The sequence below is a fragment of the Flavobacterium sp. MEB061 genome, from assembly GCF_000834715.1.
Classification (GTDB): Bacteria; Bacteroidota; Bacteroidia; order Flavobacteriales; family Flavobacteriaceae; genus Flavobacterium; species Flavobacterium pectinovorum.
The window spans coordinates 1-115,343 of the sequence record NZ_JXQR01000051.1; the positions used below are offsets into that span (position 1 = coordinate 1).

Genomic DNA, 115,343 nt, shown 5'->3' on the forward strand with positions numbered 1-115,343 from the left:
GATTTATAAAAAATGCAGGATTATTAAGAGTTGGCGATGCTATTAAAGATGCTTACGATGGTAAAAACGGTTATAAATATCTGGTTGACAACAAAGACAATCTGCGCTATGGAAAACATACGCTGCATCTTTTAAACGATGGTGGTTTTCTACAGTCAATTTTGCTTTATGCTACCATTTTTGATCAAAAACCAATAATTCCAAAAAAACTTCTGTTAATTACAGGAACAGGATATTTTGATTCAATGAGAAAACAAGAAGTTACTAAGGCAATTAGCAATCCCGAAGCCTTAAAAGAAATAGCCTTCAATAATCGTTAATTGCAATTTTTATTTAATTTTCAATATAAAAAAGTTTTAAGGCTTGCTAGAAGTTATTTTTTTTGCGCTTCTATATCTATATTTTTAAATCACCAACAACACCCTGTAATCTATTTACTACAAATACATTCTTCAGAATAAAAAATAACCTAACTTATTAATTTCAAACCTCTTAGGGGATAATTAAATCTAAAAATCGACGGAAATTTGCATCATAATAATACCACTAAAATTAATTATCATGAAAACAGAAAATATCGAAGGATTATCACTTTTTGAAATAAATATGTTACTTCAACAAGGCGGAAGATTTGTAATGTTTCCAAACTTGATGACCAAAACTAAAAGTTCTACAATCTATTTTGTTCGTCCGGAAGAAAAAGTACTCAAGTACAGTTTAAGACATTTCCTGAAAAATTTAAAAAACGCCTGGCGTACGTTGCCCTTAAGACCCTTTTATGTTTCCAAATCTTTATTTTATTTAGCAATTGGCGGTAGAGTTTATACTCACAACATTTTAGCCGATTTAAAACAAATAAATCCTGTTTATAACCCTAATTTATATTGCTTACAATACGTATAAATTTTAATTTTAATTTTAATTCAATATAACACAAAATCCTACTGGTAAATCCCATTGCTTTAATTAGTAATGGGATTTTTCTTTTTGTAAAATAATGAGGAGGAAAATGATCCGTTAAATCTAATAAATTTCCATACATTTATTTTTTATTACCAAGTAAAAAAAATTAAAGATTCTATGGAAGATTCAAACAGTGAACATATTAAAAAAGACTGGTTTACCCGAAACTGGAAATGGTTTGTACCAACAGGATGTTTAAGTGTTTTAGTGCTTTTTGGCTTGTTTATAGCAGGGATTTTCTTTGGAGTAACCTCCATAATGAAGGATTCCGACGCTTACAAAGGTGCAATGACAGAAGCACAAAATAATAAATTAGTGATTGAAAAATTAGGGAATAAAATTGAATCAGACGGAATGGTTTCGGGCAGTATTAATGTAAACAATAATACCGGAAACTGTGACATACAAATTCCCATAAAAGGATCTAAAGGAACAGGAACTTTATTTGTAGTTGCCACTAAAAGAGGAAAATGGAAATACGAGGAATTGTCTGTTTATATTGAAAAAACCGAAGAAGAGATAGATTTATTACAGAAATAAAATCATTTATATAACACTTAAATTATTTACGCTTGAGATTATTTTTCCTTTTCAATTTATTTCTTTTTCAAAGCACTTTATCGTTCGCCCAGTCTGATGCTAAATATCATGGTTTTACAGATCGAATTTCGCAATTCTCAAAACCAAACAAAGTTTTATATAACCATATTGATGCACAAGGAAATGGTTCTATCGAATACACAAATGCAAAAAAACAGATACTCCGCTTTCGTGTACTTAATCACAAACTTCAAGTATTACATGGCGGAATTGCTTATCAATTGTTTATTTATGAAAATAACTATTTACAAAAAATGGCGACTTTTGATAACAATGGAAAACTAGCCGGCGAAAGAGAATCTCAAAATGAAGCCATAGTTCAGTTTATTGTAGAGAAAAAAGAAGAATATCTCAGAAAAAAGAAAGTGTTAGACGATGCCGAGGGAAATATTGATATGAAAGATGATAGCAATGAACAAATAATCAGAATAAAATTATTCGATTCTAATAATCGCCCGATAATAGATTTGCATTCTAAATATATTTCGAGCAAAGAATATTATAATTATTGCCATAGAATGTATTGGCCTTAGTAAAGGTTCTGAGAAAACTAAGGAACTAAGGTTCTAAGATGCTAAGATAATGCGTAGAATTTATCATTTAAACAACCTGAATAGTAAAAACTCAGAACCTTAGTATATCAGAATCTTAGAACCTTAAAAAAAACAAACAAAATCTTTCTGCTCCCGAAATAAAATTGTGGCTTTGTTTTTGAATAAGTAGTATTTTTGAAACTTAAAATAACCCCCATCTAATGAAAAAGATTTTATTATTGACTATTGTTACATTTTCTCTTGCTTCTTGTGCGCAAGTACAACAGACCTTAAACCAATTACCACAATTGGCATCACAATTACCTAGCGGAAGTGTTGATATTGCTTCTGGATTAAAAGAAGCTTTAAATAAAGGAATTACTCAACAAGTAAGTAAATTAACCGCAGTTGATGGTTTTTATAAAAACGAAGCTGTAAAAATTTTAATGCCCGCCGAATTACAAAAAGTAGATGCAACTTTACGTAAAGTTGGTCTTAGTTCATTGGCAGATGAAGGTGTTAAAATGCTAAATCGTGCAGCCGAAGATGCTGTGAAAGAAGCAACACCAATATTTGTATCAGCTGTAAAAAATATGTCTTTTACAGATGCTAAAAATATTTTACTTGGAAATGACAGTGCTGCAACAACTTATTTGCAAGGAAGTACAACAACAGCTTTATACGGAAAATTTAATCCGGTAATTAAAAGTTCTTTTGAAAAAGTGGGTGCCGATGTAGTCTGGACAAAAATCATCAATAAGTACAACACAATTCCGTTGGTGAAAAAAGTAAATCCTGATTTAACAGATTATACAACAACTCAGGCTTTGTCCGGTGTTTTTAAAATGATTGCTGTTGAAGAAAAAGATATCCGTAACAACATTAGTGCAAGAACAACGCCTTTATTGAAAAGCGTGTTTGCTATGCAGGACGGAAAATAATTTTTTATGTTTAACTGTTTAATCGTTTTATTGTTTAATCGAAACTATCGATAAGACATTCAAACGATTAAACAAATAAACGATTAACCGATTAACCAACCAAAAAACAATGCAAAAAATTACCATTCTGATTCATTGCAAAGACCAAAAAGGTATTATTGCCGCAGTGACTACTTTTATTGCAAAAGTAGAAGGAAATATTACCTACATTGACCAGCATGTTGATGTAGAACAAAATGTATTTTTTATGCGATTAGAGTGTGAATTGACAAATCACCACATTACTATTGAAGGCTTAAAAGAAGATTTTAATCAAACTATTGCAACAGATTTTAACATGTCATGGGATTTGTACAATCAGGAACAAAAACCAAAAATGGCTTTGTTTGTTTCTAAGTATGATCATTGTCTTTTTGATATTTTAGGCCGTTACAGCGCAGGAGAATTAAATGTCGAAATTCCGTTAATTATAAGTAATCATAATGATTTACGATCGATAGCAGAGCGTTTTGATATTCCGTTTCATTGTGTTCCTTTTACAAAAGATAATAAAGAAGAAGGCGAAGCCAAACAAATAGAACTGCTGAAAAGATATCAGATTAATTTTATTGTACTGGCGCGTTATATGCAAATTATAACGCCAAATCTGATCGCACTTTACGAGAATAAAATTATTAATATCCATCATTCGTTTTTACCTGCATTTCCAGGAGCAAAACCTTATCATTCCGCTTTTAAGCGTGGTGTAAAAATTATTGGTGCAACAAGTCATTATGTTACGGCAGAATTAGACGAAGGCCCAATTATTGAGCAGGATATTGCGAGGGTTTCTCACATACATTCTGTTGATGATTTTATCATGAAAGGGCGTGATTTGGAGCGTATTGTTTTGGCAAGAGCCATAAAACTGCATGCAGAACGTAAAACAATGGTTTATAGTAATAAGACTGTTGTTTTTTCTTAGGAACTAAGGTTCTGAGATACTAAGTTTTTTTTACCGCAAAGAGCGCAAAGATTTACGCTAAGTTCGCAAAGCTTTCACATAATGCAAAATAGCAAACCCGACAGTTTTTAAAAAACTGTCGGGTTTTATTATGTCAAAAAGTTCCCAAAGTAAAGCCTTTGAACCTTTGTCACTCTGTCCCTTTGAACCTAAACTCAGAGCCTTAGAATCTTAGCATCTTAGAACCTTCCTCTACACTCTTGGATCTGCAAAACTATGTACTTGTTCCATTGTTAATCCTAAAGCATTTGCCACACCTTCTCCATAAGCCGGATCCGCTTTATAACAATTTCTGATATGACGAATCTGAATAAATAATTGTGCTCCTCCTACTTGCGCTGCAGTATTTTTAAATAACAATTGTTTTTTCTCCTCTGTCAGTAAACGGAATAATAAGCCTGGCTGAGTAAAATAATCTGCATCATCTTCTCTAAAATTATGTGCATAGGCATCACCGTGGAGTGCTAATGGCGGCTCTTTAAATTCTGGCTGTTCCTGCCATTCGCCAAAACTGTTTGGTTCATAATGCTTACGGCTTCCAAAATTACCATCTACGCGCATGGCTCCGTCTCTGTGAAAACTATTATAAGGGCATCTGGAAGAGTTTACCGGAATTTGATAATTATTTACACCCAAACGATAACGATGGGCATCTCCGTATGAAAACAAACGTGCCTGAAGCATTTTATCCGGAGAAAAACTTATTCCCGGAACAATGTGAGCGGGATTAAAAGCGGCTTGTTCTACTTCTGCAAAATAATTTTCAGGATTTTTATTAAGTTCGAATTCTCCAACCGGAATAAGCGGAAAATCTCCTTTTAACCAAACTTTTGTCAAATCAAAAGGATGAAAACGATAAGTAGCAGCTTGTTCTTCGCTCATTATTTGAACAAACATTTTCCATTTTGGAAAATTTCCTTCTTCAATAGCATCGTATAAATCTCTTTGGTGACTTTCTCTGTCACCGCCTACTAACAAAGCAGCTTCTTCATCAGATAAATTTTCAATTCCTTGTTGCGACACAAAATGGAATTTTACGTAATGTCTTTCATTTTGAGCATTTAAAAAACTAAATGTATGACTTCCAAATCCGTGCATTTCACGATACGATCTCGGGATTCCTCTGTCGCTCATTACAATTGTAATCTGATGCAGCGCTTCGGGCAATAATGTCCAAAAATCCCAATTGTTGTCAGCACTTCTTAAGTTGGTTCTTGGATCACGTTTTACGGCATGATTTAAGTCTGGAAATTTCATCGGATCACGAAAAAAGAAAACTGGAGTATTATTTCCTACCAAATCCCAATTTCCTTCATTTGTATAAAATTTCATTGCAAAACCGCGAATATCCCTTTCAGCATCAGCAGCACCTCTTTCTCCTGCAACAGTTGAAAACCGAACAAACATATCTGTTTTTTTTCCAATTTCCGAAAATATGTCGGCTCTGTTATATTTTGTAATGTCGTGAGTTACAGTAAAAGTTCCGTAAGCACCTGAACCTTTTGCATGCATTCTGCGTTCCGGAATTACTTCACGATCAAAATGCGCCATTTTTTCTAAAAACCAAAAATCTTGTAATAAAACAGGTCCGCGAGGACCAGCTGTCTGAATGTTTTGATTGTCCGGAACAGGGGTTCCTGTTGCAGTTGTTAATTTTTTGTTTGTTTCCATGTTGCTGACATTTAATATTTTACCAAATATACAAACTAATCTTACGAAAAATATAAGTAAAAATTGATTGTCGCTATATTTTAATAACCAAAAATTATTTATAGCTACAGAATCCTCAAAACAGAGATCTTAAAAAATCTTAACTTATGTCCAACAAAGTAATAACAAAACCTTAACAGCAGAACATTCATATATGTCTGATCTTTGTAATGTAATAAACTGGTTATTTATTATTTTGGTTTTGGTTAGTTAAATGATGCCGGCGTCTTCGAGATGCCGGCATTCTTTATTTATATAAGTTTTGTTTTTTAGTTTCAGGTTTCAAGTTACCATGCTTTGAACATAAATTTTACCAGAGAGATCCACAAAGGTTTTTTTTAGCCACGAATTTATATTGTAAATTGTTCAATTATACTTTGAACGTAATTTTTACCGCAAAGCACACAAAGATCTTTCGCAAAGGTTTACTTAATATTATAATAAGTAGGCAAAGTTCTCAAAGCTAAATCAACACAAAGCTTTGTGAACTTTGGCTTTTTATAAAATAAATAAAGAACTTTGCGAACCTCTGTGAAAAAAACTTTGTGGATCTCTGTGGTAAAACTAAGCTCAAAATAATAAACTAAAAACTCTTTCCTCATTTTGGATACAACTACAAGGGATTTGGCTACTTTACAACTTTATAGTTGATGGATCTTTGTGTTATTAAATTAAAACACAAAAATCAAACAAGTTATGAGCACAATACAAAAATTTAAATTAGGAAATCAGGGGCTTGTTGTTCCTAATATTGGTTTGGGATGTATGGGAATGACCCAAATTGCAGGAATGGATATTTATGGCAAAGCCGATGAAAAAGAAGCTATTGCAACAATTCACAGATCACTTGAGTTAGGTGGAAATTTTCTGGACACAGCCGATTTATATGGTCCGTTATTGAATGAAAGATTAGTAGCAAAAGCTATAAAAGGCAATCGTGATGCTTATGTTATTGCTACAAAATTTGGCTATGAAATTGATGATAACGAACAACTTACCTGGCAGTTTAACGGCAAGAAAGAATATGTAAAAAAAGCGGTAGAACGTTCTCTAAAAAACCTGGGAACGGATTATATTGATTTGTATTATTTACACAGACTTGACCCAAATACCCCAATTGAAGAAACTGTGCAGGCAATGGCTGATTTGGTAAAAGAAGGAAAAGTGGGCTATATAGGATTATCTGAAGTTTCATCTGAAACGATACGCAAAGCACACAAAATTCATCCTTTGACTGCAGTACAAACAGAATACTCTTTATTTGAAAGAAGTGCTGAAGAAGCTGGTATTCTGGATACGTTAAACGAGTTAGAAATTGGTTTTGTTGCCTATTCACCACTAGGAAGAGGTTTTATTTCAGGAGATATAAAAAGTCCGGATGATTTTGATGATACTGATTTCAGAAAAGTAATTCCGCGTTTTCAGGGAGAACAATTTTATAAAAACATAGAATTGGTAAATGAAATTCAGAAAATGGCAAACGAAAAACAAATCACCGCTTCTCAATTGGCACTTTCATGGATTGCATCAAAAAATATTTTAGCCATTCCGGGAACGAAAAGAGTAAAATATGTTGAGCAAAATATCGCTGCTGCGCAAATGGTTCTTTCTGGAGATGAAATGAATCGATTAGAATCGATTATTCCGCTTGGTACACAAACCGGTGCCAGATATGATGCTGCTAATATGGCCGGAATTGATCAATAATTTGCTTAAATAAATCACTCAGGAAAAGTTATCTTTACGGTAGCTTTTCCTCTTTTATATTGTTTTAATATATTGTTTTAAATATTTCGCTATGAAAAAAGAAGTTCATATTCCTTATACAATTCAATCCATCTCAGAATTACATTCTTTACTCAAAATTCCAAAACCGGAACATCCTTTAGTGAGTTTTGTCGATTTAAGTAAAATAACCTGCCATTTTGATGACAATCTAAAAAGTGTTGTTTATTCTTTTTATACCGTTTGCATCAAAAAAGGTTTTACTGGAAAAATGAAATACGGACAAAATACTTATGACTTTGATGAAGGTGTAATGACTTTTATGTCACCGGGACAAGTAATTTCTACAGAAGTTAGCGTTGATACTGTAGTTTATGGCGCAATGCTGGTGATTCATCCTGATTTTATTCAAAACTATGCTTTGGCCAAAAACATAAAAGATTACGGTTATTTTTCATATGCCGTTAGCGAAGCTTTACATCTTTCTGACAAAGAACAAATTATGATTACCGGAATCATGAAAAACATCGAACAGGAATATTGTTCTTCTATCGATGCTTTTAGTCAGGATGTAATGGTTTCACATATCGAATTGCTGCTTAATTATTGTAACCGTTTTTATAACAGACAATTCATTACCCGAAAAAGTGTCAATAACACTCTTTTAAGCAAATTAGAAACCTTGTTATCTGATTATTTTGAAGGTGATAAAGTTCAGAAATTCGGATTGCCCACCGTTGCTTATCTTTCAGATGAGCTAAATGTTTCTCCAAATTATTTAAGTGATATGCTGCGTTCGTTAACGGGACAAAGTACACAGCATCATATTCACAATAAAATTATCGAAAAGGCAAAAGAATTACTAACAACAACTTCGTTAAGTGTGAGCGAAACAGCTTTTCAATTGGGTTTTGAATATCCGCAATCATTTAATAAATTATTTAAAAGCAAAACAAACGTATCGCCGTTGGAATTCAGAAGTTCGTTTAATTAAAATGGCTTTGTTTAAGGTTTTAAATTTCAGGTGACTTTTGAGCTTAATTTTCTACCACAGAGATTCACAAAGGTTACGCAAAGTTTCACAAAGGAAAAACAATTTACTTTGTGAAGCTCTGTGAAAAAACTTTGTGAAGCTCTGTGGTAAAATCTACATCCAACAAACCTGAAATTAATTCTTCAATCTCTCGTGAAGTAATTTAAAATACGGAAATGCTTTTAACAATCGGCTGCCATGCCAGGAGAACATTTCACCATCAACGAAAATAGTTTTTGCGTGATGCGTAAAACGTCCTATTTCAAAAGCATCTTCTTCTTTAAAAGGGTAAGGCTCTGAGGAAAGAAAAACCAAATCAGGATCGCCTTCCAATCTCATTTTTTTGAGTTCTATTTCAGGATAACGACCTTTGTCTTCGTATATATTCTGAAAATGATTCAGTTTTAATAATTCATTGATGTAGGTATCATTTCCGGCAACCATATAAGGATCTTTCCAAATAAAATAAGCGGCTTTTTGCACCGGAATATCCTGAATGTATTTTTTGAAATAGCTTAAAGCGAAAGCTAGTTTATCGTTCCACTTTTTCGCTTCGGTTCTGCAATTAAAAAGCTGCCCGAAGTCTGAAATCATCTGAAAATTATCTTCTACAGAAATAATATTCGTCACCCAAACCGGACAAATTGCACTTAATTGTTCGACAATTTCAAGCGTGTTTTCTTCTTTATTACAGATGATAATATCGGGCTGCAATAGTTTTATTTTTTCGAAATGAATCTTTTTGGTTCCTCCAACAACTTTTTTGGTTGATTTAAAATGATAGGGATGTACGCAAAACTTAGTTATTCCGATGATTTTTTCTTCTAAACCTAAATCAAACAACAACTCGGTTTGAGATGGCACTAACGAAATGATTCGTTTTGGCGTTTTCTCAAAAGAATGTAATGTGCCTAGTTGATCTTTGAGTTGTTTCATGTTAAATTATCATTTATTTACATTATAAAGATCCACAACGGTTATTGTTATCAATGAAATAAATAAAATTAAATAGCCTGCATTTAATATTAATCCAATAATTTTTTTAATCGAATTTTTGTCTTTTAATCCAATAACAGCATGATAAATACTAAAATTTATTAAAATCAAAATTACAAGAGATGTAGAAGTATAAAATACAGAAAAATCATACCTAATAAACGCCTGCAAAATATGCATCAGAATCATTATTATAAAAAGAGCTAAAATTGTTAAAGAATATTTGAAACTTTTCTCAGAATTCATGTTCAAGTTATATTATTTTATTAGAAAATATTCAAAGTAAAACCTGAAACTTTAAACCTGAAACTTGGAATTAATTATCTCTTCCATTTCTTTTTGAACTGAAAGCGCTTCTTCCCTTGCCTTTTCAGCAAAGTCTGTTCCTTTTGAAGCGTAGATAATTGCTCTTGCTGAATTGACTAATAAACCAACTTTATCATTCATTCCGTATTTGCAAACTTCAGATAAACTTCCGCCCTGCGCGCCGATTCCCGGAACTAATAAAAAGTTATCCGGAACAATTTTCCTTATATCGGCAAAATATTCGGCTTTTGTAGCGCCTACAACGTACATTAAGTTCTGACTGTTTTTCCAAGTTTTAGAGGTTTCTAAAACCTGTTTATATAATTCTTTTCCGTTTACATTTAAAGTCTGAAAATCAAAAGCGCCTTCGTTTGATGTTAAGGCCAACATTATAGTATGTTTGTTTTCGAATGCCAGAAAAGGTTCAACTGAATCTTTTCCCATATAGGGCGCAACGGTTACACTATCAAAATTTAAATCTTCAAAAAAAGCTTTTGCATACATACTTGAAGTGTTTCCGATATCACCTCGTTTTGCATCGGCAATGGTGAAGATTTCCGGAAAATTCTCGTTGATGTAATTGATTGTTTTTTGTAATGAAATCCATCCTTTTATTCCATAGGCTTCAAAAAAAGCTGTATTTGGTTTGTATCCCACCGCTAAATCGTGTGTAGCATCAATTATTGCTTTATTAAATTCGAAAATAGGATCTTCGGTTTCTAATAAATGAGGTGGAATTTTGGTTAAATCAGGATCTAATCCAACGCATAAAAATGATTTTTTTTGAAGAATTTGTTCGTGTAGTTGTTGTGTTGTCATTCTTGTTTTTTTAGTTCTTCTAATTTCAAAGAAATGGCTCTTTTTAGAAAGTATGCAAAAATAAAAAAAGCCACTCAATTAAGAATGGCTTTTTGGTATTATATTCAGTTTGGTTTACAAATTACCTAAGTAAACAATTTCTGTTCTTCTGTTTTCTGCTCTTCCAGAAGCTGTTTTGTTTGATTTAACCGGTTTTGTAGATCCAAATCCCTGAGAAGTTAGATTTGCAGGGTTAACCCCTTTTTCTATTAAAAGATCCATTACTGCTTTTGCTCTGGCTTCAGATAATTTTTGGTTTGCTTTTGCATTTCCAACATTATCTGTATGACCGTTAATGGCAAATTTAGCATTTGGATAATTTTTCAATATTTCTTTTATAGCGTCTAATCTTCCTGAAGTTACACCTTTTTTAGCGTCATTTAAAGTTGCTTTTCCAGTTACGAAGAAGATAGATTTTGCTTCTACTTTTAATTGCTCTAATGTTGCTTTTGTTACTTTAGGACAACCTTTGTTTTCTGCAGGACCTGCAATTAAAGGACAATCATCTTCTTTGTCAGAAACGCCGTCTTTATCAGCGTCAAGATCCGGACAGCCTTTATTTTCAACTAAACCTGCAACATCCGGACAAGCATCGTCTTTATCTAAAACGCTGTCTCCATCTGTATCCGGCCAAGGACATCCTTTGTTTTCTACCGGACCGGCAACTGCTGGGCAAGCATCAACATTGTCTAATAAAGTATCTCCATCTGTATCTTTCCAAGGACAACCTTTGTTTTCTTTTGGACCTGCAACAGCTGCACAAGCATCGTCTTTATCAAAAACACCATCTGCATCAGTATCTGGCCATGGGCAGCCATTATTTTCTGCAGGACCTGCTACTTTTCTACAAGAATCTTCCTTGTCAATCACACCATCTTCATCAGTGTCTTTAAATTTCTTTTCGTAAACCGGAATTTTCAATCCAAGGTAAAAATCAGCTGCTTTAGATTCTTTCGAAACTAAATTACTAAGAATCGATCCCGAACCTACGAAGAAAGTTCCAACACGTAATCCTGAACCAACTTGTGTTCCGCTGTATTCCATCCAGGTAACTGGTAAATAAAAACTAAACCATCTGCTTTCGTAACGAGGTGATAAACTCACTCTGTTTGCAATACCATTTCCGTTTAGTTTACCTGAAGATACCATATTAATATCTCCGTTAAGATTCAGGTAAAACTTATTGTGAATATTCCAGTCAACATCGGGATGAAGCGCTGTTGGTAAATTTGTTTTTAATCCTTTTGAAGTTGAAACTTTTGTATAATGTTCATTCAAAAAGTCGTAAAAATCATCTGCATTATCAATCATTTCCTGAGTGATAGATCCATTTACGTTGTAAGTATCCTGTTTTGCATCTTTGTAATTGATAGATCCAATATCTGTTACAGACAATCCAAAACGTACTTTGTATTTATTTAAATCCCTGAAATTATTATCAGCAGGTTTTGCTTTACTTAGATCATATTTATCATAATCCGGTCTCCATTCGTACACAAGTCCGAAATCAAAACCAAAACCTCTTGAATTAGCATCAAACTCATAATCCTTGTTGGTTTCCCAATCCTGGCTTGTACCAATAGTAAGCTGCCCTTGAGAATATAAGGTTCCTTTCTCAGGATTAGTGGTGTTTTCAACATAGGAAAGATTGATATTATTTCCCTGAATATATCCGTTTGTTCCACCCTGAAGGTATTTTGCCGTAATACCTCCTTTTAAAAAGTGCTGGTCTTTTTGATATAAAACTGCTGCGTATGAAATACCCAATTCTCCCCATGAATTGGAAGATCCATTGGCATTTCCGGCATTAAAATTAAAATTACTTGCTTTATCCAGACCTTCTTTAACCTGATCTACAAGGTTTCCGTTAATGTTTCTCAAATTACTTACAGATCTGGCTCTTGTAAAAACCGCAATAGTATGTTTTGGCGCAATGTTAAACATGAACGATGGTCCCATAATATCAAAATTAATCACCGCATTGTTTGCATTTGATGGTGATACTTTAGACTGAGTGTCAAAATCATATCCGTCTTTATAAACATCAGAAAGTTTAACTCCGTATAAATCATTTTGCACAGACCCGCTTATAGAAAACAAGTTAATATCTGTTTTAAAACGAGAATCGGCTATAGAAGCCGGATTGAAAAGAACGCTTTGAACTCCGGCGTAGTTGTCCTGAAAATACCCTATGTAGGATTGGGCATTAACGGTTAAAGTGCATGTAAAAAGAAATAAAATAAGTAGTGTTTTTTTCATTTAGAATTTGGTTTAAAATTTAGTTGGCGGCAAAACTACAATAATAGATTTGTTATTATGTTATGCTAACATTGAATTCATGTAACATCTTTAATAAATTATGTAAATAAAAAACTTAGTGTGTTTTTTAATTTTGGCATAAACCTAAAATAAAAGGATTATGAGCCCAAATATTGGAATTACGCCAAAAAGTTTAAAGAAAAGCACAAGTATATTAGCCACGATTTTATCTAACGAAATGACCTTATATGTAAAAACCAGAAAGTTTCACTGGAATATTTCAGGAAACAGTTTTATGGAATTGCATAAATTATTTGAGGATCAATACCGCGTTTTAGAAAACAACATTGATGAGGTTGCTGAACGCATTAGTCAACTTGGAGAAAAAACTATTGGAACAATGAAGGAATTTATTGAAAACTCTACCTTAAAAGAATCTCCAAAAGAATACGCTTCGCAAAAAAACATGCTGGAAGAACTTTTAGAAAACCACGAACAATTAGTTACAGAATTTAGAGACTATATTCCGGTTTTTGAGAATGACAATAATGATATAGGATCTGCTGATTTTATTACAGGTTTATTACAACAACACGAAAAAATGGCCTGGATTTTACGTCGTTATCAGGTTTAAAGCTTAAAAATGTGAATTATGCAACAATCCCAAAAATGGATATAACACATCGTTATGGATTAATTTGCAACTTTACAATACTATAAATTACTAAATAAAACTATCATGAATACGACAGAGATAAAAGGAAACTGGAATGAGTTAAAAGGGAAATTAAAACAAAAATACGCTGATCTGACAGATGATGATTTGATGTATGCTGAAGGTAAAGAAGACGAAATGTACGGAAAACTTCAGCAAAAATTAGGTAAAACTAAAGAAGAATTTCATCAAATGTTATCGGATTTGTAATCCTTTTTGACCCAATCAAGATACCGTCTAATTTTTTAAACTTAGACGGTATTTTTTTGATTAGCTCAGTGAACGAATTGACAAATAAATTTCACTTAAATCTGTAATCTCAGCAAAAAGTCCAAAAAATTTAACTATCTTTAACCCTATTTCGATCCTATGAAACTATTTATAAAGTTTGACATCAACACAATTTGTTCTCTATTTTTAAAGCAAAAATTAGAAGAACAAAACATGAATTTTACCACATTAGGTTTTGGCGAAATTGAACTAGATGAAAATCTGAGTGTTGAAGCGCTGGAAACTTTAAAAAATGATTTAAGCCCATTTGGTTTTGAAGTTGTTGAAAACCAAAAAAGCGTTTTAGTTCAAAAAATTAAAGACGCTATTATTGAGCTTGTTTACATGGATGACAATAATAATTTTAAAAGTTCTGTATTTTTGGCAGAGAAATTAAATCATAGTTACGGTTATTTATCTAATGTATTTTCGGAAGTAACTTATTCTTCTATCGAAAATTTTATTATTTTGCAAAAGATAGAAAGAGCCAAACAATTGATGCTAGTCAATGAAATGAGTTTAACCGAAATTGCTTTTTTACTAAATTATTCGAGTGTTGCTCATTTAAGTACCCAGTTTAAAAACACAACAGGAATAACTCCTTCGGCTTTTCAGAGAATTATTAAAAAAAGAAGAGAGAATTTAAAATAAAATACACAACCAATAAACCCACTAATTCGATGCAAAAAAACGCATTACACATTTTACTCGCTGATGACGATGAAGACGACCGCCTTTTCTTTAAAGATGCCTTTGAAGAAGTAAGAGTGCAAACCAAAGTAACCTTTGTTCATGATGGTCTTCAATTAATGGAACATTTAATGCAACCGGATGTAAAATTGCCTGATATTTTATTTCTGGATTTGAACATGCCTAAAAAAACAGGAAAAGAATGTTTGATTGAAATTAAAAAAACCGAACATCTTAAAAATATAATTATTGCCATTTATTCTACCTCATCATCTGAAGAGGACATAGAAGACACTTTTATTGAGGGAGCTAATATTTATATTAAAAAGCCAAGTGATTTTAACACTTTAAAGAAAATTATTAATGAAGTCGTGACGTTAAATTGGCACTATCACACGTCTGGTTTAAATCGTGATAATTTCCTGTTGCGCCTAAAATAATAATGCTTAATGAAATGGATACCCAAGTTTAATTCTTCAAACTCATTGAGAGTTATTTTTGTAATCGCAGTTTTCATTCTGTTATTTCTTTCCTCAATTGCTTACAAACACAACCAGGATTTAAACGAATCCAGTAAACTTGTAATGCATACTTATGAAATAAACATTCAATTAGAGCGGTTAATGTCGGCGATAAAGGATGCCGAAACGGGACAGCGTGGCTATATAATAACACGTAACGGCCGTTTTTTAACTCCTTATATTTATTCTCGCGACAAGGTAAACACTTCATTTATTACATTAAAAAAACTTACAGCCGATAATCCGAAGCAGCAAAAAAACCTTCAGAAATTATTCGGGCTCATTACACAGCGTTTTACCTCATTCGAAAACTGTTTTAAATACAGCAATCCTCAAACATATGATAAAAGAAAACTCGACAATCATATGTTTGGCGGACGAATTTTAATGGATAACATTCGTTTTCAGGTTGATGAAATGAATGATATCGAAAAAAGATACCAGCAAAAAAGATTAAAAATATACGATCAGGAAATTTCTTTAAGTCCTGTTTTCTCTATTTCACTATTTTTAACCGCATTAATCTTTATTATTCTTTCTTATAGACAAATCAGCAAAGACATTAAACGATTAAAAATATTCAACAAAAAACTTTTGATTTCTTCCCGATTAATGGCCGAGTCTGAGGTTATTGGTAAATTCAGCACCTGGCAATGGGATCTTGATCTTAATAAAATCGATTATTCAGAAAATCAATATCGTTTATTAGGTTTTAAACCAAATGCTTTTGTTCCTGAAAAAGATACTTTTTTAAATTTTGTACACCCGGATGATAAAGAGGCTGTGGCAAAATCTATGGAAGGAATTGTCAATAATAAACAATTACCTTTTATTTACTATAAGATTACGCTTCCAAATAATGAAATAAGATATTTTAAATCGACAGGAAAATTATTGACTGATCAGCAAGGCAGCCAGATTTTACTCGGAATCAATTTTGATATTACTGATGAGCATTTATTAAACATAGAACTTCAGGAACGTAATAGAGAACTGGAAAAAAGCAATCAGGAACTTGCGTCTTTTAATCATGTTGCAAGTCATGATTTACAGGAACCTCTTCGAAAAATTCAAACCTTTATTTCAAGGGTTTCTGATGCAGACAAAGCTGTTTTATCTGATAGTGCAAAAGATTACATTAGCAAGATTGAAGTTTCAGCAAAAAGAATGCGCGTTTTAATAGACGATTTACTTTTGTTCTCGAGAACGAATACTACTAAAAAGGAATTTATAAAATCGAATTTGAACGAATTACTCGAAAATGCCAAATCTGAATTAACAGAAATCATTGACGAGAAAAAAGCAACCATTACAGTTTCAAAATTACCGAAGCTTGATGTTATTCCGTATCAAATCGAACAGCTTTTTATCAACCTGATTGGAAATTCCTTAAAATACAGTAAGCCTGATATTCGACCGGAAATTGATATTGTGACCGAAAAAGTTTCATCAAAAGATTATCCTGATTTATTAGAACCAAATAGTAAGAAATTCTATAAGATAACTTTTTCAGATAATGGAATGGGATTTGATTCTCAGTTTAAAGAAACCATCTTTATTTTATTTCAGCGTTTGCATTCTAAAACAGATTATCCGGGAACAGGAATTGGTTTAGCAATTTGTAAAAAAATTGTCGAGAACCATAAAGGTTATATTACTGCAGACAGTACCTTAGGAAAAGGCTCTGTATTTACTGTGTTTCTACCAGAATAAAACTTCTAAAAAACTACATAAAAAACGTTATATAAATCCATTATGGGAATTATATAACGTTTCTTTTTTATGCTGTAAAGCAAAACGCTTCATTCGTTAGCATCTTTGTAATGTAATACTTTAACAAGTAATTAATGAAAGCAATGCCCATATTGAGAGCAACATTTTTAAAAATATTCTTTTTAATAATTATCCTTTGCAACACGTCTTGCAATAAAAATAATCTAATAGAAAGTAACTTTAAAAACGAAGCTTTTAATACAAATGACAGAGAGCAAATGGAAGCTTATTTTTTTATTGCGACGGCAAATTTAAGTAAAGCTATTATTTCTAAAAGTCAGATTGCAGAACAAAAAACTTCAAAAAGTGTTATAAAGCAATTAAGCAGGAAAATTGAAAATCACCAAAATAATTTGTTAAGGGATATAGCAAAAATAGCCAATAAAAGGCTGGTGATTGTTACCGAAATAAACAACTCCAGTAAACTGGAATTATATAAGTTAACTGATACAAATGCTGCCAGCTTTGATAGAGTTTATCTGGATTCATTGTTAGAATCATTAAACGAACAAATTGAAGCATTAGAATCAGTTTCTAAAGAAACAAATGACGAAGTGATTTTGAAATTAGTATTGCATTATTTGCCAGAAATGTATCAGCTTTTGAGAGAAACTGAACAAATTAAACAACAAATTAATTAAATGCCTTTAGAGCAATCATTAACCTAAATTAATCACAATTATGAAAATGCAATCAAATTTATTATGCGCCTTAGTCCTATTTATGACCGCTTCTTTTGGAGTACTACACGCTCAGGACGAAAATGTTACAACCGAGTTTGGTATAAAAGGAGGTTTTAATATGTCTAATTTTTTATCAGACGATGATGAAGCAACTGACGAAAATATTCTGTATGGTTTTAATGCCGGTGTTTATGCCACATTACCAATATCTGATTTTGTAGCTATTCAGCCAGAGGTTTTATTTACCACAAGAGGTTCTAAGTTAGAATATAACAGTGATCTTGCAAGTGGGGACGCAAAATTTAAATTAAACTATATCGAAGTTCCTTTATTAGTTAGAGTTAATATCACTAAAAACTTTAACCTTCAGGCTGGTGGATATGCATCTTATTTAGTAAGTTCTAAACTTACCGGAGACGGATCTGCTGAATTTGACGAAGATATTGACACAGATGACTTAAACAAATTCGATGCTGGTATCGTAGCAGGTGTTGGAGTTGACTTTAGCCCAATAAGTATTGGTGTTCGTTACAACTATGGTTTAACAACTATTGGTAAAGAAAGAACTGTTGCAGGACAAACTTATACATTCCCGGATGCAAAAAACAGTAATTTATCTGTTTACTTATCATACAAATTAAATTAAAAAACAAATCAATTAATTATTAACCATAAATAATAAGACCATGTCAAATTTATTATATACAATCGCAGTGATTCTGGTTATTCTTTGGGCCCTTGGGTTCTTTGTTTACAGCGCCGGAAGTATTATTCACATTTTATTAGTAATTGCCATTATTGCAATTCTTTTCAGACTTATTAAAGGTCGAGAAATTTAAAAAACACAAACAATTAATTAAATATACATTAATCCATTAAATCAAATATTATGAAAACTAGTAGCACAATTTTAGGAATTTTAGGAGCCGCAGCGGCGGGAGCATTTTTAGGAGTTTTATTTGCACCGGATAAAGGTTCAGAAACAAGAAAAAAAATAAAAGATAAATCAAAAGATTACGGAGATAACCTGAAAGGTAAATTTGACGGAATTGTAAGCACTATTACTTCAAACGGTAAAGATATTATCGAAGAAGGAAAAGCAAAATTCAATTCTGTAAAAGAAGACTTCAACACTGTTAAAGATGAAGCTAAAGCTGTGAAAACGAACTATTAAAAAAGTGAATTTTTTAAATCATAAAATACCTTTATCATGGAAACAAATGCAACAACAAGAGACGACGAAAACATTTTTGAAAAAGCTGAAAATTATACCAGAACAAGTATTGAATTAGTCAAACTTAAAACGGTATCTGCATCAGCAGATGTTCTTTCAACATTAACATCTAAAATTGCCGTTGGTGCTGTTGTTGCATTTTTTACCTTGTTTCTTAATATCGGGTTAAGTTTATGGATTGGAAAACAGCTTGGAGAATATTCTTATGGCTTTTTTATATTGGCGTTATTTTACCTGATTGTTGCCATTGTGTTAAACACATTTCAACATTCGCTAATAAAAACACCGATTGGAAATATGATTATTTCCAGCATTTTAAAAGAAACTAAAACTGATTCGAACGAAAGTGACAAAGCTTTAAATTAACTGTTATGGGAACCATTAAAGAAAACATTTTTACTGTTGACAGATTAGAACAAATGATTCTTGAAACAAAGGCGCAACAAAAACAGGACTGGATCGCTATTAAAGATGAAGTTGCAGAAATTAAGCACAATCTGAAACCGCTAAATCTGATTAGAAATACGGTTGAAGAAATCAATGAAGCAGTTGGCGTTAAAAGCCATTTGGCACAATCGGCAATCAGTATCGGAATTGGTTATCTCGCAAAGAGATTAGTAGTAGGAAAATCCGATTCGGCGTTTAAAAGCATTTTCGGATCAGTAATACAATTGATTATAACCAATTTAGTTTCAAAACCTCATGAATCTGAATCTTCACATGAAGATAAAGATCCATCACAATACGAACCATCACAAGAGTAATTGTACAACCTTAAATTATGTATCATGGAAAAGTTAAATGAAATAATTATCAAAAATGGTGTTTACATGTACTCTAACCTATATAAATGTTTTGAATTTACGAGAGTATTTTTAGGTATCTAACTTGATTATACGTTTTTATAAATAACAACGGTTAGTCAGTTAATATCCTTCACTATATATCTTAAAAGGTTCAAAGATGCAAAGGCTCAGAGGTACAAAGATGCCAAAGATGCTGAGTTATCAATATTTTGACCTTTATAAAAAAAAGCAAAGTAGACTAAATGTTTACTTTGCTTTTTGTTTTCGTATTTATCATATGATTTTATTCTTCAACATATTCACGAACTATAACACTTAATGTCTCTCCGTTGAATACCTCAGTCTTTTTAATAAGCAATCCATCTTCGGAATATTCGAAATAAGTATCACCGTAATCAATAGATTGGCCTTCTTTTGTAGTTATTACACTTTGAGTAAAATTTAAATATATAAAAGGTTCTAAAATTTGATCTTGTGAAATTAAAAATGGTTTACGGTCACTTTCATAAGTAGATACCTCAACATCACGATATGACCCTGACGGATTTGTATAAACTGTCGTCATTTTATTTTTTTCAAAAGTATAACTTATTATACTAGAAAGAGCACCGCTAATGTTCCAATAATTAGTCGTAATAACCCTTCCTTGTTTATCATATTCATAGCTATTAATATTAATCGCCTTTCCATCTACTATAGTATTCTTTTTTGTAATTAAATTGTTTTCATATTCAAAACTATTATTACCAACGATAGTACCATCCTTCCTTGAAATTCTACCAACTAGCTTGCCTCCATCATAGGTATAATCTGTAATAGATACCAATGGTTGTAAATTTTCATCAAAGGAATTACGAACAGACTGTATCAAAAGAGTATCTGAATACGTATAATTTATAGTGTAATTATTCTCTGGTGCGTATTGTGCCGTCTTTGTTACTTTCGAAACCAGTTTCGCAATATTCTTCTTAGCAGAATCTGTTAAATCAAATTTATAAAAACCACCTGTAAAAGTAATCACAACATTTGCCGGAGTTGAAGCCGTTTTTTCTGTAATGGTGCAAGTAAATGTAGTCTCGTTAATTTTAAAATTATAAATTACAGAAACTCCTGTATTATTTGTAATTGCTGTTACCTTATATTCAACAGTTTTATTATCGAAGATATTTGAAAATGAAATGGTTTGTGTTCTTGGATAAAAAATAACCGAAACAGGCTTAATCATTTCAGTATTTGGGCTTGTTTCTGCAGAACGTGATGTAGCCGAAGTTAAATTTTTAGTTAGTTTTTGCCCGTAGAAAGCTTTGTATTTTGTCTGAGTTGGTTTAACATCAGCATAAACCACTTCAGGAGAATTCTCTTCTTGTGCGTCGTCACTTGAACAAGATGTCAAACCTAAAATTAATACCAATACTAACATCCACTTTTTAAATTCCATAAATATCTCTTTAATTCAACCCGTTTATCATGTTAGGTCGTAGCATGTTTTAACGCAAAAGCGATAAATTTTCTCATAAAAAGGCCGAAAGTACATTATTTATTTCAAACAATTTCAAAATATTTTTAACAAAAATTAACATTTTACAAATAATTGATTTCAAGGGAAATTATAGAAATAAAAAAGCCGAACTACAAAGTAATTCGGCTTTAGATATAATCTAAAATCTGAAGTCTAAAATCTAAAATTAAAACACTTCCGACGCTTCTTTTAATTTCTCCATATTGTTTACCAACTGTAATTCGGCAACAATTTTTTGGATATCACCGTTCATGATGTTTCCTAAATCGTATAAAGTTAAACCAACTCTGTGATCAGTTACACGACCCTGAGCGTAGTTGTAGGTACGAATCTTAGCCGAACGGTCACCAGAACTTACCTGAGATGTACGCTTTGTAGCATCTTCGGCCTCTTTCTTAGCCAATTCCTGTTCGTATAAACGAGAACGTAAAACGTTCAACGCTTTATCTTTGTTTTTATGCTGTGATTTCTGATCCTGACATTGCGCCACCAATCCGGTTGGAATGTGCGTTAAACGTACCGCAGATTTCGTTGTATTAACCGATTGTCCTCCAGGTCCAGATGAACAGAAGAAATCAACACGAACATCGTTCATATCAATTTGTACATCAAATTCTTCCGCTTCCGGTAAAACCATAACTGTTGCTGCAGATGTATGCACACGACCTTGCGTTTCTGTTTGAGGAACACGCTGAACACGGTGAACACCGGCTTCAAATTTTAAAGTTCCATAAACGTCTTCACCCGAAACCTCAAAAATTACCTCTTTGAAACCTCCTGAAGTTCCTTCGTTCATATCTACAACCGAAGTTCTCCAGCCTTGATTTTCACAATATTTAGTATACATTCTGAATAAATCTCCGGCAAAAATACTCGCTTCATCCCCACCCGTTCCGGCACGAATCTCGACCATTACGTTTTTAGCATCTTCAGGATCTTTAGGGATCAACATAAATTTGATTTCTTCCTCAAGTTCCGGCAATCTTTCTTTTGCTTCGTCCAATTGCATTTTGGCCATTTCAACCATATCTGCATCACTTCCATCAGCAATAATTTCGTTTGCCTCATCTATATTAGCCATCAAAAGCACATATTCATCACGCTTTTCAGCCAATGCTTTCAGGTTTTTGTACTCTTGATTCAATTGCACATAACGTTTCTGATCAGAAATAACATCCGGCTGGATAATCAAATCTGAAATCTCGTCAAAACGCTGTTTTACTATTTGAAGTCTATCTAACATTTTCTAATTCCTTTTAATTGGAGTGCAAATTTACGAAATTTTTGTTGAAAATTCTATTATTGATTTTTTGAGTTTTTTGAATGGGCTGTTAAATCTTTTCAATCAGAAATCAGGTATTTTTACGTGGTGATAGATTAAAATTTAGTGCGATGTTTGTTTGCCCAAAAGGATGCAACTTCATATAAGAACTATGAATATAATCCATAGCGATCTAATTTCAAATCTGAATTTTCAAGGTTAATTATCACAACAAAATATGTACTTTTATAAAAAAATATCATCTTATGAAATTAAGAATTCAAAACTTTAGAAGTCTGAAAGACACTGGAGACATTGAAATTAAACCAATTACTATTCTGATTGGAAAAAACAGTTCAGGAAAAAGCTCTTTCTTAAGAACATTTCCAATGCTTAAACAAAGTACACAAGAGAAAACAATATCCCCTATACTTCTATATGGAAATTATATTGACTTTGGCTCGTACAATGATATTAAACCTCATTTCTCTAAAGATAAAGATAAGTTTTATGAGTTAGGTTTTACTATTAACACCCTTTCTTTACGTAATTTAAGACAACAATATAGGTATTCAAGATTTAAAATAAACGAACCAGAAAAAGAATTTGACTTTAGATACAGTTTAAGATTTAATGAAAACAAAAAGCAACTTATACAAATTGTAAATATTAAATTTGAAGTTTTAGAAAACAAAATAAACATAATATTAGATCAAGAAAATAAAAAAATAATTGAAATAAATCTTAATGACAAGAAAATACTGGGATTAGAAGATAATTTGCTATTTTTTGATGAAGGAGAATTTAACGTCGAAATTTATAAAGAGATAAAGAATTCTGATAAAAAGAATTTTGAACAATTACATCATTCGTTAAGATTAGAACTTGTCAAAATCATATCAAAATATGTTCATGGAGGTACTGAAAACGAAGCGAAAACTGATATTATTGAAAAAATTGGGTTTTCGGATGACAACGAAATAATGCTGAAGCAAATTAAGTCAATCTCGAGCCCTTCTTCTTGGAAAAAAAGAACAAAAAGCTGGACTGCTGAATCTTCGGAATTCATAGAACTTAAAAACTATCTTTTTTTACATGATTTTTTTACTTTTTATTCCAATATTACAAATACATATCTTAAAAGTTTGTTTCTGAATATTAACTACATAGCTCCTCTTAGAGCTACAGCAGAACGGTACTATAGAATTCAACAATTAGCAGTTGATGAGGTAGATCAAAATGGTAAAAACCTACCAGTGTTTTTAGGTAGTTTAAGTGATTCTCAATTATTAAATTTTCAAGCATGGACATATGAAAATTTTGGATTTAAAACTAAAATTTCTAAAATTGAAGGACATTATTCGATCAAAATTGAACATGAGGATAAATATGAAATTAATCTATCTGATATGGGATTCGGATATTCACAGATTCTTCCAATCCTAACTCAAATATGGCATTCCTCAACAAAAAAAAGAACTGCGAGAAATAACTTTCTATATAGTAATGATATAGAAAAAATAATAGTAATTGAACAACCTGAGCTACATTTACACCCAGATTTTCAGGCAAAATTTGCTGATGCTATTTCTAAAATTATTACATCATCAAAAAAAAACAATATCTCTCTAAAACTTATTATAGAGACCCATAGTGATGTTATTATTAATAGATTTGGAGATAATATTTTAAATAATGGAATTTCAAATGAAGACATTAATATTGTCATTTTTGACAAAAAGAATGAGATAAGTCCAACAGAAATAAAAAATTCATATTTCGACAGTGAAGGGAATCTAAAAAAGTGGCCATTAGGTTTTTTTCAACCTTCATTAATTTAACATTATATGATTTTATTTATTGATGATTCTTTGGTTGATTCTATCGCAACAGAATTAAATTTTAATATTTTTTTTCAAAAACTAATGGTATCATATACTGAGGGAAAACATATTATTATAATTTCCCCACTAAATGTAAAAAAAATTTTAACTACAAAAGTTTTAGATTCGTATTCAGAAATTGTTTTGAATCACTATTCCTCTCATAACAAAGCTTCATTAGAAGTATTAGATTTATTTGATAAAATAATAAGAATAATTCCTAATTCTGAGAAAGAAACAATCTACTCAGATATGCGTAGCAAAAAGCAGTTTAACAATATCAATATTGACAGATTTATAGACACTGCCAATTTTCAAAAAACGATTTTACTCGGGGAAAATGGGAATGATATCCAAGTTTACGCAATGATGGCTGAATATCATAAAAAAGTTACCCGTAAAGATAGTTTTGTTCTAAGTTATAAGTCTCAAACAGGGGGAGGAAGTACAACCGTAAATGAATATAAAACAATCTTTTCTACGGGTGAGGAGTTTTGCTTATGTCTTTTAGATAGCGACAAAAGAACCCCTACTAAAGCAATTGGCGATACAGCTAAAAATGTGGAAAAACATCATCTTTTGAATTTTAATTCAAACTTCAAATGTAATTATCATGTAGTTGATGTTCTTGAAATTGAAAATTTATTACCGAGAGTCTTTTATCTAGAGAATTACGAAAAAAAAGACATCAACAAGAAAGGTATATTAAATAGAATCGAATCATTTGAAAAGATTGATAGCAGTTCCTATTTCCATATTGACTTCAAAAAAGGCTTAAAAAAAATGGAGGACTACAATGATGATAGCTTCAAAAAGTATTGGAGTAATTTATCATTAGGATTACAACCTATAACTGTAGATTTTGGAGATGGCGACTATGGATACTTCAAAGGATATGGTGACAAAATAGTTGTTGACTTTCTCTCTTTTGAAAAGACAGAAGTTTTTAAATTCGTTGATGAAGATAATATTTCAAAAAAATGGTCTGAAATTGGAAAAAAATTAAGCTCATACATATATGGAACACCTAAAGTAAGAGTGATTTAATAAATAAAAGGAGAAAAAACCGCTGGAGCGGATATACCCCCGGCTCTCATAAGTCTTCCCTTCATCGCGATCGCTGTGCGAAGTCTCCTGACTTCGTACCCGTTCCAATAAGCAACAATGTAGATTAAATGTATTATACATAAGAATTGCGCAGAAAGAAAGCTATAGAAATATTCATTACCACAATCGCTGTGCGAAGTCTCCCGACTTCGCACCCGTTCCAATAAGTAACAAGATCATCAAATATTTATTTGTAAGAAAAATAATTATATTTGAAGGAAAAATTATGCAGAAAGGAAATAAGCCCCTCTTTCCGAGGTGTTCTTTTTTAAACGCCCAATCATAAGTGAAACCCAATTTTTAATTAAAACTATTTTTATGAACAAAAACGAAGTACTTGAAAAAATTAGATTAAGAGAAGAAGAAAAAAAGAATTTTTTTATTGAATTTGTACAAGCTGAAAAATTTAACGAAGAAATAGATAAAGTTGGAAATTTTTCAAAAAATATGCCTATATATTATAGACAAGTTTCTGAAAATAAATTTTTGGTTTTTAATATTCCATTTTATGGTAAAGTAAAAAATGCTTCATTTTATACAGATTTTTGGGAAATAACTGCTTTGTCTGAAAAGGAATTTTTAAATCATAAACTTTTAAATGAAAATCTTAAAAATGTATTATTAGGTTTTGATTTGAGAGAAGATATTGAATTATATAAAAGTCAAGAAGAAGAAACTATATTAGAATAAAAATCGATGGTTGGTATTCCCCCCGCTTGCGCGAGCGTCCCGCTCGTGAACGCAATCAAAATCAATTTCAAATAATCTTATTATCTAAAGCAAAAGAAAGCGCTTCGGTGAAATTTTTAACTTCAAAAGTTTCAAAAATTTTTCTTCTGTAATATTTTATCGTATCCGGAGAAACAAACATTTTTTCGGCAATCTGATTTATGGTTAAACCCTGAGCATATAACCGAAGTATTTCCAATTCTTTGTCTTTTAATTTTAATTTGTTTTTTGCAATCCAGACTTTATCCGATAAATCAAATTTCCACAAAGTATCTGAACCCTGCTTGTTTATAATAATGTTTCCGGCTATTTTATTGTGTGAAATAGAAACCAGACACAACGATTTCCAAACTGCTCCTTGCTGATTAAGAAAAAGAGGCGTCAGTTTATGATTAATAAGAATGGGTTTGTCATGTTTCCCTTTTAAATGAAAATCATAAGATATGCTGTATAATTTTCGTTCGTCATTGTTAGGTAGTTTATCATAAAAATCAAATCCGGCATTATTGATGGTATTTAATAACTCCAGATCTTCTTTTGGAACATTATTAAAATAGAATTCATATCCCATTTCAAGCACTTCTTCTGCCGAAAAGCCACATAAAAACAAAGGATTATTGGACACATATTCAAACTTCATTTTTTCATAATCAATTACATAAATACTTTGATACGTTATTTTTGCAAAAGATTTTATCACTTCCAGATAATTACCAAACTGAAATCTGTCTGCCTCCGATGTAGCTTCTATCTTGTTGCGGCTGAGTAAAGATCTTTTTTCATTTTCCATCTTATAAAAATACTAAAAACTACACAAAAGTGTAAAATGAATTTAAAATCTATTACTTTTTTTTGTACTGAATTTTAACTTTTTTTATTATGAGGAATAAATCAGTATCAGATTCTAGTTTAAAAGAGCTAATTAAGAATAAAAAAGCGTTAAAAATAATTAGTATCGGATTAGGCATTTTATGGATTCTTATTCTGACCTGGATCGTTAGTATACCAAAATACAAGTTAATTTTTACGTTGTTGATTCTTGCCATTACAACAATAATCCCTATTTTAATTTTTATGAGTCATATAGATTCCGAAATTAAAAAACGTAATTCGCAGAACAGTTAATTAATCCACTGCTCTCCAAAGTCTTCACATTATCGCGCCCAATCACACGTATCAAACTTGCAAATGCAGTTTATGCAAATCATCCAAAACTTCCATCTCATCTTCTGGTAAAAGTTGTAACGCAATTTCAAGCAAAGTCATTACATTATTATCCGCTTCATTAAATGAAAAACAGGCCTGACTTCGGGCATCATCATTAAGCAAAATAAGACTTGCTTTTAAAAGACTTGAAACCATTAAATTTAATTCGTTATAACCAGATACTTTTAGGTTTACGCTAAACGAATTATTACTATTATTTTCTGGTTTTAGCTTTTTGAATTTATTTAATCTTTTCATTGATTCTAGAAATTCCGTGACTTGTTTTTTATGTTCTGTTTCCATATTTAGTTGGATTTGTTTTCTAATTAAAAAACAAAAATACAAAACAATCGGTTATTTATAACCGATTGTTTACAATAATATAAAAACAATCTATTACTTGTAATTTCATCTTCATGAATAAGACAAGAAAAAGTGAAATTCCAGAAGTTGTAATGCAATTAGGAATCAAGATAAAAGAGACAATTGAAGCAAATCAACTCAAACAAAGAGAGGTTGCTCATGATGCAGGATTGGATGTAGAAAATTTACGAAAATACATTAAAGGTACTCAGGAAATGAAAATAAGTACTTTGTTCAAAATAGCTAAATCTTTAAAAATAAATCCAGGCGATTTAATTAAAGATCTATAAAATAAACTAAGTATGAATAAAATTTTCTTACTTCTAATGTTTTGGATTACCTCTGCCTCTATCGGGCAGAATAAAGTAGAAGAAGTACTTGTTGATCCTAATGGAAAAGTAATCTCTAAAACCAAATTAAAAAAGTCTATAACCAGATCTCCTGAAAAAACTATTGAAATATTTTATAAAAATCAAAATAATATTAAGATCATTGATCCTTTAATCAGTTTTAGATTCTATCAAAAAACGCCTTACTATAAGTTAAAAGAAATATTAGCAGAAAAAGATAAAACCTGTGGCAAGTTTATTAAAAATACTTTAATTAAAACCAAAACATCAGAAGATAAAAATTCAATTGCCTACTTGTACAATGTTACTTATCAAAATTTAAAAACTATTGAAGAAATTATTCTTATAAGAGAATCGATAAATGATGATTTTCAGGTTTATGTTTATAATATCAAAAAAGCTGTAAATTAAACGCAAATCTTCTAAATGTTAGCTTCTTAAAACACAAGAAATGACTAAACAAATATTATTTTTAATCGTCATTATGATTGGAGCTTTTTATGCCAGAAAACATGGAAAAAAAGCAAAAAGCGACATTGAAAATTACAATCGAAAGAAAAATAATGAAAGAATAGAGACAAAACTTGATTATTTGAACATACATATTTTTTACAATCTTAAAAATAGAAATGATGGTTTTGATGCTAAATCAATTTACTATTTTTCTCAATCTGACTTTGAAATTATTATTAATAGAATTGAAAAACTTGGTTTCGGAATTTTAGGAATTGAACCTTGGCTGAATGGCGAATTTTATAACATTAAAGTTGTCGAAGATTACGGAGGGGTTTCTACTGATTCAAAATGGTACAGAAAAGCATTTGAAGAGTTCAAAAAAGAAAACAAAAATCTTTTATATGCAGCAAGTTATGATATTCAAATATAAAATGAAGATTATTTTAGAAAGAAATTTAGATTTTAAGCAGTTTCAAAATTTAACCATTTTAACTTTTATTACAGGAATGATCTTTCTTGGAATGATCAATTCGGTAGATTTTAAATCTTATTATAAGATTAAAATAATTTTATTCTTTTTGAATCTTATATTCATAACCATTTTATTTACTAAAAAAGGTTTATTAATTAAAAATCAAAAACTTTATAAGTCCATTTTTTTATTTGGGTTTGGGTTAAAAAAGACCATCATTGAAACATCCGATTTTCAGCAGCTTTTTATAATACAAGGAAAGCTTTCAACTAATTATGCCTATTCATATAACATTAAACAATTTCATAATTGGGAACCCGATTTAAATCATTCAGTGGCTAGTTTTACTTTATTAATGATTGACGAAAATAATAGTAATAAAAAAAAGATTTTGACCTTAACTAAACCTGATAAGGTAAAGCTTGCAATTGATTTTATCACTAAAAACACAAACCTCATTATTTAAAAAAAGGATAAAGTCTGCTTTTGAAAGTCTCGTACCTAAAACTCGTGATTATTTAATTTACGAAACAAATTTTATCCGTTACTTTCTTAAATCAAGCAACAGCAGCACATTCAATCCCTTTTTCTTCGGCAATCTGCATATCAGTTATTTTTTGGGCAACAGTTCCTTTTTCAAATAAACGGATGAATTTAAAAACGGCACTAACAAAATATCCGGGGTTCGAAACTAATCTGGCAATTTCTGTTATTCTTTGATCTCTTAGCTGTAAGCAGGCTTCTCTTTCGTCTTCTGGAATCGCCACAAATTCATTGGCAAATTTCCAGGCACCGTTTCTGGCGGTTTCCATACTAAAATCTATAAAGAAATTGTCTATTTTACCTGTAAATTTAAGTATCCAGGTGAGCGTTGGCCAAATTTTGATTAAGCATTTTTCTACACCTCCAACCAAATTACTCAAAATGGCGTTTATTTGGTCAAAATCATGTTTTAAGTCCTCAATATCTTCTACTGTACTTACCTGAGCCGACGCTATTCCTAAATCGAGATTCACATGTGCATTAATTCCGAGTAGTAAATGCTGAAGCACTATTGGCCAAAAATCTTCTGCCTGCTCAAAGGCAAATCCCCAACATTCTGATGGTTTTTCTTTGGCTATATATTGGTAATACGCTTTCAAATACCGATTGGCAAAAATGACATCCAGTTTTTCCATTCGCTCCCCATTTTGAAAAGAACCGTTCAGAATCCCTTCTTTTACCTGTACCGTAACTTCCCGATATAGCATGGTAAACAAACCTATAGCGCTTTGGTCTAATTTTGCTTTCTCTATTATTTCATCCAATAACTGAATTACTTCGTCTATAGTAGTGGCTTGTTTCATACTCATTTATAATTAGTTAGGATTAAATTAAGAAGAACGAATATAATTATTTTAATTTTCTAAAACGCACTTTTTGAAGCAATTATCTTGTTATTTTCCTATTTTATTTATTTCTGAATTGGCGCATTTTTTTTGTGTTGTTAAAAACTATAAATTTGGTAAAAGCCTTCTGATTTATTTAAATCCGTAATTGCTGTGTGAAGATATTTTCAAATATAAAGTTACAATATAATGGATAACTACCTAATAAACCTGATCGACAGAATGTTGGATACAAGCGACCAAAATAAGGAAGCTGGTTATGATAGTTCCAAAACAATTTCCTGGAAAGCTTTAAGAGAAGCCGAAAATGTTGAAAACACAGCATACATTCCGCAACTAATTACCTTTATTGACAATGAAAAAGACAAAAAGAAACGAGACAGGTCTTATTTTCTTCTTGGTCATATTGCAAAGAATACAAGTGATTTAAAAGCACTAGATTACTTAATTTACCGCATTCAAAAGGAAACAGACAAATATATAATTGCATCTCTGCTTGACAGAATTGCAGCTATTAAAAAACCAATGGGAACGGATTTGCAACCATTAATTCAGGCAACAAAAAGTGACAAATGGTTAATTCGGCATAGTGCCATACGATCCTTAAAAAACGCATTGGATAGCGCCGCAGAAACAGCATTAATTGAAATTCTTAATGATTCTGATGATCCATACGACTTAGTTTATACAAATGCTACGATTAATGCAATAGGCACACCAAGAGCTATACCTTTTTTAGAAAAACATTTAAAAAGCAGGAAAAGAGATGTAAAGGATTCTGCAAAATACGCCATTGAGGAAATAAAAAAGAGATACGAATGATCGTATTTTCATGATTGTTACTAATTTTATAGTAAAAGAAAAAAATATGGAAACAAGATTTGAAGCCGGAATCAATATCGCCATTAAAATTCCGAAGCAAAAATATAACGAAACTGTAGCTTTCTACCGTGACATTTTAAAACTGGAAGTAAAAGAAGTGCCAATAGATAATCCAACAGTTTCAAAAACACATTCGGTTCAATTTGGGAACAATGTAATTTGGCTGGATTGTGTAGACAATTATACACATTCTGAAACGTGGCTGCAGTTGACAGTTCCCGATGTCGAGGAAGCAACAACTTATTTAAAACAAAATGGCGTCGACACCTGCGACGAAATAGAAGAAATTCCTAAAAACATGCATTGGATTATGGATCCCGCCGGTACAGTTTTTAACTTACAGAAAAAGGGTGAGTAAGACAAGTTGTAATTTTGACTCAAATGGTGATTTTTACGGATTTATTATTAAAAGAAAATTAAATGAAAACACTAATTAAAAATACTGTTGTAGAAAATAAACAAACTAAAGTAAATAGTACGGTAAAAGTTGATCCGAAATTAGATGAAATAAAAAATATAAAACTTACATCTAATAAGCTTGAAGAAATCAATAAACACGAATTCAAATTGAATTTTAAATAATTGTTACAAGAATTTTCTTTTCCTGTAACGGTTTTTCTTATCAATCCTTTCCTACTAATGCAAAGACACAGTCTATAAAACTTAAAAAAACTTAGCGTCCTAGCGCCTTCGTGGCAAATCCCTCTTAATATGAATAACTTCTACTACAAAGCCTTAGAACCAGACCAATCTCTCACTGACTTTGTAGAAAATATTGGAATGTTCCACAACCAATCAGACAAAGACATGGAAGTGGTTTTAATGCCAGATGGAAGAATTGATTTATTTTTTATGAAAACGGAATCAGAGCCATTTCAGGTTGCGCTTATTGGTTTGGAAAATGTACCTGAGCAACAAGTTATTCAGGCCAATACATTGGCGTATAAAATTAGTTTTAAACCCTTGGGTGTCGAATATCTTTTACAAACTTCGATTGCCGATATTTTAAATAACGCCAAACTTTTACCTCAAAACTTTTGGGAAGTGAACGACGATGATTTGAAAAATTTTGATGCCTTTCATAAAAAAATAACAGAAAAAATCAACGAAATTTTGCCCGACAAAATCGACGAAAGAAAACGTAAACTTTTCAAACTGGTTTACGAATCAAACGGTGAAATTAAAGTTCAGGAACTCTCCGAAAAAATATCCTGGAGCAGCCGCGAAATCAATCGGTATTTCAACAAACAATTTGGACTTTCTTTAAACGCATTTTGTAAAATTTTACGTTTTAAAGCTTCATTGGAACATATTGCAAAAGGCAGACTTTTTCCGGAATTAAACTTCACAGATCAAAACCATTTCATCAAAGAAATCAAGAAATTCTCCGGCGTAGTTCCCAGCGAATTACTAAAAAATACGAATGACCGATTTATACTATTATCCGTCCTGAAAGCGCAATAATTTTGTCCCGACATAAGGCTGAAAAGCCAAATCGGAATAAAATAATTTAAACTTCTAAGGAATGTTACTAGAAAATAAACAAGTTGCCATCATTGGCGGCGGTCCGGGCGGACTTACTTTAGCCAGACTTTTACAATTGCAAAATGTAAATGTAAAAGTGTACGAAAGAGATTTAAACAAAAATGCACGCGTTCAGGGTTCGCCTCTCGATTTGCACGACGGATCTGGTTTGGCAGCCATTCACAAAGCGGATTTGTTTGCGGAATTCAAAAGCAATTTTCTTCCGGGTGCCGATAAAACCTTAATCTTAAACGAAAAAGCTGAAGTATTTTACAGCGATCACGAAATCAATGTTCATGAAGATTTTGACAACGAATATTTTCGCCCTGAAATCGATCGCGGTGCATTACGCAAAATATTGTTAGAATCTTTGCAACTGGAAACAGTGGTTTGGAACAGCCATTTTGTTTCTATGGAAGCACAAAACGAAGGCTGGTTATTGCATTTCAAAGATGGAAATTCGGTTTACGCAGATATTGTCATTGCTTCTGATGGCGCCAATTCAAAAATCAGACCTTATATTACTGATATTAAAGCTTTTTATACCGGTATTTTAATGCTTGAAGGCAACATTTATGAATCGGCAAAAAATGCACCCAATATCGCTTCGCTAATCGATGGCGGAAAAATAATGGCTTTTGGAGACACACAAAATATTTTACTCGGACAAAAAGGCGGCGGTGATCTTGGTTTTTACGCCAGTTTTAAAGCCGATGAAAACTGGACTAAAACAAACGGTTTGGATTATGCTAATAAAACACAAATGCTGGAATGGTTTAAAACCGAATATCCGGAATGGAGCAGTATTTGGTATGAATTATTCGAAAATGTTTCAGTACCATTTATTCCACGTCCGATTTATTGTATACCTCTTGATCAAACCTGGGAAGCACTGCCTAATTTAACCATGATTGGCGATGCCGCGCACGTAATGCCTCCGTTTGCCGGAGAAGGCGCAAATATGGCGATGCTTGATGCTTTGGAATTAAGTGAATGCCTTACATCTGATAAATATAAAACCGTTCAGGAGGCTATTTCTAATTATGAAATCATCATGCGAAAAAGAGCTTCAGAAGCCGCGCAGGAATCTATTGAAAATGGAGAAAAAATGCACTCGAAAGAAGCATTGAAAACGATGTTGGAGTTTTTTAGTCACTAAGATTCTGAGGTTCTAAGATGCTAAGTTTTTGTTTCACGCAGATTACAAAGATCTAAGCAGATTTTTTTAATTAAAATAATTTGTAAAAATCTGCTTAGATCTGCATAAATCTTTTTAGATCTGCGTGAAATAATTTGCAGCAAAAACTTTGCGCCTTCACGACTTTGCGAGATTAAAAGAAAGCAAGCTTAAAAAAACTTCGTGTCCTTGCGCCTTAGCGGCAAAACCACAAAAAATTTCAATACCAATTTCTAAATCCTTAATTTCGCCTTTAAATCAAAAGTAGAAATGAAGGTCTGTATTGCCGAGAAACCAAGTGTAGCACGTGAAATAGCATCCGTTTTGGGTGCCAATAACAAGCATGACGGATATTACGAAGGCAACGGTTACGCTGTAACCTATACTTTTGGGCATTTATGTACTTTAAAAGAACCTAACGATTATAAACCGCATTGGAAAAGCTGGGATTTGAATAACCTGCCCATGCTTCCTGATAAATTTGAAACCAAAGTGGTTGAAAATTCAGGAATTCAAAAGCAGTTTAAAATTGTAAAAAGTTTATTCGACAAAGCAGATGTCGTTATAAACTGCGGGGATGCCGGACAGGAAGGAGAACTGATTCAGCGTTGGGTAATGAATGAAGCCAATTATAAAGGTGAAGTGCAGCGTTTGTGGATTTCCTCTTTAACAACCGAAGCCATAAAAGAAGGTTTTGAGAATTTAAAACCGTCTGCTAATTACGATAATTTATTCTATGCCGGGTTTTCGAGAGCCATTGGCGACTGGTTATTGGGTATGAATGCTACGCGTTTGTATACCGTAAAACATGGCGGTTACAAACAGGTTTTATCTATTGGCCGCGTGCAAACGCCAACATTGGCAATGGTTGTAGACCGTTTTAAAGAAATCGAAAATTTTAAACCTCAACCCTATTGGGAATTACAGACTTTATATAGAGAAACACTTTTTAGCTATGAAGAAGGCCGTTTTCTAAATAAAGAAGATGGTGAAATTCTGGCCAATAAAGTTAAAGAAAGTGAGTTCGAAATTGTTTCGGTCGAAAAAAAGAATGGAAACGAATTCGCTCCAAAACTCTTTGATTTAACAGGTTTACAGGTATATTGCAATACAAAATTTGGTTTTTCGGCAGATGAAACGCTTAAAATTGCGCAAAGTTTATACGAACAAAAAGTAGTAACATATCCCAGAGTTGATACTACATTTTTACCAAACGATATTTATCCAAAAGTACCGGGAATTCTGCAAAAACTGACTAATTATAGTGCATTAACGCAGCCGCTTTTAGGAAAAAAGATAAAAAAATCTCCAAAGGTTTTCAACGATAAAAAAGTTACAGATCACCACGCGATTATTCCAACCGGAATCGAAATAAATTTGCCATACAATCAGCAACAGGTTTATGATATTATTGTAAAACGTTTTATTGCTGTTTTTTACGATGATTGTTTGGTTGCCAACACGACAGTTGTTGGAAAAGCTGCCGATGTAATGTTTAAAACCACGGGGAAAGAAATCTTAAAAAAGGGTTTTCGCATCGTTTTTGAAGACCCGAATGCAAAAGAAAAAGAAGCAGATATTTTACCCAGTTTTGTTGTGGGAGAAAAAGGTCCGCATGAACCTTCGTTTTTAGAAAAGGAAACCAAACCGCCTAATCAGTTTACAGAAGCAACTTTATTACGTGCGATGGAAACCGCCGGTAAACAAGTCGATGATGAAGATTTGCGTGAATTGATGAAAGAAAACGGAATTGGTCGTCCTTCAACTCGTGCGAATATTATTGAAACGCTTTTTAAACGTCAATATATTGTTCGAAATAAAAAACAGGTTTTACCAACGCCAACTGGAATTCAGCTTATCGAGACGATTCAGAATGAATTAATCAAATCGGCAGAGTTGACTGGTTCCTGGGAAAAGCAATTGAAAGATATTGAAAAAGGAACTTTTACCGCCGGAGCTTTTATCAAAAACATGAAACGCATGGTCGAAGCTTTGGTTACTGAGGTTCGAAGTGAAACCCGACACGCCAATATTTCGCATGCCGGAAATATTCAGAAAGAAGCTGTAAAAGTCGAAAAAAAGAAAGCCGATGGTATTTTGGCGGAAGCCTGTCCTAAATGCAAAAAAGGAAATCTGATTAAAGGAAAATCGGCTTACGGATGCAGTGAATATAAATCAGGCTGTGATTTTTTATTGCCTTATGTTTTTGCAGATAAAAAAATAACGGAAAGTCAATATTTACGATTGCTCGAAAAAGGCTCAACTGTAAACATAAAAGGTTTTAAAACCCAAGATGGTACCGTAGAAGGTTTGATTCGTTTTGAAGAAAATTACAAACTTAAATTAGAGCCTAAAAAAACAGCATCAAAAGCGAAAGCAAAAGTAAACTCAAATACAGCATCTGATTCATTAACGTGTCCAAAATGCAAAAAAGGAACGATTATGAAAGGCAAAACTGCTTACGGATGTGGCGATTATAAATTAGGCTGTGATTTTAAAGTGACTTTTGATCTAGTCAGAGAAAAATTAAAAGATCAAAAGCCTAGTAAAGAATTAGTTTATGCGATTTTACAGGAAGGTTTTTAATTTTTTACCACAGATTAAAGATTTATTTCACGCAGATTTAGGCAGATTAATTTTGATTTAAATTTATATGAATCTGCGAACAACTGCTTAAATCTTTTTAAATCTGCGTGAAATAAAATCATTTTAATCGTTTATCCCGATAGCTATCGGGAGTGGCAAATTTTTCACATTTTGCATTAAATATTCTCAATAATTAATTCGTGAAAATTTGCGAAATTCGTGGCTAACTTTTTAATAACTTAGCTTTTCTATTTAACATCAAAAACCAAAAATATGTTTCAAAAAATAACCGTTTTAATGCTTTTGTTAGCAATTGTTTCGTGCCAAAAAAAGGAAACTATCGAAAAAGATAAAATTAAAATTGCCGACTGGCTTCTCGGAACCTGGGAAAATAAATCTCCGGACGGCGTTCTTACCGAAAGCTGGCAAAAAGTAAACGACAGTACTTTTACCGCAACATCTTATTTCATAAAAACAGACGACACGCTGCATTCTGAAAAAATAACTTTGGCACAAAAGGGCGAAATGTTACTGTACAGCGCAACTGTAAACGGACAAAACGACGACAAAGCGATCGATTTTGGTTCTACTTCAGAAACAGAAAAGAAATTGGTTTTCGAAAATCCATCGCACGATTATCCTCAAAAGATTACTTACACAAAAGGCGCTAATAATACTTTAACGGCTGAAATTACTGGAAACTTACGTGGAAAGAAAACTACGGAAAGGTTTATTATGACTAAGAAATAATAATCTTCCTAACTCGGTTTTTTATTTTAAACTGGACTAAAGTCCAGCTCTACAATATTTATCGAACCGATGGTTCTTTCTTGATCATCTTAACTTCCTATAGAATTTAGTATATAAAGAACCATCGGTTCGATTTATTTTGTAAGGCTGGACTTTAGTCCAGTTTAAAAAACGAAAAAAATTTCCGTCTTGGCATCTTTGCCAGAAAATAAAAAACTTATAATCTTCGAGCCTTCGTGGTAAAAAACTCAGAACCTTAGCATCTTAGCAACTCAAAAAAAAAACCTACTCCTTCTCCCCGATTTTATTCACCATAAAAATCATCAATATTCCTAAAAGTGCCATTATCAAAAAGGCAAATTTCATACTTAGATATTCAGATATAAAACCTACCATTGGCGGAACAAGTAAAAATCCAAGATAACCAATAGTCGATATAGAAGTTAGAGCTGAACCACTACTTAATTTTGAGGATCTTCCGGCAATACTAAATACTAACGGAACCACGCAGGAAACCCCAAATCCGATTAAAACATAACCAAAAATGGTTGGATATACATATGGCAGAATAAAACAAATACCAAATCCTAAGGTGATCAATATACCGCTGTAAAGAAGAATTTGTTTAGTCCCAAATTTCATAACTCCGTAATCTCCAAATATACGTCCTAAAGTTACGGCTGTTGCAAAAAACACAAATGCAGCACTCGTTAATTTTGGCGAAGCATGCAATATATTTTCAAAATAAATACCGCTCCAGTCGTACATCGTATTCTCGCAAGCCATAGAAACAAAACAAATCAGGGCAAACTTGACCAGATTTTTTTCCGGCAGCGAAAAGAATTTCTTTTTAACGGGAACAGGCTCATTATGAATACTTAGTGGGTAAAAACAAGCTGTAAGTCCCATCATAAAAATACTTACTCCTAATAAGTGATAGGAAGGCGCAATATGCTGTGTAACCATTATATAACCTAAACCAGCACCCGAAAAAACGGCTATACTCCAAACGGCATGAAAACGGGTTATAATCGATTTTGGATATAATTTCTGAACCTCAAGAGATTGAGCATTAATAGATAAATTAAAAATATTACGAGAAGCTCCAAAGATCAAAAGTATCATAACCAATTGCCATACAAAAGCGGCCAAACCCGGTAAAGACAAAGCAATATTAAACATAATTGCTCCCAACAACATGATATAACGGCTACTGTATTTGTTTAATAACATTCCTGTAAAAGGCATGGTAAGCATTAAACCTATGGGAAATGCAAATAAAACAGCTCCAAATTCTGCTTCAGACAGATTCAATTGTGCTTGTATGTGCGGAATTCGCGATACCCATGAAGAATATCCAAAACCGGAAACGAAAAAAAATACAGTATTGGCTATTCTAAATCCTTTTGGTGAATTCTGGATTCTTTTAAAAAAAGGGAGAATCATTATTTGTGAAATTTATTTGGCTGCAAATTTAGGCCTTTTAAACCAAATTCTATTCTTTTAATTTTTTTCTTACGAATACAAAAATGGCAATACAAATTACAAATAAATGATTATCAGAAATATATAACATAATCATTAAAATAATAACAAAATTGACATTATCTATTTGAAATAATATTTGTTAAAGAAACAATAATATTTACATTTACACTGTTTTTATTCATTCTAAATAAAAACATTCCTAACCAAATTTATAATTATAATGAAATATCTTAATTTGAAAACGTCTTGTTTTCTATCTGCAATCTGCTTGCTATTTTCAATTAGTACAGCACTGGCCCAACAAACTAACGGAAAAGTAAAAGGAACAATCACAACTTCAGAAGGAGATCCTGCCGCTGGAGTTAACGTTGTTCTTAAAAATTCAAAATACGGTACCGTTACCAATGATGATGGTACTTTTGAATTAAACAGAGTAAAACCAAATACGTATTCTCTGCAAATCTCCTTAACTGGTTACGAAACAACAGAACAAGAAGTTGTTGTAGCCGAAAGTGAAACTGCAAATGTCAGTTTACAACTAAAGGTTTCTAATAAAGAATTACAAGAAGTGGTAATTAACAGCAAAAAAAGCATCTTATCTAAAAAAACAGATTACGTTGCGAGAATGCCGTTAAAAAATCTCGAGAATCCGCAGGTTTATAGTGTAATTCATAAAGAACTTTTATTAGAGCAGGTGGCTGTAAATATTGAAACTGCGATACGAAACTCGCCTGGTGCTATACCTGTTACTTTTCCTTCTGGCGGAATTGGTATTACATTTAGAGGTTTTACAACGGGAGTGAATGCCAGAAATGGTATGGAAACAGCATCTGGGCGTTCTTCTATAGATCTTTCAAACGTAGAAAGAATAGAAATCATGAAAGGACCATCAGGAACTTTATTTGGATCTTCGGTATCTTCTTTTGGTGGTGTTGTCAATCTGGTTACTAAAAAACCATTTGAAACTGCAGCAAACGAAGTTTCATATACCACCGGAAGTTTTAATACAAACAGACTTACTGCAGATATCAATACCCCGCTTAACAAGGATAAAACAGTTTTGTTCCGAATTAATATGGCAGTTAACAGAGAAAAAAGCTTTTTAGATTATGGTTTTAATAATACGCTGGCCATTTCTCCAAGCTTAACTTACAAGGCTTCTGATAAACTTACTTTTAATATTGATGCTGAGTTATTTAATGTCAATAATACCAGACGTACTTATAATACTTATACTGCTGCCTCGGGAATAACAAATCCTACTGAATTGAAAATCGATTATAAAAAATCGATGTTTCATGATGATAATGATGCTAAAACTTCTGCTACTAAAATTTTTGCGCAGGCAGAATATGAGATTTCTGAAAACTGGAAATCTACAACTGTATTTTCTTTTGTAGACGAAAATGTAGAACGCAGTTACCAGAGTTATGCAGTTTGGAGCTCTCCTACTCAGGTCGCTAGAAGAGTTGGTTTATGGGGGCCTGTTTTTAATACTTATACTAATATTCAGGAAAATATTAACGGACAATTTGCTACCGGAAGTATCAAACATAAACTTTTGGTTGGTGGTAATTACAGATTGTACAGTTCTAATTTTTCTGGCGGTACTACTTTTACCCTTGATAATATTGATGTAACGACAAACTTTGCTCCTATCAGAAGAAAAGCTGTTGATGCCGGTTTAGTATTAACTACGATTCCGGTTGCAGATCAGGAAACAATTAGTTTCTATGCTTGTGATGTTGTTAATTTTACAGATAAATTATCGGCTATGCTAAGTTTACGTTTAGATAATTTTAACCGTGAAAAAGTAGGTACTACAGAAGGTTATCATCAAACGGCATTATCTCCAAAATTAGGTTTGGTGTATGAAATCATTAAAGATCAGGTTTCAGTATTTGGTAACTACATGAATGGTTTTCAAAATTCCGCTCCGGTTACACAGCCTGATTTAACGCAGTTAGTTTTAGATCCAATTTATGCAGTACAATATGAAGGTGGTATTAAAGCAGAAGCTTTTAATAAAAAACTGAGTGCTACGGCAAGTTATTACAATATAAAAATTGATAACGCTACAAGAACAGATGCTGCCGGAGTTACTTATCAGGATGGTGTACAGGAAAGCAAAGGAGTTGATTTAGAATTAATCGCCAATCCGTTTTCTGGTTTAAACATTGTAGCGGGATATGCTTATAACGAAAATAAAATCCTAAAAGCATCTGATGCAAGTATTGAAGGAAACATCGCTGCGGGAGCACCAAAAAATGTTGTCAACTTTTGGACTACTTATACTTTACAAAATACACTAAAAGGTCTTGGTGCCGGTTTTGGAGCCAATTATGTAGATAAAAGTTATTTTGCAACAGATAATAATTTTTACATGCCATCTTACACAACTTACAATGCTACTGTTTTTTACGATCAGTCTTCATGGAGAGTTGGTGTTAAATTTAATAACATGAGTAATAAAAAATACTGGGATTTTTACGGAAATTCTCAGGCGCCAAGTAATTTATTAGTGAACTTAACTATTAAGTTTTAAAGATTACTCTGTTATCAAACAAACACCTCTTTCTTAGGAACAGAGGTGTTTGTATTTTTAAATAAATCATTTACTTAAAAAACTATTTAATGTCTTCTTTTAAAAAAATCATTCTTAAAATTCATCTTTGGCTGGGTATGGGATCTGGTTTAATTATTTTTATTTTGGGAATTACGGGCTGTATTTATGTCTTTGATGAGGAATTAAGACCTGTCGTCTATCACAGCCGATATTATGCGGACGAGACAAAAAATGAGAAGAAAAACGTAAGCGAACTTATAAAAATTGTACAGGATTCTATTGGGAAAGATAAACCCATTAATGCTATTCGAATCAGAAATGAAAAAGATGCTACAGTAACGTTTTTTACCAGTAAAGAGAAAGAAAACGAAAATGCCATTTGGTATTGGGATAATCAGGAATACAATTATGCTATTTATGTAAATCCCTTTACAGGAAAAATTCAAAAGATAGAAAATACCACAACAGAGTTTTTTAACGTGATTGTATTTCTGCACTGGAGCCTTTTGCTCACCAATAAAATTGGTCAGCCCATTGTGGGAATTGCGGTTATTATTTTCATAATTTCACTTATAACTGGACTTATTCTTTGGTGGCCAAAAAACAAAAGCGCTGCCAAACAACGATTTTGGTTTCGATGGAAAAACACCACGCAATGGAAACGAAAAAACTATGATTTGCACAATATTCTCGGATATTATGTACTACTTTTTGCTCTCGTTATTGCTTTTACAGGATTGGTCTGGTCTTTTAAATGGTTTGACAATAGCGTAAAATGGATTGCCAACGGAGGTCAGACTATTGAGAAAAAGAAAGAAAATCTCACCTCTGATCTTTCCCAAAAAAATGATGAAAATCTAATTGATAAAATTTCAAATTCAGTAGAATATTCGTATCCCAAAGTAGAAACGTATATGATTTCAATTCCCGAAGATTCATTACAAACACAATTTGTATATATCGAAAATGGCGGAAACTTTGACAGAATCAATTTGCAATTTGATCAGTATACAGGAAAATTATTAAATACAAAAACCTACGCTGACAAAAACAACGGAGAAAAAATTCGTTCCCTCAATTATGCCATTCATTCTGGTGGAATATTAGGTTTACCCGGAAAAATACTCGCTTTTTTTGCCAGTTTAATTTGTGCAAGTCTTCCTGTTACCGGTTTTTATATTTGGTGGGGAAGAAATAATAAAAAGAAAAAAGCCGTTTTAGCCAAATAACTAGAAATTTTAACGGTTCATTTTTAATGTTTTATTTTTAATTGTTCTAAATAAGAGTTAAGTTTGTGAAAAATATCATACTTAACAAAATTTAAATCTTGATCTTATGAAATCAAATACTTTAAAAAAAATCACCTTTTTTCTTTTTATGTTAGTTGCAAGTCCGCAATTGTTTGCTCACGCACTTTGGATAGAAACTAAAGCAACCGGAACAAAAGGAAAAGCACAAGAAATCTCTGTTTACTTTGGAGAATTTTCAGATAATGATATTACAAAAGCTGATAAATGGTTTTCAGATTTAAAAGATTTTACATTAGTAGTGATTAGCCCTTCTAAAAAAAAAACAAAACTTACTGCAACCGCTTTAGAAAATAAATATCAGGCTTTCTTTACGCCAGATGAAGAGGGTGTTTACACGATTGCAATGCATCATAAAGTAAAAGATGTTTACGGAACTATGGTTTTAGATTACAATTCAAGCGCGACTGTAACTGTTGGAAATGCTGCAAAAGGAAACGAAGCCACAGTAAATACAAACGTTATTAGTGTATTTGCAAAAGATGTAGTGGCTGCAAAACAAAAAACGAAAATAAACATAAACGCTTTATACGAAGGTAAGGAAGCAAAAGAGCAAAAAATAAAAGTAATTGCTCCAAATGGCTGGGAAAAAGAATTATGGAGCAATGATAAAGGAGAAATCTCTTTTACTCCAATCTGGCCAGGAAATTACATGGTAGAATTTGCTTATACTGAAAAATCAGCCGGAGAACACAATGGCAAAAAATACGATGAAATCTGGAAAATGGCTACTTATTTAATTTCAGTTAAATAATTTTCAAAATCTTTTTTAGATTTTAATCTTCGATCAAACCTTGCTCTTTTTGGCAAGGTTTTTTTTTGTTTTTAGGCATATAATGCGATATAAAATAAAAATAGCAAAAGCAAAATCTTAAGCTAATCTTAAGACAATATTAATAAAACTTTAATCAAGATAATTACCTCATAATTTTTTGTTAAGGTCATCAGATCTCTATATTTGCATTCGTAATTTTTATTGAATCTAAATAAATACCATGAAACATAATTTAATACTATTCTTAGCCTTGATAAGTTTTGCTGCTTCTTATAGCCAAGATTACACAAGTATAGATAATAGTACAGCAAACGATACTGTAAAAAACAAAAAAGGAGAAACTCTTAATGAAGTTTTAATCACAGCCAATAAACCTAAAAAACCAATTTCGGCAGCACGTTCGGGAATTAAAGTAATGGACTTGCCACAAAGTGTTCAGGTTGTTGGCAGCGAAGTAATCGAACAACAACAAGCAATTAGATTAAGTGAAGTAGTAAAAAACCTTAATGGTGTTTATGTAGGATCTGCTCGTGGTGGCGCACAGGAATCATTCTTTTCAAGAGGATATGATATGAGTGCCAATAATATGTTTAAAAATGGTTTTCGATATAATGCCGGTTCTATACCTGAAGTTTCTTCTTTAGAAAAAGTTGAATTTTTAAAAGGAGGTTCAGCTTTATTGTATGGAAATGTTGCTCCTGGCGGAATTATGAATTTAGTTACCAAAACACCAAAATTTACAAGCGGTGGAGAAGTTTCTATGCAAATGGGAAGTTACTCTTATTATAAGCCATCTATTGACTTTTACGGACCTTTAAATAAATCTATTGCCTACAGATTTACAGGGTCGTATGAAAACTCAGAAAGCTTTAGAGATTATGTAAAAAACGAACGTATTTATATCAATCCTTCGTTTTTATTTCATGTCTCAGATAAAACACAAATCACATTACAAGGAGATTATTTAAGTGCTGACTGGACTCCGGATTTTGGAACCGGAATCTACGGAAAAACAATTTTAGACTTGCCTCGTAACGAGTTCTTCGGAGCACTTTGGTCTACTGCAAATACTAAATCTTCCAGCGCTTCTTTATTATTTAACCATGATTTTAATAAAAACTGGAAATTAAATTTTAATTCTTCTTACCAATCTTACCGCAGAACTCAAACATCTACAGCACAGTTAAGTACAATCGATGCTAATGGAAATTGGAAACGTGGTTTAACAAAAGCTGACGCAGCCGAACAAATTTTTGGCGACCAGTTAAGTTTACAGGGAACTTTCAATACAGGAAGTGTAAAACACCAAATTTTCACTGGTGCTGACTACGAAAACTCTTTAGCTCCAAGTTATACTTTTGGATTCTATGCTCCTGGAAAACCTGCAGACCTTTTAACAACAGAAGCTACCGCTATAAACTTATATACTTACGATTATAGCACACAAAATACTGTTATTCCTTATCCAGCAAGAACTACTCAATTAACAAGTACAGAAACGCAACGTTTTGGAGCATATTTTCAAGATTTAGTTTCGATAAATCAATACATAAAAGTTCTGGCGGGATTACGTTGGTCATGGCAGCAAAGCGAAGCTACCACTACAAAAGAAGTGATAGAGAAAAAGAATAATGTAAACGTCATTACAACTGCTTACGAAGATGCACTACCAGTAATTGGTACTAAATCTATTAGCAAAGCTTTTTCACCTAAGGCTGGATTGGTAGTTCAGCCAACTAAAGATTTGTCTTTATTTGCAAGTTACTCCAACTCTTTTACCCCAAATACAGGAACAACCGTAGATTCACAACCATTAGACCCATCTATTATAGATCAGTATGAAGTTGGTGTAAAAAAAGATTTCTTCAAAGGTCTTTTGACTACAAACGTAACATTATATCAAATTACCAATAACAATTTAGCGCAAACAGCTCAATATTTATCAGACGGTGTTACACAAAACGTTAATACTAATCTAAAAGAATTAGTTGGAGCTACAAAAGGAAAAGGAGTAGAAATAGATATTACTGCGACACCTTTAGAAGGTTTGAACATTATGGCTGGTTATAGTTTTAATGAAACCAAAGTATCTAAATCATCTGGCACAAGCGGAAGTCTTGTTGTTGGAGATGTTTTAGCAAGAACTCCAAAAAACACTGCCAATTTGAGCTTTTTCTACAAATTGCCAAGCGGTTTATTAAAAGGAGTGACTTTTGGAGCTATTGGAAACTATGTTGGAGATCGTACAGGAGGATGGAATGATGATTATTTATGGACAGAAAACACGCCTGCAACCAATCCAAAAACATATACTGTAACGATTAGAGATCGTGATATTCCCTTGGAAGGATACGTTACTATAGATGCTTCTCTTGGATATGAATGGAAAAAATTCTCAATCTTATGCCGATTATCAAACATTACAAATGAATTGAATTATACAGTTCACGAAAATTATAGTGTAAACCCAATCGCGCCTCGTCAGGTAATGACTAGTTTACGTTATAAATTCTAAAATTTTGAATTAGATTTTCTCCATTCAGGGTTTTCTGATTACTAGAAATTAGAATGTTCTTTTGGAAATTTTAAACCTCATCTTGCAAAAGTTGAGGTTTTTTATTTTGTTAAAAATGTGTCTCATTTTATAATTACTTTTGTTTGTATAAATCACTACAAATTTAAACCCCAAATATGTCAGATTCCAAAAAGAACCAATTAAAGAAAAGTTTAGGATTAAGTTTTAATATTGCCGTATTAATTGGAGGAACAATTGGAGTTGGAATTTTAAGAACACCGGGCACAATTGCAGGAATGCTTGACAATTACTGGCTTATTATTGCTTCATGGCTTATTGGCGGAATTTATGTTTTAATTGGTGCCAATTCTTATGCAGAACTGGCTACAATGCTACCAAAAGCCGGAGGATCTTACAATTACATCAAAAGAGCTTTTGGCAATTATGCCGGTTTTCTTTCAGGTTGGTTTGATTATATTACCAATGCCATTCCGCCTGCTTTTTATTGTATCGTAATTAGTGAATATCTTATAATTCTGTTTCCGGGTCTGGCTAATTTTTCGACCGAAATTGCCATTTCACTATTAATTGCCTTTGTTTTATTGCATTTAAGCGGAGTAAAAAACGGAAGTGTTATTCAGCAAATAACCAGTTTTTTAAAAGTGATTTGTTTTGTGGCTTTAGTTGTGGCTTGTTTTATGTATTCAGGTGTAAAATTAGATCCAATTCCGAAAAATAATACTGTCTTTCAAATTGGGTTATTATTTGGATTTTTTAAGTCTCTTCAACTGATCATCGGAACTTATAATGGCTGGAACGCTGTTTGTTTTTTTGCAGAAGAAAATGAAAATCCGGGCAAAAATATCCCGAAATCTTTATATAGCGGTGTATTGCTTGTTATAGCTATTTATGTTCTGATAAACATTGCTTTTTTCTATATTTTGCCCATTGAAACTGTAGCAAAATCTAATTTGGCTGCTGCCGATGTCGCCAATATTATTTTTGGAAAAAACGGTGCAATTATCGTTACCGTAATTTCTATTTTTTCTTTGATTAGTATTCTGAATGCCTTTATGATGATCCCTCCAAGAATTTTATACGGATTAAGCCGCGATGGTTTTTTTATCGAAAAAGGTACAACAGTCAACAAAGGCGGAACTCCTATTGTTGCGCTTTTGGTTTCGTCACTTTTCAGTTTGTTTTTAATTTGTATTGGTTCATTTGAAGTCCTGTTTTCTTTTGCTGCCTTCACCTCTATTATTGTTTGGGGATTGGCTTATTTTTCTTTGATTAAACTAAGAAAGTCCGAACCGGATTTACCAAGACCTTATCGCTCCTTTTGGCATCCATGGAGTACGATAATTGCTATTATAGCTTCTTTTGCATTATTGATTGGTTTTATTTTTAGTGATCCTAAAAGCTTTGTGATTATTGTGGGAATTACAGCCGTTTCTTACCCTTTATTTTTGGTTTTAAATCGAAAGAAAAACACATAATACTATTCTGAATCTTTAAAATAAAGTTAGAACCGTTTCTTAATTGAGACGGTTTTTTTTTGCTCTTTTTTGAAGCCTCATTTACTTTTTCTACATAAAAGGGAAAAGTTCAGCTATCTATAAAAGGATCTCACGCCTTTATTTATTCTTCTTAAGCAGGATTTTGGGGAATTATTTTTAAAAAATATCAACAACTTAAAAATCAGGTATTTATACGCTATTTCACTTCGTTTACTTTAACGAGATTTGTTATTGTTGAAGTAAATTCATACAAAACTATATTAGTTTGTAAATAAAATTATAGAAACAATATTTTAAAAGTTTTTCTTACTAACCATTTAATCCTCAGAATTATGAAAATGAAAACCACTTTGTTTTACGTATTCTGTCAAATCACAAATGACAGAAGTCCTCCCTTTTTTTTCCAAAGAACAAATCATGAAAAAATTTATCCTTAAAAATCAAAAAATCATATGAAAAATTTATACCAAATTATTCTCTTCCTGATTTGCGGAATCATGTATTCCCAAACGCAAAATGATATTGAAAAGATTAAGTCTGAAACAAATGTCGCAGAACTCGAAGCTTTAAGTATAAAATACAAAGCGGAGGCAGATAGAAATAAGGAAAGAGCAATAAGTCTTGCCCGAACTAATGGCTGGAGCCTGACCATTATTAATAAAGACGGGACGCAAAGTGAGTTGATGGACGTTACTCCGGACGGAAAGTCGCCAATTTACTTTACTCCTGAAAATGCCGACGCAGCAAAATCAACCCGAACAAATTATTTAAATTCCGGTGGTGGTTTGGGTCTTACACTCAACGGACAAACCATGACAGCCTATGTTTGGGATGGTGGCGCTACACTACCTACTCATAACGAATTTGGCGGAAGGGTTTCTATTTTAGATGGTGCCACCGTTATTAATCCGGCAAACAACAATAGTCAGCATGCCAATCACGTTACAGGTACTATCGTTGCTGCAGGTGTGGTAGCGCAGGCAAAAGGAATGGCTTATCAGGCAAATGCCAGAACCAACGATTGGAATAGTGATTTGTCTGAAGCCACAGCAGCAGCTGGTTCAAGCGGAATGTTATTATCCAATCATTCTTATGGATGGGCAACAAGAAGTTCTCCGGGAGGGCCTATTTTAATTGCTCCATGGCAATTTGGTGCTTACCAAACCATTGCAAGAGATTGGGATAACGTAATGTTTAATGCGCCGTACTACTTAATGGTAAAAGCTGCGGGAAATGATGGTAATGACAACACTGCAAATCCAAGCCCTATAGGAGGTGCAAGCTATGATAAGCTGACTGGATTTGCTACCTGCAAAAACAATCTTGTAATTGCAAATGCTAATGATGCTGTAATAAGCAGTACTGGAGCATTATCAAGTGTTACTATTAATGCCTCCAGCAGTCAGGGTCCTACAGACGATTTAAGAATCAAGCCGGATCTTACCGGAAACGGGACTTTGCTGTATTCGACCGCTACGCTTACATCTGTAATAACACCACTAACAAATAGCAGTTACGGAAACGCAACCGGAACTTCGATGGCGTCTCCCAACGTTACCGGAACATTGCTTTTGCTGCAACAACATTACAAAAACAAAACCGGCGGGTTTATGCGTGCTGCAACCTTAAAAGGATTGGCATTACATACCGCAGACGATGCCGGTCCGGTTGGTCCTGATGCTATTTTTGGATGGGGATTACTAAATGCAAAATTTGCAGCCGAAACTATTACAAAAAAAGGAACGAATGCTATTATCGACGAAAACACATTAAATAACGGAGCAAATTATAGTTTTACGGTAACATCTGATGGTGTAAATCCTTTGATTGCTTCAATTTCATGGACAGATCCCGCAGGTGCAGCTTATTTTGGAAGCACACCAAATATTGGTACTGCCAAATTGGTAAACGATCTCGATATTCGCGTAACCAATACAGCGGGAACTACTTTTCCTTACAAATTGTTAACAGCCACCACAAACACATTGGGTGATAATACCAGGGATCCGTTTGAGAGAATCAAGATCATTGGGGCTGCTGGCAACTACACGATAAGTATTTCTCATAAAGGAACTTTGGTAAACAGCCTTCAAAAATATTCTGTTATTGTTACCGGAATAGTGCCTCCGCTGGCTGATCTTTATATAAAAGACAGACCATTTGATACTGGTGTACAACCCAATCCGGATTCAGGACCTATGTGGATAAGCGATGATATTTGGGTAAGACAAAATATTGATGCAGGACTTGTACATCAAAATCCTGAATATAAAACAAGTTCACCAAATGCCGTATACATTAGAGTTTATAACAGAGGAACCGCTACAAGTTCTGCTTCAAAAGTAAAACTATATTTTGCCAAGGCATCTACAGGACTAACATGGCCTACTAACTTTATTAATTTTAGTGTACTTGGCGTATTACATGGCGATCTAATTGGCGAAGTTAATATTCCGGCCATAACTGCAGGCAGCAGTGCAATTGTTATGATTCCGTGGTATCCGCCAAACCCAGGTGATTTTTCATTTGACCAGCATCATTTTTGTTTAGCAGCCAGAATTGAATCTTTTGGTGATCCAATGTTTAATGAAGTTAATGGCAGTATTGCTCCAAATGCTAAAAACAACAATAATATTGCCTGGAAAAACCTGAGTGTTTACAATTTAAATACTACTGATGTTGTAGCGCCAACAGCCGTTTTTATTAGGGGAATAAAATCTAAATCTGTAAATATTAGATTTCTGGATAAAGGATTTAATGAAAACCTTAAAAACAATTTCTTCGAATTAGGCGGAACTATAGAAGCTACTCTTGATGCACGTTTATTTGAAAGAGCAGAATCTAATGGAAGCCTGAGAAGTGTGAAAATTATCGATAAAAATAAAATTCTGATCACTTCGGCAGAAGCGGCAATTACTAATTTACCTATCGATAATGGAGAAACTTTTGGGATAACATTTGATTTTAGGGTAGCAAGAGACTTTCCTGCCGAGGAACAAATTACTTTAGATGTCATTCAGGAAGATGCCTTAAAAGGTGAATTAGAAGGCGGTGAACGTTTTGCTCTTGTAAAAGCTGACAAACCTAACACTAAAACTGATGAAATCGTACTTAAAGAAGCAGAAGATTCCAGAGTATTTACGATTTATCCTAATCCAACAAACGGCATTTTTAAAATTAGCATCAACAATGCCGAACAGGGAACTTTAAAAATATCAAGCCTTTATAATGGTGTTGTTTTTGAAGAAAAAACCAATAAAGAAACAGAATTTAATGTGAATATCGCAAAACAAACTCCTGGAATCTATATAGTTCAGTTTATTTCTGATAAAGGAATTGTAACTACCAGAAAGATCATTAAAAACTAATTTCTGAGATTTAAATTATTTTAAAAAAAATCCCAATACTAAATTTAGTATTGGGATTTTATATTTAAAAGAAAATCTGATTCTTATTTCAATCCAGCAATACTCTGCTCGATTGTAGCAATCTTAGCCAAAGCATCAGCTTCTTTTTGTTTTTCGTTTGCTAAAACTTTTTCAGGTGCTCCGGCAACAAATTTTTCGTTAGACAATTTTGCCTGAACCGATTTTAAGAAACCTTGCGTGTAAACTAATTCCGCAGATAATTTTGCAATTTCAGCTTCAACATCAATATTTCCTCCTGAAATCGGAATGAAATATTCATTTGATTTTACACGGAAAGATAATGCTCCGTCTACTTTAGCAGAAACATATTCGAAAGCAGAAATATTTCCTAATTTCGTTACGATTGAATCAAAATAAGTCGAAATGTTTTCGCTGTTGATTGCTTTCAATTCGATAGCATCTTTAAACGGAATATTTTTATCTTTTCTGATCGTTCTGATTCCAGAAATTACTTCAATTGTATTATCAAAATCAGCAATTAAATTCGTATTAAATGGTTTTAATTCTGGCCAGGTCGAAACGATTAAAGCTTCTTCCGGAGTTCTGTCAGCAATTAAATGCCAAATTTCCTCAGTTAAGAAAGGCATAAATGGGTGAAGCAATTTCAGGTTACTTTCTAACATTTCGATTGCTTTATCAAACGTTGCTTTATCGATTGGCTGTTGGTACGCCGGTTTGATCATCTCTAAAAACCAAGAACAGAAATCATCCCAAACCAATTTATAAATAGCCATTAATGAATCTGAAATTCTGTATTTTTCGAAATTATCTTCAATATCAACTAATGTTTGCTGCAATTTAGCCTCAAACCATTCAATTGCTACTTTTGATGATTCCGGCTGCGAAATAGTTTCTGAAACTTCCCACCCTTTAATCAATTTAAATGCATTCCAAATCTTATTCGAAAATGCTTTTCCCTGATTACATAATTCTTCATCAAACATAATATCGTTTCCTGCAGAAGCGCTTAAAAGCAATCCTACACGAACTCCATCAGCTCCGAATTTATCGATCAAATCTAAAGGATCAGGAGAATTTCCTAATGATTTAGACATTTTACGACGTTGTTTATCACGAACTAAACCAGTTAAATATACGTTTGTAAACGGTTTTTCACCTGCATATTCGTAACCTGCAATAATCATTCTCGCAACCCAGAAAAACAAAATATCCGGACCTGTAACCAAGTCATTTGTTGGATAATAATATTTATAATCTGCACTTTCCGGATCCATTATTCCACCAAAAACTGACATCGGCCACAACCATGACGAAAACCACGTATCTAACGCATCAACATCCTGTGTTAAATTATTAATTGTTAATTGTTGATTGTTAGTTTTTTCCTGTGTTAATTTTAACGCATCTTCGATGTTTTCTGCAACTACGAAATCTTCTTTTCCGTCTCCGTAATAATAAGCCGGGATTTGTTGTCCCCACCATAATTGACGTGAGATATTCCAATCACGAATATTGTTTAACCAATGCGCATAAGTGTTTTCGAAACGTTTTGGATGTAATTTAATTTCTCCCGTTTCTAAAACTGATTTAATTGCCGGTTTTACTAAATCTTCCATTTTTAAAAACCATTGGTCTGATAATCTTGGTTCGATTACCGCTTTGGTTCTTTCAGATGTTCCTACTTTATTCAAATGGATTTCGGTTTTTGCCAAAGCTCCAATTTCTTCTAACTCTTTTGCAATTTCGGTACGAACCACAAAACGATCTTTCCCCTGATAATGTAATCCGAAACTATTTAGCGTAGCATCTTCATTAAAAATATCAACGATTTCAAGATTGTGTTTTTCTCCTAATGCTTTATCGTTTACATCATGCGCCGGAGTTACTTTTAAACATCCGGTTCCGAATTCTACATCAACATATTCATCTTCGATAATCGGAATTACTCGACCACAAATAGGAACGATGGCGCTTTTACCTTTTAAATGTGTAAAACGCTCATCATTTGGGTTGATACAAATAGCAGTATCTCCAAAGATAGTCTCAGGACGTGTTGTGGCAATGGTTAAAAATTCCTCAGTTCCCTCAATTTTATAGTTTAGGAAAAATAATTTTCCTTGTTGTTCTTCATAAATAACTTCTTCGTCAGACAGCGTTGTTTTTGCTTCCGGATCCCAGTTTACCATTCGGTATCCTCTGTAAATTAATCCTTTGTTGTATAAATCTACAAATGATTTAATTACAGATGCAGACATATCTGGGTCCATCGTAAATTTGGTTCTTTCCCAGTCGCATGATGCTCCCAGTTTTTTAAGCTGATCCAGGATAACGCCACCGTATTTATCTGTCCATTCCCAGGCGTGCGCCAAAAATTCTTCACGGGTTAAATCATTTTTATTGATTCCTTCCGCTTTTAATTTTGCAACAACTTTTGCTTCAGTCGCAATCGATGCGTGATCCGTTCCCGGAACCCAACAGGCGTTGAAACCTTTAAGACGCGCTCTACGAATTAAAACATCCTGAATTGTATTATTCAACATATGTCCCATGTGCAAGACTCCTGTCACGTTTGGTGGCGGAATTACAATTGTATAAGGTGTTCTATGATCTGGCTCCGAATGAAAATAATTATTTTTCATCCAGTAATCATACCATTTATTCTCGATCGTTTTAGCGTCAAATTGTGCTGGAATACTCATTTATAGATTGTTTAATCGTGGATATGTTTAATCGTTAATTTGTTACTTCGTTTAATCGTCTAAGCTTAATCAATGAAACGATTAAACAGTTAAACAAATTAACAATAAAAAAAATTGGTTCAATTTTTGTAATTATAACTGACAGCAAAAGTAAATAATTAAGTACACTATAAAAAGCGAAATAATAATTTGTGTATTAATTAAAACAAAGTATATTTACTTACAACTTAAAAACAATTTCAAAATGAAAAATGTTGCCACTTTTATTGTAATAGTATTATTTAGTGCAATAGGTTATTCGCAGAACGGTCCAAAAATTGAATTTTCGGCACCGGACAATACAGTTGATTATGGGAAAATATCAAAAAGTGATAATGGAGTTCGCTCTTTTGAATTTACAAACACCGGAGACGCCCCATTATTAATTACATCTGCAGAATCAACAGTAAGCACGATCGTCGTTACAAAACCTGCTGCTGCAATTATGCCGGGTAAAAAAGGAAAAATCGATGTGAAATATAATATGGCTGCAGGTCCTATTCGTAAAACAATTACTGTAGAAACCAACGCTGTAAATTATCCTGATGGTAGAGTTGCCCTAAAAATTAAAGGGGAAGTTTTATAAAAAATTACATTCTAAAAATAGTAAAGCCGCTTCAAATGAAGCGGCTTTTTTATGTCTTTTCATAAATGACAAATACATTACACATTTTTATTCTTTTATATTTCCAACCATAGCCCGCGGTTTCAACCGTGGGACACAATACAAGGCGAAACAATATACGCCCAATGGTTAAAACCATTGGCTATATTTACAATAATTACGTTGCTTTTATGAGTAAATCTTTGTCAAAGTTCAAACTTTGACAAAGATAATTACGCGTAATAAATCCGACAGGTTTTTAAAACCTGTCGGGTTTACTATGACGTTTTATTTGTCAGTGCATTCAACACTTTCAAATTTATATTTTACACGTTCAAAATCAATAGGTTTGTCTTTTACTAAGTACGTTACCCCCATTGTTGTCTGCATTGTACCATTTCCTAAAATCAACTGTTTATCACGTTTTAAAAGTGCCATTGGATTTTTAAAAATTCTGTCTTTGCTTGCCAGCTCTTTAAATGTATAGTCTACAAATAATGTATCACCATGAAATTCTCCAGCAACTTCACCCGTTCTTACTGTTGAAGGCGCCACTTTCATTACCATATCTCCGGTTAATTTTCCGTTTTTTAAGGTATTCAATTTTAAATCTATTGTATCTTTTTCGTATATGGCCTTATAGCATTCACTGCTTACAATCTTTTCTCCCTCAGCTTTAACAGCTTCGATTTCTTTTTGTTTTTCTTCTTTTTTACAGCTTTGAAATCCGACTAAGGTCAGAAGCAAAAATGGTATGACTAGTTTTTTCATAATTATATTAAATTCAATAGTTATTATACGTCGATGAATTTACAAATTTTTAATTACAAATTCACTTCTTCTGTTCAATTCATGATCTTCTTCTGAACAGGCATCATCGGTTTTACATTTTATAATCGGTACAGATTCCCCATAACCTTTTGCAGTAACTCTCTTTGAATCTATTCCGGATTGAATGATGAATTCCCTTGTTGAATTGGCTCTTTTTTGCGACAAATCTTCATTAAATTTTGCATTTCCACGCGAGTCTGTATGTGATCCAATTTCGATTACCATTCCGGGATATTTGTTCATTAAAAACACAACCCTGCTCAAAACCACTTTTGATTCTTTACGGATATACCACATATTGTAATCAAAATAAATTGGATCTGTTTTGATGATCAATCTGTTTTTATCATCTTTTATGACATCTTTTTCCTGTTCTAAAATCTGTTTTACTTTTTCATTCTTTTTAACTTCAGCTGCGACAATTGCTGCTTCTTTGGCTTTTTTCTCTTTTTCTTTTAATTGAACAGCCACCAAAGCCTCTTTTTTCTTATTCTCTTCTTCTATAATAATTTCCTGTTTTCTTTTCTTTTCGGCATTTTCTTTTTCTTCCAGTTTAATTGCATCTAAAGATTTTAACGCCAAAGATGCATCGTTTGTTTTATTTCTGGTTTTGTCCAAAGATAAAGTTACGGACTCATTTGTGTATTTTTCCTTGAAAGCCGAGACCTTATAACCAGCTTCGCATGCAACTGTAAAACTAAATTTTCCATCTGCAGAAGTTGTAATCGTATTCAGGGTTTTATTTTCTGAATCCTGCAAAATTACTGTTGCGTTTTCAAGCACCAGTTTTGTATCAATATCTGTAATTGTTCCTGCGATAAATTGCTTACAATCTTCGACAATTAGATCTTTGATTTCCTTAAATTGATAAATATCGTCGCTTCCTTTTCCTCCTTCTCTGTTTGATGCAAAATATCCTTCTTTGGTATTTGAATTGATATTAAAGGAGAAATCATCTAAATTTGAATTTAATGGTAAACCGATATTGGTTGGTTTTGAATATTCATTTCCTGTAATATCAGAAACAAAAACATCCAGCGATCCATATCCTAAATGTCCATCTGAAGAAAAATAAAGTTTATTATCATCAGAGGCAAACGGAAATTGTTCTCTTTTATCTGTATTGATAATTGGTCCAAGATTTTTTGGCGTATCAAAAGCTCCTTTATTAATGTTTACCGAATAAATATCAAATGAACCTAAACTTCCGGGCATGTCAGAGGCAAAGTACAATACTTTTTCATCGGCACTCAAAGCCGGATGTTCTACAGAATAATTCGGACTATTGAATGGAAGTGAAACAATATTTTTCCATTTTCCTTCAACCAATTCGGCTTTGAAAATTTGAAGATTTGAAATTTTCTGATCGTTCTTTTTCTTGCTTCCGTTTTTAGAATTATTTCGGGTAAAATAAATGGTTTTTCCATCTTTTGTAAAAATAGCGTTGGCTTCGTGTACGCCTGTTTTTAATTCGTCGGCAAAATATGTCACAATTGTTTCTGCAGAATTACTATTTTCAACCGGAACCTTTACCAGATTCAAATAAGTTTCATTGTCCCATTTGTATTTTTTGTCGAACAATCCGGGTTTTAATTTCACGCCTGCAAAAACCAGATTGTCTTTGTATTTAACAGCTCCAAATTCGGAATTCGGTGTATTTATTGCGAGATTTTTGATGTCAAATCTGTTCCCAATTGCTGATACATTTTCAAGTTCTTTTAATTCTTTCTGAAAATAAACAGAATCCTGGCTATTGGCTGATTTCGCATAATATTCTTTTAAAACAACATTTGCGTCGGCATAACTATTACTTGCTTTTAAGGTTTGAGCATATCTAAAATAATATTGTCTGTCTAAATCTTTGTTATAATTAGTGACCAAAAGCCTGTAATAACGCTGTGCTTTGATTAAGTCATTTGTATAATAATAAGAATCGGCCAGATTTTTAATTACTTCCTGCGAAGGTTTGGTTTCTGCCAGTTTTTGATATAAAATAATGGCTTCGCTGTAATAGGTTTTATCAAAAAACCGTTTAGCTCTGATCAATTCCTGATCTTGCGCATTTACAAACTGTATTGAAAATACGAATATAATAACGAGTAGTTTTTTCATATTTTTCATTTTAAAAGAATCTAGGTGATTTATCAAATCCTTTTCCTAATAAATCCAGATCAAAAAGCAGCATAATTTCGTGTGTTCCTGAATTAAACTGTCCTAAATTTGAAAGTGTATAATCGTATGCATAACCAACTCTAAGAGACGGCGTAACATTAATATTTACTAAGCCGCTTATAGCATCATCGATTCTATACGCAGCACCAAATTCAAATTTATTATTATACAAAACATTGGCCGTAATATCTATAGAAAGTGGCGCGCCAGTAACATATTTGGTCATGAAGGCGGGTTTTAACTTCACCTTTTCATTGATTTGGAAAACATATCCGGCGGTTAAAAAGGTATGAATATCTTCTGATCCGAAGGCGTTTATTCCTGATTTTTCTTCGATATGTTTCGTATTTAATAAGTTTGGCGCTGATAATCCGACATAAAAATTGTTTCTGAAAAAGTAAGCTCCTACTCCAATATTGGGTTTGGTTACGTTTACATTTTCGGCGAAAGCCAAATCTGTTGAGGTATCGCCACTTTGCAAAACAAAACCATTAAAATTGGTCTGAATAGACGAAAATCCTGCTTTTAAACCTAATGAAAGTCTGTTTTGTCCTCCCAAATTAAGTACATAGGCAAAATCAGCGTAGACGTTATTTTCTTTTTTTGCCCCGTCGCCAATATCATCAGATATTAATGACAAACCTACTTCGACTTTATCATTTATGGCTGTGTGACCAAAAAAGGTAAACGTTTTAGGAGCACCAACTGCGCCAACCCATTGTGTTCTGTACAATCCGCCCAGATTAATCATTGCCGGCATTCCTGTTGCATATGCCGGATTTACAACACTCATATTGTACATATAATGTGTGTATTCCGGATCCTGCTGTGCGGATATTGATGTTATATAAAAGAAAAAACTTATAAAAATTATTATGTTTTTCATTGAATGTATTATTAAAAAGTAAAAAGGAATTATCTGTTTAAGTAAAGACGGCCTTGTTTAGGAGGTCGATTGTCTTTATTAAAATTCAGAATATAAAAATAGACTCCGTTTGGCGCCATTCCGCTGCCAATTCCTTCTCTTTCATAATTTAAACCATCCCATCCCGGTTTATTTTTATGCCCTTTATACATTCCGTTTCCGTATCTGTTAAAAATTTCAATTGTATAATCTGGATATAAAAATTCAATATTCGGAATGACGTAAGTGTCGTTTACACCATCTCCGTTTGGAGAAAATCCGTCAGGAATAAAAAAGTCATTCGGCACATCATCGCAATCTGTTAATGTAACCGTTACTTCGAGATAATCATAAGAAAAACAATCACTTGTGCCCGAAAAATCAAAACCATAATATCTTCCCTGTTCTGTTAAAGCAGTTGTTGACGGCAATAAATTTCCGTTGTTTGGCGCATCGTACCAAACTATTGTTGCAGGAACATTGGTGTTGTTAGATAAATCTGCAACGGTTGGGGTATTTAATCCGCAAAAATTCTGTCCGTCTGTATTTAAGACCGGAGCGGGTGTATCATTTATGGTAACTGTTATCATAGTAGGCTCTGATGTACAATTGGATGTTGTTACTTTTACCCAGTAATTGCCTGACTGTAAAACATAAGTATCTGCAAATGGTGTTGCAGATGTCGCTGAATCATACCATTTATACTGCGCACCATTGGGCTGTAAATTAGCAATTGTCGCACCATCAACTTTACAAAATTCCTGATTAATAGCAGTTGGCGCCACAGGAATTGGGTTTATAGTAAACGGATCGGCAACTCCGCTTACATTAACTCCACATGTTGTAGCGTTATTTATTAAATTTGTAACTGTTGCAGTTGTGGTTCCTGTATTTAAAAGTAATGTGGAAGGAATTATAAAAGAAGCATTTCCGCCTGTTGGATTTAACACAATAGTCTGTACTGCTGATGGATTACTTCCGGAAAGCGTATAGGATAATGTTACGTCTGTTAAATTTCCTAATCCTGAAACTGAAGCCGAAACCGCATCTCCAAAACAAACATTAGCAATTTGTATTTTCAAATTGGCACTATTCGGTAACGGATTTATAACAATATTTCCCTTTAAATTTGCTGTATTTGTACAGAGTGATATTACATGGGTTATATTGGTAATTGTTATTACACCATTTCCGCTTCGTGAATTTAATATATCCGGAATTGTAAAACTTGCCACGCCACCTGTAAACGTAACACGTACTGTCTGGAAATTGGCTGTATTGGCTCCTGAAATATTATAACGAAGGTCATAAATACCGTCAATAATTTTTACTGCATTTGATATTACTGCCACAGCATCAGCATTCTGACACGTTTTTATTGGATCAATTTTTGCTCCCGTCAGATCAGGGATTGGGTAAATGTGAAGTACATCTGATAAATTATTACTAACATTGGTACAGGCTCTTTCGCTATTCTGGGCATATACATCAAGTATTGTTACTGTAAAATCTCCAACCTGTTTAAAATAATCTGATTTTATTGGAAAAAGAAGAACTCCGTTGGTAAAATTTGCTGTAACCGTTTCTATACCAGCATTTGGTCCTGAAACACTAAATCTCACGTCATAAGTTCCATTTGGAATCGCAGCCGGACCTTTTGTAAGTCTGGCAGCATACGTTGTCGTTGGAATTTCTGTTTCGCATATATCAGGGCTAACAACAAGCGTTGCACCAGTAAGATCCAGTTTTCTTTCGATTTTAATTGTTATTTGCTGATTATCAGCATTACAAACTGCTTCCGGGGATGGAACGCTGTAATTAAAATTATAGGTGCCTGCCCCAAATCGGTTGTAAATTTTTTCAAGGTCTATAATATGATCTCCGGCAAAAGTTAATTCTCCGGTTGGTCGAGGTCCCATATCGGTCCAGATACCATTGGGATCTGCATTTGTAAGCATATTATACAAGTCATAATTGGTATAATTAGTTATCGCATCGCTACAAATCAATAAAGGAGGTTTCGCATCTCCGGCTTCTGGTGCTCTTACAACTTTTACAAATACGGTTGCCTGAGGTGGAGCCACGCAGGTTCCCTCAGTATCCATCCTGTAAGTAAAAGAGTAAAGTCCGCTTAACTCCTTAACATTAACAGATTCCTCAATATCCTTATTAGTCCTGTTATCATGCCATTTTCCATTAAGCAACGGACTGAGAAATCTACCATCAAAAGCCTGAAAAAGATTATAAGTACCTAATGCAGAACAAATTATTGTTTGAGAAGGTTTTCCCGTATAACCGCCAATTGTAACATAAACGGTTGATGAATTATCTGTACAGCCTGCAATGCCATCTACTGTATAGGTATAACTAAATACACCACTATAGGAAATAGCATGTACATTTAAGAATCCAGTTGCAGGATCCAATCCTCCCATATCATAATCATCAGACCATGTACCACCCGGAGTCGCCGATGGTCCTAACAAAGAATATAAATTAACAGATGCGTTTGCAGCACTATCATAATCACAAATTGTCAATGTTGCATCATTTCCCGCACATTGAGCGTAAGTGGTTGTTGATAGTAATGATAAAAAAACAAAAAACAAGACAACTTGTAAGAAATTAGCGTATTTTTTGACCATAAATTATATTTTTGATAAACATAATAAAAATATTACGCCAATTTATCAAAAAACTTAATTTTCTTATTAATTTCGTCAAAAAATAAGAGCAAGGTCAAAAAAAATCTCGTTAACTTCTCTTTTAATACGAATATTATAATTCGTCTTCCAGCCTGAATCGAAATTTTAAAATCAAACTATTTCTCTCTATTTCCATATTAATCCAGGCATCCTCTTCAGACTTTAAAAGATTATTTATTTGTTGAAGAGAATATTTATAAGGTAATATTTTATTGATACTTACTATTATATCTCCCTTTTGAAGTCCACATTTATCAGCCGCAGAATTTTTACGAATATTTATGATTTCATACACTGGCTTCAAAAGAAATTTATATCTGAAATTATCATTATTTTTTTCTCTATCCTCCAACTCACTTACTGATGATGCAACTTGTACTGTTTGTAAATGAACTGTTTCCTGAACCCATTGTAAACCATTATGCTGAATCGTAATTCCGCTTTTATTATAGGTAAAGGGTTCATAAAATTTGGTGTTTTTTTTAAGATATAATTTTCGGTCTGCATAATCTAAAACCAAAGTAAATCGTTTTAAAATTTCACCGCCAACAGAACCAATACGATCCGGCACCATTTTTACATTTCGAATAGAAGTCGAATCCGGAAAAGAAACAATTGGGTTTTTAAATTCGAAATCGGCAATAGAAAATTTTTCCAATTTTGCCCGATGTCCTTCAATATCACCACTAAAACCTTTTCCTAAAAAATCAGGAAAATTCTTTTGTGGCAATTTTATTTTATTGTTTTCAAAAATCCAGAATGCATCACTATTTCCTATATCAATAAGCAATTTAGCGGGTATTTCTTCACCGTTTGAAACTGCTGTTGTATAAATATAAGGTTTCGATCTTTCAATCGTAATAGGAACTGCTTTAAATTTTTTATCTAATTTTTGCCTTGTTTCATCGTTATTTAAATGAACGATAACCTTCTTTTTTTGATAATTAATTTCGACTAAATTATTTTTAAAAAATTTATGTCCGATAATTCCGTTTACCGGAATACCGATGTGAGAAGACAAGTTAAAACTCTGATCTAAAATAATATAAACCAAATGATTGCTGGATTTTATACCATGAGTTTCCAGAATATTGTTTGTTGATTTTAATCCTTCGATTTCTTCTTCACTTCCTAAACCTCTCAGCTTTATTTTTTCTATATTATTAAAACTTACTTCCTGCATTTCTTCCATACTAAACAAAATGGTTTCTTCGACTCCTGAATCGAGTAAAAAATTCAATTCAACGCCGTTTACTTTTATCGGAATAAAAACAAGATTATTAATCAATTTAAAAGGAATAATAACCTTTTTACGATTGTTTTCAATTAAAAAATCACTTTGTGCTTTTAACGATAAAACTGACAAAAGCCCAAAAAACAACACAATATATTTTTTCATTGATAATATTTTATTATAAAATTAGTAAATATATTGATTATTGTTACATTTTTACAAGAGCCGTTAATGTTTACGTTAAATTCGAAAAAAAAATGCAAATTTGCACTTCAATAATTAAACACATGCCAACAATTTCAAACAAAGGCAGAAACATGCCCGAATCACCGATACGTAAACTTGCTCCTTATGCAGATATTGCAAAACAAAAAGGACATAAAGTGTATCATTTAAACATTGGTCAACCGGATATCAAGACACCCGAAGTGGCCATCGAGGCGGTAAAAAATATTGATTTAACTCTTATAGAATACAGTCCGTCTGCCGGATATGAAAGTTATAGAAAAAAATTAGCTAAATTTTACCAACGTCAAAATGTAAATGTTAACCCAGAAGACATCATTGTAACAACTGGTGGTTCTGAAGCTTTACTTTTTGCACTGGCCACAATTACAGATCCAGGAGATGAAATCATCATTCCGGAACCGTTTTACGCTAATTATCATGCATTTGCATCATCAACCAGCGCAACAGTAGTGCCTGTAATTTCGACAATCGAAACTGGATTTGCTTTGCCAAGTATTGAAGATGTCGAAAAACTAATTACTTCTAAAACAAAAGCTATTTTAATTTGTAATCCGGGAAATCCAACCGGATATTTATATTCTGAAACTGAAATTAAGCAATTAGCGAGTTTAATTAAAAAACACGATTTGTATTTAATTGCAGATGAGGTTTATCGTGAGTTTTTGTACGATGGCGATGATGAGCATTTTTCTGTAATGAATTTAGAAGATGTAGACCAAAACGTTATTATGGTCGATTCAGTTTCAAAACGTTACAGTATGTGTGGCGCGAGAATTGGCTGTTTGGTTACTAAAAACAAAATGGTTCTTGCAACTGTAATGAAATTTGCCCAGGCACGTTTAAGCCCGCCAACTATTGAGCAAATTGCTTGTGAAGCCGCTATAGATACACCTCAAAGTTATTTTGACGAAGTTATTGCAGAATACAAAAGCCGTCGTGATACTTTGATTACCGAATTAAATAAAATTGAAGGCGTAATTGTAACCAAACCAAAAGGTGCTTTTTACTGCATTGCTCAATTGCCAATTGACAATTCAGAAGATTTTGCACAATGGCTTTTAGAAAGTTACAATCTAAACGGCGAAACCGTTATGGTCGCTCCCGCAGCCGGATTTTACTCTACTCCGGGAATGGGATTAAATCAGGTGCGTATTGCTTATGTTTTAAATAAAAAAGATTTAGTTACCGCTGTAAATATTTTGAAAGAAGCGCTATTGGTTTACAACAAATAGAAAATAACAACTAAACACATCAACAACCATTAAAAAGACAATAACTTAACTGTTATTGTCTTTTGTATTTAAAAAAAATACAGGTTTTGCTTTAATTAAATTATATCCAAAAATGGATGATTAAATAGTAAAAACGATAGAAAATGTTTCCTTTTTATTAATTATCTTTACCGCCTTAAAAAGATATACCCATTATAATAGTAGTTTTTAATGACAAATAACGAAGATTTTTTAGACGAAATAGGAGACAATCATTTTAGTAGTAATGCGAAAAACCCTGTGAGACAGGATGCTTTTGATTTAACTGATGATGAAAAAATAGAAAAAATAAAAAAAGATGTTGAAAACATTCTACAGACTCTTGGAATGGATTTGACAGATGACAGCATAAAAGGTACTCCAAACCGAGTAGCAAAAATGTTTGTAAAGGAGATTTTTGGTGGTTTAAATCCTGCAAAACAGCCAAAAGCTTCTACTTTTGATAATAATTACAAATATGGCGAAATGCTTGTAGAAAAAAACATCACTGTTTATTCTACTTGCGAACACCATTTACTGCCAATTATTGGTAGAGCTCACGTTGCTTATATTTCAAGCGGAAGAGTTATTGGTTTATCTAAAATGAATCGAATTGTAGAATATTACGCAAAAAGACCTCAGGTTCAGGAGCGTTTAACGATGCAGATTGTTCAGGAATTACAAAAAGCTTTAGGAACTGAAGATGTTGCCTGCGTTATCGATGCAAAACACCTTTGTGTAAACTCAAGAGGAATTAAGGACATCGAAAGCAGTACCGTAACTTCTGAATTTGGTGGGAAATTTAAAGATCCTCAAACTAAAAGAGAGTTTTTAGATTATATTAAATTAGAGACTCAGTTCTAAAAAAGTTTATTGTTTTTAGTTTATAGTTTGTTGTTATGGGGAAAATACAGAAATTTGAAGATCTGGAAATTTGGAGATTAGCTCGACTAATATGTCAACAGATTGAATTTCTCATACAAAACACAAATTTAAAGACAAATTATTCTTTGAAAGATCAAATCGATAGGAGTTCAGGATCTATAATGGATAATATTGCCGAAGGATTTGAACGAAATGGCAATAGAGAATTCATTCAATTCCTGAGTATTGCAAAAGGTTCAGCTGGCGAAGTAAAATCACAATCATACAGAGCTTTTGATAAAAAATTGATTTCTGAACAACAACATTTACAATTGAACGAAACGGTTGAATTAGTAAAAAACAAAATTGGAGCAATGATGAATTATTTAAACAATTGCGAAATCAAAGGTCTAAAATTCAAATAACATTTCAACGAACAAAAAACAACAAACCAAAAACAATAAACATTTAAATAATGCCATTATATACAACACAGCCTCTAAAAATATACAATTCACTTTCGGGTGAAAAAGAAAATTTCAATCCAATTCATGAAGGAAATGTTGGAATGTATGTTTGCGGACCTACAGTTTACAGCAATGTACACTTAGGAAATGTGAGAACATTTATGTCGTTTGACGTTATTTTCCGATATTTTTTACATCTGGATTATAAAGTGCGTTATGTTCGAAACATTACTGATGTTGGCCATATTGTAGATGATGTTGATGAAGGCGAAGATAAAATTGCAAAAAAAGCACGATTAGAGCAACTTGAACCAATGGAAGTTGTGCAACGCTACACGGTAGATTTTCATGATATTTTGAAATCATTTAATTTTTTACCACCAAGTATTGAGCCAACAGCAACCGGGCATATTATTGAACAAATCGAAATCATCAAAAAAATTATTGATACCGGAATTGGCTATGAAGCCAACGGATCTGTTTATTTTGATGTTGTAAAATATAACGAAACCAACAATTACGGCGTTTTAAGCGGTCGAAATATCGAAGACATGCTGGCCAATACCCGTGATCTTGATGGTCAGTCAGACAAAAGAAACCCACAGGATTTTGCACTTTGGAAAAAGGCAGAACCAGAACACATCATGAGATGGCCTTCGCCGTGGAGTGATGGTTTTCCGGGCTGGCATCTTGAATGTACTGCAATGAGTACAAAATACTTAGGTAATCATTTTGACATTCACGGAGGTGGAATGGATTTAAAATTTCCTCACCACGAATGTGAAATTGCTCAAAACGAAGCTTGTACAGGTCAATCGCCGGTAAATTACTGGATGCATGCCAATATGCTTACCTTAAATGGTAAAAAAATGGCAAAATCAACCGGAAATAATATTTTACCAGGTGAAATATTAAGTGGGGACAACAATATTTTAAGCAAAGCTTTTTCAGCTTCTGTAACACGTTTTTTCATGTTGCAGGCGCATTACAGAAGTATACTGGATTTTTCTGATGATGCTATTGTTGCTGCAGAAAAAGGATATAAAAGATTGATGGAAGCGGTTGATGCATTGACAGATATTAATGCAGGCGCAACAAGCTCTATAGATATTGCATCATGGAAACAATTGTGCTACGATGCAATGAACGATGATTTTAATACGCCTATTTTAATTGCACAATTATTTGAGGCAGTTCGTTATGTCAATTTACTTAAAGAAGGAAAAGAAACCATTTCTACTGAAGATTTAAAAACATTTTCAACAGCAATGAATGCTTTTGTTTTTGATGTTTTAGGTTTAAGTGACGATAAAGCTGCTGACAGTAATAATGATAAATTAGAAGGCGTTGTAAATATGCTGATCGGAATGAGAAATCAGGCCAGAGCCGATAAAAACTTCGCACTTTCAGATCAAATTCGTGATCAGTTGATTGCTTTGGGCATTCAGTTGAAAGACGGAAAAGAAGGAACCAGTTTTTCAATATAACAAACTCAATTTCTAATAAATCATGAAAGTAATTACTCCATTTGTTTTATTAGTACGTTTTTACCAAACTGCAATTTCGCCTTTTACACCGGCAAGCTGCAGATTTGAACCAACCTGTTCCAGCTATATGATTCAGGCTTTACAAACACACGGATTATTTTATGGAGGATATCTGGGAATGAAACGCATTTTGAGCTGTCATCCGTGGGGAAGAACAGGTTACGATCCGGTTCCGGAAAAGAAATGCTCGCATAAACATTAACTTTAAATAAAGATTTACTCTGTTTTAAAGTTTTATTTTTACAATACAAAAAACAATATAATTATATGACACAAGCTTTAAATATCATTTGGAATCCTTCAGAAGGAATCGATTTAGGATTTTTTATGATTCGTTATTACAGTTTAATGTTCGTAATCGCCTTTGGATTAGGATGGTTTTTAATGAAGAAAATTTTCGAACGCGAAAATGAACCTTTAGACAAATTAGATTCTCTTTTTGTATGGACGGTTTTAGCTACTTTAATTGGCGCACGTTTAGGTCATGTTTTATTTTATGATTGGGAATATTTTAGAAATCATTTACTTGAGATATTTTTACCCTTTAAATTTGAACCGAAATTTGAATTCACAGGATTTCAGGGATTAGCAAGTCATGGTGCTGCAATTGCTATTATTATTGCCATGTATTATTACAGCAAAATGATCTTAAAACGCCCGTTATTATGGATTTTAGACCGCGTCGTAATTCCGGTAGCAAGTGGAGCAATATTTGTTCGTTTAGGAAATTTTTTCAATTCTGAAATTATCGGACATGAAACTACTTCTTCATTTGGAATTCGTTTTTTACATGATCAATTTAGCAAATCAGAAGCAGTAAATGCAACTCAAATTGCAAACCCTAAAGATGCTTACACGGCAATTGCAACAGATCCTAAATTTGCTGATTTATTAGCACAGGTTCCGGCAAAACACCCAACACAATTGTATGAAGGGTTTTGCTATATTTTTGTATTTGCCATTTTATATTTCTTATACTGGAAAACAAATGCAAGACTTAAATCTGGTTTATTATTCGGTTTATTTCTAGTTTTATTATTCGTAGTACGATTTATAGTTGAATTTGTAAAAGAAAGCCAGGGCGGAATTGAAGCCGAATTAGGTTATTTCTCTACAGGACAATGGTTAAGTATACCTTTTATCATTATTGGTCTTTTCTTTGTTATTAGAGCACAAAGAAATCCTTTAGCAGCTTCTTAAAACTCAGCTCCAAAATATAAAATGCCCGATAAGTAATTTATCGGGCATTTTTTTTATAATGAATATGAAATCCCAACTTCTATATTCTTAGTATTGTATCCGGCGTTTGCTGAGCCTAAACCAGCATTCGAAACATGCCTTACACTTGGACGCAAATCGAACTGAAGTTTATTTACTTTGAACGAAAAACCGACCGCAATAACATCCGCGAAAGCGAAACCATCAGACATTCTTTCGGTCTCTGTATCCGTAATCATCGGACCAATACTTCCCAAAATATAAAAAGAACACTTTTTACCAATTGATTTTCTGGCTAAGAAACCAATGTTTAAAACATATTCGTGAACCTCTTTTAACTGCGTATACTTTTCTCTTTTTTCAATATAATCCGGTTCTTCCGGCTTTACAAAATAAAAATTCAACAATTGATGTTTCCCAAAATTGACTTCCGGCTGAACTAAAACTTCATATTGAAAATGTTTTGTTTCCTTCAATTTATAATACAATTGCAGTTTATAAAAATGATTGGTAAAAGTGTAATCTTTATTATTGAATTCGCTTCCGAAACCATAATTAAAACCAATGGCAAGCTTAGATTTTACATCTTGTGCCGACATCTTTATTGCAAAGAAAAACACCAAAATATAGAGTAGTTTTTTATTCATACACGTGTTTTAAAACTATTTAAATATAGCACAAAAAAAAAGATCCGGCTTTCACCGGATCTTTTTAATATAATATAAGCAAATAATTATGCTTTGTTGTGCTTGTCTTCGATTGTATGTTTATCATCTTTAGAAATCGTGTCAACCAATACTGGTGTTGCGATAAATAATGAAGAATAAGTTCCTACAACAATACCAACCAACATAGCGAAGATAAACCCTCTGATAGATTCTCCACCAAAGATAAACATCGTTAATAATACAATGATCATCATTAATGATGTATTCAACGTTCTTGATAATGTAGTGTTAATAGAAGCATTTACGATATCTTCAAAAGATCCTTTACGGTTTCCAATAATGAACTCTCTAATTCTGTCAAATACAATTACAGTATCGTTCATTGAGTAACCAATAACGGTAAGAATCGCAGCGATAAAGTGCTGATCCATTTCCATGTGGAAAGGCATGAATTTATAACATAAAGAGTAAATTCCTAATACGAAGATAACGTCGTGCGCTACAGCTGCAATCGCACCTAATGAATATTGCCATTTACGGAAAGATACCATTAAGTATAAGAAAATTGCTGCCATTGCACCAAGAACCGCCCAGTAAGAGTTCGTTTTAATATCTTCAGAGATAGAAGCTCCAACTTTAGACTGTTGCAATACACCTACTTTTTTACCATCAAATGAGTTGATAAATTTATCATAAGTAGTATTTGGGTAATATTTTGCTAATGCTTTAAATAATATTTGATTCACCTCTTCATCAACTGCTACTCCATCTTCTTTGATTTTGTATTTTGTTGTGATTTTTAACTGATCGTCATCACCTAAAATTTTAGCTTCAACAGGAGTTCCGAAAGCAGCAGATAATTCATCTGAAACTACAGTTGCGTCAACCGGTTTTTCAAATTTAACCTGGAATGTTCTTCCTCCAACAAAATCAACACCTTCATCTAATCCGTTAACGAAGAAGATAGAAGTTAAACTTACTACAACTACAATAGAAGAGAAAATGTATGTGAATTTTTTAATTTTGATAAAATCAAAGTGGAAATTAGTAAACCAATTTTTAGTAATGTTTGTAGAGAAAGTTAAATCTCCTTTTCCTGCAATATTTCTATCGATGAAAATTCTTGCGATAAAAATTGACGTAAACATTGAAGTTACGATACCAATTAATAAAGTTAAAGCGAAACCTTTAATTGGTCCTGTACCAAAGATGAAAAGAATAGCTCCGGTTAAAACGTGCGTAACGTTTGCATCAATGATAGAACGCATTGCACCATGCCATCCGTAAGATGCTGCTACAGCTTCTGCCAACGATTTACCTTCACGTAATTCCTCTTTTGCTCTTTCAAATATAATAATGTTGGCATCTACCGCAGTACCTAATGTTAATACGATACCTGCAATACCTGGTAATGTAAGTACAAAACCAAAACTTGCCATAATTCCAAACAAGAAAAGTAAGTTTAATAATAACGCTAAGTTAGCATACCAACCTGCTTTACCATAATAGAATACCATCCATAAACAAACTAATAAAAATCCTAATACAGATGAGATTGTACCTGCATCAATTGCAGCCTGACCTAAAGATGGTCCTACAACAGTTGATTGAATAATATCTGCAGAAGCCGGTAATTTACCTGCGTTTAATACGTTTGCTAAATCTTTAGTTTCAGCAACATCAAAAGAACCTGTAATTTCTGATCTTCCTCCTGCGATTGGACCACTTGTAACTCCAGGAGCAGAATAAACGATGTTATCTAAAACAATAGCGATGTAACTTTTTTGAGAAAAAGCTCTTCCTGTTAATTCTTCCCAAACTTTAGCTCCCTGACTGTTCATTTGCATAGAAACAGCTGGTTTACCCATTTGGTCAAATGTATCTTTTGCATCAGTAACAAGACCACCGTTCATAGCTGGTACATTGTCTCTGTTTCCTTTTAAAGCGTATAATTCTACAACTTCAACATCTTTTTGTTTTGCATCTTTAATTGTAGTTGGTTTACTCCAAACAAATTTTGCATAATGTTGGTCAGCGCCCAATAAAATTCTGATGTCAGCTCTTTTGAAATATTCATTTACAACAGCTGTATCTTTTGGAGCGAAGTAACCTAAAACTGGTCCTCCACCTTGTCCTAAAATTTTATCAAATAATGGATTGTTTCCTTTTTTAGCTTCAGTAGAATCTTTAGTATCAGTTAATAAAGCATTCAATGAATCTTTAGCAACTGTTTTAGTCTCTTTAGTTTTAACCTCTGTCTTTTTTAAAGCTTCGTTTGCAGCTACTAAAAAGTTTCCGATTTCTTCTATTTTATAAGTTTCCCAAAACTCTAACTGAGCTTTTCCACCTAATAATTTTTTAATTCTATCAACATCTTTAGCACCTGGAAGCTCTACTAAGATTCTTCCTGTAGCACCCAATTTTTGAATATTTGGCTGTGTTACACCAAATTTGTCGATACGCTCTCTTAATACTTTGTAAGCACTTTCGATAGACTCATCAACTTTTTTTCTAATTACTTTTTGTGCTTGTGCATCCGTCATTTCGAAAGCAATCCCGCCTTCTCCCTGTAAGTTTCTGTTAGCAAAAATTTCTGGAGAAGCTAATTTTGTAGTACCATTTGAATTTGCATCAAAAGCTTCAAAAAATTTATCCAAATAACTTTTATTTCCTTCTAAATTTGCAGTTGCGTCAGCTAATGATTTATTAAAAACCGGATTTTTAGAATTGTTTGCTAATCCTTTTAAAACATCTTTAATAGAAATTTGAAGAATAACGTTGATTCCTCCTTCTAAGTCAAGACCTTTGTTGATTTGCTTATTTTTTACTTCGTTATAAGTAAAATCAGTAAATCCAAGATTCAACACTTTTTCTTTTCCAATAGAATCTAAATATTTTAGCTCTTTGTCAGGATTATCTCCTGCAATAGCTTTAGCTTCACTTTTGACATTACTTGCCACGTAAGTGAACGAAAGTTGGTAAATACTTACCAATGCAAATAGAATTGCGAAAAATTTAATAAGTCCTTTATTCTGCATTATTACTAAAAATTAATTATGTTTTATTGTTTGTTTTTGTTTTAAAGTACCATAAAATAAGCCCTGACATCATTTTTATAAAACTAAAAAACTAAATCACGAATTACCACATTTTTTTTAAATCGAGCAAATATATAATTAACGGAAAGATTAACCAATTTATTTATTAATTAATCTTAAAAAAAAGACTGCAAAAGTGCAGTCTTCTTCTTTTTTTACGGAAATATTTATACTAAAATCGATTTTAGAGCATCATTCATTCCCCTAACTGCATCTGCACTTTTAGCGAATAAAGCCTTCTCCTGCTCGTTTAAATTGATATCTAAAATTTCTTCTACTCCATTTTTACCTATTATACAAGGCACTCCTATGCATATATCATTTTGTCCGTACTCGCCTTCTACGAAAACAGAACAAGCAATCATTTTCTTTTGATCATTCAAAATACTGTCTACTAAGTAAGCTACCGAAGCTCCCGGAGCATACCAGGCCGATGTTCCTAAAAGACCTGTAAGCGTTGCTCCGCCAACCATTGTGTCTGCAGCAACTTTTTGAAGCACTTCCTCTGAAAGAAATTCTGTTACCGGAATTCCGTTATAAGAAGCCAAACGCGTTAACGGAATCATAGTTGTATCACCATGTCCTCCAATTACCATTGCAGAGATATCATTTGCAGGTTTATTCAGAGCCAAAGATAAATAAGTTCTGAAACGAGAACTGTCTAACGCTCCACCCATACCAATAATTCTATTTTTTGGTAACCCTGTAGATTTTAATGCTAAATAGGTCATCGTATCCATAGGATTTGAAACCACAACTATTATTGTATTTGGAGAATGTTTTAGTACATTTTCGGCAACTGTTTTTACAATTCCGGCATTGATACCAATTAATTCTTCACGAGTCATTCCTGGTTTTCTCGGAATTCCAGATGTAATAACCACTACATCACTTCCGGCAGTTTTAGAATAATCGTTGGTTACACCAGATACTTTGGTATTAAAACCTGTATTTGTGGCACATTGCATAATATCCAACGCTTTCCCTTCGGCAAAACCTTCTTTAATATCCAACAACACTACTTCGCTTGCAATTCCTCTATAAGAAATAACATCAGCACATGTAGCTCCAACATTTCCTGCTCCTACAATGGTAACTTTCATATTTTATACTTTATCGGTTATTAATTTGTTTGTTTATTGTATAAACTAACAATTCGTTTAATTGTTTAGTAAATTTAAACAATTAAACGAATTCTGTAGTGTTAAAATTTATTAGGCATCGATGTTTGCGTAAACAGCATTTTTCTCGATAAATTCTCTACGTGGTGGTACTTCATCTCCCATCAACATGGAGAAAACTCTATCGGCTTCTGCCAAACTATCAATTGTTACCTGACGTAAAGTTCTGAAGCTCGGATCCATTGTAGTTTCCCATAATTGCTCTGCGTTCATCTCTCCAAGACCTTTATAACGTTGAATAGCAGCACTTCCTCCCATTCTTTCATTCGCCTGATCACGTTGAACATCATTCCATGCGTATTCTTTTTTGTTTCCTTTTTTAACTAAGTATAAAGGTGGTGCTGCGATATAAACGTGACCTTCTTCGATCAATTCTTTCATGAAACGGAAGAAGAACGTTAATATTAAGGTAGAAATGTGACTACCATCGACATCGGCATCACACATGATGATTACTTTATGATATCTTAGTTTTTCAAGATTTAAGGCTTTACTGTCTTCTGCAGTACCAACGGTAACTCCAAGAGCAGTAAATATGTTACGAATCTCTTCGTTTTCGAATACTTTATGGTGCATCGCTTTCTCCACATTCAAAATCTTACCACGTAATGGTAAAATCGCCTGAAAGTTACGATCACGACCTTGTTTTGCTGTTCCACCAGCCGAATCTCCCTCGACAAGGTAAACTTCACATCTTGCAGGATCCTGCTCAGAACAATCTGAAAGTTTTCCTGGCAATCCGCCACCGCCCATAACGGTTTTACGCTGTACCATTTCACGTGCTTTTTTTGCAGCGTGACGTGCCTGAGCAGCCAAGATTACTTTTTGGATAATGATACGCGCATCATTTGGATTTTCTTCCAAATAATTCTCTAACATTTCTCCAACTGCCTGAGAAACCGGAGAAACTACTTCTCTGTTTCCAAGTTTTGTTTTTGTCTGACCTTCGAATTGTGGTTCTTGTACTTTTACCGAAATAATAGCTGTTAATCCTTCACGGAAGTCATCTCCCGCAATTTCGAATTTCAATTTATCCAACATTCCGGATGCATCTGCATATTTTTTAAGGGTTCTTGTTAAACCACTTCTAAAACCTTGTAAATGCGTTCCTCCTTCGTGTGTGTTGATATTATTTACGTAAGAAAAAATATTCTCTGTATAACTTGTATTGTAAATCAATGCAACTTCAACAGGAATTTCACCTTTTTCGTGATCCATGCTGATAACATGAGAGATAATTGGCTCACGGTTACCATCTAAATAACGAATATATTCTTTTAGACCTTCGTCTGAATGAAAAACTTCAACTTTAAATTCGCCTTTATCATCTACTTCTCTTTTATCTGTAAATGTGATTGTAATTCCTTTGTTTAAGAAAGAAAGCTCACGCATACGAGCTGAAAGTGTATCATATGAAAACTCTGTAGTTTGAGTAAAGATCGTATCATCAGGATAAAAAGTCTGACGTGTACCTCTTTTATCTGTTTCTCCAATTTGTTTAACCGGATACATTGCTTTACCTCTTTCGTATTCCTGCTCGTAGATTTTACCATCTCTAAAAACAGTAGATTTCATATGAACAGAAAGGGCATTTACTACAGAAACCCCAACACCGTGTAAACCTCCGGAAACCTTATAAGAATCTTTATCGAATTTACCTCCGGCACCAATTTTAGTCATTACTACCTCAAGTGCCGAAACACCTTCTTTTTTATGTAAATCAACTGGAATACCACGACCGTTATCTTCAACTGTTACCGAACCGTCTTCATTTATTGCAACACCAATGGTATCACAATGTCCGCCCATCGCCTCATCAATAGAGTTATCAACAACCTCATAAACCAAATGATGCAGACCTCGAACTCCCACATCTCCAATATACATCGATGGACGCATTCTTACGTGCTCCATTCCTTCTAATGCCTGAATACTATCTGCTGAATAATTGTTCTTCTTGATTTCTTCGCTCATATAATTTATTCTAAAAAAATGTAATTAGTGTCTAACACGCAAATATATAAAAACGCAAATTATATATCCGTTAAATTCCCATTTAAAGCACGTAAGTTATTAACACAATTGTCTGAAAAACCAAAAAATAAGCCTAAAAGTTAGTTTAAATTCCAAACTTCTTAAAATCCAAATTCCAAAAAAGGAATAACTCAATAAAATGCAATTTTTAAAGTTCAAAATTATGTCTAAATCCGATAAAGAATTCCAAATTCCAAGCGATAGAAACAAAAAAAATCCGAGTCTGATTTTAAATATCATCTCGGATTTTACATTTAGATTCCAATTGGAATTTGGAATTTATTTTTTGGAATTTTAAATCGTAATTCCTGATTTTGAAATTTCAACATCCGCTTTAACGTGAGCCGCATTTGCTCTTCCGCTTGGATCAAGATTTTCCTGCCATTTCGGAATCCATTTTCTAACAGTTTGTGCCGCACTAATCTGTGGGTAAAATTTATGGAAAATAGAACGGTATAAATAAGCTTCTTTTGTTGTTGGCGAATTGTATGGAAATTCTGCAGCAGCGCCTTCTAATTGCGCATCTGTAACCTGAGTGGCACAATATTCGATCAATTCATCAATCCAGCTATATCCTACTCCATCAGAAAACTGCTCTTTTTGACGCCATAAAATTTCTGCTGGCAAATACGGATTTTCAGGTGTATCAAATGCTTTTCTTAAAATGTATTTTTCGATACCATCATACGTTTTAGGCTGTTTTTCTTCGGGCTTAATTCGAATAGTAGCATCCAAAAACTCCTTGTCTAAAAACGGAATTCTGGTTTCGATACCATTTGCCATTGTTGATTTATCAGCACGAAGCAAATCGGCAGTAAATAATTTCTGAACTCTTTCGATAGTTTCTTTCTGAAATTCTTCTGTAGATGGGGCATTTCTAAAATACAAATGTCCACCAAAAATTTCATCAGCTCCTTCACCCGAAAGAATCACTTTTATACCTTTTTCTGAAATTACTTTTGACAACAAAAACATTGGCACACTTGCCCGTACCGAAATAATATCATAAGTCTCAATATTCCAGATTATTTTTTCCAGAATTTCAACACCTTGCTGAACCGTAAAGTGAATTTCATGATGATCTGTACCTAAAAACTCCGCTGCTTGTCTGGCTGCTTTTGCATCTGGCGCATCAGCATTTAAAGCAATAGAAAAAGATTGTAGTTTTTTACCATTTTCTGCTGATAATCTGGAAGCAATTGCAGAAAGCAAAGAAGAATCCAAACCTCCGGAAAGTAATACACCATAAGGCATTTGACTCATCAGACGTTTACGAACAGCCTCTGTAAGGCTTTCTCTGATTAATTGTAAATCCAGATCCTGATTTGCATTTTCATAATCCTCATATTCAGGCTGGTAATATTTTACAAAACCTTTTTTAGGTGTATAATAATGCCCAGGAGGGAAAGTTGAAAATGTTTTGCACTGATCTGCAATTGATTTCATTTCAGAAGCAAAATAAATCCTCCCTCTTTCATCCAGACCGTAATACAATGGTTTTACTCCCATAGGGTCTCTTCCTGCAATATAATCGTCTCCATCAACAATTACAAAAGTCCAGTCACCATCTAATTTATTGCAAAAATCATATCCAAATTCTTCATATAAATGCACAATAACTTCAGAATCTGATTTTGTTCTAAACGTATGCTCTTTCAGAACTCCGTTTTTCAGTTCCTGATAATTATAAATTTCTCCATCATGAATTACCCATGCATCTTTTGTCCCCTGAATTGGCTGTTTCCCCGATTGTAAATCGACAATCGCTAAACTTTCATGACAAATAATACTGCCATTTTTCAGGATTTGAAAATCACTTTCATCAGGCCCACGATGCGACATTCTTTTAGAAAGCTCTCTTACGAGTTGCGGGTCTTTTCCTTTGCCTATAACGGCCAATATTCCAGACATACGATTGTATTTTTTATTCTTTATTTTTTTAAATAGTGGTGCAGGTTTATTTTAGCAAAAAAACTAAATTTAAAATATTCTGTTGGGGAATGTCAAATATAAAAAAGAAAGTTAAATAATTGCTAATAATTATCTTCAAGTAATTGAAATATTACAAATTAACATTTTTAGACAAGAAAAACGTCCTCAGAAACTGAGAACGTTTTTCTAATAACTAAAATATTAAGTAACTAAGTTTATGCTTTTTCGTAAGCATCATCATGCACACTTGCAACCGCTCTACCAGAAGGATCGTTCATGTTTTTGAAAGCTTCATCCCACTCCAATGCAATTTTTGTACTACAAGCCACACTTGCTTCCTGAGGCACGCATAACGCAGCTGCATCACTAGGGAAATGTTCTGCGAAGATTGAACGATAGTAATATTCTTCTTTTGAAGTTGGCGTTTGTAACGGGAATTTATATTTCGCATTTGCCAATTGTTCATCTGAAACTTCTTTAGCTACCACTTCTTTCAAAGTATCAATCCAGCTGTATCCTACTCCGTCAGAAAATTGCTCTTTTTGTCTCCATGCTACACTTTCCGGCAACATGTCTTCAAAAGCTTTACGAACCACCCATTTCTCCATCGGGTGTTCTTTGTTGATCATTTTATCTTGTGGATTGATGCGCATGGCAACATCCATAAATTCTTTATCTAAAAACGGCACACGACCTTCGATTCCCCAAGCTGCCAAACTTTTGTTGGCACGCAAACAATCGTACATATGTAATTTACCTAATTTACGAACGTTTTCTTCGTGAAATTCTCTTGCGTTCGGTGCTTTGTGGAAATATAAATAACCTCCGAACAACTCATCTGCACCTTCACCCGAAAGCACCATTTTAATTCCCATTGATTTAATAACTCTCGCCATTAACCACATTGGTGTTGAAGCTCTTACCGTAGTTACATCATAGGTTTCTAAGTTGTAAATTACATCACGAACCGCATCTAAACCTTCCTGAATTGTAAACTTAATTTCGTGGTGAATTGTTCCGATATGTTTTGCAACGATTTGAGCTGCTGCTAAATCAGGAGAACCATCCAATCCTACCGAAAAAGAGTGCAATTGTGGATACCAGGCATCTGTAGTATCATCAGATTCAATACGTTTTTGTGCAAATTTTTTGGCTACAGCCGAAGTAATAGACGAATCTAAACCTCCTGAAAGTAAAACTCCGTAAGGAACATCACTCATTAATTGTCTGTGAACTGCTGCCTCTAAAGCTTCTTTAATTGCAGGAATACTTGTTTCATTGTCTTTTACTGCATCATATTCTGTCCAGTCTCTTTTATACCATTGCACAAATTCGCCGTCTTTGCTCGTCATATAATGTCCTGGAGGAAACAATTGGATTTTTGTACAATATCCTTCTAAAGCTTTTAATTCAGAAGCTACGTAAAAAGTTCCATGCTGATCCCACCCAATGTATAATGGAATAATTCCCATATGATCACGAGCAATAAAATACTCATCTTTCTCAACATCATAAATTGCAAATCCAAAGATTCCGTTCATTTCATCAATAAAGTGAGGTCCTTTTTCCTGGTAAAGCGCCAAAATAACTTCACAGTCACTTTCAGTCTGAAAGTTATATTTTCCTTCAAATTGTTTGCGTAATTCTCTGTGGTTGTATATTTCACCATTTGCAGCCAAAACCAATTTTTTATCTTCTGTAAATAAAGGCTGTTTTCCCGAAGCCGGATCAACAATCGCTAAACGCTCGTGAGAAAGAATTGCTTTATCATTGCTATAAATCCCGCTCCAGTCTGGTCCACGGTGACGAATGATTTTAGACATTTCTAATACTTGAGGTCTTAAGGTTTCTGCTTTTTGTTTTAGATCAAAGGCACATACGATTCCGCACATAATTATATATTTTTTTATTTGTAAATTTTATTTTGATAGGGCAAAGATGCGGTATTGGTTATAATTGAAAAACACAAATACCTATTTTAGTTATAATTTTAAACCATAAACTTAATTTTACCTATTAAATGTAAAATTTTAGCATAAAAAAACGCCCCGAACTTGAAAATTTTAATTTTGAAGATGAAAGAAGGATAAAATTTACTGTTTTTGATGATTTTTTGAATTATACTTTCGGATGTTTAAGAAACGATGAAAGATTGTTAAGAAAACGAATCACAGTTGTTCTGAAATTATTGTTTACGTTTTTTCATCTGAGAAACGAAGGATAACAAGATTGTGTGCATGCGCACCTTTGTCAAAGTTTAAAACTTTGACAAAGGTCTTATAGAATCTAGTTTATCTACAAAACACTCTCAATAGTATAATGCGTTTTATTAATCTCAAATTGAAACCCAACCTTATTCCCCATTAAATGTGACCCCAAAGGAGATTGCGGAGAAAGTGCAATTACATTTATACCGTCAATTGTAATTTTAGGAAGTGCAACACTCAAATACAAATGAATTCCGTTTGCTTTAACCAAACTTCCGGAAATGATATTCTCAGTTGTTTTTGAAGCGTCAATTTTATCTAAAATCGCTTTTTGTGTTATCGCTTCTTTTAATTTATTGGTTAGTTTTTCCTGTTCGATATGCATCATCGACAAAGCCGTTTCATGCTTATCGCCGGCAGAACCTTTTGCATCGTTTTTAGAATCTTCGGTCAAAGCCGAAATCATGTCCCTAAAAACATCTATTCGGTCCTGAACCATTTGTAAATAATAAGAATGTATTTTTTGTTTAAATGTCATAGTATTTTGCCACAAAGGCGCTAAGTCGCAAAGATCGTAAAAAAAAGTAAGCCACAAATTCACAAATAAGATTAATCTAAATTGGTGAATTCGTGGCTTAAAAATTTTAAAAAAAATCTTCGTGCCTTAGCGCCTTCGCGGCAAAAAACTAAAAGTCGAATTTATAATTTGCTCCGCCTAAAACCTGGAATCCCTGAACAGGATAATTTAACCATTTTTCGTAAGCCTGATTTCCGATATTATTTAATTTTAAGAAGAAAGTCAAACGATCGCTGAATTTATATCCCAAATGAGCATTCGCATCAAAATAACTTTTTAAAGAAACTACAGTTGGTTCTGTAGCTAAATCCAGGTTAGATTGCATGTCCTTACGTTCTCCCACATAAAAAACATTTAAACCAGCGTACCATTGTTTTGTAATATTTACATCCAGACTAGAACTTAACTTCATAGTTGGTAAATTCCATGCTTCTAACTGGCCATCTGTTTTATAACTATTGAAGGTTCCGTTGATTCCGAAAGTCACGTTTTCAGAGAAATCAGCTTTTAATTCTCCGTAAAAACGAAAAGTTCTGATGTCTTCATAAATAACTCCAAACGAGTTTCCGTAAGCATAATTTTGATTTGTAATATCTTCTGTATAATCATTGCTTTTAAACAAAGCTTTATCTTTTTCATTCAAATAAGACCCTGTCAAATTATAGCTTACATTATTTGCCAATTTACCTTTTAAACCTGCAAAAACATTGTATTGCGTACTTGATGGTCTCATGTTTAAAGTTGGTGACAAAAACGGATTTTCGGTAACAAAATCAGCATATGAATTTTGATTTAAACCACCATTTACTCCCGTGTAAAAAATCATTAAATCACCCACCAATTTATACGAAGCATTTACTTTTGGATAGATATAAAACTTGTTTCCGCTGTTTTCAGAATCTAATCCATAATATAATCCCGCTCCCAATTCTAAAGTCCAGTCATTTTCGTTCACAACAAAACTTGGTTCAACTCCAAAATTAGTAAGACTGTATTTTATAGGTTGTCCGCTATTTTGAAAATAATTATTCTCAAAACTTCCGCTTACGTGATCAATAATAACATTAGTGTTAATTGACTGATCCATAACATCAACTTTAAAAGTCGGTTTTACGTAAAATCGATTTTCTGAAGAAGAAAAACTATCCGAGAAATGTGTAAATCTCGTAGCAACTTTACTAAAAATTCCATCTGTAAAATCAATATTTCCTCCTAAAGAAATAGTATTATAGGAATGATTAGGATTAATTTTATCTATTAAAATAAAACGATCTTGTGGCAATAAAGTTGAGCCAAAATCGACCGGCAAACCATACCAATTGTAAACTTGATTTTGATATCCTAAATCAATATTCCATGACATATCGCGATTGTTTTGTCCGTAACCCACATTTAATGCTGTATCATAAAATTCATCATTCAAAAACACATCTTTAATTCCGCCTTGCGATGAGTGATGGCGAAACATTCCCGCAACATAATCGTTATTTCCCAAATCCTGTGTAACGAATAATTCAGCATTTAATGTACCATAATTTCCAACACCCAAAGTCGCATAATTATTAAATAAACGTTCTTGTTTTGATTTATCAACACCGGCTGCTTTTCCCTTTGATGGTGTAAATGTTGACGCTACAGGAACTGATAATATACTATATTTTATAGTTTCTTTTGCCTGATTCCCCGAGTCGTCCAACGATGGTGTTTCTTTTACTTTAAAAGCATCTGATATTGTTGGCGAATAAGGTTTTACCACATTTACAGTTTCAGTACCAATGGTTTCTTCTTTCTTTTGTGCAAACGAAAGCTGAAAAACAAACAGCAAAATCAAAATGATAGTTTTATTCTGGAAATTAATTTTCATATTTATTTTTTTTGAGAGTATAGAGATTTGAGAGTATAGAGAAAAGAATAAAGAAAATAGACTTTTGCCTACATCTTGATTCTTTCGACTCTTTGTTTTTTTTTATTTTTAAATCTATATTCTATTCTCTATGTTCTTTATTCTAAAATCTATTTTCTTTATTCTTTATTCTATATTCTTTATTAAACCTCCCACTCGCCTTTGGCAACAAATTGGGCATTCCCTCCTATTTTAATATCAAATTCGTTTTCGGTTAATTTTCCTTTAAAATGAATTTGCGACGGACGGTTGATATAATCTCCCTGATAATTGATTAATTCAAATTCAGGTTTATGATATTTTAAAAGAAAAGCCTGAAGACATGTACTTGCACTTCCTGTTGCTGCATCTTCAACTAACTGATTATGTTCAATACACAGCATTCTGCTGAACAGTTTCGAACCTTCCAAATAATAAAAATACAAACCTCTGTGTGTTGTTTTGCAATGCTTTTTCAGCCATTCATCTGTTTTATCTTTGTCTAAAACCAAATTTTCCAATGCTCTTTTACTGCTTAATCCAACCATGACAAAAGCACTTCCGGTTGTAACTTCCTGAATTGGAAACTGATTTTCGAAATCTTCTTTTTTCAGATTACTGAACGATGGGAAATCTTCTTTCGAAAAAACATCCCAGAATTTTGGCTGTGCCGCTTTTAGCCAAATCAAATCGTTTGACTGATGAATTGAAATGGGTCCAATCGGAACATTTAATGTTATACTTTCAGGAGAATTATCAAATATTTTATTGATCAAAACCCATGAAGTTCCAATGATCGGATGACCCGCAAACTGCATTTCCTGAGATGGTGTAAATATTTTAATTTCTGCCTTATTATTTTCTTTATCTAATTTGGTCACAAAAGTACTTTCGGCAAAATTAATTTCGCGCGCAATTTTTTGCATTTCTTCCGAACTTAAATTTCCGGTATCTAAAAAAACAGCCAATTGATTTCCGGCATATTTTTTATCTGTAAAAACATCAACTATATAAAAAGGTAAACTCATTTTTCTTAAAAGATTTTTAGAGAATAGAATATAGAGAATAGACTTTCCAATCTTTGCTCTTATATCTATTTTCTTTATTCTATTTTTCTTTGCTCTATTTTCTTGCTTCTATTCTCTTGTTTCTTACTTAGTAATCGACGAATTCGTTTTAGATTCTTCCAATTTGATCGCGCTTAATTCTCTTTTTGCTTCTTCAACTACATCCGGATAATCTGTAAAATTGTTTATTACGTTATCCAAAATATAAGTTGCCTGATAGCTATCTTTTAATCCGTAGAAGTTTTTCGCCATCAAGACTAAACTTTTTGCTCCGTAATATTTATAGCCAGAATAGTTTTTTGCTAGTTTTTGAACCGCAACATTCGATGCATCAAATTTGCCTTCTTTCGTTTTAAAATAAGCATCATAATACAACGCTTCTGCCGCTAATTCTCCTTTTGAAGTTGCTGATAATTTAGCGTAAGCTGCTTTTGCCTTGTCTTCGTCGCCGGTTTGCATTGCGGCACGAGCCACGATAATTTGCGCATCCGATTTTACATTGGCATCTGCTTTTGCATTCTGCAATACTTTATCAGCATAAATAACAGAATTGTCGTAATCTTTTTTGTCGTAATAACACTTCATCAAATTTGCCTGAGCAAAACTTTTATTTTGAGGATAGTCTGCTTCATTTTCTAAACGTACTAAAACCGGAATTGATTTATCACAATCTTTTGCTTTTAAGAAAATTTGAGATAATCTCGTCAATGCCTGTTCTGTAAATTCGTTTCTTGGCTGACCAATTACGTATTGATAATTAGCAACCGATTTTGTTTCTGAACCTTCTGCATAAAGCAATTGTGCCAAGTAAAAATTAGCTTCAAGAGCATGCATTCCTGATGGAAATTTGGTTACATATCCTGTAAAACCAACAATTGCCTGTTTGCTGTTGTTTTGACTGTACTGTTTGAAAGCACCTTCGTAAGTATCGTTATCCAAATCAACATCTGTTACGGCAACAAAGTCTAAAGTACGTACCCAGGTTGCGTATTCATCCACTTTTCCAGAATCTACATAGATTAATCTTGCTGTAGAAACTGCTTCTAAAGCTTCCGGAGTTTTTGGAAATTCTGCCGCTACTTTTTTGAATTTTATCAAAGCCTGTTCATCACGATCTGAATTGTAATAAATTAAACCTTGTCTTAAAATTGATTTTGAAGTAAATGAACCATTTTTATATTCAGAAATTAACTGATCGTAGGTTTTAATCGCCTGATCGTTCTTTTTGTCTGCTACATAAGTATTGGCCAATTCGAACAAAACATCATCACGATATTCTGATTTTTTATACATCTGAAGGAAATTATTCAACTCATCGATTTTCTTATCGTTTCTGGACATAAATCCGTATGAAATGGCTTTTTGAAACTGCGCATAATCTGCATCAACACCTTTCGCTTCAATTGCTTTTGCGTAAGCTTCCATCGCCTGACTGTACTTAGAAGTTACAAATCGGCAATCACCCAAACGTAAATAAGAATCGTTTAAGCGAACTTTATCTTGTTTTGAATTATCAATCTGCGCCTGAAATGAATTGGCTGCCTGATCGTATTCTTTCAATTTAAAATACGTGTATCCAATATTATAATTGATGTTTTTGTATTCGTCTGTAGTTTTAGCTCCTGATAAACCTGCAAACTGTTTATAGCTTATTAAAGCCGCCTGAAAATCGTCTTTAAGATATTCACATTCAGCTTTCCAAAAAGTTGCACGAGCTGTATATTCCGGATTTTTTTGTTCTTTGACAGCCCCATTAAACATCTTTAATGCTTCTGAATAATCTGATTCATTATATAATTCCAAACCTCTGTAAAAAAGCACTTTTTGGTACGCTAATTTATTCTCAGGTGTTCTGTTTTTCTCTAATAAAACCAAAGCTTCTTTGTAGTTTTTAGAAGAAATATAAGAGTCTACTAATAATTTTTCTACTTCGGCTTTGCTTGGATTATTTGGGTATTTTTTTAAGAAATCAAGTAAAATTCCCGGAACGGTTTGATAAGCATTCCCAATTTCATAACTTAATTTAGCGTAATTTAAAGCTGCATCTTCCTGAATTTGTGCGTTAAAATCCATTTCAGAAGCATTTTTAAAAGCATTTAAAGCTTCTTGCTTTTTGCCTGTATTTAAATACGCCAAACCTAAATGGTAATACGCATTTTGTGCCACGAAATCTTTTCCTTCAATAATTTTATTGAATTGAGAAATCGCTTTTTCATATTCTTTTTGTTCGTAATAAGCGTAACCTAATTGGTAGAAATCAGTATTATTCCATTTTCCTTTTCGGCCTGCGTATTGCTCTAAATACGGAATTGCTTTACCGTATTGTTTTAGGTTGAAATAACTTTCTCCAATAATTTTATTCAGTTCGGATTTTTCAAGTTCATTCGATTTACTCATAGCTGCCTGCCCCAAATCGATTGCTTTTTGAAAATTTCCTAATTTAAAATTCATATCTGCCTGAAAATATGAAAGTTTCTCTTTGTATTTTTCTTCGCCCGAAACTTCGTCGAAATATTTGGTAGCTTCTTTATAATCATCGCCTTCATAAGCCATAAAACCTAAATAGTATTTGGCTTGCGAACCAAATTCAGGTGAATTAACGACTTTATTAAAATAGGTTGTAGCTTCTTTTTTATTTTTAGCATTAAAATAGCTATATCCTTTCTGGAAATTAAATTTATCCTGATCAGATTTGCTCATATAACTTTCATCCACTCTGTCAAACCATTGCAGGGCTTTTGGGTAATTTCCCTGTTCGAAGAAAAAATGAGCAACCTCTATATATGCCTGATTTTGTTTGGTACTTGTTGGATAATCTGCAACGAATTTTTCCATCAATTCATCGGCATTTGCCTGATTGGTCCTAATGGCACAATTTGCGATATAATAAGCACAATCTGACTGAACTTCTTCAGTCGTCGCGTGGTTTTTTACATATTCAAAAATATGCTGTGCCGAAGCGTATTGTTTGTCATTATATAAAGCCAGTGCTTTGTCAAAATCCTTTAAATCGTAAGTATATATAGCTGATTTTTGTGCCGAAACTATGGTCGAAAAAAGGACAAATTGGAGTAAAAAGAACCAGGAAAGTTTACGCATTTTAATTATATTTAGTATTCAAATGTATCATATTATACCGTCTATAACGAAACGTTTCAGACTTTTATTATGAACAAAATTTTTAATAGTTGTTATTTTAAAGCTTGTGACGTCACAAAATATTGGTTTTCAAACTTTCTAAAATAAACATTTCTAAGGAATAAAAAAAGAACCTATTTGTAACTTCTTAAAAAACTGCATCTTTATTCTGTATTTTTTTGGGGAGCTTTAGATCAACTGTACTTTTATGCCTCAGGTTAGATTCTATTTCGTATCTTTATTTTATTGGGCCTTCATGACAAATGATTAAAATTTATTTTGAATCCAACCGTTATCTTCTTACTTTTACCATTAAAATTGAATTTATTATGTCACAAACCGTACTATCTCTTAAGGAAGTCACTATATATCAGGAAGGAAGAAAAATTTTATCTCATATCAATTTAGATGTTCAGCATGGCGAATTCATCTACATTATCGGAAAAACAGGTTCAGGAAAAAGTAGTTTCATGAAAACTTTGTATGGAGATTTGCCTTTAACGGAAGGTGAAGGTCATATTGTTGAATTTGATTTGGCAACTTTAAAAGAAAGTGAAATTCCGTATTTGAGACGTAAAATCGGAATCGTGTTTCAGGATTTCAAATTGCTTCCGGACCGTTCTGTAAAAGATAATATGCTTTTTGTTCTAAAAGCAACCGGCTGGACCGAAAAAGAAGCCATGGAACATAAAATTGATGAAGTTCTGGACAAGGTAGGAATGAAAGATTTTGTGAACAAAATGCCACACCAACTTTCTGGCGGTGAACAGCAGCGTGTTGCGATTGCAAGAGCTTTGCTTAACGATCCTGAATTTATCCTTGCCGATGAACCAACCGGAAACCTTGATCCTCAAACAAGTTCTGAAGTTCTTGAAGTGTTGAAAAAAATCAACGCAAACGGTAAAACGGTTATTATGGCAACACACGATTATGCCTTATTGATGAAGTTTCCATCTAAAACATTAAAATGCGAAGATGAGAGAATTTTTGAAGTGGTGCAACGTAGCGTATAAGATCAATTTAGTTTTTTTCTAAAATCAAAATATCCTGATAATCAGACAGAGAATTATTAACTTCTCTCTTTGACCAAGATCCGTATATTTTATTTTCTAATTTTAGTTGGCTTTTTGTAATCATTTGATTTAAATATTCTTCGCTAAACGCAATATTTGCTGAAGGAACTTTTTGATTCATGATTCTGTAACCACCTTTTTCGTAAGGAAAACAAAAACCTTTATTTTCTTTAGAAATATGTTGTTCGATATCTTCATTATATAGAAAAAATGTAGAAAGACATTTGCCGTTAGGTTTTAAAACTCTATGAATTTCATTTAAATAATTTTGAACTTCCAAAGGTTGCATATGCGTAAAAACTGAAAATAAAAAAACGGTATCAAATGAGTTATTTTCATATGGAAAAACAAAACTCTCTGCTTTTTGATCTGTTAAATAATATAAATCATTGTTTAACGGAATATGTTTAAATCTAAAATTCGGAAAGTCTTTTGTAATATGGTTTTTGCACCATGTAATTCCTTTTTTAACAACGTCAAAACCTTCATATCTCCCTTTATCAGACAAATATTGAGTTAAAGGAACGGCTGCTCTTCCGATACCACAACCAACATCAAGTACCGAATAATCTTGTTTTAAAAAAGCAAACTGTTTCAAAAGTTCTAAATGGTGTTTTCCCTGAGAAATAAAATCGCCGGAACCAATAAAAATATCCCCTTTCTTTGGAACATATTTATTTTTTCTTCCTTTTAAAAAATCTAAAAAATCAACAGGAGAATAAACTATTTTTCTAACAATAAGCCTTGATTTCGGTGAAATAGCATAATAAACGGACCTTAAATTCATCTTAGATTTATTAAATATTTAGAAAGTTAAAATGAATTTTTATTGAAAAATAAAATCGTTAAATAAAAAACATTTCCTTTACAAATATATTTCAAAAAAGATAATAATGCTTTCTATTTTAATTCCAGTTTATAATTATAATGTTTTACCGCTTGTAAATGAGTTAGTAAAACAATGTAGTTTTAACGGAATTGATTTTGAAATTCTATGTCAGGACGACGCATCAAACTCTTCTGAAAACATTTTAAACCAGGAAATTAATCTTCTTCCAAATTGTTCGTTTTTTGTAAATGAAACTAATTTGGGGCGAGGAAAAAATATTAATTCCCTTTCTCTAAAAGCAATTTACGATTGGTTGCTTATTTTAGATTGCGATACTTTTCCAGCTCAAAATGATTTTGTAAAAAAGTATATTGATGCTATTTCAAATTTGAAAAATAATATCCTTTTCGGAGGAATTATTTATGAAAATAAAAAACCGCAAAGCGACCAGCTTTTGCGCTGGGTTTATGGTAATAAAAGAGAAACGGTGACAATTTTGACTTCTAATTTAATAATTAAAAAAGAGGTTTTCATTCAATATCCTTTTGATGAATCCATTACAAAATATGGTTATGAAGATTTGCTTTTTTTCTCGGTTTTGAAAGCTAATAATTTTGAGATTTCAAAAATTGAAAATCCAACTTTTCATCTCAATTTAGAAACTTCAAAAGCATTTCTAAATAAAACAAAAATTGCTTTAGAAAACCTTGTGTTTCTTTATGATTCAAAAAAAATAAAGAAAGAAGAGAACAAAATTACAACTTCATTTGAATTTCTGAGAAAACTAAAATTAACGCAGTTTTCGGCTTTTCTTTTCAAGAAGAATCAAACCAGAATTGAACGGAATTTATTTTCAAAAAAACCTTCTTTGTTTTTGTTCGACCTTTATAAATTAGGTTATTATTGTACTTTAAAAAAATAATCCATGGCCTTTTCGATTGTTATTCCGTTGTACAACAAAGCCAATTATATTGAAAATACTTTAAAAAGTGTTCTCAATCAAACTTTTACTGATTATGAAATTATCATAATAAATGATGGTTCGACAGATGATAGCGTCACAAAAGTAAAAGAGTTTAACGACAGTTGCATACAGCTTTTTAACCAAAAAAATCAAGGCGCATCTGTAGCCCGAAATCTCGGAATTGAAAAAGCGAAATATGAACATATTGCTTTTTTGGATGCAGATGATTTGTGGATGACCAATCATTTAGAAATATTAGATTCCTTAATCCAAAATTTTCCTAACGCCGGAATTTTTGCCTCACGTTATGAATTAGTATTTAATAATGGAAAAAATGATATTCCAAATTTTAAAGGGATTTCCGCAGATTATGAAGGCATTATTCCAGATTATTTTGAAACCAGCCTGCCTTATCCTATTGCTACATCATCTTCAATTGTAATACCTAAAGGTGTATTTGAAAAAACTGGTTATTTTAAACCTTCTATATCAAGTGGGCAAGATGTTGATATGTGGATTCGAATTGCATCAAAATATCCTGTAGCGATAAGCAATAAGGTTACAGCATCTTACTTACATTATATTGAAGACAGTCTTTCAAAAACTCCAATATTAGACAAAAAATTAAACGATTTTAAGGATTATAAACAAGAAGAAGAAAGTAATCCAAGCCTAAAAAAATATCTTGATACTTACAGATTAGAATATGCCTTGCAATATAAAATTGCCGGGAATGACAAAAAATCGAAAGAATTATTTAAAAATATTTTAAAAGAAAATATTCCTTTTAAAACCAGATTAATATACTTTTTACCGAGGTTTGTTTTAATTTTTTTATTAAAAATAAAACAGTTTTTAAGAAAGAATGGTTTTAATTTTTCTATTTATAATTAGAATACTTTATAAACTCATCAAAGTCTCTAATATAATCGTCTTCAATATAAACTTCTGAAGCTACGACTAAACAAATTGAACCTGAAGAAAAATTTCGAAGTTCCCTCCAAATCCCCGAGTTAATCAATAAGCCTTCAAATGGTTTGTTTAAGGTAATGATTTGTTCTTCTTTTCCATCATTTAAGACAACATCAAAACTCCCGCTTAAAGCCACCAAAAATTGTTGAAGATTTTTATGAGCATGCCCACCACGCTCTGAACCTGTTGGCACATCATATAAATAATATACCCTTTTAATATCAAAAGGAATTGTGTCATTTTCTATCACAGAAAGATTTCCTCTTCGTTCTTCTATTTTTGGGATTGATATAATTTGAACTCCTTTATTGTTTGTTTTCATATTGCATTCTTTCAAATTTTTGATGTCCTTTTTTGGCACTTTTTAGGGCATTTTTGATATTTCTAAATTCTATTTTACGCTGCTTTAAGTCAAAAAATAATTTAATAAAGATCCAAAAAATATAGTTGTTTTTGAAAATTCTTGTAAATAATGCGCCTTGTATATAATATCTTTCAGGAATACTTTTTTTATCTGAAGAAGAAAGGTTCTCATGTTTTACAATGATTTGAGGTTCAAATAAAAGCTTCTTGTTTTTTTTCTTAAAATCAAACAGAAAAATAGCTTCTTCACCCATTTCGAAAACAGCTCCTAATCCAAAAGTTTCATCAAACTGAATTTTTTCTTGTTCAAGTATTGATTTATTTAGCGTTATCTCTATGGAGCTGACATTTAAAATATCAAAAGTATTCAAATCATTTTTAGAGTGAAGAGGATAATTCTTCATCAAATTTCCATCTGAATTTATAGCACAAAAATTTATTACAGCTGCATGTGGAAATCTATTGTAAGCGGTTATTATTTTGCTAAGAAATTCTTCCTGATATACTACGTCATCATCTGCTATTACAAGAATTTTTCCGATAACATTTTCAAAAGCTAAATTTCGACTTTTAGACAAACCTCTTTCAAACGAATTTACAACTCTGACATTTGAATAATCAGAAGTTAAAATTGTTTCGCTCGTAGTCTGATTAATAAGTAAGATTGTAAAATTAGAGAAATGCGAAAATGGAAACATCGGCAACAAAAAATCTAATGAATCTCTATTCATTGTAGAAATTAAAATTTCGACGTCGCTAATAGTATAGATCTTTTCCAAGTAATTTTTATGCTTAAACAAATGTAAAATTTTTTCTACTTAAATCATCTTTATTAGTGTGACCAAATTGTTTTACATTTACGACCTCTTTTAAATAATACGGTTTTATGCGGATTTTACTCATAGGAGAATATAGCCTTTTACATAATTCTTTAAAAAAAGGTTTAATCGAACTGGGACACGATGTTGTTTTGATAGGAAACAGCAATGGTTACAGATGCTATCCTGTTGATTATAACTATGAACCAAAGTTTTTTAAAAAAGAAATTTTTACTATTCTCAGAAAAGTGATTTATAGATTATTAAAATTTGATTTAGCAAGTTTAGAATCCGGAATACGTTTTTACATGTTTTTTCCGAAATTAAAAAATTATGACATCGTACAATTTGTTAACGAATCATCTATAAAAACAACAAGAAAATTTGAACTCTATTTAATAAAAAAAATAGTAAAAAAAAATAAGCGCTTTTTTTTATTATCCTGCGGTTTAGATTATATGACTCTTAAATTTTATACTGAAAATAAAGACTATAAATCTATTTATCAACCTTTTCTTGAAAGCTCAAAACCTTCAAAAGAATTCAATTGGTTTTCTGATTATTTACAAAAAGAACATGTTAAGATCCACCAATATATGATGAATACTTTTGACGGTTTGATTGCTACTGATTTTGATTATGTTGATGCCACGAAAAATTATCCTATTTTCTCTGGTTTTATTCCTTATCCTATTGATTTTACTAAGTTGGCATTTAAAGAATTAATTATTGAGGATAAGATAAATATCTTTTTAGGCATTAATAAATACAGCTACTATCAAAAGGGAATACCTTATTTTGAAAAGGTGTTACAAACTATAAAAGAGAAATATCAGGATAAGATAGAAATCACAATTACAAACACTGTTCCTTATCCTGTCTATATTGACTTATACAACAAATCTCATATTATTTTAGATCAGGCTTTTAGCCGTGACCAAGGTTATAATGCACTTGAGGCTATGGCAAAAGGAAAAGTGGTTTTTACTGGTGCTGAACAGGATTTTGTTGATCATTATAATTTAACGGAAAGAGTTTGCGTAAACGCCATTGCTGATGTCGACTATTTAGTAAATGAATTGTCATATTTAATAGAAAATCCGGATGAAATAATGGCAATAGGAAGACGGGCAAGAGCTTTTGTTGAGAAAGAGCATGATTACATTAAAATTGCTCAACATTATTTAGACGTATGGACTGGAAATTAAAAAGGAGAGTTTTAAAAACTCTCCTTTCATAGTCTATTTTTTTATAAACTTTACTGTATCATTATAATTGTCTCCGGTTACTTTTATAATATATAAACCTGAAGGCAAATTAGGTAAGTTTATAGTAACAAGATTCTCATTTGTAGTAGAATCATAAAACTTATTTCCTAAAACATTATAAATCTGGATATTGATTTCCTTTTTGCTTTCGTTTCCTAAACTTAGATCAAAAAATCCATTGTTAGGATTAGGATACAATCTAATACCATCACTATCAATTTTCCCTAATATATCTATTGCTTCTTCATCAGATGTTGATGTTTTTTTTGCAAAATTCCCTGAACAACCTTCAATATAGATTTTGGTAGTAGAGCCTGATATTGCGTTAAAGCCATTAGTTAAGGTAACCGAAGTTCCCGCGTGGTAAAATGCGCTTGCTCCATTATTGACAACATTTGAAGCTACTATTGTACCTGAAGCCTGTTTTTTATCTGTTCCTGAAACAACATTTGTAATAATTACAAGATTACTGACACATGGCGCAACTAAGACAGGAATTAATTGTGGCAAAAAATAATTCCCTATAGGTATTGCATTTCCATTCAAGGAAATATGATTTAAAATTACAGACGATTGCGAAAATGAATTCTGATTTTCAATTTTATGAAGATAGATATTTCTACTTAAATTACTTGAATTCGAACTTATAAGAATGTTATCATTTTTATCTCTTTGAATACTATTAAAATAAGCCGGAACCGAAGATCCATTGCCAAATTCTGAGAGGTTTCTTGCAGGAGTTGATAAACTTGTTAGATCTTTTACATAAATATTTCCATGTACAAAATATACTTTTTGAGAATCTGATGAAAAATCAAAATCTACACTTGCTCCTAAAGTTGATGCATTGTCTTCTACTAAAGTATAATTGCTAAAAACACCGGTTGTATTGTTAAAATCAAAAGTTCCGAAACGACTACTTGAAGTATTTTGGTTTGCATTCTGTATCGATTTATTTAATATTACCAACACTCCTAATTTTAAACCATTGGGAGAAAATTTAATAATACCTGATGTTTTCGTTTGAAAAATATCACTGTAATTACTATACTGAAAACCAATGCTGTTATTTATTTCACTTTCTACGGGTATCGGATTAAAACCACTGGTTGTTATTTTATAACTCAATAATCTAACCCCAGTGGGAGAAGCCCTTTGTCCAATTAAAAAATAGCCATCATTAGTGCTGTTTTTCACGCAAGTTAAAGGTCTAAATGTAAAATCATATTGTAAATCGCCACTACTATCTTTTAAAATATTGTAATAATGGGTGGGAGCAATATTTGGATTTATAATTTTACCTAATGGATATTGTGTATCATTAAAATCAACGATATAGTAAGTATAAGAATAGCCAGTACTAGTACCTGTGCCAATAAAAACGCCATTACAAGTTGTAAAAACAAAAAACTGTTTATTATTACCCGGATGAGGAACTATTACTACTGGTTGAGATTGAGTAAATCCCTGTAAAACACCAATTGTATTATTCGAACCTGAATTCATAACCATCTCCTGATGATTTTTGTTATAAACCTTTAATCCATCTGTATAAAACAATAAATTTCCATAATCATCACTAATCGATGCATTACCATATTGTCCTGAATTTGAAATAGTCGATACAGTAGCAGGATTTGTACTAAAGTTCAAATCGGCTTTACCTAATTGCCAATGATTGTTAATGTCCTGTCCAAAAAAAGTGGTTGTTGTAAATAGCAATAACCCGATATAAAAATATATCTTTTTCATAATTTAATTATTTTAAATGATTTATTAAACTATGCTTATTTTTTTTGAGCCAATAATATTTTTACCTGAGCTTTTAGTTCTTCAATCTCACTGTTTTGTTTGGTTAATTCTTTGTTTTGTTGAATTAAATACAGCGTTAGTTCTTCAATTTTTTCTTGTTGAATTTTTGCCATTTCACCAAGTTCAAGACCGTTTTGTGTAATTTCTTTTGCTGATGGTACATTTTGTAAATGACCATTTTTTGCAATATAATTTTCAACTTCTTTTAAACTAGGTAAAGCATAATTTGGATTAAAAACATAATCCGCCCATGTATTATAAACTTTTACTTCTTCTGCTCTGACTTTTCCTTTTACTGAAAGTCTATAAGTTGTTGAGCCATCTGTAAAACTTGAGGTTCCAATACATAGATTAGTATCTATAAAAACATCGTGATCAAATTTTGATGTTCCAGTCTTTACCCAAAAATTATGTGCAACTGGCCAAACTGCTCTACCGCCAACCGTTAAATAAGATCCTGATTTAGGTAAATCAAAAAAAACATTTGTTCCATCGTCGAATATATCAACAAAAGCTGTTTGAGTTTTATCACTTAACCTAAAAAAACTCGATCCATTTGCTATTGCAGTATGTCTAAGTCTATTTGCATCCTGTCTATCTTCTATAGCTAGCATAGTTGTTGCATTTGGTGAAATATTGGACGGAGGTACATCATAAAAAGTTAATAATCTAGCACCATTTGTTGATGTTGAATTTTCTCTTAGAGTTCCAATATTTAATAATCTACTCTTATCATAACCATCACCTTCATTCAAAAAAGTATAAGTAGTACTGATGGCCGGAAATCCTGCAATTTCTAATTTAGCTTTTGGGTTGGTAACGCCTATTCCTACGTTTGTATTTGTACTTGGATTATTAGCTAGTATACTGGCCGCCCCTCCTGTACCTGTGCTAATTTGTGCACTAGAAGTGAATGCAATTAGAAAAAAAGCTGCTGAATAGATTTTTTGGGTAATTTTTCTCATGTGATTTCTTATTATGTTAAATTAATTCTTTCAAATTTAACATAATTAAGAACTAAAACATTATTTTTATTGTTAAGAAATTTATTAATAATAACTGTCTTATTTAGAACAGTTGTATTAACATTTTTCATCACTTAAACCATTGTGGTGTTCATAGTATTGTTGATACATTTCGCAAAAACACTCCAAATAAATATATTAAAAAAACGACATCCAATCTCTCTAATCCATAAATAAGCCTATACCAAAAGTCTGGATTTAACTTATTTATAGTTTCTAAGCAACATAAAAATGTGCAAAATCAGAGAAATTTGCGAAACTTTCATTTACACTCTTCAGAGAGAGGGTTTAATGTGAAAATTTAAACAAATTATCTCATTATCAAATAAATATATAAAACACCTAAAGTCAATAAAATATTCATATAATAAATAAATAATGTTTCTATTTTACTTGATATTTTAAATATAAGGTTGTAAATCATTAGAAAAATAAAATTAAAGAAAATCATATTACCAAGATAACTAAACGCTCTTAAGAAAAAAGCATTCATATCTATAATAGGGCGTGATGTTTCATTTATGTTTAACATTTTTTCTAATCCATAACCATAACCAAAAATAAAATACTTATCATTATTTTGATATAGATAAAAAAGATTTACAAAAAGAATGAGTAAACAAAATACTAAAGCTTTTTTATCGCTAATTAATTGGCGCAGAAAATAACTTGCCTTTTTCATAAAAATATAGTTTATTATCATTTACAAAACCTGATGTATAGATTTTAGTTGTAGAAACTCCTGTAAGTTTAAAATTATAACCTTTCATACCATTTAAAGTCTGTGGCTTAATAGTTAATTTAGCATCAGTTCCAACTCCTGCCATTCTTCCTGCAAATGTTCTCTCTAATTGTAAACTGCCATTAGAAGACATTGTTGCCTTATCAAGAATAAGTCCGATTTTAGAATTTAAAAAGTCTAAATCACCACCATCAATATAATCTCCGGGCTTCATACCTTTCATTAATTTACCCATCATAGTTTCGGAAGAATCTCCTTTTTTTATTCCTAAAGATTCTTTAGTAACTTTCCTTCCTTGTTGGTCATATTCATCATCAAACATACTGTCATCCCCTATTTTATGCAACGCGTGATTCAGCCCAGATACCACAAGTCCAGTAGTCGCCCCTTGCCAAAAATTACCGCCTGTCAACGCTGCACCAGCTCCACCCGAAACCGTACCAAAAGCTATCATGCCTAAATCACCAGTTCCCGCACCAAGGCCTGCATGTTTTGTTATTGACATTGTATAATTACCATTATCTGTAATGGTATCTCCTCCGCTCCAAGCGCTAGCTGCAATGCTGCTTAATGCTCCAGCCGCAAAACCGCTCCAGAATTTACCCCCACTTATGGCTGTCATCGTGCCTTGAAAAGTTCCATGCGCTGCGGCACTAAAAGCCGCTTGTGAATAAAAATTGGTAAATAAACTACCTGCTGCACTTCCAATACCAAAAGTTACCGCTGAACTTGCCGCACCAATTAATGCTGACTTAATCAAGCCTCCTGTTGTAAAAGGAACATCTGCCAATAATGCTGTCAAAGTATAACTTGTAATTGCAATAGCAACACCAATACCTACTGCTATCAAAAGCTCATATGCTTCACCACTAGGATCGGTATACATTAACGGATTGTTTAGTACATAAGAATACCTATTGTAATTTTGCGTATTCTCTGGTTGCTGTATAAAATTATCCGGCATTAAAAAAGAACGTAAAACAGGATCATATAAACGGCCATTCATGTGTATGAGTCCAACTTCTGCTAAATGTTCATGGCTGGTATAACCCCGATCCAACATCATCAATGCTGCTCCTGTACCATTGGTTGGTAAAGTTACTGCGACACCATTTTTTTGTAATTTAGCCAGATTACCCCAAGCGTCAAATTGTCTTCTTTCAACCGCTGCTCCGGTATTGTCAGATATTGCGATAATGCTTCCTAAATAATCACGATGAAGATAATATTTTTTATCTGTAATAGTACCTGTAGCAATCGTTTTTGTTTTTTCTACATATAAAACTGCTCCATAAGCATCATCCCCTACATAGGTACGCATTGTAATTTCTGTAGGCGTAGTAATAATCTCTACAGTACCATCATCTGTATAATTCTTGGTTTTAGTATAAACGCCAGTTTCTCCTGGAGTTGGTACGTGATAACCATATTTCATGGACTGTCTTGACAAATGTGAATTGTATGTAAATGTTGTACTGCCTTTATCACTTTCATTTATGGATATTGGATTTTTAAACATATTATACGTCACAAGTTGTTTAGGCAATTCATTATAATAAGATACACCTTCCGTCGTAAGTGTAATTTCTTTCTTTTGATATATACCCGTATTTAAATTCGCATTATAAGTTACTGTTCCTAATTTATTATTATTAGTTATCCTTCCCTTATTATCATACGTATTAGAATCTACGATACCTGTTAAAGGATTTGTCCAGTTGGTTAATCGATCTAAATTATCGTAAGTAAAAGTTTCTGATGTTCCTAAAGCCACATTTTGGCGATTATTCAATGTTCCTTTTATGGCATTAAAACTATAAGTATTATCCAAAATGTTTATGGTGTTTTTAGAATGTTTTTGAGACGTATAATATCCATGTACATCATATGCATTTGTTATAACTATCCCATTACCCAACGTTTCAGTTAAGGATTGCATTTTTTCGTTTGCTGTATTGAGTTGCCATAAAAGTGCATCATTGCCATCAGTCATTCTTTCCATTATACCATTATATGTATTGTAAACATTTTTAGTTATAACAGAATTACTTAAACCCGAGTTAAGATCTTGTGTTGCATTAGTTGCTGAAAGTGGTCTTCCGTAGTTATCATATGTAATAGTCTTGGTTTGTGTAAAAATGGAATTTGTCTCGGTATTAGTTACAACTCTATGTAAGTCATCGTAAGTATAACCGAAAGTATCTATTAATGCACCCATTCCGTTTTTGCTGGTTTCATTCGTAAGTTGAGCAAAAGAATTATAGACATAATCTGTTTCAATATCAGCTCCTTCTCCAGACAGTTTTCTTTTTGTTACCTTACCAAAATCATCATAGGTAGTATCTGTCTTTCCTTTAGGGGTAGTTTCTGTAATTAACTGACCAAATGCATCATAACTATAGGTATAAGTGCCTGCATTAGGATCAGTCGTTGCCGTTTTATTTCCCCAGCCATCAATTGTAATAGTTACTTTATGTCCTTCATAATTTGATTCTTTTATTTGTCCATTAGCAAAATAAGTAAAACTTATCGCTCCTCCCGGATCAGTTGTCTGAATTTTATTTCCTAAAGCATCAACTATTGCAGTTGTTGTTTTTCCATCATCTGTACTTGTAGTCGTTAAACCTGAATAAGATAAAGTTTGTATTCTTCCTGTTGGCTGCGTTATTTTTGTTGGCCTCATCAGGTAATCATATTCATATTCAATCCATCTGTTTGGTGAAGAAAAATAAGGTTCGCTTTCTTTTGTTTTTCTTCCTAAACCATCGTAAACAATTTGTTTCGATATTGTCGAATTTATTGCTAAACCTTTTGTAGTTGTAATGACTGGTCTACCTAATACATCATATTGTATAATACTTTTTGTATTATCACCAACAGTATTTTGGCTTGTTTTAGTATAACCACCATCTGATAATTTAGTATATGTAATAGTTGTTTCTAACGGTACTGCCGACATTCCGGTAGTTTTACTTTTGGTCAATTTACCCCAATTATCAAAAGTAAAATCACTTATTACCCCTAAATAATTAGTAGATTGTGTGACTTGACCAAGTGTATTATAAACAAAATTGTTTACGAATCCCTGATGGTCTGTCTTTTTAATAACAAAACGCTTAGTAGCATCATATTCGTCTATTATTTTTCTTGCAGCTGGAGACGGTGATGCATTAGGTGCAGAAACCTGCTTCGTTAACAAATTCCCAACCGCATCGTATGTCATTTCTTCGATGATCGCATAGGTGTTATGTCCTTTTTTTTCTGTTCTTGTTAAATTGGTTCCTGTGTAAGTATAATTTTCTTCAGATGTTCTTGTATCACCAGAATATATGCTGGTTGAAGTATTTACCTTCTTAGGCCTGCCAATATAATATGTGCTTCCTGTTCCGGAGGGGTTATTATCATATTCAGTATCTACCGTCGTCGTCCCTTGTACTGTTGAGCCATTATATTTTTTAGTAACATTTCTTGTTTCCAGCCCATAATAACTTGGACTATTTGCAGCACCATCATAAGAAAAAACAGTCTCCGTTTTAACTCCGGACAAATGATCAATAATAGTTTGGTTAGTTAGCAAAACATTAAAAACGCTATTATTTGAAACAGGAGCATTACTTCCTCCCTGAGCAGCAGTTGGAGTGGCTATAAATTTGGTGTTATTAGTCGCGCTTACAATAAATCCCGGTTTCAAAATTATTTCTGGTGCCTGATAATTAACAGCTATATCATTGTTTATGTTTGATGAAGCTGTTATAGAAGTATTTGCTTTATAGGTTTGGCCTGCAGTTACGGGTTCAGTAATGGTAATAATATCCTGAATAGCGTTGGGTGAAACGGCATCGCCTCCACCTTTAGTATTTGTTCCGAAAAAATTAGTTTTAGTACTTATTAAATTCGTTGGTGTTGTGTCGAAAACGGTCGAGCCAATTGTACTTGTCCAAGTAATTGTATTCGCTCCCCTAAGATTAACATCATTATGCTGGGTTGTCCATATTTTGGCATCTGCTTCTGACAAATACCAACTGCTTCTTGAAGTTCTAGTAAAACCAACTGTTCCATAATTAAAATTTGAAACATATCCATAGTATCTGAAATCCTGAAATTTTGAAATACCATTTATTGTAGCAGTAAGTTTAGATACTAAATAACTTGTTGAATTTTTGATAATCTCGATATTCGGATAGCTGACAGCATTTGCTGAAGAATAAAAATCGGTATTACTATTTCCTAAAATTCCATTAGTTGGTTCCATTGACTTATAGTCAATAAATTGTTTAATTTTACCATTAGATTCGGATACCGATTTTAATCGATTATCTGTATCGAAATTTTTATTGAATTGATAGTATTCAATTTTGGTACTATGCCCCCTTACAATTACTAAATCTGTATTGGCTCCGTTGTATTTATAATTAGAAACCAATGGAATAGGAATTTCGGGAGAATCTGAATAAAATTCAGAAGGGCCTACAATTGGTAAAATATGATCATTATTTGAATCATATGTCTGTGGAAATCCCGATGCTCCTACTTTACCAATATTATTGGTAAAAGCAGTTACTCGCCATTTTGTATCATGATCATTGATTGTCCATTCTGGTTTATAATACTTTCTCCAAACACGTACTAAATCAGATTTTCCATCTTTATTAATATCAATTGCATAATAGTTACTTATGTGAACTTGGGTTTTATAAGGATCACTTTCCTTGCTAGTATCAGGACGATATTCTACAATGGTCTGTGTTTCTTTAATAAAGAATGATCCTCCTGCAGGATTAGGGTTACTATAATATATATGCCATACATTCTGCCCTTCACCGCCTTCAGAATCAGGTAGCATTATATCTGTTTTTCCATCACCATTATAATCTCCTAATAGCATTTGTTTAGTTGTGGAAAATTTATCTAATATTCCTTCTCCTATCTTAACAGCTTCATGCCAAGGCGCCTGATTCAACTGTTTTATTTCCCAAATAATATAATTACCATTAGGCATAATAACTAATAAATCTGACTTACTATCTCCATTCATATCAGTAAAAAAAACTGAGTCGTCTGAATATACACTGACTGGATAAGTAAGAGTAAAATTACCTTTTGATTGGTCCTCGCCAGAAGAGCTTGGATTCAAATCAACTAACCTTACTCCCAATGGATGAGGGAGATCATGATAATTTCCTAGATGATCCGTATAGCCATATGCATTATTGTTAAAATACCAGTATAAATAATAACTTTCATCTTCATCATATGGAGGTGGTGTTATCCTCAATTCAAATCGTTCTGCGTCATTAGAAAGTATTAAAGCGTCTGAAATTCCATCCCCGTTATAATCTCCCTCGAGAAATTTGTTTGTTTTAGGTCTTGCTAAAGGTTCTATTGGCACTACCCCATTCCAGATCGTATTAATCTTTGTTATACTATTATCAAAAAACACAGTCTTAAAAATACTACCAAAAGCAACATTGCCCTGAATATCATGACTTTTAAATTGTATTTTATCAATAGACTCAACAGGCTCAACAATTGATTGATACTGATTTAATTTATTGTTTTTTAGGAGTGTAGCTGAAAACACTTTATATGGTTTTACAATTGGAAGATTTATTGGTGTATCACCAGAGTTCGTCCTAAATAAATTTGTGAAAATTTTACCGCCAGCGACAAAATCAAGTTGGCCATCTCCATCAAAATCACCAGCCGCATCTGCTTCACTAAAATCTAAATTATTTGTATATTCTTTAACTGTTCTGGTTGTACTAACCAATGTATTATTGTATTCAAAAATAACAGGATTTGATTCTTCATTCGCAGCATTAATTTCCTTTATATTTTCTACTCTTTCATAACCTGATTCATCGGTTGTATGTGTTAATTTATAGGTTCTAAAAATTGCATTACTAGCAAATACCTGTATATTTTTTAATGTCTGATTTGCGTATATTACCCCTCCTTTCAAATAATCTCTTTCTACTCTTTTTGAAGCTTCATAGTTAAAAACTATTTTATTTTGAGCAGCAATTCCCGCTGTCATATTTCCACTAAAAATTATATTATCAATATAAAGCTGATTAGTACTACTATAAGTGATAATTTTATAATTATAGTCAATAAAATTCCCATCTACATCCTCAAACCTTACAATATACCAAGAATTGACAGAAACTGAATTTTGTAAACTTCCTGTTCCTTTTGAACCATACCAACTTCTTGATCCGTCTGGTCCGGTTACAACAAAATAAGTAGCAGTACCTTCAATTTTTAATTCAATTTTAGTATTACTTTTATATTCCGTTTCATAAGTAGAACCATTAGCCCAATAAGTACCAGTCTTTATTAGTAATCGCTGACCATCTAAGGATAATTTATCATTATCATCAAAATCGACACCATCTACAAATCCATCAATGTCACGTCTTGTAGCTATACGACTTATAGCAGAGATACTATTAATACTCCAGCCTTGTCCTGCTATACCTCCTCTAGCACCACTATTATAAGTAAGATTAATTACAGGTGCAACGTTTTTTATACTAGGCGGTATTGCTATTGGTAAATTATAAACAGCACTTCCAGAAGCAGATATTTGTAAATCTCCTTTGGTATCTGTGAAATTTTGAGAAAAAGAAAAATGAGTTACTAAAATAAAAATGAAAAGGTAAAATTGTTTCATATAAACTTTATTGCTTAATTATTTTAATTGTTTTTTGATCACCTGATTTATAATTCAATAAAACAAGATAGACTCCTGAAGGGTAAGATTGAAACAAAATATTCTGAGCATTATTATTCGCTACCTGATAAGTAATTAAAATCTGTCCGGTAATTGAAAAAACCTGAATTGAAGTTATGTTATTGTTTTCAGTAAGTTCCCAGTTCAAATATAATTCCTCTTTCACGGGATTTGGATAATAAGAAATCGTCTCATTTTCTGAAAATTTTTCTAGATCTTCATCTGTAAGGGCTTCTATTTCCTTAATTTCTTTCCCCGATTCTGATGGGCAATTAATACACAATATTCTACTTACCTGATTGCCTGCATTATCGTAACTAAATTTAATCTTTGTTTGCGATTGAGACAAAAAAGAAAATCCTAATAGTAATAACGTAATATAATATTTCATAAATTGATTTCTTTGAAAATGATAATCATACTTTTATTTTCTTGCCAATAGCAATTTAAGCTGATTTTTTAATTCTTCAATTTCTTTATTTTGATGAATTAAATATAAAGTTAGCTCTTCAATTTTTTCCTGTTGAATTTTTGCCATTTCACCAAGCGCTAAACCATTTTCAGTAACTTCTTTTGCAGATGGAACATTTTGCAAATGGCCATTTTTAATAATATAAGCTTCAACTTCTTTTAAACTTGGTAATGCATAATTTGGATTAAAAACATAATCAGCCCAAGTATTATATACTTTTACTTCTTCCGCTCTAACTTTTCCTTTTACTGAAAGTCTGTAGGCATCTGCACCGTCTGTAAAGTTTGAAGTTCCGATCCCAATATTTGCATCGGTTAAAATATTACCTTCTATTTTGGCGCTGCCTCCTTGAACAAACAACTTATGTCCTAAACTATTAACAGAATCAGTAAATCCTCCTATTATTATCCTTGAATTTGGTTTAGGTAAAACCATTGAAAAATTATCACTACCATCATCAAAAACTCTAAAATAGTCCGTTTGATTTTTATCCATAAGCGATAGAAAACCATTGCCACCGGTTTCTGCACCTACACCAAATCGTGTATGATTACTCCTATCATCAATAGATAAGTAAAAAGATGATTTGGTTAAGTTAATTACATTTGATTGAGGAAAATCATAAAAAGCAAACAATCTACCGCCGTCTGAGGGATCTCTTACAGTTCCTAAATTTAAAATTCTACAATAATTATTTCTATCCCTCCAATCAATATAAGTAGATCCATTAGGAAGTTCTCTGGAGAATTCTCCTGAATATGCTTTAACAGTACCCACAACATCCAACTTGGCAATCGGATTAGTTGTTCCAATTCCTACATTAGTATTTGAAGTTGGCGAGTTTGGCAAAATATTTCCGCCACCACCTGTGGAGGTGCTAATTTGCGCGTTTACTGTGAAAACAGCGATAAAAAAAATAAGCGAACAAGCATTTTTAGTAATTTTCATCATGTTAATTTTACAAATTAATTCTTTCAAATTTAACATAATAACTATTACATTAAAAAATGTTATAATTATTATTCAGAAATTTATTAACAAAGGAAGTAAAAAATTGCGAGTTGGATTTTGTAAGGAACTACGGGTTAGTTTCGACGTTTTTTATTAATCAAAAAGTAGAAATACAATCTTTTAAATAATTATTGTTAATAAGATTTTTTATGGTATTTTTTTTAAAATTCAAAAATCCTTCTCAAAACCTCATTTATTAGCTGAAATTTTAATTACATATAGATAAAAAAAATAAATTAATAACCCAATTATAATTCTTAAGAATAATTCCAGTATTAAATTGATTTTAAATTATAGTATTGCTTTCTTCTTCTTGAATTAATACTTATCATAAGATCAAATAAAACAGGTATTTTAAAAATGATCACCAATAAAAGATATCTTAACCTCATTGACAATATTGCATAACCAAGAGTTAAAAAATAAAAAGAATTTTCTAATCTGTTTTTTTTAAAATCAGATAAGTAAAATGCTACTTTTTCTTTATCAATCTCGGTTTCAAAATTATAAAATTGAAATCTGGAAGATAATTGTATATATCTGATAAGTATTGAGTATTGAGTATTTATGATCAGACTTTTATCAAAATTATTATCTTTAACTAAACTAAAAATTCTGAATAAAGTATTTAATATGTAAAAGTTTTTAACAGAAAAAGTTTTAGTTATGGCATCTGGATTATCTTGTCGGTAATAAAATATTCCTTCACAAAAAACAACCTTATTGCTATTCAAAAACAGTTTTCGGCTTATAAATTCGTCAGTATCAAAAGCATCTTCAAAAAAAAATTCGTTTTGTAATAAACTAGTTTTGGTTAATGGAAAACCATGAATAGTCCAGTTTAATGATGCTTTACAAGCTTCTTTTCCACTCAAAACAATAGCTCTATTGCCGTTTAAACCAACTATTCTTTTATTGTTTTTTTTGTTCTCAAAATAAAACTCCATATCCGGGACTATACTATCTGCGTTAGTCTCTTTTTGTTTTCTGATCATCTTTTCAATAAGATCTAGCGAAAAAATATCATCTTGAGAAGAATAGAATACATAATCACCTTTTATCTCAGGCATAATAAAGTTCCAGGAGACAGAGACCATTCCTCCATTTTTTTTTGTAAAAACTTTAAATCTATCGTCATTACTGGCAAATCGATTTAAAATATTCTTACCCCCATCAGTCGAAGAGTCATCTACCAACAAAACTTCTATATTGGTATAGGTTTGATTTTTAATCGATCTTAGCGTTTCGTTCAAGTATTTCTCCCCATTATATACTGGCACAAAAATCGTTACTAACAAATCTTGAATCATAGTTCTAAAATAAATATTTTCTAAAATATACCATCAATACAATCAGATACAGTAAAGCCTCAGTACATTGAGCTATTAAAACTCCTTGAAGACCAAAAGTTTTTATACAAAAAAGACTTGCAATATATAAAAAAAGTATAGCTAAAACCTCAATGATTATATAGTGAAAAGTCCTTTTTTGTGCAATCAGTAGAAACCCTAAAATCAACCCACAAATTCCAAAAACATCTCCTGTTAATTGCCAAAAAAACAGCTCAGAAATAGGAGAAAATTCATCTGTAAATAATATTTTAATAATTATAAATCTTGAAAAATAAATTAAAAACATACCTAGAATAAAAACAGGAAGAATGAATTTATAAAAACTTAAAATTATTTTTTTTGTTTCAATTATCGCATTTGCTTTTATTAATTGGGGATAAAAGTAAACACTTACAATTGTACTAACAAATAGTAAATATAAATTAGAGATTTTTGTAATAGCTTCCCAAAAACCGGTCTGATCCAATCCAACGTTATCTATCAAAAAAATTCTTGTTTTCAATTTAAAAATCGGACTTAACATCGTTGGCGGAAGAACCATTAGAGAAAAAGACGAAAAGTTTTTTAAAATTTTAAAATCAAATTCATAAGACTTTATCCTAATAAAGCTTTTAATTTCTTCAGGTAAATAAAAGGACGTCACAAAAACTAAAACAACAGGAACAAAAACAATAGAAAAGAATGCCCCAATTGTTTTAAAATAAAATATTAACACGAAGGAAAGTAACACGCATAAAATATTAGCAATAATATTGGCGTAAATCACTTTGTTATACTTGCCTAATCCATTTAAAATAGACAAAAACAATATCGAAATGGCATTCCAGGGTAAAACTAACGCAACTACATTTAGAACAATTGCGTATTGTAAATTATTTCCAAAAATTTTATAGCAAAAATAATCTGAAAAGATAAAAATAAGAATACTGAGAAAAAAAGCCACTACTAAAAAACTGATCAATAGAGTAGAAATTATTTTTTTTAACTCCTTTTTATTGTTTTCATTTTCGCTTATATACTTTACAATACCGTTTTGAAATCCCAATGTAGAAACACCTTCGGCCGAGCTTATAAAATTACGTAAATTCCCCATTAAAGCCATTCCACCTGGCCCCACAAAAACAGCTAGCAACTTTGAAGTAATCAGACCTGTTCCTAATTTTAACAATACACTAAAACTATTTAAAGACGTAATTTTAAACAGATTGGTTTGCGTTATTTTTTTTATAAAATCCAACTTAATATCTATTTAAAACTTCAATTACAAAACTAACTTCCCTTTCTGTCAAAACAGGACTAATCGGCAAACTCAACACTTCATTATGGATCTTCTCCGTAATTGGAAAAGATAAATTGTTCCATTCCGGAAATGCTTTTTGTTTATGTGGAGGAATTGGATAATGAATTACGGTTTGAATATCATTTTGAGTTAAATATTCCTGCAATTCTTCTCTGTTTTCAGTTCGAATAACAAATAAATGAAACACATGATTTTCTGAAAAATCCCAAAAAGGCAGGATAATTTTTTCGTTTTTAATTTCAGCTAAATAACGCTTTGCAATCTTTCGGCGTTTATCGTTATCAGCATTTAAATTGGGTAATTTTAAATTTAAAAAAGCAGCCTGAATCTCGTCTAATCTTGAATTTACGCCAACATATTCGTTGTAATATTTTTTTTCAGAACCATAATTTCGAAGCGAAAAAAGCACTTTTGCTAATTCTGAATCGTTGGTTGTGATTGCTCCGCCATCTCCTAGACAACCTAAGTTTTTCCCTGGATAAAAACTATATGCTTTTGCACCTGATGACTCTTCTCCCGAAGCTTCGGGATCGCTCAGCGTAAAATTCGATGCATTTGGGATTTGGTCCCGATGCTTCGGGATAAAATTATTGGAATTTACAGCCGCTCCATGAGATTGCGCTGCATCTTCTATTATTAAAAGATTATTTTGGTCTGCAATTTTATTTATTTCAGCCATTTCAGCCAATTGTCCGTATAAATGAACAACCAAAATAGCTTTTGTTTTTGAAGTGATTTTTTCCCTAATCAAATCAGGATTGATGTTGTAGGTTTCTAATTTTGGCTCAACCAAAACCGGAACTAAATCTGCCTGCAAAATCGCCAAAACACTTGCAATATAAGTATTTGCAGGAACAATAACTTCGTCTCCTTTTTGCAATTTCCCTAATTGAATATAACCTTTAAAAATTAAAACTAAAGCGTCAAACCCATTTCCAACTCCTATACAATATTGGGTTTGGCAATATTCGGCGAAAGCTTTTTCAAATGTTTCAACTTCTTTCCCTAAAATGTACCAGCCATTACTTAAAACCGATTTCAGTTTTTCCTGAAAAGCAGCTTCATATGGTTCGTTTACTTTTTTAAGATCAAGAAATGGTATCATTTTATTTTTTATTGGTTAAACAAAAATACCATTTAACTTATTATAATTTGAAGTTTCAACTTCGTAAAAATCATGAATTATTGTACTCGCACCAAAACTTTCTTTCCAGTATGATAATCCTTCATTGAGGTTTTTTCCCTGATTTTCATTTGAAATTCCAAAATCAAAAAAACGTTTTTCAGCAAATTTTTCTTTTATCAAATATTGAAACAAAAAATCTAAACTTCCCAAATTTTCCTGCTTTTCATTTTTTGAGATATATTGACAATGTGCAACGGTTTCAGTTTCAAAGATAGTTGTTCCGGCCACAATTTTATCTTCTAAATAAACATTAAACTGATGAATATTTTGAGGAAAATGAGCTTTTAAAGAATTCATTTCTTCTATCGAATGAACAGGTTTTGCATCATGTTTTGTTTTTAAATTGGGAATTAAAACTTCATTAAAAAATAATTCAAAATCATTTTCTTCCTTAATAATTAACTGATTCGAAACTGCTTTTTGAATACCTCTCTTGCGTATTTTCGAAATTTTATTTTCTTGTAATAAATCAATAACCGAAAGCGAATCGCGTCGTATCAGTTTGGCTTCTGCCAAAAACAAACTGTATAAAATTTCATCAGAAGGTTTAAGATGATAAATAGACGGAAGTGTTTTTAAATGTAATTTTTGAATGTTATTTTCACTCAAAAAAAATAAAATATCATGAACAATTTCGATTACTGAGGCTTGTTTTGTTTCTTCTTTATAAACCAAATTTCCATACGTTAATCCCTGATGAGAATACACCGAATTTCCTTGTTTATTTGCCGGCAAAACAGCCACCAGTTTATGTTTTTCAAAAACAAGAAGCGAAAAATCTTCAAAACGATCGTGATGGTATTCCATAAAATTACGATGAAACAAAAACGTAGCATTTTTGGCCTGAGCAATAAACTCATTCCAGGTATTGCAATCGTTTTGTTCGTATTTCTTTATGGTATATGTCGCCAATATTTTTTCTTTTTGCTACTAATTTGCTTCGCCTGTTCGCTATCGCTCGGGTCACAAATTAGCTCGAATTAATTTGTGAAGATTCGTGAAATTCGTGGCATATTTTTTTTCTTATTTATGATCAAATGCTGGTAAATACCATTTGAATTTTACAGCCATTAATCGTACCGTAATAATTACAACCGAAGTTACAAGATATAAAACATCATCTTCTAAATTCAGTTTTCTTAATCCAAAAAACACTATTCCTCCAAAAATACAAATCGTTGCATAAATTTCCCTTCTAAAAATAGTTGGAATTTCTGTACACAAAATATCTCTGATTACACCCCCAAAACAAGCTGTCATTGTGCCCAAAGCAATACAAATTACTGGATGCAAACCTGTCATAATTCCTCTTTCAAGGCCAATTAAAGTAAAAACCCCAAGACCAATTGTATCAAATAAAAATAAGGAAGTACGCAGTTTATCAAACTTTTTTCTAAAAAGAATCGCAAGACCAAAACCTAAAATAATCACGTAAACATATTGCAAATTCTGCATCCAGCCTACCGGCGTTCTTCCTATTAAAACATCACGAAGCGTTCCGCCGCCAACTGCTGTCACAAAAGCAATAATAAAAACACCAAACGGATCCAGTTTTTTATGCATTGCCGTTAAAGCGCCAGACATGGCAAAGGCCATTGTACCAATAATATCTAATAAATGAAACATTCTTTTTTGAGGTTCAAAGGTTCAGAGGCGCAAAGGTACAAAGGTTTTCTTTAGTTTAAGAGCATAGAGAAACAATGGTTAAAAGGACATTATTCCTGCTTCTTAAATCTTGCTGCTTTTTTTATCCAAAATTCTATTTTTTCACGTAAATCGGACTTCTTTTTAATAAATAAGAAACTGAATCTATCCAGCTATCTTTTAGTTTAAGGAAAGGCTGACGCGTTTGTGAGTATATTTTCGTGCCGTTTTTATACATATCAAAATACACGTTATAGTAATAATACATTTGTGTATTGGCAGTTGTAGTCGAATAATCTGTAGACTTGACTTTTTTATCATTGTTGCTCACCGTTGTACTTCCGCTTCCGTAAGTCGAAGCTGTTGAGCTAGATGACATTGTGTACGAGATTTTCGCCGCCACTATATTGTCGACACCCAGAATTTTTTGAAGATCTTCAATTGGTGTTTCATCAATATTATTATGGTCAATTCCGGCTTTGTGCAATAAACTATTCGTCGTTCTTAAATCCTGAACAGTCAGTGGAAAAATATTGGCTGACTTGTCTAATAACTTATTGTACATATCGTTTTGGGCAAATTTCGCCATATCTTCAGAGCTTTGTTGGGTATCTGAATTTATATACGGAATTGGTAAAACTGCAATTGTATTGGGCTTAATTTCCTGAACAGCTATATTTTGATTTGAAGATGTTTGAGTAGTATTTTCAGGCGTTACATCAAAAGTTTGAGAACGACCGCTGGCAAATTCAATTCTGGCAATTTGAGAAACATCCAGCGAAATTTGTACTGTTTCTCCCGGTAAAGAATATTCTACGGTTTTATCGGATATTTTTGCAATTGTGCCTTCTATTATCTGATAATCTCTTTTTATAATTTTATCCAGTTTTTTTGTTCCTTGTGCAAAATTAACAAACGGAATAAGCAACAGAACTATAATTGTCAAAGCTTTTTGTAATTTCATAGTATTTCTAATTTAAGTCAAATAATAAAATATTAATGTTTTACTTACAAACAAAGTTAAGAAAACTTCCTACTTAAATCATTTAAATTAAATTACTTAATTACATATTTTGTGTATAAAAATTATAATCTTTTAAAATTGTACGAAGAAAATCTTTCGAATTTCCTGATTGGTTTTTAATTCCCGTTACACTTTCAATTTTAGAAACCAGTTTAACAATTGTTTCATAATCATCTTTAAGATCTGCTTTTAAAAATGTTTCTTTAATGATTCTCATATCATTATCAGTCAATTTTATAACCAAAGGATATGTTGGCACATAAGCCTCACCTATTTCTTCGAGAATCGTATGACTAATATTAATTTTATTTTTTAAAGTAATAACGGCCGTACCCGCAACCATATCTCCTAAACGCTGTCCTTTTTTACTCATTATAACAGTAACCAAAGCAATAATTCCAAAAAATATACTAAGATCGATAAGCCTAAAAAACCAGCGCATTAAATAATCACCAAAACCTGCCTGATAACCATCAATTTTAACGACTTTTATCTTGACTATTTTTTTACCAATGGTTTGTCCTTCAAAAATGCTTTCTAAAGTGATCGAATAAATGATAACAGGAAAATATAAAAGTAAAAGAATGGTCATTCTGGACCATGAATCTAAACTATCCAACAATCTGTCTAATTGAAGCCAGTAAAAAACGATGCTCCAAATCACGATTACATAAGCTATTTTAATACCAAAATCAATGAAATGAGACCCTATTCGCTCGCCCGCTGATGCTGCTTTAAAATTTATTTTAACATTTTGTGTTGTATTTATTGATAATTCTGACATATTTTATATTTTAGCCTACAATGAGAGAAGTCGCCTTCATAAAACAAAATAAAGAAAAATGGCTGGAATTTGAGCTAGCTATTTTTGGTAAAGCTAAAAAAAATCCTGATGAGTTAGCTAATTTGTACATTCAAATGATGAATGACTTATCGTATGCCCAAACTTATTATCCAAAAAGCAAAACCGTAATTTACTTAAACCATCTTGCTTCGCAGATTTATCAGAAGATTTATAAAACCAAACGATCCGAAAAAAACAGATTTGTTGAGTTTTTTAAAACCGAAGTCCCGCTTTTGGTGTACGATTACAGAAGATATTTAATGTATGCTTTTGTTCTGTTTTTTATAACAGTTGGTATTGGTGTGATTTCAGCACGATACGATCAAAATTTCGTTCGCTTAATTTTAGGTGATGGATATGTAAACATGACTTTGGAAAACATCAAAAAAGGAAATCCAATGGCCGTTTATGGTTCCGGAAGCAATTGGGGAAGTTTTGTTGGCATTACCATGAACAACTTATATGTGGGCGCAAAATGCTACATTTATGGTATTTTTGGTGGTCTGGGAACTTTTTATATTTCCCTGCAAAACTGTATTATGCTGGGTGCTTTTCAATACTTTTTTTACGACCAGAATGTTTTCTGGAAAAGTGTTCGCGGAATCTGGATTCACGGTTCTATGGAAATTTTTGCCATCGTTATCGAAACAGCAGCCGGATTTATTTTAGGAGCTTCAATCCTTTTTCCAAAAACTTTTTCGAGAATCAATTCCTTTAAAATAGGTTTCAAAAACAGTTTCAAAATATTCCTGAGCACATTTCCATTCACGATTAGTGCCGGATTTCTTGAAGGTTTTATTACCCGATATTCTATTGATATGCCCAATTGGTTAAGCAGTTTAATCATTCTGGTTACACTTGGCATCATCTCATTTTATTATTTGGTTTATCCTTTTATTGTATACAAAAAAACACAACCGCTATCTGCCAAATTGAATTAATCAGGAACCAGTAATGAACAAATTTTTCTTCGTTTTATCTTTTCTATTTTATTGCAGCATTTCGCAGGCGCAGGATTCTTCGGCTACGGTTGATCCGCCAAAAGTCGAATCTGTAAAATATACCGAAAAAGATATTCATGTCGATTCAGATACTATTGAAGCAAAAAACTTCAAACAAGATTTCAAAAAAAAATACAAAGACGCTGATTTCGTTTACGAATATAAAGCACCCGAAAAAGGTGCCTGGGATTATTTTAAAGAATGGCTCGCCAGTATTTTCAGAAGATTGTTCACTTTTAGTAATCCGGAAGCATCGCTAAACTTTGTTGCTATTTTATTGAAAGTCATTGCCGCTTTAGTTATCATTTTTGTAATCTATTTGATTGTAAAAGCAATAATAGCCAAAGAAGGACAATGGATTTTTGGAAAAAATGCACACAAAAAAACAATCTATTATTCTGATATCGAAAAGAATATTCATCTTCTTGATTTCGAAAAATTAATTAAAGAAAGTATTGCAGCCGGAGAAAAAAGAATCGCTGTCCGCTATTATTATCTTTGGCTTTTAAAGGTCATGGCGCAAAATCATTATATAGAATGGGATATTGAAAAAACAAATTCTGATTATTTGTACGAGCTTCAAAAACCCGCACACAGAGAAGAATTCATGTATTTATCTTATTTATACAACCATATTTGGTATGGCGAATTTGAAATCGATGAAACCACTTTTATAAAAGCCGAAAACCGATTTAAGAAATCTTTAAAAACATTTAGCAATGAGTAAATCCATTAAAATTTATATTGCTATTTTGATTTTAGTTTTCGTCATCATTTTAATAGCAGATCACGATAAGCAAAAACCAATCGATTGGCGACCAACCTATTCTGTCAATGATAAAATTCCGTTTGGATTGTATGTTTTTGACAAAGAAATAAATGGTCTTTTAAAAAATCAGAAAATTGAAAGAGTTTCTGCCGTAACACCTTATGAATTTTTAGATTCAAAATATGTTCCTGATACAACCGCAGGAAAATACAAAATAAAAGGCACGTTTTTTAATATTTCAGAATACAGCCAAATTGACGATCAGTCGATTACCGAACTTTTCTATTTTGTTTCACACGGAAATAATGCTTTTTTGAGCATGAAAAACTTCCCGAAATCATTATTAGACAGTTTAAAAATCGAAATAAACACCAGTTATCCAAACGAAAAAATGAATTCGGTTTGGATGGCCAATAAAAAACTAAATCCGAAAAAGTATTCCATAACAGAAGAAGAAATGGGAAACTATTATTTTTCGAAAATTGATACTCTGATGACAACCGTTTTGGGATATCAGGGAAATAAAAATAAAAAGCAAATTGATTTTATAAAAGTGCCTTATATCAATGGTTACTTTTATTTGCATACAAAACCTGTGGCTTTTACAAATTATCATTTATTAAAAAAAGACCATTATGAGTATGCAGAAAGTGTACTTTCGTATGTTCCAAAAGGAAATGTTTACTGGTACACCAAAGGGCAAAATAATGAATCTATTTCAGATTCGCCTTTGCGCTATATTATGAGCCAACCGGCATTAAAATGGGCTTGGTATTTATTTTTAATCGGAATTTTGATTTTTATTATTTTTAATGCCAAACGAAAACAAAGAATTGTTCCGATAGTAAAACCGCTGCCTAATTTAACGCTGGATTTTACAAAAACAATTGGAAATTTATATTATCAGGAAGGCGATCACGATAATATAATCGATAAAAAAATCATTTATTTCCTCGAAAGAATTCGAAATGAATATTTAATCGATACAACAAAACTGGATGACGATTTCATTAATAAATTGCATCACAAATCAGGAAAAGACGAAAATGATATTCGCGAATTGGTATTTTTAATCAACGAACATCGAAAAAGTTATCACGGAAGTCTCGAGGAAGATTTAATCAGAATTAATAATGCAATCGAGAAAGTTTTACATTAAATAAAAAAATATTTTGCCACAGATTTAAGGATTAAAATGATTTTAAAATCTGTGAAATCATTTAATCTGTGGCAAAAAAAATAAACCCAAAAGAAAAAGACCAAAACATGGACGATTTTAATACACCAGAAACAGAAATCACAAACGAAAACGTGAATTTTGAAACAAGAATAAACCTTGCTCCACTTTTAGAGCATGTTAACAGCATCAAAAAAGAGCTTGAAACCGTTATTGTAGGTCAGCACAAAATGATCGACCAGCTTTTGGTTGCCATTTTATCAAACGGACACGTTTTGCTTGAAGGTGTTCCGGGGGTTGCCAAAACGATTACTGCAAAATTATTATCAAAAACGCTTAATATTGGTTTTAGCCGAATTCAGTTTACGCCGGATTTAATGCCTTCGGATATTTTAGGAACTTCGATTTTCAACTTAAAAAGTTCAGAATTTGAATTCAAACAAGGACCAATTTTTTCGAATCTAATTTTAATTGACGAGATCAACCGCGCGCCTGCCAAAACCCAAGCCGCCCTTTTTGAAGTAATGGAAGAGCGCCAGATTACAATTGACGGTTCTGCATATCAGCTGGAAACCCCGTTTTTGGTAATTGCTACACAAAACCCAATTGAGCAGGAAGGAACGTATCGTTTGCCGGAAGCCCAATTAGATCGTTTTTTATTCAAAATAACGATTGATTATCCAAAATTAGACGAAGAAATCCTGATTATTCAAAGAGAGCATTTATTGCAGGATCATGGAAAATTAGAAGCAATAAAAACCATACTTTCTGCTCAGGAAATAAAAGGGTATCAGGCTTTAATCAAACAAATCAGGGTAGAACAAAATCTGTTGGAATATATTGCAAGAATTGTGGTAAACACCAGAGAAAATGCCTTTTTATATTTAGGAGCTTCGCCTCGTGCATCGATCGCAATTTTAAACGCTGCCAAAGGTTTCGCAGCCATTCGTGGTCGTGATTTTGTAACTCCCGAAGATATTAAAGAAGCTTCAACCCCGGTTTTACAACACCGTGTTATTGTGGCTCCCGAACGTGAAATGGAAGGAATTACAAGTGCTGAAATTATCAAACAGATTATTGAAACAGTAGAAATTCCGAGGTAATTATTAATTATGAGTTGTTAATTATTAATTGTGAAAACCAGATTAAAAATGAAATTTTATAAACTATTTTCTATATCCTTAATTTGGATTTTACTTGCGGGTTTCAAGCCTGTAAATGGGGCTGAAAAAACAAAAAAGATTTATTTCGAAAGTGATAAACAACAAATCGAAACCTTAATAAGAAAAGCTTATGAATGGATTGAGACTAAAAAAACACAAAATGATTTTGATGTGGTTGCCAACAAAAAAGGCGATAAATATGTTGCTTTAAATGTAAAAACACACAACAAAATAGTCGAAGAACTTAAAAAATCGAACTTTTTTGCGCAGCAGTTTATCGACAATTATAATAAAATTGGGTTAAAAATTGGCGACAATCTTAAAACCAATAAAGCTGAATATTTTGTGGGCGAACTTCCACCCTATGGTAATGACAGTAATCCGTGGTGTGATTGTCAGGAC

Annotated in this window: 96 protein-coding genes and 1 pseudogene (1 of these 97 running past the window's edge); 55 read left to right on the plus strand and 42 right to left on the minus strand. The window is 32.4% G+C overall.

What is annotated here, in order from left to right:
- The 6 genes and pseudogenes from RT99_RS25420 to purU all read left to right on the plus strand — a co-directional run.
- A pseudogene (locus tag RT99_RS25420) lies at positions 1–320 on the plus strand (hypothetical protein); the annotation flags it as partial.
- A 241-nt stretch (positions 321–561) separates the two neighbouring features.
- Positions 562–903, plus strand: a complete 342-nt coding sequence (locus RT99_RS18920) for a hypothetical protein (RefSeq protein WP_042566310.1) — start codon at positions 562–564, stop codon at positions 901–903.
- Positions 904–1,080: 177 nt separating this feature from the next.
- A complete protein-coding gene (locus tag RT99_RS18925; protein WP_042566311.1) occupies positions 1,081–1,503 on the plus strand; it encodes a cytochrome c oxidase assembly factor Coa1 family protein in 423 nt (140 codons plus the stop codon).
- A 32-nt stretch (positions 1,504–1,535) separates the two neighbouring features.
- On the plus strand, positions 1,536–2,096 hold the full coding sequence (locus RT99_RS18930; RefSeq protein WP_042566312.1) for a hypothetical protein: 561 nt from the start codon (positions 1,536–1,538) through the stop codon (positions 2,094–2,096).
- A 221-nt stretch (positions 2,097–2,317) separates the two neighbouring features.
- The gene (locus RT99_RS18935) at positions 2,318–3,037 is read left to right on the plus strand and encodes a DUF4197 domain-containing protein (protein ID WP_042566313.1); all 720 of its coding nucleotides are present in this window, start codon (positions 2,318–2,320) and stop codon (positions 3,035–3,037) included.
- A 109-nt stretch (positions 3,038–3,146) separates the two neighbouring features.
- Positions 3,147–4,001, plus strand: coding sequence for a formyltetrahydrofolate deformylase (gene purU / locus RT99_RS18940; RefSeq protein WP_042566314.1), 855 nt, complete (start codon positions 3,147–3,149; stop codon positions 3,999–4,001).
- Between the two features lie 231 nt (positions 4,002–4,232).
- Here the strand turns inward: purU and RT99_RS18945 are convergent, their stop codons facing one another.
- Positions 4,233–5,711, minus strand: a complete 1,479-nt coding sequence (locus tag RT99_RS18945; RefSeq protein ID WP_042566315.1) for a catalase — start codon at positions 5,709–5,711, stop codon at positions 4,233–4,235.
- A 735-nt stretch (positions 5,712–6,446) separates the two neighbouring features.
- Here RT99_RS18945 and RT99_RS18950 point away from each other — a divergent pair.
- Positions 6,447–7,457, plus strand: a complete 1,011-nt coding sequence (locus RT99_RS18950) for an aldo/keto reductase (protein WP_042566316.1) — start codon at positions 6,447–6,449, stop codon at positions 7,455–7,457.
- A 91-nt stretch (positions 7,458–7,548) separates the two neighbouring features.
- A complete protein-coding gene (locus RT99_RS18955; protein ID WP_042566317.1) occupies positions 7,549–8,469 on the plus strand; it encodes an AraC family transcriptional regulator in 921 nt (306 codons plus the stop codon).
- A 174-nt stretch (positions 8,470–8,643) separates the two neighbouring features.
- Here RT99_RS18955 and RT99_RS18960 read toward each other — a convergent pair whose 3' ends face one another.
- The 3 genes from RT99_RS18960 to RT99_RS18975 all read right to left on the minus strand — a co-directional run bounded on the left by RT99_RS18960 (position 8,644) and on the right by RT99_RS18975 (position 12,927).
- Positions 8,644–9,444 carry an ABC transporter substrate-binding protein gene (locus tag RT99_RS18960; RefSeq protein ID WP_042566318.1) on the minus strand — a complete coding sequence of 267 codons (801 nt, stop codon included), beginning with the start codon at positions 9,442–9,444 and terminating at the stop codon, positions 8,644–8,646.
- 357 nt (positions 9,445–9,801) lie between these two features.
- Complete coding sequence (pyrF, locus tag RT99_RS18970; RefSeq protein WP_042566320.1) at positions 9,802–10,629, minus strand: orotidine-5'-phosphate decarboxylase; 828 nt, start codon at positions 10,627–10,629, stop codon at positions 9,802–9,804.
- Between the two features lie 114 nt (positions 10,630–10,743).
- Positions 10,744–12,927 carry a DUF5723 family protein gene (locus RT99_RS18975; RefSeq protein WP_042566321.1) on the minus strand — a complete coding sequence of 728 codons (2,184 nt, stop codon included), beginning with the start codon at positions 12,925–12,927 and terminating at the stop codon, positions 10,744–10,746.
- 160 nt (positions 12,928–13,087) lie between these two features.
- On the opposite strand from RT99_RS18975, the gene RT99_RS18980 reads away from it, so the two are divergent.
- From RT99_RS18980 to RT99_RS19025, 11 genes are all read left to right on the plus strand, one after another.
- Positions 13,088–13,561: a Dps family protein gene (locus RT99_RS18980; RefSeq protein WP_042566322.1), complete on the plus strand. Its 474-nt coding sequence runs from the start codon at positions 13,088–13,090 to the stop codon at positions 13,559–13,561.
- Between the two features lie 105 nt (positions 13,562–13,666).
- The gene (locus RT99_RS18985; RefSeq protein WP_042566323.1) at positions 13,667–13,852 is read left to right on the plus strand and encodes a CsbD family protein; all 186 of its coding nucleotides are present in this window, start codon (positions 13,667–13,669) and stop codon (positions 13,850–13,852) included.
- Between the two features lie 159 nt (positions 13,853–14,011).
- Entirely contained in the window at positions 14,012–14,563 is a 552-nt protein-coding gene (locus tag RT99_RS18990) for an AraC family transcriptional regulator (RefSeq protein WP_042566324.1), read from the plus strand.
- 29 nt (positions 14,564–14,592) lie between these two features.
- On the plus strand, positions 14,593–15,042 hold the full coding sequence (locus RT99_RS18995) for a response regulator (RefSeq protein ID WP_042566325.1): 450 nt from the start codon (positions 14,593–14,595) through the stop codon (positions 15,040–15,042).
- Between the two features lie 9 nt (positions 15,043–15,051).
- Complete coding sequence (locus tag RT99_RS19000) at positions 15,052–16,836, plus strand: CHASE3 domain-containing protein (RefSeq protein WP_042566326.1); 1,785 nt, start codon at positions 15,052–15,054, stop codon at positions 16,834–16,836.
- Positions 16,837–16,970: 134 nt separating this feature from the next.
- On the plus strand, positions 16,971–17,537 hold the full coding sequence (locus tag RT99_RS19005; protein WP_042566327.1) for a DUF4142 domain-containing protein: 567 nt from the start codon (positions 16,971–16,973) through the stop codon (positions 17,535–17,537).
- 40 nt (positions 17,538–17,577) lie between these two features.
- Complete coding sequence (locus RT99_RS19010) at positions 17,578–18,225, plus strand: porin family protein (RefSeq protein WP_042566328.1); 648 nt, start codon at positions 17,578–17,580, stop codon at positions 18,223–18,225.
- Between the two features lie 40 nt (positions 18,226–18,265).
- Positions 18,266–18,418 carry a lmo0937 family membrane protein gene (locus tag RT99_RS25165; protein WP_007811479.1) on the plus strand — a complete coding sequence of 51 codons (153 nt, stop codon included), beginning with the start codon at positions 18,266–18,268 and terminating at the stop codon, positions 18,416–18,418.
- Between the two features lie 50 nt (positions 18,419–18,468).
- Entirely contained in the window at positions 18,469–18,753 is a 285-nt protein-coding gene (locus tag RT99_RS19015; protein WP_042566329.1) for a YtxH domain-containing protein, read from the plus strand.
- A 36-nt stretch (positions 18,754–18,789) separates the two neighbouring features.
- The gene (locus RT99_RS19020) at positions 18,790–19,179 is read left to right on the plus strand and encodes a phage holin family protein (RefSeq protein WP_042566330.1); all 390 of its coding nucleotides are present in this window, start codon (positions 18,790–18,792) and stop codon (positions 19,177–19,179) included.
- Positions 19,180–19,184: 5 nt separating this feature from the next.
- The gene (locus RT99_RS19025) at positions 19,185–19,577 is read left to right on the plus strand and encodes a hypothetical protein (protein WP_042566331.1); all 393 of its coding nucleotides are present in this window, start codon (positions 19,185–19,187) and stop codon (positions 19,575–19,577) included.
- Positions 19,578–19,902: 325 nt separating this feature from the next.
- Here RT99_RS19025 and RT99_RS19030 read toward each other — a convergent pair whose 3' ends face one another.
- Together RT99_RS19030 and prfA are read right to left on the minus strand one after the other, a co-directional pair.
- Positions 19,903–21,057 carry a hypothetical protein gene (locus tag RT99_RS19030; protein WP_131494931.1) on the minus strand — a complete coding sequence of 385 codons (1,155 nt, stop codon included), beginning with the start codon at positions 21,055–21,057 and terminating at the stop codon, positions 19,903–19,905.
- A gap of 247 nt (positions 21,058–21,304) precedes the next feature.
- Positions 21,305–22,381: a peptide chain release factor 1 gene (gene prfA / locus RT99_RS19035; RefSeq protein ID WP_042566333.1), complete on the minus strand. Its 1,077-nt coding sequence runs from the start codon at positions 22,379–22,381 to the stop codon at positions 21,305–21,307.
- 284 nt (positions 22,382–22,665) lie between these two features.
- On the opposite strand from prfA, the gene RT99_RS19040 reads away from it, so the two are divergent.
- From RT99_RS19040 to RT99_RS19050, 3 genes are all read left to right on the plus strand, one after another.
- Positions 22,666–24,240, plus strand: coding sequence for an AAA family ATPase (locus tag RT99_RS19040; protein WP_042566334.1), 1,575 nt, complete (start codon positions 22,666–22,668; stop codon positions 24,238–24,240).
- 6 nt (positions 24,241–24,246) lie between these two features.
- Positions 24,247–25,329 carry a hypothetical protein gene (locus tag RT99_RS19045; protein WP_042566335.1) on the plus strand — a complete coding sequence of 361 codons (1,083 nt, stop codon included), beginning with the start codon at positions 24,247–24,249 and terminating at the stop codon, positions 25,327–25,329.
- 378 nt (positions 25,330–25,707) lie between these two features.
- Complete coding sequence (locus tag RT99_RS19050; RefSeq protein WP_042566336.1) at positions 25,708–26,079, plus strand: hypothetical protein; 372 nt, start codon at positions 25,708–25,710, stop codon at positions 26,077–26,079.
- Between the two features lie 67 nt (positions 26,080–26,146).
- On the opposite strand, the gene RT99_RS19055 is transcribed toward RT99_RS19050, so the two are convergent.
- Positions 26,147–26,908, minus strand: a complete 762-nt coding sequence (locus RT99_RS19055) for a response regulator transcription factor (RefSeq protein ID WP_042566337.1) — start codon at positions 26,906–26,908, stop codon at positions 26,147–26,149.
- 386 nt (positions 26,909–27,294) lie between these two features.
- Positions 27,295–27,627 (minus strand): hypothetical protein, encoded by a 333-nt coding sequence (locus RT99_RS19065; protein ID WP_042566339.1) that lies wholly within the window; start codon positions 27,625–27,627, stop codon positions 27,295–27,297.
- Between the two features lie 113 nt (positions 27,628–27,740).
- On the opposite strand from RT99_RS19065, the gene RT99_RS19070 reads away from it, so the two are divergent.
- The 4 genes from RT99_RS19070 to RT99_RS19085 are packed head-to-tail and all read left to right on the plus strand — an operon-like array spanning position 27,741 to position 29,431.
- Positions 27,741–27,977: a helix-turn-helix domain-containing protein gene (locus RT99_RS19070; RefSeq protein WP_042566340.1), complete on the plus strand. Its 237-nt coding sequence runs from the start codon at positions 27,741–27,743 to the stop codon at positions 27,975–27,977.
- 12 nt (positions 27,978–27,989) lie between these two features.
- Entirely contained in the window at positions 27,990–28,448 is a 459-nt protein-coding gene (locus tag RT99_RS19075) for a hypothetical protein (RefSeq protein WP_131494932.1), read from the plus strand.
- Between the two features lie 40 nt (positions 28,449–28,488).
- Positions 28,489–28,923, plus strand: a complete 435-nt coding sequence (locus tag RT99_RS19080; protein WP_131494933.1) for a hypothetical protein — start codon at positions 28,489–28,491, stop codon at positions 28,921–28,923.
- A 1-nt stretch (position 28,924) separates the two neighbouring features.
- Positions 28,925–29,431, plus strand: coding sequence for a hypothetical protein (locus RT99_RS19085; RefSeq protein WP_131494934.1), 507 nt, complete (start codon positions 28,925–28,927; stop codon positions 29,429–29,431).
- Positions 29,432–29,522: 91 nt separating this feature from the next.
- On the opposite strand, the gene RT99_RS19090 is transcribed toward RT99_RS19085, so the two are convergent.
- Positions 29,523–30,317, minus strand: coding sequence for a DUF5995 family protein (locus RT99_RS19090; protein ID WP_042566343.1), 795 nt, complete (start codon positions 30,315–30,317; stop codon positions 29,523–29,525).
- Between the two features lie 225 nt (positions 30,318–30,542).
- Here RT99_RS19090 and RT99_RS19095 point away from each other — a divergent pair, with 225 nt between their 5' ends.
- The 7 genes from RT99_RS19095 to RT99_RS19120 all read left to right on the plus strand — a co-directional run bounded on the left by RT99_RS19095 (position 30,543) and on the right by RT99_RS19120 (position 37,272).
- On the plus strand, positions 30,543–31,175 hold the full coding sequence (locus RT99_RS19095) for a HEAT repeat domain-containing protein (RefSeq protein ID WP_042566344.1): 633 nt from the start codon (positions 30,543–30,545) through the stop codon (positions 31,173–31,175).
- Between the two features lie 46 nt (positions 31,176–31,221).
- A complete protein-coding gene (locus RT99_RS19100) occupies positions 31,222–31,593 on the plus strand; it encodes a VOC family protein (RefSeq protein WP_042566435.1) in 372 nt (123 codons plus the stop codon).
- A gap of 62 nt (positions 31,594–31,655) precedes the next feature.
- A complete protein-coding gene (locus tag RT99_RS25425; protein WP_165587215.1) occupies positions 31,656–31,817 on the plus strand; it encodes a hypothetical protein in 162 nt (53 codons plus the stop codon).
- 129 nt (positions 31,818–31,946) lie between these two features.
- Positions 31,947–32,699, plus strand: coding sequence for an AraC family transcriptional regulator (locus RT99_RS19105; protein ID WP_042566345.1), 753 nt, complete (start codon positions 31,947–31,949; stop codon positions 32,697–32,699).
- A 61-nt stretch (positions 32,700–32,760) separates the two neighbouring features.
- Positions 32,761–33,918 (plus strand): NAD(P)/FAD-dependent oxidoreductase, encoded by a 1,158-nt coding sequence (locus RT99_RS19110; protein ID WP_042566346.1) that lies wholly within the window; start codon positions 32,761–32,763, stop codon positions 33,916–33,918.
- Between the two features lie 288 nt (positions 33,919–34,206).
- A complete protein-coding gene (locus RT99_RS19115; RefSeq protein ID WP_042566347.1) occupies positions 34,207–36,522 on the plus strand; it encodes a type IA DNA topoisomerase in 2,316 nt (771 codons plus the stop codon).
- A gap of 273 nt (positions 36,523–36,795) precedes the next feature.
- Positions 36,796–37,272, plus strand: coding sequence for a DUF6265 family protein (locus RT99_RS19120; protein ID WP_042566348.1), 477 nt, complete (start codon positions 36,796–36,798; stop codon positions 37,270–37,272).
- A 285-nt stretch (positions 37,273–37,557) separates the two neighbouring features.
- Here the strand turns inward: RT99_RS19120 and RT99_RS19125 are convergent, their stop codons facing one another.
- A complete protein-coding gene (locus RT99_RS19125) occupies positions 37,558–38,718 on the minus strand; it encodes an MFS transporter (RefSeq protein ID WP_042566349.1) in 1,161 nt (386 codons plus the stop codon).
- A gap of 262 nt (positions 38,719–38,980) precedes the next feature.
- On the opposite strand from RT99_RS19125, the gene RT99_RS19130 reads away from it, so the two are divergent.
- The 6 genes from RT99_RS19130 to RT99_RS24810 all read left to right on the plus strand — a co-directional run bounded on the left by RT99_RS19130 (position 38,981) and on the right by RT99_RS24810 (position 50,808).
- Positions 38,981–41,305: a TonB-dependent receptor gene (locus RT99_RS19130; protein ID WP_042566350.1), complete on the plus strand. Its 2,325-nt coding sequence runs from the start codon at positions 38,981–38,983 to the stop codon at positions 41,303–41,305.
- An 89-nt stretch (positions 41,306–41,394) separates the two neighbouring features.
- Positions 41,395–42,555, plus strand: coding sequence for a PepSY domain-containing protein (locus tag RT99_RS19135; protein ID WP_042566351.1), 1,161 nt, complete (start codon positions 41,395–41,397; stop codon positions 42,553–42,555).
- 106 nt (positions 42,556–42,661) lie between these two features.
- Complete coding sequence (locus RT99_RS19140) at positions 42,662–43,387, plus strand: DUF4198 domain-containing protein (protein WP_042566352.1); 726 nt, start codon at positions 42,662–42,664, stop codon at positions 43,385–43,387.
- A 241-nt stretch (positions 43,388–43,628) separates the two neighbouring features.
- Complete coding sequence (locus RT99_RS19145; RefSeq protein ID WP_042566353.1) at positions 43,629–45,923, plus strand: TonB-dependent siderophore receptor; 2,295 nt, start codon at positions 43,629–43,631, stop codon at positions 45,921–45,923.
- A gap of 176 nt (positions 45,924–46,099) precedes the next feature.
- Entirely contained in the window at positions 46,100–47,419 is a 1,320-nt protein-coding gene (locus RT99_RS19150) for an APC family permease (RefSeq protein WP_042566354.1), read from the plus strand.
- A 473-nt stretch (positions 47,420–47,892) separates the two neighbouring features.
- Positions 47,893–50,808 carry a S8 family serine peptidase gene (locus RT99_RS24810; RefSeq protein ID WP_082036985.1) on the plus strand — a complete coding sequence of 972 codons (2,916 nt, stop codon included), beginning with the start codon at positions 47,893–47,895 and terminating at the stop codon, positions 50,806–50,808.
- Positions 50,809–50,891: 83 nt separating this feature from the next.
- Here the strand turns inward: RT99_RS24810 and RT99_RS19160 are convergent, their stop codons facing one another.
- On the minus strand, positions 50,892–53,528 hold the full coding sequence (locus tag RT99_RS19160; protein ID WP_042566355.1) for a valine--tRNA ligase: 2,637 nt from the start codon (positions 53,526–53,528) through the stop codon (positions 50,892–50,894).
- Between the two features lie 244 nt (positions 53,529–53,772).
- Between RT99_RS19160 and RT99_RS19165 the strand changes: the two genes are divergently transcribed.
- A complete protein-coding gene (locus tag RT99_RS19165; RefSeq protein ID WP_042566356.1) occupies positions 53,773–54,153 on the plus strand; it encodes a DUF1573 domain-containing protein in 381 nt (126 codons plus the stop codon).
- A 306-nt stretch (positions 54,154–54,459) separates the two neighbouring features.
- On the opposite strand, the gene RT99_RS19170 is transcribed toward RT99_RS19165, so the two are convergent.
- From RT99_RS19170 to RT99_RS19190, 5 genes are all read right to left on the minus strand, one after another.
- Positions 54,460–54,942, minus strand: a complete 483-nt coding sequence (locus tag RT99_RS19170; RefSeq protein WP_042566357.1) for a hypothetical protein — start codon at positions 54,940–54,942, stop codon at positions 54,460–54,462.
- A 39-nt stretch (positions 54,943–54,981) separates the two neighbouring features.
- Entirely contained in the window at positions 54,982–57,114 is a 2,133-nt protein-coding gene (locus RT99_RS19175) for an OmpA family protein (protein ID WP_042566437.1), read from the minus strand.
- 10 nt (positions 57,115–57,124) lie between these two features.
- Positions 57,125–58,060, minus strand: a complete 936-nt coding sequence (locus RT99_RS19180) for a type IX secretion system membrane protein PorP/SprF (protein WP_042566358.1) — start codon at positions 58,058–58,060, stop codon at positions 57,125–57,127.
- A 29-nt stretch (positions 58,061–58,089) separates the two neighbouring features.
- The gene (locus RT99_RS19185) at positions 58,090–60,723 is read right to left on the minus strand and encodes a gliding motility-associated C-terminal domain-containing protein (protein ID WP_042566359.1); all 2,634 of its coding nucleotides are present in this window, start codon (positions 60,721–60,723) and stop codon (positions 58,090–58,092) included.
- A gap of 133 nt (positions 60,724–60,856) precedes the next feature.
- Positions 60,857–62,182, minus strand: coding sequence for a PDZ domain-containing protein (locus tag RT99_RS19190; RefSeq protein WP_042566360.1), 1,326 nt, complete (start codon positions 62,180–62,182; stop codon positions 60,857–60,859).
- A 122-nt stretch (positions 62,183–62,304) separates the two neighbouring features.
- Here RT99_RS19190 and RT99_RS19195 point away from each other — a divergent pair, with 122 nt between their 5' ends.
- The 6 genes from RT99_RS19195 to lgt all read left to right on the plus strand — a co-directional run bounded on the left by RT99_RS19195 (position 62,305) and on the right by lgt (position 67,594).
- Positions 62,305–63,498, plus strand: coding sequence for a pyridoxal phosphate-dependent aminotransferase (locus tag RT99_RS19195; protein WP_042566361.1), 1,194 nt, complete (start codon positions 62,305–62,307; stop codon positions 63,496–63,498).
- Positions 63,499–63,708: 210 nt separating this feature from the next.
- Positions 63,709–64,380: a GTP cyclohydrolase I FolE gene (folE, locus tag RT99_RS19200; RefSeq protein WP_042566362.1), complete on the plus strand. Its 672-nt coding sequence runs from the start codon at positions 63,709–63,711 to the stop codon at positions 64,378–64,380.
- Between the two features lie 35 nt (positions 64,381–64,415).
- A complete protein-coding gene (locus tag RT99_RS19205; protein WP_042566363.1) occupies positions 64,416–64,805 on the plus strand; it encodes a four helix bundle protein in 390 nt (129 codons plus the stop codon).
- 50 nt (positions 64,806–64,855) lie between these two features.
- The gene (cysS, locus tag RT99_RS19210; protein WP_042566364.1) at positions 64,856–66,334 is read left to right on the plus strand and encodes a cysteine--tRNA ligase; all 1,479 of its coding nucleotides are present in this window, start codon (positions 64,856–64,858) and stop codon (positions 66,332–66,334) included.
- Positions 66,335–66,356: 22 nt separating this feature from the next.
- Complete coding sequence (gene yidD / locus RT99_RS19215) at positions 66,357–66,596, plus strand: membrane protein insertion efficiency factor YidD (protein ID WP_041519756.1); 240 nt, start codon at positions 66,357–66,359, stop codon at positions 66,594–66,596.
- 65 nt (positions 66,597–66,661) lie between these two features.
- Complete coding sequence (gene lgt, locus RT99_RS19220; RefSeq protein ID WP_042566365.1) at positions 66,662–67,594, plus strand: prolipoprotein diacylglyceryl transferase; 933 nt, start codon at positions 66,662–66,664, stop codon at positions 67,592–67,594.
- 53 nt (positions 67,595–67,647) lie between these two features.
- Here the strand turns inward: lgt and RT99_RS19225 are convergent, their stop codons facing one another.
- From RT99_RS19225 to RT99_RS19270, 10 genes are all read right to left on the minus strand, one after another.
- Positions 67,648–68,259, minus strand: coding sequence for an acyloxyacyl hydrolase (locus RT99_RS19225; RefSeq protein WP_042566366.1), 612 nt, complete (start codon positions 68,257–68,259; stop codon positions 67,648–67,650).
- Positions 68,260–68,345: 86 nt separating this feature from the next.
- Complete coding sequence (secDF, locus tag RT99_RS19230; protein WP_042566367.1) at positions 68,346–71,318, minus strand: protein translocase subunit SecDF; 2,973 nt, start codon at positions 71,316–71,318, stop codon at positions 68,346–68,348.
- A 227-nt stretch (positions 71,319–71,545) separates the two neighbouring features.
- A complete protein-coding gene (gene mdh / locus RT99_RS19235) occupies positions 71,546–72,481 on the minus strand; it encodes a malate dehydrogenase (RefSeq protein ID WP_042566368.1) in 936 nt (311 codons plus the stop codon).
- A gap of 111 nt (positions 72,482–72,592) precedes the next feature.
- A complete protein-coding gene (gene gyrB, locus RT99_RS19240; RefSeq protein ID WP_042566369.1) occupies positions 72,593–74,533 on the minus strand; it encodes a DNA topoisomerase (ATP-hydrolyzing) subunit B in 1,941 nt (646 codons plus the stop codon).
- Positions 74,534–74,887: 354 nt separating this feature from the next.
- The gene (asnB, locus tag RT99_RS19245) at positions 74,888–76,504 is read right to left on the minus strand and encodes an asparagine synthase B (protein WP_042566370.1); all 1,617 of its coding nucleotides are present in this window, start codon (positions 76,502–76,504) and stop codon (positions 74,888–74,890) included.
- A 236-nt stretch (positions 76,505–76,740) separates the two neighbouring features.
- Positions 76,741–78,417, minus strand: a complete 1,677-nt coding sequence (gene asnB, locus RT99_RS19250) for an asparagine synthase B (protein ID WP_042566371.1) — start codon at positions 78,415–78,417, stop codon at positions 76,741–76,743.
- 403 nt (positions 78,418–78,820) lie between these two features.
- Positions 78,821–79,270, minus strand: coding sequence for a hypothetical protein (locus RT99_RS19255; RefSeq protein WP_042566372.1), 450 nt, complete (start codon positions 79,268–79,270; stop codon positions 78,821–78,823).
- A gap of 148 nt (positions 79,271–79,418) precedes the next feature.
- The gene (locus RT99_RS19260) at positions 79,419–81,173 is read right to left on the minus strand and encodes a TonB-dependent receptor (RefSeq protein WP_042566373.1); all 1,755 of its coding nucleotides are present in this window, start codon (positions 81,171–81,173) and stop codon (positions 79,419–79,421) included.
- A 182-nt stretch (positions 81,174–81,355) separates the two neighbouring features.
- Complete coding sequence (locus RT99_RS19265) at positions 81,356–82,219, minus strand: PhzF family phenazine biosynthesis protein (RefSeq protein WP_042566374.1); 864 nt, start codon at positions 82,217–82,219, stop codon at positions 81,356–81,358.
- A 123-nt stretch (positions 82,220–82,342) separates the two neighbouring features.
- Positions 82,343–85,357, minus strand: a complete 3,015-nt coding sequence (locus tag RT99_RS19270; protein WP_042566375.1) for a tetratricopeptide repeat protein — start codon at positions 85,355–85,357, stop codon at positions 82,343–82,345.
- A gap of 368 nt (positions 85,358–85,725) precedes the next feature.
- Between RT99_RS19270 and RT99_RS19275 the strand changes: the two genes are divergently transcribed.
- Positions 85,726–86,409: a cell division ATP-binding protein FtsE gene (locus RT99_RS19275; RefSeq protein ID WP_042566438.1), complete on the plus strand. Its 684-nt coding sequence runs from the start codon at positions 85,726–85,728 to the stop codon at positions 86,407–86,409.
- Between the two features lie 7 nt (positions 86,410–86,416).
- Here RT99_RS19275 and RT99_RS19280 read toward each other — a convergent pair whose 3' ends face one another.
- Positions 86,417–87,256 (minus strand): class I SAM-dependent methyltransferase, encoded by an 840-nt coding sequence (locus RT99_RS19280; protein WP_052483728.1) that lies wholly within the window; start codon positions 87,254–87,256, stop codon positions 86,417–86,419.
- 106 nt (positions 87,257–87,362) lie between these two features.
- On the opposite strand from RT99_RS19280, the gene RT99_RS19285 reads away from it, so the two are divergent.
- Positions 87,363–88,220: a glycosyltransferase gene (locus RT99_RS19285; RefSeq protein WP_042566376.1), complete on the plus strand. Its 858-nt coding sequence runs from the start codon at positions 87,363–87,365 to the stop codon at positions 88,218–88,220.
- 3 nt (positions 88,221–88,223) lie between these two features.
- On the plus strand, positions 88,224–89,156 hold the full coding sequence (locus tag RT99_RS19290; protein ID WP_042566377.1) for a glycosyltransferase family 2 protein: 933 nt from the start codon (positions 88,224–88,226) through the stop codon (positions 89,154–89,156).
- On the opposite strand, the gene RT99_RS19295 is transcribed toward RT99_RS19290, so the two are convergent.
- Both RT99_RS19295 and RT99_RS19300 read right to left on the minus strand, forming a co-directional pair.
- On the minus strand, positions 89,143–89,556 hold the full coding sequence (locus RT99_RS19295) for an FdtA/QdtA family cupin domain-containing protein (RefSeq protein ID WP_042566378.1): 414 nt from the start codon (positions 89,554–89,556) through the stop codon (positions 89,143–89,145). The two genes, RT99_RS19290 and RT99_RS19295, sit on opposite strands and share 14 nt — an antisense overlap.
- Entirely contained in the window at positions 89,540–90,376 is an 837-nt protein-coding gene (locus RT99_RS19300) for a glycosyltransferase (protein ID WP_052483729.1), read from the minus strand. Before RT99_RS19300 ends, RT99_RS19295 begins: the two co-directional genes overlap by 17 nt.
- A gap of 107 nt (positions 90,377–90,483) precedes the next feature.
- Here RT99_RS19300 and RT99_RS19305 point away from each other — a divergent pair, with 107 nt between their 5' ends.
- Entirely contained in the window at positions 90,484–91,623 is a 1,140-nt protein-coding gene (locus tag RT99_RS19305; protein ID WP_042566379.1) for a glycosyltransferase, read from the plus strand.
- Positions 91,624–91,656: 33 nt separating this feature from the next.
- Here the strand turns inward: RT99_RS19305 and RT99_RS19310 are convergent, their stop codons facing one another.
- The 13 genes from RT99_RS19310 to RT99_RS19370 form a co-directional block, all read right to left on the minus strand.
- On the minus strand, positions 91,657–93,435 hold the full coding sequence (locus RT99_RS19310) for a T9SS type A sorting domain-containing protein (RefSeq protein WP_042566380.1): 1,779 nt from the start codon (positions 93,433–93,435) through the stop codon (positions 91,657–91,659).
- Positions 93,436–93,470: 35 nt separating this feature from the next.
- On the minus strand, positions 93,471–94,460 hold the full coding sequence (locus tag RT99_RS24815) for a hypothetical protein (protein WP_052483730.1): 990 nt from the start codon (positions 94,458–94,460) through the stop codon (positions 93,471–93,473).
- 370 nt (positions 94,461–94,830) lie between these two features.
- Positions 94,831–95,202: a hypothetical protein gene (locus RT99_RS19320; protein ID WP_042566381.1), complete on the minus strand. Its 372-nt coding sequence runs from the start codon at positions 95,200–95,202 to the stop codon at positions 94,831–94,833.
- Positions 95,165–101,938 carry an RHS repeat-associated core domain-containing protein gene (locus RT99_RS19325; protein WP_042566382.1) on the minus strand — a complete coding sequence of 2,258 codons (6,774 nt, stop codon included), beginning with the start codon at positions 101,936–101,938 and terminating at the stop codon, positions 95,165–95,167. The genes RT99_RS19320 and RT99_RS19325 overlap by 38 nt, the downstream gene beginning before the upstream one ends.
- A 7-nt stretch (positions 101,939–101,945) precedes the next feature.
- Entirely contained in the window at positions 101,946–102,389 is a 444-nt protein-coding gene (locus tag RT99_RS19330) for a T9SS type A sorting domain-containing protein (RefSeq protein ID WP_042566383.1), read from the minus strand.
- A gap of 33 nt (positions 102,390–102,422) precedes the next feature.
- On the minus strand, positions 102,423–103,448 hold the full coding sequence (locus RT99_RS24820) for a hypothetical protein (protein ID WP_131494935.1): 1,026 nt from the start codon (positions 103,446–103,448) through the stop codon (positions 102,423–102,425).
- 308 nt (positions 103,449–103,756) lie between these two features.
- Positions 103,757–104,791 (minus strand): glycosyltransferase family 2 protein, encoded by a 1,035-nt coding sequence (locus RT99_RS19340; protein WP_042566384.1) that lies wholly within the window; start codon positions 104,789–104,791, stop codon positions 103,757–103,759.
- 4 nt (positions 104,792–104,795) lie between these two features.
- Positions 104,796–106,070, minus strand: a complete 1,275-nt coding sequence (locus RT99_RS19345) for an O-antigen translocase (protein ID WP_242607230.1) — start codon at positions 106,068–106,070, stop codon at positions 104,796–104,798.
- 1 nt (position 106,071) lies between these two features.
- Entirely contained in the window at positions 106,072–107,238 is a 1,167-nt protein-coding gene (locus RT99_RS19350; RefSeq protein ID WP_042566385.1) for a DegT/DnrJ/EryC1/StrS aminotransferase family protein, read from the minus strand.
- 15 nt (positions 107,239–107,253) lie between these two features.
- On the minus strand, positions 107,254–108,231 hold the full coding sequence (locus RT99_RS19355; protein ID WP_117614828.1) for a GNAT family N-acetyltransferase: 978 nt from the start codon (positions 108,229–108,231) through the stop codon (positions 107,254–107,256).
- Between the two features lie 111 nt (positions 108,232–108,342).
- Positions 108,343–108,945 carry a trimeric intracellular cation channel family protein gene (locus tag RT99_RS19360; protein ID WP_042566387.1) on the minus strand — a complete coding sequence of 201 codons (603 nt, stop codon included), beginning with the start codon at positions 108,943–108,945 and terminating at the stop codon, positions 108,343–108,345.
- A 133-nt stretch (positions 108,946–109,078) separates the two neighbouring features.
- Positions 109,079–109,927 (minus strand): hypothetical protein, encoded by an 849-nt coding sequence (locus RT99_RS19365; protein WP_042566388.1) that lies wholly within the window; start codon positions 109,925–109,927, stop codon positions 109,079–109,081.
- 100 nt (positions 109,928–110,027) lie between these two features.
- Positions 110,028–110,771, minus strand: a complete 744-nt coding sequence (locus RT99_RS19370) for an RDD family protein (RefSeq protein WP_042566389.1) — start codon at positions 110,769–110,771, stop codon at positions 110,028–110,030.
- Positions 110,772–110,791: 20 nt separating this feature from the next.
- Between RT99_RS19370 and RT99_RS19375 the strand changes: the two genes are divergently transcribed.
- The 5 genes from RT99_RS19375 to RT99_RS19395 form a co-directional block, all read left to right on the plus strand.
- On the plus strand, positions 110,792–111,772 hold the full coding sequence (locus tag RT99_RS19375) for a stage II sporulation protein M (protein ID WP_042566390.1): 981 nt from the start codon (positions 110,792–110,794) through the stop codon (positions 111,770–111,772).
- A gap of 13 nt (positions 111,773–111,785) precedes the next feature.
- Positions 111,786–112,559, plus strand: a complete 774-nt coding sequence (locus RT99_RS19380; RefSeq protein WP_042566391.1) for a hypothetical protein — start codon at positions 111,786–111,788, stop codon at positions 112,557–112,559.
- Positions 112,552–113,760 (plus strand): DUF4350 domain-containing protein, encoded by a 1,209-nt coding sequence (locus RT99_RS19385; RefSeq protein WP_042566392.1) that lies wholly within the window; start codon positions 112,552–112,554, stop codon positions 113,758–113,760. Before RT99_RS19380 ends, RT99_RS19385 begins: the two co-directional genes overlap by 8 nt.
- Positions 113,761–113,867: 107 nt before the next feature.
- Positions 113,868–114,881: a MoxR family ATPase gene (locus RT99_RS19390; RefSeq protein ID WP_042566444.1), complete on the plus strand. Its 1,014-nt coding sequence runs from the start codon at positions 113,868–113,870 to the stop codon at positions 114,879–114,881.
- Positions 114,882–114,929: 48 nt separating this feature from the next.
- A protein-coding gene (locus tag RT99_RS19395; protein WP_042566393.1) for a hypothetical protein crosses the window boundary here: on the plus strand, positions 114,930–115,343 show its 5' portion. It continues 198 nt past the right edge of the window; the window shows 414 of its 612 coding nt (coding positions 1–414); it begins with the start codon at positions 114,930–114,932; the stop codon falls past the right edge of the window.

Bases quoted from the DNA above. Each gene is read 5' to 3' on its own strand.
- RT99_RS19040 (WP_042566334.1), top strand. From the start codon at position 22,666: ATGAAATTAAGAATTCAAAACTTTAGAAGTCTGAAAGACACTGGAGAC.
- RT99_RS19390 (WP_042566444.1), top strand. From the start codon at position 113,868: ATGGACGATTTTAATACACCAGAAACAGAAATCACAAACGAAAACGTG.
- RT99_RS19375 (WP_042566390.1), top strand. From the start codon at position 110,792: ATGAGAGAAGTCGCCTTCATAAAACAAAATAAAGAAAAATGGCTGGAA.
- RT99_RS19135 (WP_042566351.1), top strand. From the start codon at position 41,395: ATGTCTTCTTTTAAAAAAATCATTCTTAAAATTCATCTTTGGCTGGGT.
- asnB (WP_042566370.1), bottom strand. From the start codon at position 76,504: ATGTCTGGAATATTGGCCGTTATAGGCAAAGGAAAAGACCCGCAACTC.
- RT99_RS19025 (WP_042566331.1), top strand. From the start codon at position 19,185: ATGGGAACCATTAAAGAAAACATTTTTACTGTTGACAGATTAGAACAA.
- RT99_RS19270 (WP_042566375.1), bottom strand. From the start codon at position 85,357: ATGCGTAAACTTTCCTGGTTCTTTTTACTCCAATTTGTCCTTTTTTCG.
- RT99_RS19110 (WP_042566346.1), top strand. From the start codon at position 32,761: ATGTTACTAGAAAATAAACAAGTTGCCATCATTGGCGGCGGTCCGGGC.
- RT99_RS19170 (WP_042566357.1), bottom strand. From the start codon at position 54,942: ATGAAAAAACTAGTCATACCATTTTTGCTTCTGACCTTAGTCGGATTT.
- RT99_RS18985 (WP_042566323.1), top strand. From the start codon at position 13,667: ATGAATACGACAGAGATAAAAGGAAACTGGAATGAGTTAAAAGGGAAA.
- RT99_RS19290 (WP_042566377.1), top strand. From the start codon at position 88,224: ATGGCCTTTTCGATTGTTATTCCGTTGTACAACAAAGCCAATTATATT.
- RT99_RS25165 (WP_007811479.1), top strand. From the start codon at position 18,266: ATGTCAAATTTATTATATACAATCGCAGTGATTCTGGTTATTCTTTGG.
- RT99_RS19265 (WP_042566374.1), bottom strand. From the start codon at position 82,219: ATGAGTTTACCTTTTTATATAGTTGATGTTTTTACAGATAAAAAATAT.
- RT99_RS19160 (WP_042566355.1), bottom strand. From the start codon at position 53,528: ATGAGTATTCCAGCACAATTTGACGCTAAAACGATCGAGAATAAATGG.
- RT99_RS19000 (WP_042566326.1), top strand. From the start codon at position 15,052: ATGAAATGGATACCCAAGTTTAATTCTTCAAACTCATTGAGAGTTATT.
- folE (WP_042566362.1), top strand. From the start codon at position 63,709: ATGACAAATAACGAAGATTTTTTAGACGAAATAGGAGACAATCATTTT.
- RT99_RS18995 (WP_042566325.1), top strand. From the start codon at position 14,593: ATGCAAAAAAACGCATTACACATTTTACTCGCTGATGACGATGAAGAC.
- RT99_RS19305 (WP_042566379.1), top strand. From the start codon at position 90,484: ATGCGGATTTTACTCATAGGAGAATATAGCCTTTTACATAATTCTTTA.
- RT99_RS19285 (WP_042566376.1), top strand. From the start codon at position 87,363: ATGCTTTCTATTTTAATTCCAGTTTATAATTATAATGTTTTACCGCTT.
- RT99_RS19205 (WP_042566363.1), top strand. From the start codon at position 64,416: ATGGGGAAAATACAGAAATTTGAAGATCTGGAAATTTGGAGATTAGCT.
- RT99_RS19020 (WP_042566330.1), top strand. From the start codon at position 18,790: ATGGAAACAAATGCAACAACAAGAGACGACGAAAACATTTTTGAAAAA.
- gyrB (WP_042566369.1), bottom strand. From the start codon at position 74,533: ATGAGCGAAGAAATCAAGAAGAACAATTATTCAGCAGATAGTATTCAG.
- RT99_RS19380 (WP_042566391.1), top strand. From the start codon at position 111,786: ATGAACAAATTTTTCTTCGTTTTATCTTTTCTATTTTATTGCAGCATT.
- RT99_RS19325 (WP_042566382.1), bottom strand. From the start codon at position 101,938: ATGAAACAATTTTACCTTTTCATTTTTATTTTAGTAACTCATTTTTCT.
- RT99_RS24815 (WP_052483730.1), bottom strand. From the start codon at position 94,460: ATGAGAAAAATTACCCAAAAAATCTATTCAGCAGCTTTTTTTCTAATT.
- lgt (WP_042566365.1), top strand. From the start codon at position 66,662: ATGACACAAGCTTTAAATATCATTTGGAATCCTTCAGAAGGAATCGAT.
- RT99_RS19090 (WP_042566343.1), bottom strand. From the start codon at position 30,317: ATGAGTATGAAACAAGCCACTACTATAGACGAAGTAATTCAGTTATTG.
- RT99_RS19350 (WP_042566385.1), bottom strand. From the start codon at position 107,238: ATGATACCATTTCTTGATCTTAAAAAAGTAAACGAACCATATGAAGCT.
- RT99_RS18980 (WP_042566322.1), top strand. From the start codon at position 13,088: ATGAGCCCAAATATTGGAATTACGCCAAAAAGTTTAAAGAAAAGCACA.
- RT99_RS18920 (WP_042566310.1), top strand. From the start codon at position 562: ATGAAAACAGAAAATATCGAAGGATTATCACTTTTTGAAATAAATATG.
- RT99_RS19150 (WP_042566354.1), top strand. From the start codon at position 46,100: ATGTCAGATTCCAAAAAGAACCAATTAAAGAAAAGTTTAGGATTAAGT.
- RT99_RS19055 (WP_042566337.1), bottom strand. From the start codon at position 26,908: ATGGAAAATGAAAAAAGATCTTTACTCAGCCGCAACAAGATAGAAGCT.
- RT99_RS24810 (WP_082036985.1), top strand. From the start codon at position 47,893: ATGAAAAATTTATACCAAATTATTCTCTTCCTGATTTGCGGAATCATG.
- RT99_RS18990 (WP_042566324.1), top strand. From the start codon at position 14,012: ATGAAACTATTTATAAAGTTTGACATCAACACAATTTGTTCTCTATTT.
- RT99_RS19330 (WP_042566383.1), bottom strand. From the start codon at position 102,389: ATGAAATATTATATTACGTTATTACTATTAGGATTTTCTTTTTTGTCT.
- RT99_RS18925 (WP_042566311.1), top strand. From the start codon at position 1,081: ATGGAAGATTCAAACAGTGAACATATTAAAAAAGACTGGTTTACCCGA.
- RT99_RS19105 (WP_042566345.1), top strand. From the start codon at position 31,947: ATGAATAACTTCTACTACAAAGCCTTAGAACCAGACCAATCTCTCACT.
- purU (WP_042566314.1), top strand. From the start codon at position 3,147: ATGCAAAAAATTACCATTCTGATTCATTGCAAAGACCAAAAAGGTATT.
- RT99_RS19085 (WP_131494934.1), top strand. From the start codon at position 28,925: ATGAAGATTATTTTAGAAAGAAATTTAGATTTTAAGCAGTTTCAAAAT.
- RT99_RS19175 (WP_042566437.1), bottom strand. From the start codon at position 57,114: ATGAAAAAACTACTCGTTATTATATTCGTATTTTCAATACAGTTTGTA.
- pyrF (WP_042566320.1), bottom strand. From the start codon at position 10,629: ATGACAACACAACAACTACACGAACAAATTCTTCAAAAAAAATCATTT.
- RT99_RS19065 (WP_042566339.1), bottom strand. From the start codon at position 27,627: ATGGAAACAGAACATAAAAAACAAGTCACGGAATTTCTAGAATCAATG.
- RT99_RS18950 (WP_042566316.1), top strand. From the start codon at position 6,447: ATGAGCACAATACAAAAATTTAAATTAGGAAATCAGGGGCTTGTTGTT.
- RT99_RS19095 (WP_042566344.1), top strand. From the start codon at position 30,543: ATGGATAACTACCTAATAAACCTGATCGACAGAATGTTGGATACAAGC.
- yidD (WP_041519756.1), top strand. From the start codon at position 66,357: ATGAAAGTAATTACTCCATTTGTTTTATTAGTACGTTTTTACCAAACT.
- RT99_RS18945 (WP_042566315.1), bottom strand. From the start codon at position 5,711: ATGGAAACAAACAAAAAATTAACAACTGCAACAGGAACCCCTGTTCCG.
- RT99_RS18955 (WP_042566317.1), top strand. From the start codon at position 7,549: ATGAAAAAAGAAGTTCATATTCCTTATACAATTCAATCCATCTCAGAA.
- RT99_RS19260 (WP_042566373.1), bottom strand. From the start codon at position 81,173: ATGAAAATTAATTTCCAGAATAAAACTATCATTTTGATTTTGCTGTTT.
- RT99_RS19030 (WP_131494931.1), bottom strand. From the start codon at position 21,057: ATGGAATTTAAAAAGTGGATGTTAGTATTGGTATTAATTTTAGGTTTG.
- RT99_RS19140 (WP_042566352.1), top strand. From the start codon at position 42,662: ATGAAATCAAATACTTTAAAAAAAATCACCTTTTTTCTTTTTATGTTA.
- RT99_RS18935 (WP_042566313.1), top strand. From the start codon at position 2,318: ATGAAAAAGATTTTATTATTGACTATTGTTACATTTTCTCTTGCTTCT.
- RT99_RS18960 (WP_042566318.1), bottom strand. From the start codon at position 9,444: ATGAAACAACTCAAAGATCAACTAGGCACATTACATTCTTTTGAGAAA.
- RT99_RS19310 (WP_042566380.1), bottom strand. From the start codon at position 93,435: ATGAAAAAGATATATTTTTATATCGGGTTATTGCTATTTACAACAACC.
- RT99_RS19070 (WP_042566340.1), top strand. From the start codon at position 27,741: ATGAATAAGACAAGAAAAAGTGAAATTCCAGAAGTTGTAATGCAATTA.
- RT99_RS19115 (WP_042566347.1), top strand. From the start codon at position 34,207: ATGAAGGTCTGTATTGCCGAGAAACCAAGTGTAGCACGTGAAATAGCA.
- RT99_RS19075 (WP_131494932.1), top strand. From the start codon at position 27,990: ATGAATAAAATTTTCTTACTTCTAATGTTTTGGATTACCTCTGCCTCT.
- prfA (WP_042566333.1), bottom strand. From the start codon at position 22,381: ATGTTAGATAGACTTCAAATAGTAAAACAGCGTTTTGACGAGATTTCA.
- RT99_RS25425 (WP_165587215.1), top strand. From the start codon at position 31,656: ATGAAAACACTAATTAAAAATACTGTTGTAGAAAATAAACAAACTAAA.
- RT99_RS19190 (WP_042566360.1), bottom strand. From the start codon at position 62,182: ATGAAAAAATATATTGTGTTGTTTTTTGGGCTTTTGTCAGTTTTATCG.
- secDF (WP_042566367.1), bottom strand. From the start codon at position 71,318: ATGCAGAATAAAGGACTTATTAAATTTTTCGCAATTCTATTTGCATTG.
- RT99_RS19280 (WP_052483728.1), bottom strand. From the start codon at position 87,256: ATGAATTTAAGGTCCGTTTATTATGCTATTTCACCGAAATCAAGGCTT.
- RT99_RS18975 (WP_042566321.1), bottom strand. From the start codon at position 12,927: ATGAAAAAAACACTACTTATTTTATTTCTTTTTACATGCACTTTAACC.
- RT99_RS19145 (WP_042566353.1), top strand. From the start codon at position 43,629: ATGAAACATAATTTAATACTATTCTTAGCCTTGATAAGTTTTGCTGCT.
- RT99_RS19340 (WP_042566384.1), bottom strand. From the start codon at position 104,791: ATGATTCAAGATTTGTTAGTAACGATTTTTGTGCCAGTATATAATGGG.
- cysS (WP_042566364.1), top strand. From the start codon at position 64,856: ATGCCATTATATACAACACAGCCTCTAAAAATATACAATTCACTTTCG.
- RT99_RS19165 (WP_042566356.1), top strand. From the start codon at position 53,773: ATGAAAAATGTTGCCACTTTTATTGTAATAGTATTATTTAGTGCAATA.
- RT99_RS19275 (WP_042566438.1), top strand. From the start codon at position 85,726: ATGTCACAAACCGTACTATCTCTTAAGGAAGTCACTATATATCAGGAA.
- asnB (WP_042566371.1), bottom strand. From the start codon at position 78,417: ATGTGCGGAATCGTATGTGCCTTTGATCTAAAACAAAAAGCAGAAACC.
- RT99_RS19365 (WP_042566388.1), bottom strand. From the start codon at position 109,927: ATGAAATTACAAAAAGCTTTGACAATTATAGTTCTGTTGCTTATTCCG.
- RT99_RS19005 (WP_042566327.1), top strand. From the start codon at position 16,971: ATGAAAGCAATGCCCATATTGAGAGCAACATTTTTAAAAATATTCTTT.
- RT99_RS19130 (WP_042566350.1), top strand. From the start codon at position 38,981: ATGAAATATCTTAATTTGAAAACGTCTTGTTTTCTATCTGCAATCTGC.
- RT99_RS19360 (WP_042566387.1), bottom strand. From the start codon at position 108,945: ATGTTTCATTTATTAGATATTATTGGTACAATGGCCTTTGCCATGTCT.
- RT99_RS19010 (WP_042566328.1), top strand. From the start codon at position 17,578: ATGAAAATGCAATCAAATTTATTATGCGCCTTAGTCCTATTTATGACC.
- RT99_RS19100 (WP_042566435.1), top strand. From the start codon at position 31,222: ATGGAAACAAGATTTGAAGCCGGAATCAATATCGCCATTAAAATTCCG.
- RT99_RS19225 (WP_042566366.1), bottom strand. From the start codon at position 68,259: ATGAATAAAAAACTACTCTATATTTTGGTGTTTTTCTTTGCAATAAAG.
- RT99_RS19045 (WP_042566335.1), top strand. From the start codon at position 24,247: ATGATTTTATTTATTGATGATTCTTTGGTTGATTCTATCGCAACAGAA.
- RT99_RS19015 (WP_042566329.1), top strand. From the start codon at position 18,469: ATGAAAACTAGTAGCACAATTTTAGGAATTTTAGGAGCCGCAGCGGCG.
- RT99_RS19120 (WP_042566348.1), top strand. From the start codon at position 36,796: ATGTTTCAAAAAATAACCGTTTTAATGCTTTTGTTAGCAATTGTTTCG.
- RT99_RS19080 (WP_131494933.1), top strand. From the start codon at position 28,489: ATGACTAAACAAATATTATTTTTAATCGTCATTATGATTGGAGCTTTT.
- RT99_RS19050 (WP_042566336.1), top strand. From the start codon at position 25,708: ATGAACAAAAACGAAGTACTTGAAAAAATTAGATTAAGAGAAGAAGAA.
- RT99_RS19385 (WP_042566392.1), top strand. From the start codon at position 112,552: ATGAGTAAATCCATTAAAATTTATATTGCTATTTTGATTTTAGTTTTC.
- mdh (WP_042566368.1), bottom strand. From the start codon at position 72,481: ATGAAAGTTACCATTGTAGGAGCAGGAAATGTTGGAGCTACATGTGCT.
- RT99_RS19370 (WP_042566389.1), bottom strand. From the start codon at position 110,771: ATGTCAGAATTATCAATAAATACAACACAAAATGTTAAAATAAATTTT.
- RT99_RS19295 (WP_042566378.1), bottom strand. From the start codon at position 89,556: ATGAAAACAAACAATAAAGGAGTTCAAATTATATCAATCCCAAAAATA.
- RT99_RS19195 (WP_042566361.1), top strand. From the start codon at position 62,305: ATGCCAACAATTTCAAACAAAGGCAGAAACATGCCCGAATCACCGATA.
- RT99_RS19185 (WP_042566359.1), bottom strand. From the start codon at position 60,723: ATGGTCAAAAAATACGCTAATTTCTTACAAGTTGTCTTGTTTTTTGTT.
- RT99_RS19320 (WP_042566381.1), bottom strand. From the start codon at position 95,202: ATGAAAAAGGCAAGTTATTTTCTGCGCCAATTAATTAGCGATAAAAAA.
- RT99_RS19125 (WP_042566349.1), bottom strand. From the start codon at position 38,718: ATGATTCTCCCTTTTTTTAAAAGAATCCAGAATTCACCAAAAGGATTT.
- RT99_RS19180 (WP_042566358.1), bottom strand. From the start codon at position 58,060: ATGAAAAACATAATAATTTTTATAAGTTTTTTCTTTTATATAACATCA.
- RT99_RS19255 (WP_042566372.1), bottom strand. From the start codon at position 79,270: ATGACATTTAAACAAAAAATACATTCTTATTATTTACAAATGGTTCAG.